At 67.9% G+C, this 87,524-nt stretch carries 81 protein-coding genes and 6 tRNA genes (1 of these 87 cut by a window edge); 42 read left to right on the top strand and 45 right to left on the bottom strand.

The genetic code is table 11. The features are described 5' to 3' along the window. The first annotated feature begins 124 nt into the window (after window positions 1-124). Complete coding sequence (locus tag F0Q34_RS06080; RefSeq protein WP_149811167.1) at window positions 125-538, top strand: DUF2497 domain-containing protein; 414 nt, start codon at window positions 125-127, stop codon at window positions 536-538. A gap of 53 nt (window positions 539-591) precedes the next feature. Next, the gene (locus F0Q34_RS06075) at window positions 592-3,291 is read left to right on the top strand and encodes a valine--tRNA ligase (protein ID WP_149811166.1); all 2,700 of its coding nucleotides are present in this window, start codon (window positions 592-594) and stop codon (window positions 3,289-3,291) included. 39 nt (window positions 3,292-3,330) lie between these two features. On the opposite strand, the gene xth is transcribed toward F0Q34_RS06075, so the two are convergent. Next, window positions 3,331-4,098, bottom strand: coding sequence for an exodeoxyribonuclease III (xth, locus tag F0Q34_RS06070; protein WP_149811165.1), 768 nt, complete (start codon window positions 4,096-4,098; stop codon window positions 3,331-3,333). A gap of 15 nt (window positions 4,099-4,113) precedes the next feature. Then, on the bottom strand, window positions 4,114-4,473 hold the full coding sequence (locus F0Q34_RS06065) for a HesB/IscA family protein (RefSeq protein ID WP_149811164.1): 360 nt from the start codon (window positions 4,471-4,473) through the stop codon (window positions 4,114-4,116). Window positions 4,474-4,572: 99 nt separating this feature from the next. Here F0Q34_RS06065 and F0Q34_RS06060 point away from each other — a divergent pair, with 99 nt between their 5' ends. From F0Q34_RS06060 to F0Q34_RS06000, 13 genes are all read left to right on the top strand, one after another. Then, window positions 4,573-5,724, top strand: a complete 1,152-nt coding sequence (locus F0Q34_RS06060) for a deoxyguanosinetriphosphate triphosphohydrolase (RefSeq protein WP_149811163.1) — start codon at window positions 4,573-4,575, stop codon at window positions 5,722-5,724. A gap of 9 nt (window positions 5,725-5,733) precedes the next feature. Next, window positions 5,734-7,521, top strand: coding sequence for an arginine--tRNA ligase (gene argS / locus F0Q34_RS06055; RefSeq protein ID WP_149811162.1), 1,788 nt, complete (start codon window positions 5,734-5,736; stop codon window positions 7,519-7,521). Further along, the gene (locus F0Q34_RS22485; protein WP_277755254.1) at window positions 7,518-8,336 is read left to right on the top strand and encodes an SPOR domain-containing protein; all 819 of its coding nucleotides are present in this window, start codon (window positions 7,518-7,520) and stop codon (window positions 8,334-8,336) included. Before argS ends, F0Q34_RS22485 begins: the two co-directional genes overlap by 4 nt. Window positions 8,337-8,350: 14 nt before the next feature. Next, the gene (gene nagZ, locus F0Q34_RS06045; RefSeq protein ID WP_149811161.1) at window positions 8,351-9,352 is read left to right on the top strand and encodes a beta-N-acetylhexosaminidase; all 1,002 of its coding nucleotides are present in this window, start codon (window positions 8,351-8,353) and stop codon (window positions 9,350-9,352) included. Continuing rightward, window positions 9,349-10,050 (top strand): site-2 protease family protein, encoded by a 702-nt coding sequence (locus F0Q34_RS06040; RefSeq protein ID WP_149811160.1) that lies wholly within the window; start codon window positions 9,349-9,351, stop codon window positions 10,048-10,050. The genes nagZ and F0Q34_RS06040 overlap by 4 nt, the downstream gene beginning before the upstream one ends. Continuing rightward, window positions 10,050-10,844, top strand: a complete 795-nt coding sequence (locus F0Q34_RS06035; protein WP_149811159.1) for a segregation and condensation protein A — start codon at window positions 10,050-10,052, stop codon at window positions 10,842-10,844. The genes F0Q34_RS06040 and F0Q34_RS06035 overlap by 1 nt, the downstream gene beginning before the upstream one ends. After that, complete coding sequence (gene scpB, locus F0Q34_RS06030; protein WP_149811158.1) at window positions 10,828-11,433, top strand: SMC-Scp complex subunit ScpB; 606 nt, start codon at window positions 10,828-10,830, stop codon at window positions 11,431-11,433. Before F0Q34_RS06035 ends, scpB begins: the two co-directional genes overlap by 17 nt. Window positions 11,434-11,519: 86 nt before the next feature. Beyond that, window positions 11,520-12,107, top strand: a complete 588-nt coding sequence (gene tatB / locus F0Q34_RS22130; RefSeq protein WP_241665332.1) for a Sec-independent protein translocase protein TatB — start codon at window positions 11,520-11,522, stop codon at window positions 12,105-12,107. Window positions 12,108-12,157: 50 nt separating this feature from the next. Beyond that, window positions 12,158-12,910 carry a twin-arginine translocase subunit TatC gene (tatC, locus tag F0Q34_RS06020; RefSeq protein ID WP_149811299.1) on the top strand — a complete coding sequence of 251 codons (753 nt, stop codon included), beginning with the start codon at window positions 12,158-12,160 and terminating at the stop codon, window positions 12,908-12,910. 8 nt (window positions 12,911-12,918) lie between these two features. Next, window positions 12,919-14,187 carry a serine--tRNA ligase gene (serS, locus tag F0Q34_RS06015; RefSeq protein ID WP_149811157.1) on the top strand — a complete coding sequence of 423 codons (1,269 nt, stop codon included), beginning with the start codon at window positions 12,919-12,921 and terminating at the stop codon, window positions 14,185-14,187. A 52-nt stretch (window positions 14,188-14,239) separates the two neighbouring features. Beyond that, window positions 14,240-14,313 (top strand) — tRNA-Pro (locus F0Q34_RS06010). Between the two features lie 52 nt (window positions 14,314-14,365). Next, complete coding sequence (locus F0Q34_RS06005) at window positions 14,366-14,689, top strand: ETC complex I subunit (RefSeq protein ID WP_149811156.1); 324 nt, start codon at window positions 14,366-14,368, stop codon at window positions 14,687-14,689. Window positions 14,690-14,701: 12 nt separating this feature from the next. Beyond that, window positions 14,702-14,778 (top strand) — tRNA-Arg (locus F0Q34_RS06000). Window positions 14,779-14,791: 13 nt separating this feature from the next. Here F0Q34_RS06000 and F0Q34_RS05995 read toward each other — a convergent pair. Together F0Q34_RS05995 and F0Q34_RS05990 are read right to left on the bottom strand one after the other, a co-directional pair. After that, window positions 14,792-15,532 carry an endonuclease/exonuclease/phosphatase family protein gene (locus F0Q34_RS05995; RefSeq protein ID WP_149811155.1) on the bottom strand — a complete coding sequence of 247 codons (741 nt, stop codon included), beginning with the start codon at window positions 15,530-15,532 and terminating at the stop codon, window positions 14,792-14,794. Next, complete coding sequence (locus tag F0Q34_RS05990) at window positions 15,529-17,742, bottom strand: VTT domain-containing protein (protein ID WP_149811154.1); 2,214 nt, start codon at window positions 17,740-17,742, stop codon at window positions 15,529-15,531. The genes F0Q34_RS05995 and F0Q34_RS05990 overlap by 4 nt, the downstream gene beginning before the upstream one ends. 187 nt (window positions 17,743-17,929) lie before the next feature. On the opposite strand from F0Q34_RS05990, the gene trpS reads away from it, so the two are divergent. After that, window positions 17,930-18,931 (top strand): tryptophan--tRNA ligase, encoded by a 1,002-nt coding sequence (trpS, locus tag F0Q34_RS05985; protein ID WP_149811298.1) that lies wholly within the window; start codon window positions 17,930-17,932, stop codon window positions 18,929-18,931. A 3-nt stretch (window positions 18,932-18,934) separates the two neighbouring features. On the opposite strand, the gene F0Q34_RS05980 is transcribed toward trpS, so the two are convergent. Further along, entirely contained in the window at window positions 18,935-20,083 is a 1,149-nt protein-coding gene (locus tag F0Q34_RS05980) for a bifunctional 2-C-methyl-D-erythritol 4-phosphate cytidylyltransferase/2-C-methyl-D-erythritol 2,4-cyclodiphosphate synthase (RefSeq protein WP_149811153.1), read from the bottom strand. A 125-nt stretch (window positions 20,084-20,208) separates the two neighbouring features. On the opposite strand from F0Q34_RS05980, the gene dusB reads away from it, so the two are divergent. The 10 genes from dusB to F0Q34_RS05930 all read left to right on the top strand — a co-directional run bounded on the left by dusB (window position 20,209) and on the right by F0Q34_RS05930 (window position 31,792). Further along, on the top strand, window positions 20,209-21,291 hold the full coding sequence (gene dusB / locus F0Q34_RS05975) for a tRNA dihydrouridine synthase DusB (protein WP_149811152.1): 1,083 nt from the start codon (window positions 20,209-20,211) through the stop codon (window positions 21,289-21,291). Continuing rightward, window positions 21,288-22,430 (top strand): two-component system sensor histidine kinase NtrB, encoded by a 1,143-nt coding sequence (locus F0Q34_RS05970; RefSeq protein ID WP_149811151.1) that lies wholly within the window; start codon window positions 21,288-21,290, stop codon window positions 22,428-22,430. Before dusB ends, F0Q34_RS05970 begins: the two co-directional genes overlap by 4 nt. Next, window positions 22,427-23,869, top strand: a complete 1,443-nt coding sequence (gene ntrC, locus F0Q34_RS05965) for a nitrogen regulation protein NR(I) (protein ID WP_149811150.1) — start codon at window positions 22,427-22,429, stop codon at window positions 23,867-23,869. Before F0Q34_RS05970 ends, ntrC begins: the two co-directional genes overlap by 4 nt. Next, window positions 23,866-26,145: a sensor histidine kinase NtrY-like gene (locus F0Q34_RS05960; protein ID WP_149811149.1), complete on the top strand. Its 2,280-nt coding sequence runs from the start codon at window positions 23,866-23,868 to the stop codon at window positions 26,143-26,145. Before ntrC ends, F0Q34_RS05960 begins: the two co-directional genes overlap by 4 nt. After that, window positions 26,135-27,535, top strand: a complete 1,401-nt coding sequence (ntrX, locus tag F0Q34_RS05955; RefSeq protein ID WP_149811148.1) for a nitrogen assimilation response regulator NtrX — start codon at window positions 26,135-26,137, stop codon at window positions 27,533-27,535. The genes F0Q34_RS05960 and ntrX overlap by 11 nt, the downstream gene beginning before the upstream one ends. A gap of 79 nt (window positions 27,536-27,614) precedes the next feature. Then, window positions 27,615-28,487: a D-amino-acid transaminase gene (locus tag F0Q34_RS05950; RefSeq protein WP_149811147.1), complete on the top strand. Its 873-nt coding sequence runs from the start codon at window positions 27,615-27,617 to the stop codon at window positions 28,485-28,487. Beyond that, window positions 28,484-29,158, top strand: coding sequence for an HAD family hydrolase (locus tag F0Q34_RS05945; RefSeq protein ID WP_149811146.1), 675 nt, complete (start codon window positions 28,484-28,486; stop codon window positions 29,156-29,158). Before F0Q34_RS05950 ends, F0Q34_RS05945 begins: the two co-directional genes overlap by 4 nt. A 119-nt stretch (window positions 29,159-29,277) precedes the next feature. Beyond that, a complete protein-coding gene (gene hfq, locus F0Q34_RS05940) occupies window positions 29,278-29,616 on the top strand; it encodes an RNA chaperone Hfq (protein ID WP_149811145.1) in 339 nt (112 codons plus the stop codon). Window positions 29,617-29,737: 121 nt separating this feature from the next. After that, on the top strand, window positions 29,738-30,952 hold the full coding sequence (gene hflX, locus F0Q34_RS05935) for a GTPase HflX (RefSeq protein ID WP_149811144.1): 1,215 nt from the start codon (window positions 29,738-29,740) through the stop codon (window positions 30,950-30,952). 12 nt (window positions 30,953-30,964) lie between these two features. After that, window positions 30,965-31,792 (top strand): inositol monophosphatase family protein, encoded by an 828-nt coding sequence (locus F0Q34_RS05930; protein ID WP_149811143.1) that lies wholly within the window; start codon window positions 30,965-30,967, stop codon window positions 31,790-31,792. Between the two features lie 3 nt (window positions 31,793-31,795). Here F0Q34_RS05930 and mazG read toward each other — a convergent pair whose 3' ends face one another. From mazG to F0Q34_RS05880, 10 genes are all read right to left on the bottom strand, one after another. After that, window positions 31,796-32,590, bottom strand: coding sequence for a nucleoside triphosphate pyrophosphohydrolase (mazG, locus tag F0Q34_RS05925; protein WP_149811142.1), 795 nt, complete (start codon window positions 32,588-32,590; stop codon window positions 31,796-31,798). Between the two features lie 60 nt (window positions 32,591-32,650). Further along, window positions 32,651-33,439: an MBL fold metallo-hydrolase gene (locus tag F0Q34_RS05920; protein WP_149811297.1), complete on the bottom strand. Its 789-nt coding sequence runs from the start codon at window positions 33,437-33,439 to the stop codon at window positions 32,651-32,653. Between the two features lie 2 nt (window positions 33,440-33,441). Continuing rightward, a complete protein-coding gene (locus F0Q34_RS05915; RefSeq protein WP_149811141.1) occupies window positions 33,442-34,218 on the bottom strand; it encodes a TatD family hydrolase in 777 nt (258 codons plus the stop codon). Beyond that, window positions 34,218-35,756, bottom strand: a complete 1,539-nt coding sequence (gene metG, locus F0Q34_RS05910) for a methionine--tRNA ligase (protein ID WP_149811140.1) — start codon at window positions 35,754-35,756, stop codon at window positions 34,218-34,220. Before metG ends, F0Q34_RS05915 begins: the two co-directional genes overlap by 1 nt. Window positions 35,757-35,767: 11 nt before the next feature. After that, a complete protein-coding gene (locus F0Q34_RS05905) occupies window positions 35,768-36,766 on the bottom strand; it encodes a DNA polymerase III subunit delta' (RefSeq protein ID WP_174241981.1) in 999 nt (332 codons plus the stop codon). Continuing rightward, window positions 36,766-37,395, bottom strand: a complete 630-nt coding sequence (tmk, locus tag F0Q34_RS05900; protein WP_149811138.1) for a dTMP kinase — start codon at window positions 37,393-37,395, stop codon at window positions 36,766-36,768. Before tmk ends, F0Q34_RS05905 begins: the two co-directional genes overlap by 1 nt. Before the next feature lies 1 nt (window position 37,396). After that, window positions 37,397-38,602, bottom strand: a complete 1,206-nt coding sequence (locus F0Q34_RS05895) for a D-alanyl-D-alanine carboxypeptidase family protein (RefSeq protein ID WP_149811137.1) — start codon at window positions 38,600-38,602, stop codon at window positions 37,397-37,399. A gap of 27 nt (window positions 38,603-38,629) precedes the next feature. Then, window positions 38,630-39,448 carry a septal ring lytic transglycosylase RlpA family protein gene (locus F0Q34_RS05890; RefSeq protein ID WP_161600781.1) on the bottom strand — a complete coding sequence of 273 codons (819 nt, stop codon included), beginning with the start codon at window positions 39,446-39,448 and terminating at the stop codon, window positions 38,630-38,632. 80 nt (window positions 39,449-39,528) lie between these two features. Next, a complete protein-coding gene (locus F0Q34_RS05885) occupies window positions 39,529-40,515 on the bottom strand; it encodes a lytic murein transglycosylase (RefSeq protein ID WP_241665330.1) in 987 nt (328 codons plus the stop codon). Between the two features lie 47 nt (window positions 40,516-40,562). Further along, window positions 40,563-41,573 (bottom strand): lipid A deacylase LpxR family protein, encoded by a 1,011-nt coding sequence (locus F0Q34_RS05880; RefSeq protein WP_149811135.1) that lies wholly within the window; start codon window positions 41,571-41,573, stop codon window positions 40,563-40,565. A gap of 88 nt (window positions 41,574-41,661) precedes the next feature. On the opposite strand from F0Q34_RS05880, the gene F0Q34_RS05875 reads away from it, so the two are divergent. After that, window positions 41,662-41,751, top strand: a tRNA-Ser gene (locus tag F0Q34_RS05875). A 36-nt stretch (window positions 41,752-41,787) separates the two neighbouring features. Here F0Q34_RS05875 and F0Q34_RS05870 read toward each other — a convergent pair. Beyond that, entirely contained in the window at window positions 41,788-42,393 is a 606-nt protein-coding gene (locus tag F0Q34_RS05870; protein WP_241665329.1) for a metal-dependent hydrolase, read from the bottom strand. Window positions 42,394-42,564: 171 nt separating this feature from the next. Between F0Q34_RS05870 and F0Q34_RS05865 the strand changes: the two genes are divergently transcribed. Continuing rightward, complete coding sequence (locus F0Q34_RS05865) at window positions 42,565-43,251, top strand: DsbA family oxidoreductase (RefSeq protein ID WP_241665328.1); 687 nt, start codon at window positions 42,565-42,567, stop codon at window positions 43,249-43,251. Window positions 43,252-43,255: 4 nt separating this feature from the next. On the opposite strand, the gene mfd is transcribed toward F0Q34_RS05865, so the two are convergent. Both mfd and F0Q34_RS05855 read right to left on the bottom strand, forming a co-directional pair. Beyond that, the gene (gene mfd / locus F0Q34_RS05860; RefSeq protein ID WP_149811132.1) at window positions 43,256-46,717 is read right to left on the bottom strand and encodes a transcription-repair coupling factor; all 3,462 of its coding nucleotides are present in this window, start codon (window positions 46,715-46,717) and stop codon (window positions 43,256-43,258) included. Beyond that, on the bottom strand, window positions 46,714-47,028 hold the full coding sequence (locus F0Q34_RS05855; protein WP_149811131.1) for a succinate dehydrogenase assembly factor 2: 315 nt from the start codon (window positions 47,026-47,028) through the stop codon (window positions 46,714-46,716). The genes mfd and F0Q34_RS05855 overlap by 4 nt, the downstream gene beginning before the upstream one ends. Before the next feature lie 34 nt (window positions 47,029-47,062). On the opposite strand from F0Q34_RS05855, the gene recG reads away from it, so the two are divergent. Continuing rightward, the gene (gene recG / locus F0Q34_RS05850) at window positions 47,063-49,144 is read left to right on the top strand and encodes an ATP-dependent DNA helicase RecG (RefSeq protein ID WP_149811130.1); all 2,082 of its coding nucleotides are present in this window, start codon (window positions 47,063-47,065) and stop codon (window positions 49,142-49,144) included. Continuing rightward, window positions 49,144-49,629 (top strand): NUDIX hydrolase, encoded by a 486-nt coding sequence (locus F0Q34_RS05845; protein WP_149811129.1) that lies wholly within the window; start codon window positions 49,144-49,146, stop codon window positions 49,627-49,629. Before recG ends, F0Q34_RS05845 begins: the two co-directional genes overlap by 1 nt. Here F0Q34_RS05845 and msrP read toward each other — a convergent pair. The 8 genes from msrP to ssb all read right to left on the bottom strand — a co-directional run bounded on the left by msrP (window position 49,626) and on the right by ssb (window position 58,100). Beyond that, window positions 49,626-50,573, bottom strand: coding sequence for a protein-methionine-sulfoxide reductase catalytic subunit MsrP (gene msrP / locus F0Q34_RS05840; RefSeq protein WP_149811128.1), 948 nt, complete (start codon window positions 50,571-50,573; stop codon window positions 49,626-49,628). The genes F0Q34_RS05845 and msrP overlap by 4 nt on opposite strands. A gap of 63 nt (window positions 50,574-50,636) precedes the next feature. Then, complete coding sequence (locus F0Q34_RS05835; RefSeq protein WP_149811127.1) at window positions 50,637-52,085, bottom strand: glycosyltransferase family 39 protein; 1,449 nt, start codon at window positions 52,083-52,085, stop codon at window positions 50,637-50,639. Then, window positions 52,082-53,170, bottom strand: a complete 1,089-nt coding sequence (locus F0Q34_RS05830) for a glycosyltransferase (protein WP_149811126.1) — start codon at window positions 53,168-53,170, stop codon at window positions 52,082-52,084. Before F0Q34_RS05830 ends, F0Q34_RS05835 begins: the two co-directional genes overlap by 4 nt. 61 nt (window positions 53,171-53,231) lie before the next feature. Continuing rightward, a tRNA-Lys gene (locus F0Q34_RS05825) sits at window positions 53,232-53,304 on the bottom strand. Window positions 53,305-53,390: 86 nt separating this feature from the next. Next, entirely contained in the window at window positions 53,391-53,963 is a 573-nt protein-coding gene (locus F0Q34_RS05820) for a peptidylprolyl isomerase (RefSeq protein WP_162306162.1), read from the bottom strand. Between the two features lie 7 nt (window positions 53,964-53,970). Next, window positions 53,971-54,486: a pantetheine-phosphate adenylyltransferase gene (gene coaD / locus F0Q34_RS05815; protein ID WP_149811125.1), complete on the bottom strand. Its 516-nt coding sequence runs from the start codon at window positions 54,484-54,486 to the stop codon at window positions 53,971-53,973. After that, entirely contained in the window at window positions 54,479-57,259 is a 2,781-nt protein-coding gene (gene gyrA / locus F0Q34_RS05810) for a DNA gyrase subunit A (RefSeq protein ID WP_174241980.1), read from the bottom strand. Before gyrA ends, coaD begins: the two co-directional genes overlap by 8 nt. Window positions 57,260-57,578: 319 nt before the next feature. After that, the gene (gene ssb / locus F0Q34_RS05805; RefSeq protein WP_149811124.1) at window positions 57,579-58,100 is read right to left on the bottom strand and encodes a single-stranded DNA-binding protein; all 522 of its coding nucleotides are present in this window, start codon (window positions 58,098-58,100) and stop codon (window positions 57,579-57,581) included. A 110-nt stretch (window positions 58,101-58,210) separates the two neighbouring features. Between ssb and uvrA the strand changes: the two genes are divergently transcribed. After that, window positions 58,211-61,273 (top strand): excinuclease ABC subunit UvrA, encoded by a 3,063-nt coding sequence (gene uvrA, locus F0Q34_RS05800; RefSeq protein WP_370751005.1) that lies wholly within the window; start codon window positions 58,211-58,213, stop codon window positions 61,271-61,273. A 60-nt stretch (window positions 61,274-61,333) separates the two neighbouring features. Here uvrA and F0Q34_RS05795 read toward each other — a convergent pair whose 3' ends face one another. The 7 genes from F0Q34_RS05795 to F0Q34_RS05765 form a co-directional block, all read right to left on the bottom strand. Beyond that, the gene (locus F0Q34_RS05795; protein WP_149811123.1) at window positions 61,334-62,254 is read right to left on the bottom strand and encodes an energy transducer TonB; all 921 of its coding nucleotides are present in this window, start codon (window positions 62,252-62,254) and stop codon (window positions 61,334-61,336) included. After that, the gene (tolR, locus tag F0Q34_RS05790; RefSeq protein WP_149811122.1) at window positions 62,254-62,703 is read right to left on the bottom strand and encodes a protein TolR; all 450 of its coding nucleotides are present in this window, start codon (window positions 62,701-62,703) and stop codon (window positions 62,254-62,256) included. The genes F0Q34_RS05795 and tolR overlap by 1 nt, the downstream gene beginning before the upstream one ends. Before the next feature lie 6 nt (window positions 62,704-62,709). Next, a complete protein-coding gene (locus tag F0Q34_RS05785) occupies window positions 62,710-63,459 on the bottom strand; it encodes a MotA/TolQ/ExbB proton channel family protein (protein ID WP_149811121.1) in 750 nt (249 codons plus the stop codon). 10 nt (window positions 63,460-63,469) lie between these two features. Next, the gene (locus F0Q34_RS05780) at window positions 63,470-63,907 is read right to left on the bottom strand and encodes a Tat pathway signal protein (RefSeq protein WP_149811120.1); all 438 of its coding nucleotides are present in this window, start codon (window positions 63,905-63,907) and stop codon (window positions 63,470-63,472) included. A gap of 162 nt (window positions 63,908-64,069) precedes the next feature. Next, a tRNA-Thr gene (locus F0Q34_RS05775) sits at window positions 64,070-64,144 on the bottom strand. Between the two features lie 109 nt (window positions 64,145-64,253). Continuing rightward, window positions 64,254-64,496 carry a DUF1150 family protein gene (locus tag F0Q34_RS05770; RefSeq protein WP_149811119.1) on the bottom strand — a complete coding sequence of 81 codons (243 nt, stop codon included), beginning with the start codon at window positions 64,494-64,496 and terminating at the stop codon, window positions 64,254-64,256. Window positions 64,497-64,557: 61 nt separating this feature from the next. Next, window positions 64,558-65,037 carry an Hsp20 family protein gene (locus F0Q34_RS05765; RefSeq protein WP_149811118.1) on the bottom strand — a complete coding sequence of 160 codons (480 nt, stop codon included), beginning with the start codon at window positions 65,035-65,037 and terminating at the stop codon, window positions 64,558-64,560. A 169-nt stretch (window positions 65,038-65,206) separates the two neighbouring features. Here F0Q34_RS05765 and def point away from each other — a divergent pair, with 169 nt between their 5' ends. The 3 genes from def to truA are packed head-to-tail and all read left to right on the top strand — an operon-like array spanning window position 65,207 to window position 67,422. Next, the gene (gene def, locus F0Q34_RS05760; protein WP_149811117.1) at window positions 65,207-65,740 is read left to right on the top strand and encodes a peptide deformylase; all 534 of its coding nucleotides are present in this window, start codon (window positions 65,207-65,209) and stop codon (window positions 65,738-65,740) included. Next, window positions 65,737-66,657 carry a methionyl-tRNA formyltransferase gene (gene fmt / locus F0Q34_RS05755; RefSeq protein WP_149811116.1) on the top strand — a complete coding sequence of 307 codons (921 nt, stop codon included), beginning with the start codon at window positions 65,737-65,739 and terminating at the stop codon, window positions 66,655-66,657. Before def ends, fmt begins: the two co-directional genes overlap by 4 nt. Window positions 66,658-66,660: 3 nt before the next feature. Next, the gene (gene truA / locus F0Q34_RS05750; RefSeq protein ID WP_149811115.1) at window positions 66,661-67,422 is read left to right on the top strand and encodes a tRNA pseudouridine(38-40) synthase TruA; all 762 of its coding nucleotides are present in this window, start codon (window positions 66,661-66,663) and stop codon (window positions 67,420-67,422) included. 22 nt (window positions 67,423-67,444) lie between these two features. On the opposite strand, the gene F0Q34_RS05745 is transcribed toward truA, so the two are convergent. The 5 genes from F0Q34_RS05745 to gatC form a co-directional block, all read right to left on the bottom strand. After that, window positions 67,445-67,537 (bottom strand) — tRNA-Ser (locus F0Q34_RS05745). A gap of 82 nt (window positions 67,538-67,619) precedes the next feature. After that, the gene (locus F0Q34_RS05740) at window positions 67,620-68,249 is read right to left on the bottom strand and encodes a glutathione S-transferase family protein (RefSeq protein WP_149811114.1); all 630 of its coding nucleotides are present in this window, start codon (window positions 68,247-68,249) and stop codon (window positions 67,620-67,622) included. Between the two features lie 59 nt (window positions 68,250-68,308). After that, window positions 68,309-69,760: an Asp-tRNA(Asn)/Glu-tRNA(Gln) amidotransferase subunit GatB gene (gatB, locus tag F0Q34_RS05735; protein ID WP_149811113.1), complete on the bottom strand. Its 1,452-nt coding sequence runs from the start codon at window positions 69,758-69,760 to the stop codon at window positions 68,309-68,311. Further along, window positions 69,757-71,241, bottom strand: a complete 1,485-nt coding sequence (gene gatA / locus F0Q34_RS05730) for an Asp-tRNA(Asn)/Glu-tRNA(Gln) amidotransferase subunit GatA (protein WP_149811112.1) — start codon at window positions 71,239-71,241, stop codon at window positions 69,757-69,759. Before gatA ends, gatB begins: the two co-directional genes overlap by 4 nt. A gap of 5 nt (window positions 71,242-71,246) precedes the next feature. Next, entirely contained in the window at window positions 71,247-71,534 is a 288-nt protein-coding gene (gene gatC, locus F0Q34_RS05725) for an Asp-tRNA(Asn)/Glu-tRNA(Gln) amidotransferase subunit GatC (RefSeq protein WP_149811111.1), read from the bottom strand. A gap of 66 nt (window positions 71,535-71,600) precedes the next feature. Here gatC and ruvX point away from each other — a divergent pair, with 66 nt between their 5' ends. From ruvX to rpmG, 8 genes are all read left to right on the top strand, one after another. After that, window positions 71,601-72,065 carry a Holliday junction resolvase RuvX gene (gene ruvX, locus F0Q34_RS05720; protein ID WP_149811110.1) on the top strand — a complete coding sequence of 155 codons (465 nt, stop codon included), beginning with the start codon at window positions 71,601-71,603 and terminating at the stop codon, window positions 72,063-72,065. A 71-nt stretch (window positions 72,066-72,136) separates the two neighbouring features. Next, complete coding sequence (locus tag F0Q34_RS05715; RefSeq protein ID WP_149811109.1) at window positions 72,137-73,081, top strand: aspartate carbamoyltransferase catalytic subunit; 945 nt, start codon at window positions 72,137-72,139, stop codon at window positions 73,079-73,081. Window positions 73,082-73,110: 29 nt separating this feature from the next. Beyond that, entirely contained in the window at window positions 73,111-74,385 is a 1,275-nt protein-coding gene (locus tag F0Q34_RS05710) for a dihydroorotase (protein ID WP_149811108.1), read from the top strand. Next, a complete protein-coding gene (gene plsY / locus F0Q34_RS05705; protein ID WP_149811107.1) occupies window positions 74,382-74,966 on the top strand; it encodes a glycerol-3-phosphate 1-O-acyltransferase PlsY in 585 nt (194 codons plus the stop codon). Before F0Q34_RS05710 ends, plsY begins: the two co-directional genes overlap by 4 nt. Continuing rightward, complete coding sequence (gene dprA, locus F0Q34_RS05700; protein WP_149811106.1) at window positions 74,963-76,075, top strand: DNA-processing protein DprA; 1,113 nt, start codon at window positions 74,963-74,965, stop codon at window positions 76,073-76,075. Before plsY ends, dprA begins: the two co-directional genes overlap by 4 nt. A gap of 55 nt (window positions 76,076-76,130) precedes the next feature. Next, a complete protein-coding gene (gene topA, locus F0Q34_RS05695) occupies window positions 76,131-78,824 on the top strand; it encodes a type I DNA topoisomerase (RefSeq protein ID WP_149811105.1) in 2,694 nt (897 codons plus the stop codon). Between the two features lie 526 nt (window positions 78,825-79,350). Then, complete coding sequence (locus tag F0Q34_RS05690) at window positions 79,351-80,778, top strand: S41 family peptidase (protein ID WP_161600780.1); 1,428 nt, start codon at window positions 79,351-79,353, stop codon at window positions 80,776-80,778. 131 nt (window positions 80,779-80,909) lie between these two features. After that, window positions 80,910-81,077: a 50S ribosomal protein L33 gene (gene rpmG / locus F0Q34_RS05685; protein WP_007002299.1), complete on the top strand. Its 168-nt coding sequence runs from the start codon at window positions 80,910-80,912 to the stop codon at window positions 81,075-81,077. 90 nt (window positions 81,078-81,167) lie between these two features. Here rpmG and F0Q34_RS05680 read toward each other — a convergent pair whose 3' ends face one another. The 7 genes from F0Q34_RS05680 to yidC form a co-directional block, all read right to left on the bottom strand. Beyond that, the gene (locus F0Q34_RS05680; protein WP_149811103.1) at window positions 81,168-82,550 is read right to left on the bottom strand and encodes a PleD family two-component system response regulator; all 1,383 of its coding nucleotides are present in this window, start codon (window positions 82,548-82,550) and stop codon (window positions 81,168-81,170) included. A gap of 179 nt (window positions 82,551-82,729) precedes the next feature. Beyond that, window positions 82,730-83,257 carry a hypothetical protein gene (locus tag F0Q34_RS05675; RefSeq protein ID WP_149811102.1) on the bottom strand — a complete coding sequence of 176 codons (528 nt, stop codon included), beginning with the start codon at window positions 83,255-83,257 and terminating at the stop codon, window positions 82,730-82,732. Between the two features lie 35 nt (window positions 83,258-83,292). Further along, window positions 83,293-84,432: a succinyl-diaminopimelate desuccinylase gene (gene dapE, locus F0Q34_RS05670; protein WP_149811101.1), complete on the bottom strand. Its 1,140-nt coding sequence runs from the start codon at window positions 84,430-84,432 to the stop codon at window positions 83,293-83,295. Next, window positions 84,429-85,256, bottom strand: coding sequence for a 2,3,4,5-tetrahydropyridine-2,6-dicarboxylate N-succinyltransferase (gene dapD, locus F0Q34_RS05665; RefSeq protein ID WP_149811100.1), 828 nt, complete (start codon window positions 85,254-85,256; stop codon window positions 84,429-84,431). Before dapD ends, dapE begins: the two co-directional genes overlap by 4 nt. A gap of 80 nt (window positions 85,257-85,336) precedes the next feature. Next, window positions 85,337-86,221 carry an acetylglutamate kinase gene (gene argB, locus F0Q34_RS05660; protein ID WP_149811099.1) on the bottom strand — a complete coding sequence of 295 codons (885 nt, stop codon included), beginning with the start codon at window positions 86,219-86,221 and terminating at the stop codon, window positions 85,337-85,339. Window positions 86,222-86,548: 327 nt separating this feature from the next. Further along, window positions 86,549-87,214: a ribosome biogenesis GTP-binding protein YihA/YsxC gene (gene yihA, locus F0Q34_RS05655; protein ID WP_149811098.1), complete on the bottom strand. Its 666-nt coding sequence runs from the start codon at window positions 87,212-87,214 to the stop codon at window positions 86,549-86,551. Beyond that, window positions 87,211-87,524, bottom strand: partial view of a membrane protein insertase YidC gene (gene yidC, locus F0Q34_RS05650; protein WP_149811097.1) — the final stretch only. 1,450 nt of this gene lie beyond the right edge of the window; only the last 314 of its 1,764 coding nucleotides appear in the window; its start codon lies beyond the right edge, outside the window; it ends in the stop codon at window positions 87,211-87,213. The genes yihA and yidC overlap by 4 nt, the downstream gene beginning before the upstream one ends.

The following is an 87,524-nucleotide window of genomic DNA, read 5'->3' as shown; positions in this document are numbered from 1 at the left end:
CCAGTACGACATGGAAGCCTATTACAACGCCGTCCGAAACAAGCTCTTCGGCACCAGCGATATCACGCAAAGAAGGTAGGCCATGGCCGCGAACACGCCACCGGAAGGCCCTAAGGAGCCTTCTATGGACGAGATCCTCGCCTCCATCCGGCAATCCCTGAACGAGGATGAGGAGGTGGGCGACCTACCTCTGGAACTGACGGAATCCATGCTGGTGGAGGAGGCGCCGGGAAGCGAGCCGCCACCGCCGCAACCGGCGGAGGATGCGGAGCCGGCGCAGGGATTGCTCGGGCCCGTTGCGGCGGCGGCCACGGCGGCGGCCTTGGCGCAGCTGGCGCGCACCGTCTCCTCCAACCGGGCCGCGCCGGTTCTGCGGCAATCCGGCCCCAGCATCGAGGACGTGGTGCGGGAGGAATTGCGGCCGCTGCTCCGCGAATGGCTGGACCAGCACCTTCCGGCCCTGGTGAAGACCCTGGTGGAAGCCGAGATCCGCCGGCTGATGGGCCAGTCCGGCCGGGATGGCGGCGCGGCGGGCTGATCCGCGCCAGCTTCCTCTTGACGCGGGGGCGGCACCCGACCAAGCGTGCGCCCATGCTCGACAAGACCCTCTCGCCCGCCTCCTTTGAACAACGCCTCTATGAGGGGTGGGAGGCTTCGGGCGCCTTCAGTGCCGATCCCGCCAGCGGGGCCGCGCCCTTCACCATCATGATCCCGCCGCCCAATGTCACGGGCAGCCTCCATATCGGCCACGCGCTGACCTTCACCATTCAGGACACGCTGATCCGCTGGCGCCGGATGCAGGGGCGGGACGCGCTGTGGCAGCCGGGCACGGACCATGCCGGAATCGCCACCCAGATGGTGGTGGAGCGCCTGCTTGGCAGCCAGGGCGTTAATCGCCGCGACATCGGGCGCGAGAAGTTCCTGGAACATGTTTGGGAATGGAAGGCCCAGTCGGGCGGCAGCATCACCCGCCAGCTGCGCAGCCTCGGCGCCAGCCTGGACTGGCCGCGCGAACGCTTCACCATGGATGCCGGCTTGTCCGATGCGGTGCGGGAGGTGTTCGTCACCCTGCACGAGCAGGGGCTGATCTACCGCGACAAGCGCCTGGTGAACTGGGATTCCAAGTTCCAGACCGCCATCTCCGACCTTGAGGTCGAGAACCGGGAGATGAAGGGTAGCCTGTGGCACCTGCGCTATCCGGTGGAGGGCGAGCCCGGCCGCTTCCTGGTGGTGGCCACGACGCGCCCGGAAACCATGCTGGGCGACACCGCCGTCGCCGTGCATCCGGATGACGAGCGCTTCCGGGACCTGGTCGGAAGGCACGTCATCCTGCCGCTCACCGGCCGTCGCATCCCGGTGGTGGCCGACGAGTATTCCGACCCCGAGAAGGGCTCGGGCGCGGTGAAGATCACCCCGGCGCATGACTTCAACGACTTCGCCGTGGGCAAGCGCCATGGCGTGGCCATGCCCTCCATCCTGGATGCGCAGGGCGCCGTCTGGCTTGAGGAGATCGAGGCCAGCTTGCAGGCCGTGCCGGGCGTCGCCGATCCGGCCTTTGTCCGCTCCCTCGCGGGACAGGACCGCTTCGCCGCCCGCAAGGCCATCGTCGCGGAGCTGGAGCGGCTGGAACTGCTCGAGAAGATCGAGCCGCATAACAACGCCGTGCCGCATGGCGACCGCTCGGGCGTGCCGATCGAGCCGCGCCTGACCATGCAGTGGTATTGCGATGCCGCGACCCTGGCCAAGCCGGCCATCGAGGCCGTGGAAACCGGCCGCACCGAGTTCGTACCGAAGCACTTCGAGAACGTCTTCTTCTCCTGGATGCGCGACATCCAGCCCTGGTGCATCAGCCGCCAGCTCTGGTGGGGCCACCAGATCCCGGCCTGGTACGCGCCGGATGGCAGCGTCTTTGTCGCCCGCACCGAGGAGGAAGCCTATGCCCAGGCGCGCGCCAAGCTGGGCGATGGCGTGACCCTGACGCGCGACGAGGATGTGCTGGACACCTGGTTCAGCTCCGCCCTCTGGCCTTTCAGCACCCTGGGATGGCCGCGGAAGACGCCGGAACTGGAGAAGTATTATCCCGGCGACGTGCTGGTGACGGGCTGGGACATCATCTTCTTCTGGGTCGCCCGGATGATGATGATGGGCCACCACTTCATGGGGGATGCGCCCTTCAAGACCGTCTACATCCATGGCCTCGTCCGCGACGAGAAGGGCCAGAAGATGTCGAAGTCGAAGGGCAACGTCATTGATCCGCTGGAGCTGGTGGACAGCTTCGGCGCCGATGCGCTGCGCTTCACCATCGCCTCCCTCGCCACGCCGGGCCGTGACGTGAAGCTGGGCCGCAAGCGGGTGGAGGATTTCCGCTCCTTCGGCACCAAGCTCTGGAACGCCGCCCGCTTCTGCGAGATGAACGGCATCGCGCCCAATGCCTCCTTCGATCCCTCGAAGGTGCAGACGCCGCTGGCGCGCTGGATCCTGGACGCGGCCAATAGCGCCATCGCTGAGGCGACGGCGGCGCTGGAAGCCTACCGCATGGATGACTATGCGGGCGCCTGCTACCGCTTTGTCTGGAACAGCTTCTGCGACTGGTTCCTGGAATTCGCCAAGCCGGCGCTGAACGGGCCAGACGGCGCGGAGAAGGCGGAGGTGAAGGGAGCCGCGCAGCATGTGCTGGGCACCATCCTGCGCCTGCTGCACCCGGTGATGCCCTATCTCACCGAGGAGTTGTGGGACCGCTTCGGCTATGGCGCCGAGTTCAGCCTGATCCGCGCCGCATGGCCCGAGCCGGTGGCCGTGCCCGGCGCCGAGGAGGCGCGTGCCGAGCTGGACTGGCTGGTCAGCCTGATCTCCACCGTCCGCGGCGTGCGGTCCGAGATGAACGTGCCGCCTTCCGTCACGGTGCCGCTGCTGCTTCAGGGTGCCAGCGCCGGGACCCTGGCGCGCGGCGAGCGCTGGATCGAGGCGATCCGCCGCCTCGGCCGCGCGACCGAGTTCCGCGCCCTGGCGGAGGGCGAGGCGCCGAAGGGTGTGGCGCAGGCCGTGGTTGGCGAGGCGACGGTGCTGCTGCCGCTGGCGGAGGTCATCGACCTTGGCGCCGAACGGGCACGCCTCGCCCGCGAGCAGGACAAGGTGAAGGCCGAGATGGCGAAGATCACCGCCAAGCTGTCGAATGCCGATTTCGTCAGCCGGGCAAAGCCCGAGGTGGTCGAGGAAAACCGGGAGCGGCTGGCCGCCTCGGAAGCGGAACTGGCTCGGCTGCAGGCCGCGCTGGCGCGGATCAGCGATTGAAGGGACGGGGCGCCACGGCGGAAACCCCGCCGCGGCGCCTCAGGCCAGCTCGATCACGAGAGGCGTGTGGTCCGAGGGCTGTTCCTCGGCCCGGGGGCCGATCTCCACCTGGGCGGAGACGAGGCGCTCCGCAAGTTCCGGCGAAAGCAGGGCGTGGTCGATCCGCAGCCCACGATTGGCCTCGAAGGACGGCCCATAATCCCAGTAGGTGTAGATCCGGTTCCCGGGATGCAGGGCACGGACAGCGTCGGTCAAGCCGATATGGCATAGCGCCTGGAAAGCGGCGCGGGTTTTCGGCCGCACCAGGGCATCGGTCGGAGGCAGCGCCCCCGGCGCCAGGTCAAGCGCAGTCGGGCAAACGTTGAAGTCGCCCAGGATGGCCAAGGGCTGGAAGCGGTCCAGCAATCCGGCGGCCCGACGGCGCAGGCGCTCCATCCAGCGCAGCTTGTAGGCATAGCCTTCCGCGCCGCCGGAATTGCCGTTCGGCAGATAGATCCCGGCCAAGTGGGCACCGCCGGCGACCACCTCGATATAGCGCGCATGGTCGTCCGCGGCCTCGCCCTCAAGCGCCTCGCAGACCACCTCGAAGGGAATGCGCGACAGCACGGCCACCCCGTTCCGGCCGCCCGGCTGGCCCACGGCATGCACCTGGTAGCCGAGGTCGCGGAACTCGGCCGTCGGGCATTCCTCCGTCTTGCATTTCAGCTCCTGCAGGAACAGCAGGTCGGGCTGAACCTTTTGCAGGAAGCGGCCGATATGCGGAACGCGCTTCCGCACGGAATTCACGTTGAAGCTGGCGATGCGCACGGGGTTGGTGTCGGATCAGCCGATGGAGAAGGACGCGCCGCAGCCGCAGCCCGACGCCGCCTGCGGATTGCGAACGGTGAAATGCGCACCGATCAGTTCATCGGCCCAGTCCAGCTGCGCGCCCTGCAGCAGGTCCAGGCTGACCGGGTCGATCATCACCCGTGCCTCGCCGGATTGCAGCACAAGGTCGTCCTCCGCCACCGCGTCGTCCAGGTCGAAGGAATACTGGAAGCCGGAGCAGCCGCCGGCCAGCACCGCCAGCCGCAGGCCGGCGGCGGGGCGTCCCGCCCGCTCGGCGATCTCGCGGATCTGGGCGAAGGCGCGGGGCGTGACGCTGAAAGCAGCGGAAGGCGACGAGCCGTCGGGCATGGGCATGAAACTCCTCGAAGGGCGAACATAGGCGCCAGGGAGGCGGTTTCCAACCATGCCGGCGGCGTTGCGGCAGGGCAGGGCGGCTGGTAAGCCGCCGCGACCATGCCCGACCTCGCCCCCTACGCCGTCCGACCGGAAACGTCGCGCGGCCGCCTCCATCCGGAGCCGGCGGGCGGGGCGCGGTCCCCATTCCAGCGGGACCGCGACCGGATCATCCACAGCGCGGCCTTTCGCCGGCTGCAATACAAGACGCAGGTCTTCATCTACCACGAGGGCGACGCGTTCCGCACCCGGCTGACCCACAGCATCGAGGTGGCGCAGATCGCCCGCTCCATCGCCCGGCGGCTGCGGGTGGACGAGGATCTGGCGGAAGCGCTGGCACTCGCGCATGACCTCGGCCATCCACCCTTCGGCCATGCGGGAGAGGATGCGCTGAACGGCGCCATGCGCCCTTATGGCGGCTTCGACCACAATGCCCAGAGCCTGAAGGCGGTGACCACGCTGGAATGGCGCTATGCCGAGTTCGACGGGCTGAACCTGACCTGGGAAACGCTGGAAGGCCTGGCCAAGCACAATGGCCCGCTGCGCCGCCCGCCGCCCTTCACTGCCGAATATGACCGGCTGCATCCGCTGGAGCTGGGCACCCATGCCTCGGTGGAGGCGCAGGTGGCGGCGCTCGCCGACGACATCGCCTACAACAACCACGACCTGGATGACGGGCTGCGCGCCCGCATCTTCACCCTGGACGAGGCCGCCGCCCTGCCGCTGTTCGGCACCGCCCTGGCGGAGGCGCGCGCCGCCTATCCGGCGGCGGCGCCCCCGCGGCTCGCCAGCGAGGCGATCCGCCGCGTCATCAACATGATGGTCGAGGATGTGGTGGCGGAAACGAGCCGGCGCCTGGCTGCCCTTGCGCCGGTGGATGCCGCCGCGGTGCGTGCCGCCGGGCAGCCCATGGTGGTGTTCAGCCCCACCATGCAGGAAGCGAACCAGCAGGTGCGCGAATTCCTGTTCGGCCGCATGTACAGGCACTGGCGAGTGAACCGCACAACCCAGAAATGCCGCCGCGTGGTGCAGGTGCTGTTCAGCCTTCTGCATGGCGGCCCCGACATGCTGCCGCCGGAATGGCGGGAGCGAGCCGGCAATGCCGGCAGTGCCGAATGCGCCGCCGCCGTGTGCGACTACATCGCCGGCATGACCGACCGCTTCGCGCTGGAAGAGCACCGGCGCCTGACCGACCCTCATCTTCCAGGCTGAATGGACCCCATGGAACAGCATCCGGACGCCCCGCAGGATATCTTCGCCGCACTGCGCACCGAGGTCCTGGCCTGCCTGCGACGCATCCTGCCGGATCTGCCCGAGGAGGCCCTGGCACGCGTCACGATGGAGCCGCCGCGCGACCCGTCGCATGGCGACATGTCCACCAACGCGGCCATGGTGGTGGCCAAGCCCGCGCGGCAGCCGCCGGCGAAGATCGCCGCGCAGCTGGCCGAGGCGCTGGCGCAGCTGCCCATGGTGTCCGGGGCGGCCCCAGCCGGCCCTGGCTTCGTGAACCTTCGGCTGGCGGAGGATTACCTCCATGGCCAGGTTCCGCTCATCCTGCGTGTCGGAGAGGCCTATGGCGATGGCCAGGCCGGGAGCGACGTGCCGGTGAACGTGGAATATGTTTCCGCCAATCCGACCGGCCCGATGCATGTCGGCCATTGCCGGGGCGCCGTGGTGGGCGATGCGCTGGCGAATCTGCTGGCCAAGGCGGGCGCGCGCGTCACCAAGGAATACTACATCAACGACGCGGGCGCGCAGGTCCAGGCGCTCGGCTACGCTGCTTACTGGCGCTACCTCCAGGCGATCGGCACGACGCTGACGGAGGAGGAATACTCGGCCTCCATCCCTGGCGGCCTGCAATATCGCGGCGAGTACCTGATCCCCGTGGGAGAGGCGCTCCGTGACCGGCACGGCGAAGCCCTGGCGCCCGGCAAGCTTCCCGCCGATCCCGCCCTCTGGCTGGACACGGTGCGCGAATTTGCCGTGGCGCGGATGATGGAGGCGATCCGCGAGGATCTGGCCGCCCTCGGTGTGGCGCACGATGTCTTTATCAGCGAGGCCGACCTGGTGCGTCGCGGCGTGGCGGACCGCGCCATCGCCGATCTGTCCGCCAAGGGCTTGGTGTATGAGGGCGTGCTGGAGCCGCCCAAGGGCAAGCTGCCCGAGGATTGGGAGCCGCGCCCGCAGACGCTGTTCGCCTCGACCCGCTTCGGCGACGACGTCGATCGCCCACTGCGCAAGAGCGATGGCAGCAACACCTATTTCGCCAACGACATCGGCAACCACGCCGACAAGATCGCCCGTGGCTTCGGTGAGCTGGTGCAGGTCTGGGGCGCCGATCATGGCGGTTATGTTCCACGCATGAAGGCGGCGGTCGCGGCGCTGTCCGGCGAGAAGCGTGTCGGCTTCACGGTTGTTCTGACGCAGATCGTGAAGGTGCTGAAGGGCGGCGAGCCGGTTCGCATGTCCAAGCGCGCCGGCACCTACATCACCCTTCGCGACCTCATCGACGAGGTGGGGCGCGATGCGGTGCGCTTCACCATGCTGACGCGCAAATCTGACGCGCAGATGGATTTCGACCTCGACAAGGTGGTCGAGCAATCGCGCGAGAACCCTGTCTTCTATGTCCAGTACGCCCACGCCCGCTGCCGCTCCGTGCTGCGGCAGGCGGGGGAACCGGCGCAGTCCGATCTCGCCGCCGCGCCGCTTGGCCACCTGAAAGACGAGGCGGAATTGGCGCTGATCCGCCGCCTCAGCCTCTGGCCGCGTGTGGTGGAGGGCGCTGCTGCGGCGCGGGAGCCACACCGGATTGCCTTTTATCTCGGGGACTTGGCCGCCGACTTTCATATTTTGTGGAACCGTGGGCGCGATGATGCGACACTGCGTTTTATCCGGGCCGAGGAGCCGGACGCCACGCGGGCCCGCCTCGCGCTGGTGGCCGCCACGGCCATCGTTATCCGCTCTGGCCTTGCGGTCATGGGTGTCGCGCCGGTTGAGGAGATGAGGTGAGGGAAGCTCAGATCCCGTCTTATCGGGTGAGGGAAACCGCGGAGGATGGCGCGTCCCGCCGCCTTCTGCTGATGGCTGCCGGCGTTGTCGGCACCCTGGCATTGGGTGGTGTGGTCGGCTGGGCGATCACGCACTACACCGACAACACCATTCCGGTGATCCAAGCGGATTCGCGCCCCATCAAGGTGCGGCCGGAAGATCGCGGCGGCCTGCGCGTCGCCAACCAGGACGAAATCATCTTCGAGCGCCGGACGGCCAGCGGCACCTATGAGCCATCCGGCCGGCTGGGCCCGGCGGCTGAGGCGCCGAACCTGGATGCGCTGCGCGCGGCGACCGCTCCCCCCGTGGCGCATACACCGCCGGCCGCCATCGCACAGCCCTCGGTCCCCGCGTTGCCATTGGCGGCCCAGGAAGTCCCGGAGCCGGCCGTGCCCCTCGCATTGGATTCCGCGCGGCAGGCGCCGCCCCCGGCGGCGGCCATCGTGCCGGAGCCCGCCCCTGTGGTGCAGGCCAGGCCGGAGGAAAGCCGTCCGCCGGCACCGGCGCCCCGGCCGCCGGCGGCTACCAGCGGCTCGGTCGTGGTGCAACTGGGCGCGCTGCCCTCCGAAGCCGGCGCCCGCGCCGAATGGGACCGCCTGGGCCGTCGCGTTCCCGAGCTTGGCGGCTTCACGCCGCAGATCATCCGTTTCGATCAGGATGGCAAGCCAACCATGTGGCGCCTGCGCACCGGCGGCTTCCAGAGCCGTCAGGCGGCCGGGGCCTTCTGCGATGCCGTGCGCAGCCGCGGCGGCGCTTGCGCGGTGATCGGCGGTTAAGGCATCCCTTGGTCATGAAAGATCCTCGCGCAGCCATCATCGGGCTGTCGGGCCACAGCCTCACGGCGGAAGAAGCCGCCATGCTGCGGCAATGGCGGCCGCTTGGCGCCATCCTGTTCGCCCGCAACATCCGGGATGCGGAACAGGTCCGGGCCCTGACGGACGCCATCCGGGAGGAATTGGGCGGGGACGCCCCCATTCTCGTGGACCAGGAAGGCGGACGGGTGGCGCGGCTGCGGCCGCCGCACTGGCCGGACTTCCCACCCGCCGCCCGCTTCGAAGGGTTGCCGGAGGAAGCCGCCTCGGCCAATGCCACGCTGCTTGGCCTGGACTGTCTGGCCCTTGGCCTCGACGTGGTGTGCGCTCCCGTGCTGGACCTGCGGCTGCCAGGAGCACATGGCATCATTGGCGACCGCTCCTTCTCGGCGGAACCGGCTGAGGTCGCCCGGCTCGGCGGCGCATGGATTCGCGGGCTGCAACGCGCTGGCACCATTCCGGTGATCAAGCACATCCCCGGCCATGGGCGGGCCTCGGTGGACAGCCATCTGGAACTGCCCCGCGTCACCGCCGGGGCGGCTGCCCTGGCGGACGACATCGCGCCCTTCGCCGCCCTGGCGGCGGACGGCGCATGGGCGATGACCGCCCATATCCTCTACAGCGCCTGGGATGACCAGCGGCCGGCCACGCTTTCGCCCAAGGTGATCCAGAACATCATCCGGGGCGAGATCGGCTTCGATGGTCCCCTGGTTTCCGACGACCTGGCGATGCACGCCTTGAAGGGCGAGCCGGGGGCGCTGGCCGGCGATGCGCTGGCGGCCGGATGCGACGTCGTCCTGCATTGCACAGGCGTGCTGGAGGAAAGCCTCGCGGTGTTGCGCGGCAGCGCCCCGGTGCATGACAAGGCCGCCGAGCGCCTGACGGCATCCCGCAGCCGAAGCCTTCCGGGCCGTGCTGCCAGCCATGACCTTCAGGCCATGGCCAGGCAACGGGATGATGCGTTGCGGAATGTCGCGTGACTGAGTGGCTGCCCGAGCTTCTGGCGGCCATTCTCGCCACGGTTCTGGCCATCACGCTGCACGAGGCGGCGCATGGCTATGCCGCGCTGGCGCTGGGTGACGACACGGCGGAGCGGGCAGGGCGGCTGAGCCTGAACCCCCTGCGCCATGTGGACCGGGTCGGGACGGTGATCGTGCCGGGGCTTCTGGTGCTGTTCCAGCTGCTGACCATTGGCCGGGTGGAGGTGATGTTCGGCTGGGCGAAGCCGGTCCCGGTCGATATCCGCCGTCTGCGCAACCCCCGCTACGGCATGGTGCTGGTGGCGGCTGCGGGGCCGGCCATGAACGTGTTCCTGGCCTGGTGCGCGGCCATGCTGGCGCATCCGCTGGACAGCGTCTCGGCCGGGCTGCCGCCGGCGGCGGTGGAACTCGGCATTCGCTTTATCGTGTTATCTATCCTGGTCAATCTGTTGCTGGGGCTGTTCAACCTATTGCCGATCCCGCCGCTCGACGGTGGCCGCATCCTGGTCGGCCTTCTGCCAATGCGGCCAGCCATGGCCCTGGCCCGGCTGGAGCCGGCGGGCCTGGTGATCGTGCTTCTGCTGTTGTTCGTGTTGCCGCGCCTCGCCCCCTCCCTGGATGTGATGGGGGGGCTGGTTTCGCTGGTTTCCGGTCCCGGCTTCCGGCTGATCCTGCAGCTTTCCGGGCATGTCGTGTGATGGCGGATGGGAAGGCACCGGAAACGCTGCACCTCACCCTGGACGGGTATGAAGGGCCGCTCGATCTGCTGCTGGAACTGGCGCGCGCCCAGAAGGTGGACATTGCGCGCATTTCCATCCTCGATCTGGTGGACCAGTACCTCACGGTCATCGAAGGGGCGCGTCGCATCCGGCTGGAGCTGGCGGCCGACTGGCTGGTGATGGCCGCGTGGCTCGCCTGGCTCAAATCCCGCCTCCTGCTGCCCGAGGACCCACAGCAGGAGGACGATGCCGAGGCTCTGGCGGGCCAACTGGCCGAAAGGTTGGCGGAGCTGGAGCGCATGCGGGAAGCGGCGCGCTGGCTGTCGCGGCGTCCCTTGATGGGGGTGGATGTTCTGGCGCGCGGCGCTCCGGAAAGCTTGCTGAGGGAAGACCGCAGCGGCCTGCTGGCCGACCTTCCGGCGCTGCTCCGCGCCTATGTTGAGGCGCTGCGCCGTTCCGCGGCGAAACGGCCCTACCGGCCGCAGCCGCGCCGCCTTTGGACCGTCCAGGAAGCGCTCGACCGATTGGCGCGGCTGGTGGGCGGCCTCCCGGAATGGGGGGAACTGCGGCGCTTCCTGCCCGACACCCTGACCGATCCGGTGGAGAAGCGGGCCGCGTTGGCGGCCACCCTGATCGCCGGCCTGGAGATGGCCCGGGGCGGAGGCATCGAGCTGCGCCAGGAGGCGGCTTTCGGGCCGATCCTGCTGCGCAGGGCGCCGGCCGCCCCCAACACCATGATCGTTGAGGATCTGCCCGATGCAGCTGCCGCCTGATCCCGCTGCGCCGGCGGCCGGCGCGCCCGATGACGGCGACCGGGCGGGCATCGCGCCGCTTGAGCACGCGCTGCGCCTGGCCGAGGCGCTGGTCTTCGCCTCCGATCGGCCCGTGCCCGCGGAGCGGCTCCAGGCCCTGCTGCCGGAAGGCCTGCGGGCGGATGCGGTGCTGACCTTGCTCGCTTCCCGTTATGCTGGCCGCGGCGTTGAGCTGACCGAGGTGGCCGGAGGCTACGCCTTCCGCACCGCGCTCGATCTGGCGCCGCTGCTGACCAGGGTGGTGGAAACACCCCGGCGCCTGCCGCGCGTCGCCATGGAGGCCTTGGCCATCATTGCCTATCACCAGCCCGTAACCCGCTCCGAGATCGAGGAGATCCGCGGCGCCAGCCTGTCCCAGGCCACCCTTGAGACGCTGCTGGAGCAGGCCCTGATCGCGCCCCGGGGCCGAAAGGAGGTTCCCGGACGCCCGACCCTGTGGGCCACCACGCCGCGCTTCCTGGAGCAATTCGGCCTCCGGGTGCTGTCCGACCTGCCGCGGCGGGAGGAGCTGCTGGCGGGCGACTCGCAGCCGGCGGCGGCACGAGGTTGATTCCGCTTCATCTGCCCCGCCGCTTCGTTTTTCCCGGAAGAAGCGCCTAGATAGGGGGCAGGGTTCATCAGCTGGTGGCGGCCACATTGGCGCTGCCCGCCGTTCCTGCTAACGGAAGCGGCCCCCGCGGGGGAAATGGGAAGCACATGTTTGATCTCGCCTGGTCTGAGTTGGCGCTTATCGCCGTGGTGGCGGTCGTGGTGATCGGACCGAAGGACCTGCCGGATGCCATCCGCAAGATGGCCAAGGGCATCCAGAAGCTGCGGCGCATGGCCGCGGAGTTTCAGACCCACGCCGATGAACTGGTGCGGGAGGCGAAGCTTGAGGATGTCCGGGATCAGATCCGCGACATCCGCAACTTCGACCTCAAGAGCACGATCGAGCGCAATCTCGACTCCGACGGCGAGATCCGCCGCACCTTCAACGACAATCCCCTGCGGGATGACTGGAAGCCTGATGCCGGCAGCGGCACCACGACGCCAGCAGCGCCGCCGGTTTCCGCCTCGGCCGGGTCTGCTCCGTCTGAGTCTGCTCCGGCGGTTGACGCTGCGCCGGCGGCGCCCGCCTTTGTGCCGCCGGACATCGCCGCGGCGGCACCCGGCTCCGCTCCCCATGGCCATCCGCCCGCACCGGCCGAGGCCGCGGCGGCCAAGCCCGCAACCCCGAACGCCTGAGCACCCGATCCGTGGCCCAACCGCAGGAAGACATCATCGACGACAAGCCGATGCCGCTGATCGAGCATCTGCTCGAACTGCGCACAAGGCTGCTCTGGTCCATCGGCGCGTTCATCGTCGCCTTCGGCATCTGCTACTACTTCTCGGCGCAGATCTACGGCTTCCTGGCGCGCCCGCTGGCGGATATCCTGCAGCAGCAGAGCGGCGGCGAGCGGCGGATGATCTTCACCGCGCTCTATGAAGCCTTCTTCACCTACCTGAAGGTGGCCTTCTTCGGCGCGACCTTCCTGAGCTTCCCGATGTGGGCGACGCAGCTCTGGCTGTTCATCGCGCCGGGCCTGTATCGCAGCGAGAAGCGGGCGATCCTGCCCTTCCTGCTGGCCTCGCCGGTGTTGTTCGTCCTGGGTGCCGCGCTGGCCTACTACTTCATCTTCCCGCTGGCCTGGAAATTCTTCATCTCCTTCGAAACGCCGCCCGGCGCGGACGCCCTTCCGGTGCAGCTGGAAGCGAAGGTCAGCGAATATCTCAGCCTGGTCATGCACATGATCCTGGCCTTCGGTGCGGCGTTCCAGCTTCCGGTGGCGCTGACGCTGATGGCCAAGGTCGGCATCGTCACGGTGGACGGGCTGAAGAAAAGCCGCCGCTACGCGATTGTCGGGATGTTCGTGGTGGCGGCCATCGTGACGCCCCCCGACATCATCAGCCAGATCGGCCTCGCTGTGCCGCTGATCGCCCTTTACGAGCTGTCCATCCTTGCCGCCGGGTGGGTCGCCCCCAAGCGGGATGACGATACCGAGAACTGAGCCGCGCCATGCATGATATCCGCACCTTGAGAGCCGATCCGGCTGCCTTTGACGCCGCCTTGGCCCGGCGGGGCCTGCCGCCCATCGCGGAGGCCGTGCTGACGCAGGACGCGGCCCGCAGGGCAGGCCAGACGGCGGCGCAGGAGGCACAATCCCGCCGCAACCAGCTTTCCAAGGAAATCGGCCAGGCCAAGCGCCAGGGCGGCGACACGGCCGCCCTGGAAGCCGAGGCGGTAAGCCTCCGCAATCGCATGGAAGCCCTGGAAGCGGAGGCCAAGGCCGCAGAGCAGGCGCAGACCGCGGTGCTTGAGGCCCTGCCGAACTTGCTCGACGACACTGTGCCCGACGGGGCGGATGAAAGCGCCAATGTGGTGCTGCACCAGGAAGGGCAGCCGGCGGCGTTCGACTTCCCGGCGAAGCAGCATTTCGAGCTGGGCGAAGCCTGGGGATTGATGGACTTCGCCGCCGCCGCGAAGCTGGCCGGCGCCCGCTTCACCGTGCTGCGGGGGCAATTGGCGCGGCTGGAGCGCGCGCTGGGCCAGTACATGCTGTCACTGCATGTGGACGAGCATGGCTACACGGAAAGCTCGGTTCCGCTGCTGGTCAACAGTGCCACCATGTACGGCACCGGCCAGTTGCCGAAATTCGAGGAAGACCTGTTCCGTACCACGGATGGCCGCTGGCTGATCCCGACCGCCGAGGTGCCGCTGACCAATCTGGCGGCCGGCGAGATCCTGCCCGAGGATGCCTTGCCGCTGCGCTATGCCGCATTGTCTCCCTGCTTCCGCTCGGAAGCCGGCAGCGCCGGGCGGGACACGCGGGGCATGCTGCGCCAGCACCAGTTCGCCAAGGTCGAGATGGTGGCCGTCACCACGCCGGAGCAGTCCGAGGCCGAGCATGAGCGGATGACCCGGTGCGCGGAGCGGGTGCTGACGGAACTCGGCCTGACATGGCGGCGCATCGTGCTTTGCGCCGGCGATACTGGCTTCGCCGCTTCCAAGACCTATGATCTGGAAGTGTGGCTGCCGGGGCAGGGCGCCTGGCGGGAGATCTCCTCCTGCTCCAATTGCCGCGATTTCCAGGCCCGCCGCATGGGCGCCCGCTACCGCCCCAAGGAGACCAAGGGCACGGCCTATCTCCACACGCTGAACGGCTCCGGCGTGGCAGTCGGGCGCGCGCTGATCGCGGTGCTGGAGACCCATCAGCAGGCCGATGGCAGCGTCCGGGTGCCCGAGGTGCTGCTGCCCTGGATGGGCGGCGTGACGCAGATCGGATGAAGCGACAAGGGCGGTTGCTTAATGCGGCGTCCGCCCATATTTTCCGGTTCGACGGGGCGTAGCGCAGCCTGGTAGCGCATCTGCTTTGGGAGCAGAGGGCCGGAGGTTCGAATCCTCTCGCCCCGAAACCTGTTTCCGGTGGCCGGGCCACCCAGCATGAGGCCGAGACATCACCACCATGAGCCGTGATCGCGCCATTGCCCGCATTCATTGCCCGCCGCGTTCCGCGATGCAGTCGGGGAAGGCCAAGAGCGGCGGCTGGGTGCTGTCCTTCGCGCCGGCCGAGCCGCGCCGGCTCGACCCGCTGACGGGCTGGACCGGGTCTGGCGACACGCGCTCCCAGCTTCGCCTGAGCTTCTCCACGCGCGAGGCGGCGGAGGCCTATGCCAAGGCCCAGGGCCTCCGCTATGAGGTGGAAGCCGCTCCCGCCCAGCGGGAGATCAAGCCGAAATCCTATGCGGAAAACTTCCGCTATGGCCGTGCCGAGAACTGGACGCACTAGGCAGGCTTTTCCGCGCCCTTAGCTCAACTGGATAGAGCAACCGGCTTCTACCCGGTTGGTTGGGGGTTCGAGTCCCTCAGGGCGCGCCAGATTTCCGCAAGCTCAGGCTTCCTCGGGCACCCTGGCCGGGAAGGCGGCTTGGCCGGCTTTCCCCTCCCGCGCCTGCGGCATGTGCAGCTCGGCGATGACGGGCAGATGGTCCGATGCGGCCTGCGCTGCCGGGTCGCGCCAGTTTCGGCCCAGCAATCCGATGGGCCGGCAAAAAATTTCATCCAGTCGCAGGAGGGGGAAGCGCGCCGGAAAGGTCCGGTGTCCCGTCCGCGCCGGAAGCAGCGGCGACAGGCTGCGCCAAACCGGACCCCGCCAAGTCCAGTCGTTGAAATCCCCCATGACGATGAGCGGTCCGGGCATGTTTCGCACCAGCCGGGCCAGCCTGTTGGCTTGGGCTTGCCGCTCGCGCTGCTTCAGGCCCAGATGGGTCGCGATCACGCTCAGGAAGCCGTAGGGCGTGCGGACGCGGGCGGTGATGGCTGTGCGCGGCTCCCGCCCGTCGACCGACAGGTCATGCAGCTTTTCCTCCTCCATGGGCCAGCGGCTCAGCAGCATGTGGCCATAGGCGCCATCGGAGCTGCGCAGGGTCTCGGCATCGACATTGTGCCCGAAATGGTCCCGCAGCAGCAGAAAGGGCGATTCGCGGGTGCCGCGATTGCGCGCCTCGACCTCCTGCACGGCAAGGATGTCAGGCCGGTGACGGCGGATCAGGCCAAGCACGCGCTGGATGTCGTAGCGCCCGTCAGGCCCGATCGCGGAATGGATGTTCCAGGTCATGGCCCGCAGGATCATGCCGCCTCCTCCTGGCCGGCAGGCATGCCGCTGCGCCGCCTTATCCACGCCACCAGGCTCTGCAGCCCGTAGGACAACGCGCCCCAGGCCACCAGAACCAGGGTGAAGCCCAGAATATCGGACCAGGAGGGATCGGTCATGATCCGCAGCAGCCGATCGCCAAGGGCCGTCATCAGCACCAGCCCCGGCGCCAGCCCAAGTGCCGTGCCGACCATGTAGTCCAGGAGGGGGATGCGAACCGCCCCGGCAACCAGATTGACCACGGTGAAGGGTGCGATGGGCATCAGGCGCACCATCGTCACCGCCATGATGCCGTTGCGGGCGATGCCACGGCTGATCCGGTTGATACGGGGACCGATGATCTTGCGCAGCAGCGCGGGTCCGACCTTGCGGCCGACCAGATAGGTCAGCAGCGCGCTGACCATGGCCCCGACGGCGGCATAGGCCAGCCCAGGCCAGATCCCGAAGGCGGCCGCCGTGGCCACGATCAGCACATTCACCGGGAAGGCGAGGAGGCCCAGCAGCATGAACAGGCCAAGGGCCAGGGCCGGGCCCCAGGCCCCGTTGGCCTGCTGCATGGAGGAACTGAAGGTTTCCGGGTTCAGGAAGCCCGAAAGGGGGGTGTATTGCCAAGCCAGGCCTAGCAGGACGATGGGCAGCGCCACCAGGGCGATGCGGGTCCAGAGTGGCATGCCGTGCGGTGTCCCATCTTCTGAGGTGAAATCAGCCAGCAGCATGGCCGAGCCCAGGGAGCGCGCCGGGTCGGCCACAGCCTCGATCTGCGGAATGGCCTCGCCCTCGGCGAGGTGGCCATCCTGGATCGGCAACAAGCGGCGGCGCCCCCGGTTCAGCTGATCCAGCGCCCTGAACAGGGAGCCATCGCGCGTCGCCGCCGCGACCTGTTCCGGCCTGGCACCTAGGTGCTCGGCCAGGAACCTGTTTCGGACGGCACGGATGGCGGTCCGCGTGGCGTCGTCCTCCGCCTCGATCACCAGGTCGCACTCGCTGTCGGTCCCCATCGAGCGGCGGCAGATGTTCGATGATCCGACCCGCAGCAGTCGGTCATCGACGATCATCACCTTGGCATGGACCATGACGTCCGCCCGGGATTCGGAACGGGCGCCCACGCGGGGGAAAAGAAGGCGGACCTGACTTTCCACACCCTCGGCGCGGATCACCTCCATGAAGCGGATGCGGCCGGCCAGCATGCTGCGATGCTCAAGCCAGGTGTGGTGGGTGCGTGGAGCCAGGATCACCACTTCCAGTTCCGGCCGCTCCTTCAGGCGCTGCGCCAGGCGGTTGGCGAGGCCAAGATGGGTCAGGAACTGGTTCTCGATATAGATGCCGCGCTCGGCGCGATCGATCATGTCCTCGTAGAGGCGCTCGACCTCACGCACTTCTGGCTCCCCGTCGAAGCTTCCCTGGGTGCGCGCGATGCCGATGCGCAGGTTCCGGAAATCGGGGATCAGCCCCTCGGGCCATGGATCGTTGGCCGCTTCCCGTGGCGGCGGCGGAAGGTCCTCGCAGGCGCCACGGCGCCACCGTTCGCGCACCAGATCATCCAGGGCCCGGGCGGCCGGGCCGTCCACCACCATCTGGACATCGTGGAAGGGCGGATAGCTTTCATCCCGCGGATCGACACGGTGCGGGTGCACCGGCCGATGCTCGGGCGTGTCCCAGCGCCGGATGGTCAGGTCGAGACCGCCGGCGAAGGCCAGGACCCCATCGATCACCGCGATCTTCTGATGGTGGGACGCGCCAAAGGAAACCTGGTCATCGAGGCAAAGCTCGATCTGCTCAGGCATGTTCCAGTGCAGCTTCAACGCCGGAAGAAGTTCACGTTCAAGGGCATACAGGACGGAGTAATCCCAAAGCAGCAGCTTGATCCGCAGCTCCGGCTGCCGAGAAACCAGGCTGCACAGGAATGGCCCCAGTTCCCTCGGGAAGCCATCATCGGCCTCCCCGTCAGCGCCGACCAACGGCGTACGACTATCGATGTCCCATCCAACAATAACAATGGATCGCTGCGCTTTCTTCAGTGCCTCTCGAAGGGCACCATAATAGTTGGCGGCATCCACCAGCACGCTGGCGCGATGCGCCTCTTCCAGCCGCCAGACATTGCGGCCGGGGTGCAGGAGAGGCGGCGCTGAGGATATGGCCGCGGCGACGGGCCGCGGGTCCAGGGTCGCTTGGCTGCTGACATTGCCCATCACCCTGCTGCAACGCCGCAAAGCGCGAATGGTGTCAGAAGCGCAACAGCGTGAACCTGTTCGCATGGGACGTGGGCCAAGCCCGCGGCCAGTCAACCAGCCAAAGGCCCGGAAGCGCGCGGGAAACTTGACGTGGCGCTCCCTGCGCGAGATCACGCCTGCCTGCCCAGGCGCGAAAGGTTCGATGATGCAGCGCGTTTTCTCCGGAATTCAGCCTTCCGGTATTCCCACCCTCGGCAACTACCTGGGCGCGATCCGCAACTGGGTGCCGATGATGCGTGACCACGAATGCATCTACAGCGTCGTGGACCTGCATGCGATCACCCAGCCCTTCGATCCGAAGACCCTGGCGCGGCAGACGCGAGAAATGGCGGCGGCGCTGATGGCCTGCGGCGTGACGCCTGACAAATGCGTCCTGTTTGTCCAGAGCCATGTGCATGCCCATGCCCGGCTGGCCTGGATCTTCAACTGCGTGGCCCGGCTTGGCTGGCTCAACCGCATGACCCAGTTCAAGGACAAGGCCGGCAAGGACCGGGAGAATGTCGGCGCTGGTCTTTATGTTTATCCCAACCTGATGGCCGCCGACATCCTGGTCTATCACGCCACCCGGGTTCCGGTGGGGGAGGACCAGAAGCAGCATCTGGAACTGGCCAACGACATCGCGCAGAAATTCAATCACGACTTCGGCGAGGATTTCTTTCCCCCGATCGAGCCCATCATCCAGGGTGTCGCAGCAAGGGTGATGTCACTGCGCGATGGCACCAGGAAGATGTCGAAGTCGGACCCTTCCGACCAGTCGCGCATCAACCTGACTGATGACGCGGACACCATCGCCCTGAAGATCCGCCGGGCCAAGACCGATGCCGAGCCGCTTCCGGCGGAGCTTTCGGCGCTGGAAGGCCGGCCGGAGGCGCGCAACTTGGTGGGCATCCTGGCCGCCATCACCGGCGAGGAGCCGCAGCAGGTGCTGCGGGCCCATGAAGGGCAGGGCTTCGGCACCTTCAAGGGCGTGTTGACGGAGGCGCTGGTGGCGCATCTCAGCCCCATCCAGGGGGAGATGCAGCGGCTGCTGAACGATCCGGCCGCGGTGGACGCGGCCCTCCGGCAGGGCGCCGACAAGGCCGCCGCCATCGCCGAGCCGATCGTGGCGCGCGCGGAGGAACTGGTGGGCTTCCTGCCGCGCCGCTGACGTTCAGCCGGGGAGCAACAGCGTCGCCGCCGCCTGGGCGGCGATGCCTTCGCCACGGCCGGTGAAGCCCAGCCGTTCCGTGGTGGTTGCCTTCACCGAAACCCGGCCGATGTCGATGCCCAGCAGCTCGGCCAGGCGCTGGCGCATGCCATCCGCATGCGGTGCGATCTTCGGGCGCTCGCAGATCAGGGTCACATCCACATGGGTCAGGATGCCGCCCCGCGCCGCCACCCGTCCGACGGCGTGGCGCAGGAAGGCGGTGCTGTCCGCATCCTTCCAGCGCTCCTCGCTGGGGGGGAAATGCCGGCCGATATCCCCTTCCGCCAGGGCACCATAGATGGCGTCGCACAGCGCATGCAGGCCAACATCCGCATCGGAATGGCCATCCAGCCCCAGCGGGTGCGGGATGGTGACGCCGCAAAGGATCAGGGGACGACCCTCGACCAGCCGATGAACGTCGAAGCCCGTGCCCATGGCGGGCATCAGGCGGGGCAGCAGGGTGGCCTCGGCGCGGGCCAGGTCCTCGGGATAGGTCACTTTCAGGTTGTTCTCCGATCCGGCCACCAAGGCGACCGGCAAGTTGGCGGCTTCCAGCAGGGCGGCATCATCCGTGGCTTCATCGCGCGCCGCGCGATGGGCGTCCAGCAGCACCGCGAAGCGGAAGGCCTGGGGTGTCTGCGCGCGGAACAATCCTTCGCGCGGATGCGTCCCCAGGACCCGTCCATCCCTGGCCAGCTTCAGCGTATCGCTGACCGGTTGGGCCGGAATGGCGCCGGGGGCGGCCTCGAGGGCCTGCAGCAGCGCTTGCACCGTCCCCGCCGGCACGCAGGGCCGCGCGGCATCGTGCACCAGCACCACATCCGGCGCCTCGTCCGCCAGGGCTTCGAGGCCGGCCCGCACGCTTTGCTGGCGCGTGGCGCCGCCCATGACGGGCGTGAGCACAGGCAGTCCCTGAAGCGCCGCGGCAACCGCCTCCGCCTCGGACGGGGAAGCGACGACGGGCAGCAGGGCCTCGACCTTTCCGTCGCGGAGCAGGGCTTCCGCGGCATGGCGCAGTACCGCGCGGCCGAGAAGCGGCAGGAATTGTTTGGGGCGACCGGCGCCAAAGCGGGTGCCCTGGCCGGCCGCCATGAGAAGAGCAATGACACGCATGGCGAGGCAGGCTAGCGCCCCGGGCAGCCTTAGCCCAGGGACGCTCCCGCGAGGTCTGGGCCAGCACCGAAAAATTCGGTTGCACATGGACGCAAGGGGGGCGCTGCGGCTAACTTGCCCAAATCATGAGCATCCTTCCGAACCGTCCGACGGCATCCGAGCCGCGCCTGCGACCGATCATGGTCGGGCCGATCCGGATTGAGGCGCCGGTGATCCTGGCCCCCATGTCGGGCGTGACGGATCTGCCCTTCCGGCGCATCTGCCGCGAGTTGCAGGCACCCATGGTGGTGAGCGAGATGATCGCCAGCCAGGCCATGGTCCGGGAGAACCGGCAAACTTTGAAGATGGCCGAGGTCGATGGCTTCGGCGGCCCGGCCAGCGTGCAGCTGGCGGGCTGCGATCCGGCGGTGATGGCCGAGGCGGCGCGCCTGGCCGTGGACCATGGTGCCGCCATCGTGGACATCAATTTCGGCTGCCCCGTGAAGAAGGTGGCGGTTGGGCAGCAGGCCGGCAGCGCCCTGATGCGGGACGAGATCGGTGCCGCCCGCATCCTGGAGGCGGTGGTCAAGGCCGTGGATGTCCCGGTGACCCTGAAGATGCGGATGGGCTGGGACCACAACAGCCTCAACGCCCCCCGGCTGGCGCAGATCGCGGAATCCTCCGGCATCCGGATGGTGACGGTGCATGGCCGCACGCGGCAGATGTTCTACACCGGCACCGCCGACTGGGCCTTCATCGCGAAGGTGAAGCAGGCGGTCGGCATCCCTGTGATCGCCAATGGCGACATCCTGACGCCGGAGCATGCCGCGGAGGCCTTGCGGCAATCCGGGGCCGACGGCGTGATGATCGGACGCGGCTGCTATGGCCGCCCCTGGCTGCTGGCGCGCACGGCCGCCTATCTGACTGGCCAGGAGGATCTGCCCGAACCCGAGCTGGCAACCCAGTACGATATCCTGCTGCGCCATTACCACGCCATGCTGGAGCACCACGGCACCAATCCCGGCATCCGCCTGGCGCGCAAGCATCTTGCTTGGTATTCCAGAGGCTTGCCGGGCTCAGCGGAGTTCAGGGTTCAAATCAACCGCGCGGACACGGTGCCGGCGGTCGAGGCCTTGCTGGAAGGGTTCTACCGTCCCCTCATCGAGAATGGTGTGGAGGCCGTCCGGGACGCATTCCGCGAAGTTGAATCGGCTTCGCTGGCGGCATGAACGCTCCCGCTCTGGGCCGGCGCGTGGGAGCGGGCGACAGCTCCTTCGTGCCTGATGCCGTTGCGCTTCTTTCGGCGCTGCCGGTTCCGGTGGTGGTGCTGGATCTGGAGAACCGCTTTCGTTTCGCCAATTCCGCGGCCGAGCAGTTCTTCCAGCTTTCGGCCAGCTCCCTTTCGCAGATCGGCCTTGATGAACTCATTCCGTCCGATAGCCGGTTGTTTTCCCTCGTCAGCCAGGTTCGCGGCCAGGATGCTCCGGTGTCCGACCATAACATGACGCTGGAAAGCCCGCGGCTGCACCGGAGCGGCGTCGCGGCGCATGGCGCGCCCTTTCCCGAATTGCCGGGTGCCGTTGTGCTCAGCCTTCAGGACGGAAGCAAGGCGCAAAGCCTTGAGCGGCAACTGGATTTCCGCGGCGCGGCCCGCGGAGCCTCGGCCATGGCGGCGATGCTGGCCCATGAGGTGAAGAATCCGCTTTCGGGCATCCGGGGCGCCGCGCAGTTGCTGGAGCAATCCGCCAACGAGGCCGACCGCGAGCTCTGCGTCCTGATCCAGGATGAAGCGGATCGCATCCGTTCCCTGGTGGAGCGCATGGAGATGTTCTCGGAACAGCCGGTGGAGCGGACATCGGTCAACATCCACGAGGTGCTGGACCATGTTCGCCGCATCGCGATGCGTGGCTTCGCCAGCGGCCTGCGTGTTGTCCAGGATTATGATCCGTCGCTGCCGCCAGTGTTCGGCAACCGGGATTTCCTGATCCAGATCCTGCTGAATTTGGTGAAGAACGCAGCGGAAGCCGTTGATCCACAAAATGGTGAGATCCATCTTTCCACGGCCTATCACCATGGAGTCAGGATCGCCGTTCCCGGCTCGCCGGAACGCGTTCACCTGCCGCTCCGTGTCAGCGTCCGCGACAACGGGCCCGGCATTCCCGAGGAGGTCGAGGCAACGATCTGGGAGCCTTTCATCAGCACCAAGAGGGGCGGGCAGGGCCTTGGCCTTGCCCTGGTGGCCAAGCTGGTGGCCGATATGGGTGCCCTGATCGAATGTGACAGCCGCCCCGGCCGCACCGTGTTCCGCCTTTCCCTGCCAATGATCCCGGCCGGCTCCATGCCGACGCTCAAGACCCGAGACGAATGAACGAATCCCGCACCATTCTTGTGGCCGATGACGACCGTGCCATCCGAACCGTTCTGTCGCAGGCCCTGGCGCGGGCCGGCTACACGGTGCGTGCCACTTCCTCCGCCTCGACCTTGTGGCGCTGGGTGGAGGAAGGGACCGGTGATCTGGTGATCACCGATGTGGTGATGCCCGACGAGAACGGCCTGGACCTGGTGCCGCGGATCAAGCGCATCCGGCCCGATCTGCGCGTGATCGTCATGTCGGCGCAATCGACCTTCGTGACGGCCGTGAAGGCAGCCCAGCGCGGCGCCTTCGAATACCTGCCGAAGCCGTTCGATCTCAAGGAGCTGCTGGCTGTTGTTGCGCGCGCCCTGTCAGCGCCGGCCAGCCCGGTTGCGCAGGAGGGCGGAGAGGCGGAGGGAGAGCGCCTGCCCCTGATCGGGCGGTCTCCGGCCATGCAGGAAATCTACCGGACCGTGGCGCGCCTCACGACCACCGACCTGACGGTGATGATCACCGGCGAAAGCGGCACCGGAAAGGAACTGGTGTCCCGCGCCCTGCATGATTACGGCCGCCGCCGCTCCGGGCCCTTTGTCGCCATCAACATGGCGGCCATCCCGCGTGAGTTGATCGAAAGCGAATTGTTCGGCCATGAACGGGGCGCCTTCACTGGCGCCCTGGCGCGCGGCGTCGGCCGCTTCGAGCAGGCGGCCGGTGGCACGCTGTTCCTGGACGAGATCGGCGACATGCCGCCGGAGGCCCAGACCCGCCTGCTGCGCGTGCTGCAGGAAGGCGAGTTCACCACCGTCGGCGGGCGCAATCCGATCAAGGCCAATGTCCGCATCATCGCGGCGACGCATCGCGATCTGCGGCAGGCGATCCGGCAGGGGCTGTTCCGCGAGGATCTGTTTTATCGCCTGAACGTCGTTCCCATCCGCCTGCCGCCCTTGCGCGAAAGGGCGGAGGACATTCCCCTCCTGGCGCGGCACTTCCTGGACCGCGCCAGGGCCTCGGGGCTGCCGGCCAAGCAGCTCGACCAGAGTGCCATGGACCGGCTGCGGCAGCATTCCTGGCCGGGCAATGCGCGCGAACTGGAGAACCTCATGCGGCGCCTGGCCGCGCTATATCCACAGGAGGTGATCGGCGGCGATTCCGTTCATGCCGAGCTGGCGGAGGCCGAGCCATTGGCAGATCCGGAAACCCGCACATCTGAAACGCTGGAACAGGCCGTGGAGCGACACCTGACCACCTTCGTGGCCGCGCAGAAGGACGGCCTTCCCGTCCGCGACTTGTATGAGCGGGTGTTGTCCGAGGTGGAGCGCCCGCTGCTGCGGCTGGCATTGGCGGCCACCCGCGGCAACCAGATCAAGGCGGCCGCCATGCTCGGCCTGAACCGGAACACGCTGCGCAAGAAGATCCGTGAACTGGATCTTCCCGTGGTGCGCGGGTTGTCGTGAGCCGAGCGCCGCGCCTGGCGACAGGTCGCCTGCCTTCCGGCCGGCGCATCCTTGACCTCCTGCTGGGCCGCGGCGTCACCCTGGCGCTGGCCGTGGGCGCGCTGCTGCTCGGCCTCGGCACCTTCACGCTGCTGTCCGGCGGCAGCCCGTTCGGCCCCACCCGGCCTGGGCAGGTCGTGGCGATGGTGCTGATCAACGCCCTGTTCCTGCTGCTGCTTCTGGTTTCCCTGATTGCCCGTCTGGTGCGTGTCTGGGCCGAGCGGCGCAGCGGCTCAGCCGGGTCGCGGCTCCATGTGCGGCTGGTGATGCTGTTCAGCGTCGTCGCGGTGGTGCCCGCGCTGCTGGTGGCGGTGTTCGCCGCCGTGTTCTTCAACCTCGGCATCCAGGCCTGGTTCAGCGACCGCGTGCGCAGCACGCTGGAAGCCAGCCTGGTCGCCTCGCGCGCCTATCTGGACGAACACCGCAACACCATCCGGGCCGACGCGCTGGCCATGGCGGCCGACCTGAACCGCGCCGGGCGGCTGCTGGACACCAACCAGTATGGCTTCGCGCAGATCCTGGCCACGCATACGGCCCTGCGGGGGCTGACCGAATCCGTGGTGTTCGAGCCGACCCTACACCGCGTCATATCCCATGCCGGGCTGACCACCAGCGCCGTGCTGGACCCGCTTCCCGCCTGGGCCATGGAACTGGCGAGAAGCGGCGAGGTGGCTGTGCTGCCAGGCGAGTCCGAGGAGGGCAGGGTGCGTGCCCTGGTTGAGCTCGATATCGGTCAGGGATTGATGCTGCTGATCGGCCGTCCGGTTGATCCAGGCGTTATCGAGCACATGCAACGGACGGAACGCGCCTTCCGGCAATACGACCAGCTCGATCGCAACCGTTCAGGCCTGCAGATCACCTTTGCCATGATCTTCGCCATCGCCGCCCTGCTGGTACTGATGGCGGCGGTGCTGGTGGGGCTGGTCATGGCCAACCAGATCGCCAGGCCGCTGGCCCGCCTCATCGTGGCGGCGGACCGGGTGCGCGGCGGTGACCTCACGGTGCGCGTGGCCGAGGGCGAGCCGAATGACGAGGTCGGCACCCTGTCCCGCGCCTTCAACCGAATGACCAACCAGCTGGCGGCGCAGCGCAGCGAGTTGATGGAAGCCTATCGCCAGATCGATGAGCGCCGGCGCTTCACCGAAACGGTGCTGTCCGGCGTGTCGGCCGGCGTGATCGGGCTGGATGCGGAAGGCCACATCAACCTGCCGAACCGCTCGGCCAGCGAATTGCTGGGCCTGGATCTTGAGGCCGAACTGGGCCGGAAGCTTTCGGAGGTTGTTCCGGAGTTTTCCGAGGCGCTCGGCCAGGCCAGGGCCGCGCCGGACCGGCTGCGCACCGCGGAGATCCGCATCGGCCCCGCTTCCGCCCGCCGCACATTGCTGGCCCAGATCGGCGCCGAGATGCAGGGCGGTCAGGTCACGGGCTATGTCGTGACCTTCGACGACATCACGGAATTGCTGTCGGCCCAGCGCAAGGCTGCCTGGGCCGACGTGGCCCGCCGCATCGCGCATGAGATCAAGAACCCGCTGACACCCATCCAACTATCGGCCGAGCGGCTCAAGCGGCGCTACCTGAAGGAGATCCAGTCCGATCCAGATACCTTCCGGGCCTGCACGGACACCATTGTGCGGCAGGTGGAAGACATCGGGCGCATGGTCGATGAATTCTCGGCCTTCGCCCGCATGCCGCAGCCGGTGATCCGGCCAGAGCCCATCGGCCAGCTCGCCCGGGAAGCCTTGATCCTGCAACAGCATGCCCATCCCGATATTGTTTATGAGACCCGCATCCCCGCCGACTGCCCGCGCATAGCCTGTGATCGCCGCCTGATCGGGCAGGCCTTGACCAATCTGCTGACCAACGCCGCCGATGCGGTTGCCATGCGCCGCCAGGCGGAGCCGGAGGGCGGCGCCGGGCGTATCATCCTGGCGGTGGAACTGCTGGACGACAGCGTGGTCCTGGCGGTGGAGGATGACGGCATCGGCCTCCCCGGAGGGGAGGAGCGGGAGCGGCTGACGGAGCCATATGTGACCCATAAGCCGAAAGGAACCGGCCTTGGTCTTGCCATTGTTAAGAAGATCATGGAGGACCATGGCGGAAAGCTGGTGCTGACCGAGCGGCAGACGCCGGAGGGAACTGTTCTGCCCGGCACACGCGCCACATTGATCCTGCTCCGCCGCCCGGTGGAAGCTGAAGCCACGGAACAAGCTACGGAGATGCAGCGTCATGGCGCATGAGATCCTGATCGTCGATGACGAGCCGGACATCCGTGCGCTGATCGAAGGCATCCTGTCCGATGAAGGCTATGAAACCCGGGTTGCGCAGAATTCGGATACCGCCCTCGCGGCCTTCCGCGCCCGCCGCCCAAGCCTGGTGATCCTTGACATCTGGCTGCAGAATTCGCGGCTGGACGGCCTCGGCATCCTGGAAGCCATGCATCGTGAGGAACCCCAGGTTCCCGTGGTGATGATCTCCGGCCATGGCACCATCGAGACCGCCGTGCAGGCCATCCAGCAGGGCGCCTACGACTTCATCGAGAAGCCCTTCAAGTCGGACCGCCTGCTGCTGATCGCGGAGCGGGCCCTGGAAGCCGCGCGGCTGAAGCGCGAGAACAGCGAGCTGAAGCTGCGGGCCGGTGCCGAAACGGAGCTGATCGGCCATTCCTCGCAGATCAGCCAGTTGCGCTCGGCCATCGAGCGCGTGGCGCCGACCGGAAGCCGTGTGCTGATTTCCGGCCCCGCGGGCGTCGGCAAGGAGGTGGCGGCTCGGATGATCCATGCGCGGTCCCGGCGCAGCCACGAGCCCTTCGTGGCGCTGAACTGCGCCACCCTGAATCCGGCTCGCTTCGAGGAGGAGCTTTTCGGCGTCGAGTCCAGTTCGGACCCCCAGGCGCCGCCCCGCCGGGCGGGTGTGCTGGAGCGCGCGCATGGCGGCACCCTTTTGCTGGACGAGGTGGCGGACATGCCGCTCGAAACCCAGGGCAAGATCGTCCGTGCATTGCAGGAACAGGGCTTCGAGCGGGTGGGTGGCGCCACGCGGGTGAAGGTGGATGTTCGCGTCATCGCCACCACGAATCGCGACCTTTCGGCCGAGATCGCCGCCGGACGGTTCCGCGAGGACCTGTATTACCGTCTCGCCGTGGTCCCGCTGAGGGTGCCGCCGCTGCGCGAGCGGCGGGAGGACGTGCCGGTGCTGGCGCGGTATTTCATGGCCCGTTCCGCGGGCACGTCGGGCGTGCCGGCGCGCGAATTGTCCGAGGACGTGCTGGCGGCCATGCAGGCCTATGACTGGCCGGGCAATGTCCGCCAGCTCCGCAACCTCGTGGACTGGCTGCTGATCATGGCGCCCGGCGGCCCGGGGGAGCCGATCCGGCCGGAGATGCTGCCGCCGGAAGTCGGCTCCGCCGCGCCGGCCGCGCTGAAGCTTGACCGTTCCTCGGAGATCATGACCCTGCCGCTGCGCGAGGCGCGTGAACTGTTCGAGCGGCAATACCTGGAAGCGCAGCTTCTGCGGTTCGGCGGCAACATCAGCCGCACCGCCAATTTCGTCGGCATGGAGCGCAGCGCCCTGCACCGGAAGCTGAAATTCCTCGGCGTGCAGGCTGAGGACCGGGCATCCCTGGCCTGATCCCGGCGCGGCATTGCCGGGGCGGAGCTTTGGCGCCAAGGTCACGCCTTCTTCCACTCGCCGCAAAAGAGATCAGGGCATGTCCCGCATCGCCTATGTGAATGGCCGTTACCTGCCGCAGCGCGAGGCCAGCGTGAACATCGAGGATCGCGGCTACCAGTTCGGGGATGGCATCTACGAGGTCGTCCACCTCTACAAGGGGCGCTTCATCGATGAGAAGCGCCATCTGGACCGGCTGGAGCGTTCGCTGGGCGAGATCCGGCTGCCCATGCCCATGAGCCGCGAGGCGCTGCTGCATGTGCTGCATGAGGTGGCGCGGCGCAATCGCGTCACCGAAGGCCTTCTCTACATGCAGGTCACGCGCGGCGTCGCGCGGCGCGACCATGCCTTTCCGCAGATGCCCGTGCCGCCAGCCTTTGTGGTCACGGTGAAGCGTATCAAGCCTTATCCCAGCAGTATCGAGACCTGGGGCGGCGACGCGGTCACCCTGCCGGACCTCCGTTGGGCGCGGCGGGACATCAAGACCACCAACCTCCTGCCGAACGTGCTGGCCCGCCAGGCGGCCCGCGAAAAGGGCGCCATCGAGGCGATCCTGTTCGACGAGGCCACCGGCTTGGTGACCGAGGGCGCCGCCACCAGCTTCTGGATCGTGGACGAGGCTGGCGCTCTCCGTACCCGGAACCTGTCGCAGGACATCCTGCCGGGCTGCACGCGCGACGCGCTGATGGCGGAACTGCGCGAGGCTGGCCTCGCCTTCGCGGAAACGCCCTTCAGCCTGGACGATCTGTCCCGCGCGCGGGAAGCGTTCCTGACCTCCGCCACCTCTTTCGTGAAGCCCATCCTGCGGATCGATGGAACACCGCTGGGCGATGGCCGCCCCGGGCCGGTGACCCGCCAGCTCTTTGACATCTTCGCCCGCCATGTGAAGGGCGCCACGGCGAACGCCGCATGAGGCCGACGCCGCTCAACCCTCCCGCCGCCATCCTGTGGGACTGGGACAACACGCTGGTGGATGCCTGGAAGGGGGTCCAGGCCGGCATGAACGCGGCCCTGCGCGCCTTCGACCTGCCGGAATGGTCTGTCGAGGAAGTGCGGGCCCGCGCAAGGCTTTCGCTGCGCGACGCTTTCCCCGCCATCTTCGGTTCCGAATGGGAACGGGCCAAGGATCTCTTCTATGCCGAGGTCCGTGCCCGCCATCTGGAAACGCTGACGCCGCTGCCCGGAACGATCGAGGCCCTCGACGCGGCGGCCGCCTGGAGCCTCGGTCTCGTTTCCAACAAGCAGGGGCCGATCCTGCGGGCCGAGGCCGAGCATCTCGGCTGGACAGGCCGCTTCACGGCCATCATCGGGGCGGGTGACGCCGAAGCCGACAAGCCATCCGCCGCGCCCGTGCTGCTGGCGCTGCGGCGCATGGGCGTGCGGCCTGGGCCGGATGTCTGGTTTGTCGGCGATACAGGGGTGGATCTTCAGGCGGCGCGCGCCGCGGGCTGCCGTGCGGTCCTTCTGGGTGACGCGGCGCATGATGGCGGCGTTGCATCACTGGCGCCGGATGTGGCCTTCGCGGATGGTCATGAATTGGCAAACTGCCTGCGCGGACTTGCCAAGACACCCCTGCATGCATGATCTTGCGGCCGAACCGGTGGGCATCCCCGCCCACCGGGGCGTAGCCATGTGACCTGCCCGGCGTTGTCCCGTAACGGGAGGATCGCACCGGTTCGCCAAGAAAAAGAAGGACCGAGCCTATGGCCGCCGAGAAGTCCCAGAATGTTCAGGACGTGTTCCTGAACCATGTCCGCAAGAGCAAGACGCCGGTTACCATCTTCCTGGTCAATGGCGTGAAGTTGCAGGGCATCATCACCTGGTTCGACAATTTTTCCGTTCTTCTCCGCCGCGACGGGCATACGCAGCTGGTCTATAAGCATGCAATCAGCACGGTGATGCCGGGCGCGCCCATCATGCTGTTCGACGCTGCGGCGGCCGGGCAGGGGGCAGCACCGCCGGCGGGCGCCACCGTGTCGGTGACGCGTGAGGGAACGATGACATTGCAACGCGAGGCCAATCCTGTCGGCACCTCCGACTAATTCCGGCGCGGCGACCCACGGCAAGCCACAGCTTGCCGCGGTTCTGCTGCCCCATGAACGCCTCCTTCGTGCCGGCGCGGCCGGCGAAGGGGTGCTTTCCTTTTCCGATGGGCGGGCCGCCATGCGCGCCGCCGATGCCCGCTTGGCGGAAGCGGTCGGCCTGGCCGCTTCCATCGGCCTGACCATTGTTCACAGCGCGGTTCTTCCGCTTCGCGCCCGGCGGCCGGCGACGTTGCTGGGCGAGGGCCAGGTCGAGATGGCGGCTGACGCCATCGAGGAGCACGGCATCGGTGTCGTGGTAGTCGATGCCGCCCTTTCACCGGTGCAACAGCGCAACCTGGAACGCGCCTGGAACTGCAAGGTCATCGACCGGACAGGCCTGATCCTGGAGATCTTCGGCGAGCGGGCCCGCACGCGCGAGGGCGCGCTGCAGGTGGAACTCGCGCATCTCGACTATCAGCGCACCCGGCTGGTGCGCTCCTGGACACACCTTGAGCGCCAGCGCGGCGGCTTCGGCTTCCTGGGTGGACCTGGCGAAAGCCAGATCGAGATCGACCGACGGCTGATCGGCGAGCGCATCGTGAAGCTGAAGCGCGAGCTTGAGCAGGTCCGCCGGACCCGCGGCCTGCATCGCTCCGCGCGTTCCAAGGTCCCATTCCCGATGGTTGCGCTGGTCGGCTATACCAACGCCGGCAAATCCACGCTGTTCAATGCCCTGACCGGCGCCGGCGTTTATGCGCAGGACCAGCTTTTCGCGACGCTGGACCCGACCATGCGGGCGATTCGCCTGCCCAGTGGCCGCACGGTCATCCTGTCGGATACGGTGGGCTTCATCAGCGACCTGCCCACCCAGCTGATCGAGGCGTTCCGCGCCACTCTGGAGGAGGTGGCGGCAGCGGACATCATCCTGCATGTGCGCGATGTCGCGCACCCGGATACTGGAGCGCAGCGGAGCGACGTGATCTCGGTGCTGAACGAGATGACAACGGGGCCGGACCCGGCGCTGGATGAGAACTGGCAAAGGCGCACCATCGAGGTTCTCAACAAGGCGGACCTGCTGGGCGGTGCCGCCTCGGTCGCCGGCACTGATGACGCCTTTTCCATCGCCGTCTCGGCCCTGACGGGTGAGGGGCTGGACCCTCTGCGGGCCGCGCTGGATGCGCGGCTGGCCGCGGGGATGGAAACCGTGGAATACGCCCTGGCGGTGGAGGATGGCGCCCGCATGGCGTGGCTTTACCAGCATGGCGAGGTCCTGAGCCGGGAGGATACCGATGCCGGCATCCTGCTGACGGTGCGCCTGGCGCCGGCCGACCGCGCCCGCTTCGAACAAAGCTGAAAGGCCGCTATCTTGCGCTTCAATCATCAGGCGGCCTCCGACATCGCCGCCATGCTGCGGGATGTCGCCGCCGCCGAGATCAAGCCGCGCTTCCGGCGCCTGGCCGCCGGCGCCATTCGCATCAAGAGCAGCGCCACCGACCTTGTTACCGATGCCGATGAGGCGGCGGAACATCGGATCGCGGCCGAGTTGCGGCGCCGCTTCCCCAACGCCGCGGTCATTGGTGAGGAAGCCTGCGCGGCCGACCCGGCGCTACTGTCCGGCTGGACCAGGGCGGAGCTTGCGTTCGTCGTGGACCCCGTCGATGGCACCGCCAATTTTGCTGCGGGGGTGCCGCTGTTCGGCTGCATGGTGGCGGCCATCTGGAAGGGCGAGGTCGTGGCGTCCTGGATCCACGACCCGATGGGCGACGACACCGCCATCGCCCTGCGTGGCGAAGGCGCCTGGATCGAGGCGCCGGATGGTCACCGCGCCGCGCTGCGGGTGGCGCCGCCTGTGCCGCTGGAACAGATGATCGCCGGCATCAGCTGGACCTATATGCGGGAACCTGTGCGCTCACGCCTGACGGGGCGGATGGCCCAGCTGGCCGGAGGGGTCCATTTCCGCTGCGCGGCGCATGAATATCGCCTTGTCGCCTCCGGTGGCGCCCATGCCGTCGCGTATCACCGGCTGATGCCGTGGGACCATCTTCCGGGCTGGCTGCTGCACCGGGAAGCCGGCGGCTACAGCGCGTGCTTCGATGGCAGCGACTATCGGCCGGAACACACGGATGGCGGCCTTCTGGCGGCGCCGGACCGGCAGAGCTGGCAGATGCTGCATGCGGCGCTGCTGGCCGATTGAGCATCAGGCGCCGCGTTCGGCCTCCTTCACGCGGCGCCAGTAATCTTCCATTCCGTCCAGCTCATGGTCGGCCAGGGTCTTGCCCTCGGCCGCCGCCAGGGCCTCCATGGCCTTGAAGCGGCGTTCGAACTTGGCATTGGCATGCCGGAGGCTGGCCTCGGCGTCGATCTCAAGCTTGCGCGCGAGGTTGGCCAGAACAAAGAACATGTCGCCCAGTTCGTCGGCCAGCCTTTCCCGATGCCTGGTGGCCAATTCGGCCCGCAACTCCGCCGTTTCCTCGGCCAGCTTCGCCAGGATGGCGTCGGCATCGGGCCAGTCGAAGCCGACCCGGGCGGCACGCCGCGTAAGCTTCACGGCACGGACCAGGGCAGGGAGGTTGCGGGGAAGCCCGGCCAGGGTGCCAATTTCCTGTCGGGCGGAACGCTCGGCTTCCTTTTGACGCTCCCAGGCCTCGTTCTGTTCCGCCGTGTCGCGGCTCGCGGCCTCGCCAAACACATGGGGATGCCGCCGGATCATCTTCTGGCTGATGGAGCGTGCCACGGCCGCGAAGTCGAAGGCGCCTTGTTCCTCCGCCATCCGGGCATGGAACACCACCTGGAGCAGAAGATCCCCAAGCTCATCCTGCAGGCCGGGCAGGTCGTGGCGCTCGATCGCATCCGCCACCTCAAAGGCTTCCTCGATGGTGTAGGGAGCGATGGAGGCGAAATCCTGCTCGCGGTCCCAGGGGCAGCCATCGGGAGCGCGGAGCCTCGCCATGATGGAAAGCAGATCGCGCAGGGCGGCGGTGGCATCATCCATGACAAGAAGGCTCCGGCGGACAGGTGGATCTGAATGCCGCATAAGGAATATTATGTAAAATCAGTGCGTAGTGAACGCCATGCCGTCATAGGCGGCCTCGACACCCGCAGGCAGATGCGCTTGCAACCAGGCCCAGTCCATGTCGTGCCCCATATGGGTCAGGATCGTGCGGCGTGGCCGCAGCCGCTCCACCCATTGCAACACCTGATCCACATGGGCATGCACCGAATGCGGGTGGCGCTGGAAGCAACCGACGATCCAGGTGTCCAGATCCCGCAGGCTGGCCAGGCTGGCTTCCGGCATGGCCACCACATCCGTGGAATAGGCAAAGCTGCCGATCCGTAGGCCCAGCGTTTCCATGACCTTGTGGTCCTGGCGGAACAACAGGGTCTGGTGGCCAGCCAGATTTACCTGCTCCCCCGGCGCCACGGTGATCGGCGTCAGCGCGGGGCGAAAGAACACGGGCGGCGTCGGCGGCCGGAAGATGTAGTCGAAGCGCATCTGCAACGCGGCCATGGTTTCCGCCGTCGCATAAACCGGAATGGCGGCGCCAACGGCCCGATTCAGCGGCCGGATCTCGTCCAGGCCCATGATGTGATCCGCATGGCCATGAGTGATCAGCAAGGCATCGATCCGGCCGATCTGGTTGGCCAGCAGCTGCGCCCGCAGGTCCGGCCCTGCATCCACCAGCAAACGCCGCCCCTCGTCATCCTCGATCAGGATCGAGGATCGCATGCGGCGGTTCCGTGGCTCCCGCGGGTCGCACTGTCCCCATTCCCCGGCGCCGTCCGGGCCACCCAGCATCGGAACGCCGGCCGAGCCCCCACAGCCGAGGATGGTCACCTTCAGCATTACGGCCGGGCAGCCCGGGGAAACAGGCGGCGGAAATTGGCGGTGGTCAGCTTCGCCATGGTGTCCGGTGCCATGTCATGCAGTTCCGCCAGAACCCGGGCCGTGTGCGGCACGTAGGATGGCTCGTTCCGCTTGCCGCGGAAAGGCACGGGCGCCAGGTAAGGCGCATCCGTTTCCACCAGCAGGCGGTCCACCGGCGCAGCGCGGGCGATCTCGCGAAGCTCCCCGGATTTCGGGAATGTTACGATTCCGGAAAAGGACAGGTAGCCGCCCAGATCGACGGCCATTTCCGCGAGCTTCGGACCCGAGCTGAAGCAATGCAGCAGGAACGGAAAGGCCCCGGCCGCATGTTCTTCCCGGAGCATGGTGGCGATGTCGTCATCGGCATCCCGCGCATGGATCACGAGCGGGAGTCCGGTTTGCCGCGCGGCGTGGATATGCCGCCGGAAGCCGTCCCGCTGCACCTCATGCGGCGCCTTGTCATAGAAGTAATCGAGGCCGCTCTCGCCGATGCCGATGATCCTGGGATGATCGGCCGCCTGGACGATCTCCTCCACGCTTGGCAACGGCCCCTCGCCCACATTCTGCGGATGCACCCCCACCGTGCCCCAGACGGACGGGAAGCGGTCCGCCAGCGCCTTCACGGCCGCGGCCTGGGACATGCGGACGCCGATGGTCACCATCTCGGCGACACCGGCCTGATGGGCCCGCTCCAGGATGGTTTCGATCTCCGCCTCGGTGAAGTAGTCGAGATGGCAGTGACTATCGACCAGCATCAGGCGGGTTCGTCCTGGATCTTCTGGAACAAGGGGCTTGGCGGCGGCAGCGCCAGCCCGTCCGGAAGCGCGGTGGACAGGGCCGCGAGGCTCCTGGCTTCCTCCGGCACCCCAAGCTGATCGAGCATCCGGCGCATCGTGTCCGGCATGAAGGGCTGCAGCACCGTGGCCAGCGTGCGCAGGGCGGTGTGCAGATGGCGCAACACGGTTGCCATGCGGGGCAGATCAGTCTTGCGCAAGGCCCAGGGCTTCTGCGCGTCGATCCAGGAATTGCCGAGGCGCGACAGCGTCCAGATCCGCTCCAGCGCCTCGTGGAAGGCCTGGCGGCTGAGCGCCTCCTCCACCTGTTCCGGCAGGGCGGCGGCGAGATCCAGGATGGCTTGGTCGCTGACATCCAGTGGACCGGCCGCCGGCAGCCGTCCCTCGCAATTCTTCTGGATCAGCGTCAGCGTCCGCTGCGCCAGATTGCCGAGGTCATTGGCCAGGTCGCTGTTCAGGCGCCCCATCAGCGCCCGCCGGCTGAAATCGCCGTCATTGCCGAAGGGAACCTCCCGCAGCAGGAAGAAGCGGACCGGGTCCAGGCCGAACTCATCCACCAGCGCCAGGGGATCGATGACGTTGCCGAGGGATTTGGAGATCTTCTGGCCTTCATTGGTCCACCAGCCATGGGCGAAGACCCGCCTTGGCGTCGGCAGTCCGGCCGCCATCAGGAAAGCCGGCCAGTAGATGGCATGGAAGCGCAGGATGTCCTTGCCGACAAAATGCACATCGGCCGGCCAGAACTTCCACAAGGGCGCGGCTTCATCGGGATAGCCGAGCGCGGTGATGTAGTTGGTCAGCGCATCGAGCCACACATACATCACATGGCTCTCATCGCCCGGCACCTTCACGCCCCAGGTGAAGGAGGTGCGGGAGATGGACAAGTCGGTGAGGCCGGATTTGACGAAGCTGATCACCTCGTTCCGGCGTGTCGCCGGCGCGATGAAGTCTGGATTGGCCTCGTAGAAATCCAGCAGCTTCTGCTGCCAGCCGGACAGGCGGAAGAAGTAGGAAGGCTCCCTCACCCACTCCACCGGAGCCCCGGTCGGCGCGAATTTCCGGCCGTCCTTCTCGGTGATCTCGTCCGGCCCGTAGAAGGCTTCGTCGCGCACGGCATACCAGCCTTCGTAATGGCCGAGATAGATCTCGCCCTTTTCCTTCAGCCGGAGCCACAGCGCGGCGCAGGCGGCCTTGTGGCGTTCCTCCGTGGTACGGATGAAGGCATCGTTGGAGAAGTTCATGCGGAGCGCGAGGTCGCGGAAAGCCTGGCTCACCTGATCCGTGAAGGCCTGCGGCTCCATGCCGCGCGTCTCGGCGGCCTTCTCCACCTTCTGGCCGTGCTCGTCCGTGCCGGTCAGGAAGAACACCTCGTCGCCGGCAAGGCGGCGCCAGCGCGCCAGCACATCGGTCGCCAGGGAGGTGTAGGCATGCCCGATATGCGGCTTGTCGTTCACGTAATAGATCGGCGTGGTCAGGTAGGTGCGCCGCTCGGTGTTCATGCTCTTGGTCCTCAACGTGAGGCCAGCTGCGAAAGGCCGCTCAGGACCGCCTGCTTGCGGTCGAGGTTCAGGGCTTCGGTTTCGATGGCCAGATGCCCCAGGGTGTCCCACAGGGTGGCCCACTCGGCAAGCGGGCGGGCGGACAGGAAGGAAGGTGCCGGGATGCCCCGCGCCGCCTGCCGGATCGCGGTGCCCAGCCGGTCGCGCAGCAATTCCACAAAGGTCACGAAGGCAGTGCCGTCCCGCTTGGCAGCCAGGGCGTCGGCCAGCTGGTGCAGCCGCCGCGGATCGGGCCGCGGAAGCTCGGCGAGGAAACCTTGCACCTGCTCATGCAGCGCCAGGCCATCGCCTTCCGCGAGGCGCAGCAGGCGGCCCGGTGCCCCGGCGGAGATTTCCGTCAGCACCGCGCGCTGCTGTGCCGACAGATCGGGAAGCCATTCCTCCGCGAGGCCGAGCATCTCGGCTTCCGCCAGGGGGAAAAGGTCGATCCGCCGGCACCGGCTGCGGATGGTCGGCAGCAGCCGGTCAGGGGCGGATGTGGTCAGCAGCAAAAGGGCGCGGGCCGGCGGCTCCTCCAGCGTCTTCAGCAGCGCATTCTGCGCCTCGGCGTTCATCGCCTCCGCCTGCTCCACCACGACGATGCGCCAGCCCCCCTCGGCCGCGGTCAGGCCCAGGAAGCGGGGCACCTGCCGCACCTCGTCCACGCGGATCATCAGCTTGACGCCGCTGCCCGAGGTTGGCGCCAGGCCTTTCAGATCGGCATGCGTGCCGGCGGCAACGCGGCGGAACACGGTGTTGTCCTGCGCCAATGCCAGGGGCTCAGCCGCCTCCGGCCGTCCCGCCAGGAGCCAGCGGGCGAAGCGATAGGCCAGCGTTGCCTTGCCAACGCCCAGGGGACCAGTGAACAGCCAGGCATGGTGAAGACGCCCGTCCCCGGCCGTGGCGGCCAGCATCCTCGCCGCCGCCTCATGGCCGAACAACAGCGGGTTGCCGGGAGGCTCGGGGGGCATCACGGCGGTGCGCCCAGAGTTCGGCGAAGCGCCAGCAGGGCGTCGCTCAGGATGTCCTGTTCGGCCCGGGCCGCATCCAGCACCACGCAGCGCCCCGGCTCCCGCCGCGCGATCTCCAGGAAGGCATCTCGGACCCTCCGATGAAAGGTGCCGTCGAGTTGCTCGAAACGATCCGGGCCGCTGCGCCGCATGGCGCGCGCCATGCCAAGCCCAGGGTCCACATCAAGGATCAGCGTCGCATCCGGCGCGATCCCCGGCAGGGACAGGTCGCGCAGGGCGCGCCATATCCCCTGGTCCAGGCCCCGCCCCGCGCATTGATAGGCCAGGGTTGAATCGAAGAACCGGTCGCAGATCACCCAGGCCCCGGCCTCCAGGGCCGGATGGATGGTCTTGATCCAGTGCTCCCGCCGGGACGCGAACATCAGCATGGCTTCCGCCACCGGGTCCCAGTCGAGGCCCGGCGTCAGCAACAGGGCCCGCAACGCCTCGGCCCCGGGCGCGCCGCCTGGCTCCCGCGTCCGCAGCACGGCATGCCCATGGCCGGCGAGATGCCGCGCCAGGCCCCGGGCCAGCGTTGTCTTGCCCGCCCCCTCGCCGCCTTCCAGGGTGATGAAACAGCCGCGCGTCACTTCAGCCCGAGACCATGCGGCTGATCACGGCGGGGATGCGCTGCACCAGGCCCAGGCGGGGCACATCGGCGCCCGCGTAGAGCGGCAGGGTCATGGGAGGCACGCCGTCACCTGAGACTTCCAGTTGTCCAAGCTCCTGGCCCTTGGCCACCGGCGCCGGAACCGGCGCGTTGTAGCGCAGCTTCACCGCCAGGTTGCGCCGCCATTGCCGCGGCAGGGTCAGCACCAGATCCCGGCCGCCAACCAGCGGCACGGCGGCCTGTTCGCCCAGATAAACCGGTGCCGCCTCGATCGTGTCGGCCGTGCGGAACAGGGTGACGTTCTCGAACTCGCGGAAGCCCCATTCCAGCAGCCGCTCGGATTCCTCGCCGCGCGCGCGCATGGAGTTGAGGCCGTTCACCACCAGGATCAGGCGACGGCCGCCACGCTCGGCCGTGCCGGTCAGGCCATAGCCGGCATCCTCGGTATGGCCGGTCTTCAGGCCATCCGCGCCGGCAACGCGGCCCAGCAGCGGATTGCGGTTCTCCTGGGTGATGCCATGCCAGGTGAAGGAACGCTGGTTGTAGATTTTGTAGTATTGCGGGAAGTCGGCGATGATCCGCTGCGCCAGCGTGGCGAGGTCACGGCACGTCATCCGGTGCTCCGGATCGGGCCAGCCAGTCGCATTCCGGAAGGTGCTGCCCTTCAGGCCAAGGCGCGCGCCATACTCGTTCAGCAGCTCGGCGAATTGACGCTCGCTGCCGCTGATGCCTTCCGCCAGCACCACGCAGGCGTCGTTCCCCGACTGCACGATGACGCCATGCGCCAGGTTCTCGACGCTGATGCTGCTGCCCAGCTCGACAAACATCTTGGAGCCGCCCATGCGCCAGGCTGTCTCGCTGACCGGCAGTTCCTGGTCCAGCCGAAGCCGCCCCTGCTTCAGCATGTCGAACACGACATACATCGTCATCAGCTTCGACATGGAGGAAGGCGGCATGCGTTCGTCCGCGTTCTTCTCCAGCAGCACGGCGCCGGTTTCGGCATCGATCAGGAAAGCCTGCCGCGCCTGGGTGTCCACCGGCCCAAGAGGGGTCGTCGCCGGCGTCGTGGGCGGCGCGGCGGGGGCGGCGCGCTGGGCCGGCCGCCGCTGGGCCAGGGCCGGGCCGGCAAGCATCCCCCCGGCCAGCATCCAGGCGGCGCCACAAAGGAGTTCACGGCGGAGCGGCATCGCTGATGTCTCCATGGTCCGGCGCTTCTAGTCGATGACGATACGGGCATCGGATACGCCCGATCTCAGTACCGCCTCAAGAGCGGAATCAGCTTGCGGCGCGGAGGCGAACGGCCCGAGCCGGACCCGGTGCTCCGCGCGCCGCCCCTGCCCCAGCGTCTCGACACGGCCGCCGATCCGCGCGGCCTGACGCTGGGCATCCGCCCTGTTGTTGAAGCTGCTGGCCTGGATCATCAGGCGGCCCGGCCGCGCGGCGACGCGCCAGGGCTGCTCCGGCAGCGAGATGTCGGCACTTCCCGAAGCCGTGGGCAGATCCGCCACCGCCCGCGAAGGGCGTGCATCGTGGTTCAAGGCAACCACGCGGGTGCCCGGCAGGTCCGGCAGCCGCTCGGCGTTCAATGCTTCCCGGGGTGCGGCATCGATCTTCAGGGCACGTGTCTCAACTGCCGGCAGCGCGCCGGCGAGCGCCCGCGATGGCCCGGATTCCACGGCAATGGCGATCTGCGTGCCGCCGGATGGCGGAATCTGCAGCAACTCGCCCGCGCGGCGGGAGAGTTCCAGGAGCCGCCCGGGTTGCGAGGGGCCGCGATCATTGACGCGCACCAGCAGTTCCAGCCCGTTTTCCAGATTGGTCACCCGCACGATGGACGGCAGTTGCAGGGTGCGGTGGGCGGCCGAGATGCGCGCGGGGTCATGGATCTCCCCGTTGAGGGTGCGCCGCCCTGCCCTCCGGTCCAGCGCCACCGCGGCGAGGCCGGAATCGCGCAGCGCGAAATCCTCCCTGGGGTAGGACCACTGGCTGCCCATCTGATAGGGTTCGCCGACGATATAGCGCGCCTCGGGCATGGATGGCGAAGGCGAAGGTCCGCAGCCCCAGGCCAGCATGCAGCCGCCCCAGGCGGCGGCATGCCGGCGCCATCCCCGCATCATGCCAGCTGGTCGGAAAGCAGCCCGATCACCAGGGCGTAATAGTCGGACGGGTTGTAGCGCCGGATCACGTTGAAGTTCTGGTACACCATGAAGGCCTGCCCGGAAGGGCCGCCGGGCAGCAGGATGGAGGCCTCCATGTCGAAAACCTGCAACTCGCTGCCATCGGCGGCGCGTACGCCCTGGCGCAGCCATTCGCGAAGCGGGCGCCGCGTGCTGCGGCCAGCCAGGCCAGGGTCGAAGCCGGAAGGCAGAAGCACCTCCCTGCCCCAGCGTTCATCCTCGCGCCAGCCGCTGCGGCTCAGATAATTGGCGATGGAAGCCAGGGAGTCAGCGCGGCTGCCCCAGATGTCGCGATGCCCGTCGCCGTCGAAATCCACGGCGAGCCGCTCGAAGCTGGTGGGCATGAACTGGGGATTGCCCATGGCGCCGGCATAGCTGCCACGCATGCGGTCGGGGGTAACGTCGCGGGCTTCCAGGATGCGCAGCGCGGCCAGCAATTCCTTGCGGAAGAACTCACTGCGCCGGCCATCCCAGGCCAGCGTCGCCAAGGCCTCGATGACGTTGAAATTGCCGGTGAAGCCGCCGTAATTGGTTTCCAGGCCCCAGATCGCCATGATGATGCGCGGGGAAACCTGGAAGCGCTGCCAGATCGCGTCGAGCAGCATCTGGTTTTCGGTGAAGAGCTGACGCCCCCGCTCGATGCGCTGGGTCGAAAGCCTACCGTCCCGGTATTGCGCCCAGGTCAGGGTGAATTCCGGCTGCCTGCGATCCAGTTCCAGCACCTTGTTGTTGGGCTGGATGATGGAAAAGGCCTGCCGCAGGGTGCTGTCCGACACGCCGCCACGGCGGGCCTCCGCCGCCACGCCTTCCAGGAAGGCACTGAAGCTTGTGGAGGCGGCGCTGGCGCTGCCACCGGCCAGAAGGGGCAGAGCGGCGAATCGCAGGAGGTTACGGCGATGAAGCATGGCCGCAGTGGTTGCCATGACCGCCACCCCTCCCGCAACAGGCATCCGTGGTTCCTTTTCAACTCCTAGAAGCGAAAGGACACGCTCAGCGAGCCGAAGCTCTGGGTGCCGGCCTGGCCGTAGAACTCCTCGCTGCGCCAGACCTGGGTATAGGACAGCCGGACACCCCGCCACAGCACGGCAACCCCTGCCTGCAGGTCTCCGACCAGGATGCGCTTGTCCACGCTGCGGCTTTCGCGCCAGGTATTGCCATCGAGGAAGATGTCCCGGGCGATCGCGCGCCCATCCACCCCCGCGAAGACATACCAGCCGAAATCCTGTCGCGGCTGGATCCAGGTCGACCCGGCCAGGGCGGGGCGGATGCGCGGCGGGCCGTAATCCGCGTCCAGGCCCTGGCCGAAGCGCGCCAGGGCGCCAATCCCGCCATAGGTCTGCACGTTGCCCAGGCTGACCGATGCGGCGGGAATGACCTCCGTCTCGATGCCCGAAACGGTGCCCAACGGGACGCGCCACTTCTTTTCGTACAAGGCCGTGAACGCCGGCTCATCCTTGAGCTGCGACTTCCAGCCATTGGTTTGGTCGATGTTGATGATGTCGTGGTAATTGTTCTGCACGAACTCGCCCAGTGCGGAGGGGCCCACCACGCCGGCCTGCAGCTCGAACAGGTTGGAGGTGCGCTCCGACGTCCGGGTCAGCGACAATGCACCGTAAAGATAACCGGCATAGGGCCGGTCCCGCGGGTCGGGCCAGATCGTTTCGGTATCCTGCGGCGTGTAGATGCTTTGGCCGAGAGCCCAGCCCCAGCGTAGGGTACCCGGGCCCATCAGCCAGTCCAGGCGCTGGTTGAGCCAGTCCAACGGGCCCGGGAGATCCGCCGACGGAGAACGGTAGGCGAATTGAAACCCGCTCGTGTAGTACCGATCGCTGCCGCCGAACATGTCGTTCTCAAGCGAGAAGGCAAAGGTCCCGTTCAGGTCTGGGGGTGGTTCCATGTCGGTCGTGCCCTGGGCCAGAGCCGGCTGGATCAGCAGCATGCCGGCCATCAGGGTGGCAGGAAGAAACAAGCAGGCGCGCATCAGTCTTTCCTTTTCGCGGCGGGGACGCTAACGCCGCAAGTGATGATCGTGTCCGACGTGATGGCCATGGATCGAGGACACTTCCGCGGGATGGGTGGCCGAGTGGTTTAAGGCAGCGGTCTTGAAAACCGCCGTAGGGGTAACTCTACCGTGGGTTCGAATCCCACCCCATCCGCCAGCAAAAATCCATTGCTGGCGGATGGCCCACAACCCATCAGCGTGCTTGCGCCAACTGCCACCACTGGTCGAGCGACGTCTTTCCCCCAAGCAGCGCACGCAGCGCGGGGAGCATCGTGCCGTCATCGCAGAGACGGAGCCATTCCACCCCTGCGAGATGATAGCCCCCGCACCATTGCAGGCCTGCCGGCGCGGAGCCCCAGGCCGCGGAAAGCGCCACCGCCACAACCAGGGGCTCGAAAGGCGATCCCGTGCGGCAGAGCGGAAAGGCGAAGCTGCGCCTGAGCGGCCAAGCTAGCCGCAGGCCTCCCGGCGTCAGCAGATCCGCGATGAGATGCGAAAGATAGCCCACGACCAGGGGTGCGGCGAACCCGAAGGGCACATCCTGCCATAGCAGGAGGGCAATGCAGCCCGCCACCGCCACAAGCGAATGCGTGATGCCACGATGGCCGAGAAACATCGCCAGGATGGTTGAAAGCGGGCGAAGGCGGCGGCCGACCCAGGATTTCGGGTGGTCGATATCGGGCAGCAAGGCACCCAGGACCGACAGGCCCAGCAAGGCGGGATCCAGCGCCGGCAGGTCAAGCCTGGGACCGGCCACGAACCAGGCGGCAGCGCCCAACGCAATGTGCGACCCCGCCATCATATGGTCTTGACTGGCCTTTCAAACAGGAAGCTGAACCTAGGATTCAGAAGCTCTCCCTACAAGATTGATTCTGAACTTTTCATTGAGGAAGGCCATGGTCGGGAGGCCGGAGTCCATCCTCCCCATGCCGGGGATGCGATCCGGTGCATCTGCGCTTATGATGGCGGGGTGAACCTGCTTTCCCCTTCCGGCCATCAACTCGAAATCGAGGTGGTCTTCGACCTGGTATGTCCCTGGTGCTTCCTGGGCACCCGCCGGCTGCGCCGGGCCCTCGATGCGCGGGGGGACATCCTGGCGCAGATCCGCTGGCGGCCCTTCCTGCTCAATCCCGACCTGGGAATGGGAGGAGCCGCGCGGCAGGACTACATGGCCCGGAAGTTCGGCGGCGAGGAACGCGCCCGGCGTCTTCATGCGACCATGGCGGATCTTGGCCGCGCGGAAGGGATCGAATTCCACTTCGAGCGGATCCGCCGCGTGCCATCCTCGATCGATGGGCACCGCCTTGTCCGTTTCGCGGAACAGCACGGGCTCGCAGAGCTCATGGTTGACGCGTTGTTCACCGCGCATTTCTGCGAAGGCGCCGATATCGGGCATTCTGGGACGCTAGCCTCCATCGCTGCCCAGCAGGGCCTGGACTACCGCGCCGCCCAGCGCTTCCTGGCCAGCGGGCTGGAAACGGACGCGATCCATGCGGAAAACCTGCGGGCTCACCGTTTGGGCATTAATGGCGTGCCATGCTTCGTGGTGAATGGGCGCCAGGGGGTCAGCGCCGGCCATGCCATCGCCGGAGCGCAGGAGCCCGAGGTGCTGGAGCGGTTGATGGACGTCGCCATCGCCGAAGCCGGCGAGTTCTGACGCCTCAGGCCGCCTTGGCCTGACGCGAGAGCTTGGCCAGCGCCGCCAACATATCCTTGGCCGCCCGCACCCGGGTCGGCAGATCCATCTCCCGCACCATGGCGAGCTTGTGGTCCGGCCGCAGCTTCACCACGCCCTTCTGTGCCGCGACCCAGCCCACCAACCCGGCCGGATTGGCGAAGTGGTTGCCACGGAAGCTGGCGACGATCCCCTTTGGTCCCGCATCCAGCTTCTCCACCCCCGACTGGCGGCAGAAATGCTTGATGGAGACCACCTGAAGCAGGTTCTCGACCTCGGGCGGGAGCGGGCCGAAGCGGTCGCTCAGTTCGGCGGCCATGGCATCGACCTCCTGGTCGCCGGCCAGGGCGCCGATGCGGCGGTACAATCCCAGGCGCACCGGCAGGTCGGCGACATAGCTTTCCGGGATCAGCACCGGCAAGCCCAGATTGATCTGCGGCGTCCAGTCCCGATCCGCCGCCTCCCCCTCGCGGCCCTGCCCCGCCTTGATGTCCGCCACCGCGTCTTCCAGCATCTGCTGGTAGAGTTCGATGCCGACCTCACGGATATGGCCTGACTGCTCGTCGCCCAGCAGGTTGCCGGCGCCACGGATATCGAGGTCATGGCTTGCCAGGGTGAAGCCGGCGCCGAGGTTGTCGAGCGTCTGCATCACCGCCAGCCGCTTTTCCGCCGCGGCCGAGAGGCGCTGAGAGGCCGGCCAGCTCAGATAGGCATAGCCGCGCAGCTTGCCGCGCCCCACCCGGCCACGCAGCTGGTAAAGCTGCGCCAGGCCGAACATGTCCGCCCGGTAGATGACCAGCGTGTTCACCGCCGGCATGTCCAGGCCGCTTTCGACGATGTTGGTGGCGAGGAGGATGTCGTACTTGCCATCCCCGAACTCGGTCATCACCCGCTCCAGCTCGCCGGGTGTCAGGCGGCCATGCGCCTGCACGGTGCGCGCCTCGGGCACGATTTCCGCCAGCCGGGCCGCCATCTTCGGAAGATCCTCCAGCCGCGGCACCACGCAGAAGATCTGGCCGCCCCGGAAGCGCTCGCGCTGGATCGCCTCCCGGATCACCACGGCATCGAAGGGCATGATGAAGGTGCGGACCGCCAGCCGGTCCACCGGCGGCGTTGCGATGACGCTCATCTCCCGCACTCCCGTCAGCGCCAGCTGCAGCGTGCGCGGGATCGGTGTGGCCGTCAGCGTCAGCACATGCACATCGGCCTTGAGCGACTTCAGCCGCTCCTTGTGGGCCACGCCGAAATGCTGCTCCTCATCGACGATGACCAGGCCGAGATCCGCGAACTCGATGCCCTTGGCCAACAGGGCGTGGGTGCCGACCACGATGTTGATCGAGCCATCGGCGAGCCCGGCCTTCACCTGCGCCGCCTCCTTCGCCGTCACCATGCGGGAGAGCTGGGCCACCTTGATCGGCAGCCCCTCGAAGCGCGCGGTGAAGGTGCGGAAATGCTGGCGGGACAGCAAGGTGGTGGGCACCACCACCGCCACCTGCACACCGGTCATCGCCACCACGAAGGCGGCGCGCAGGGCGATCTCGGTCTTGCCGAAGCCGACATCGCCGCAGATCAGCCGGTCCATCGGCCGACCGGAGGCGAGATCCTCCAGCACATCGGCGATCGCGCGCTGCTGGTCATCCGTCTCGGCGAAGGGGAAGCGGGCGCAGAACTCGTCCCACGCGCCTTCCGGCGGGATGGCGGAGGGCGCATCCTTGACCCGGCGCTCCGCCGCGATGCGGATCAGCCGCTCCGCCATGTCGGCGATGCGCTGCTTGGCCTTGGCCTTCCTGTTCTGCCAGGAGGTGCCGCCGAGCTTGTCGAGCGTCGCCCCGGCCGTCTCGCTGCCGAAGCGGGACAGCAGCTCGATGTTCTCCACCGGCAGGAACAGCTTGTCGCCGCCATCATAGACCAGGCGCAGGCAGTCATGCGGCGCGCCGGAAACCTCGATGGTGGCGAGGCCGTCATAACGGCCGATGCCGTGATCCTGGTGCACCACGAGGTCGCCTTCCGCGATCTCCGTGGCGTCGGCGATGAACTGGTCCGCGCGCTTGCGGCGGCGCGGCGGGCGGGCGATGCGCTCACCCAGCAGGTCCTGCTCACCGGTGACGGCGATCCCCGCCTGCCGCGCGGCGCCGGGCGGGGCGGTGAAGCCGCGCTCCACCCCGAAGGTGACCAGCGCGATGACGCCTTCCGGCAGGCGGTTGGCCGCACGCCAGTCATCCGCCACCTGCGCGGTGATGCCGTTCTCGCGCAGCAGGTTGCCAAGCCGCTCGCGCGAGCCTTTGGTCCAGGCCGCAAGTATGGGCTTCAATCCGAGCCGGGACTGGCTTTGCGCCTGTTCCTTGAAGGCCGCGAAAACATTGTGCCCGGCGGCGCGCGCTTCCGAGTAAAGCCGCCCCGGACGCCCCCCGGCGTCCAGCCCCTCGGCTCCATCGACCTGGGGAAACGGGCTGAACCGCAGCAATGGCCCGCCCGACAGCATGCCGTCCCAGTCGCGCCGCGTCAGGTAAAGCCGGGCGGGCGGCACGGGGCGGTAGGGCACCTCCCCCTCGCGTGTCGGGTTGCGACGCGCCTGGTAATGGTCCTCGATCATCTCCAGCCGCGCTTCCAGCGCGTCTTCGGCCTGATGGTCGAGGCTGACGGAAGCGCCCGGCAGGTAATCGAGCAGCGTTGCCATGCTGTCATGGAACAGCGCCGCGTAATGCTCCATCCCTGGATGGCGGCGGCCGGCGGAAACCGAGACGTAAAGCGGGTCGTCGCCCGCGGCGGGGCCGAACAGCTCCCGGTAGCCGGTGCGGAAGCGGGCGATCGATTCCTGATCCAGGAAGACCTCACCCACCGGGCGCAGCCACAGCTCCTTGAGTTGCGCGCCGCTGCGCTGCGTTTCCGTGGAGAAGCTGCGGAGGCTCTCGATCTCGTCGCCGAACAGGTCGATCCGCACGGGCTCGGGCTGCCCGGCCGGGTACAGGTCGATGATGCCGCCGCGCACCGCGTATTCCCCGGGTTCCATCACCGTGGCCACCCGGCCATAGCCGCTGGCCTCCAGAAAGGCCGACAACTTCTCCGGCGCGACGCGGCCGCCACGCCGCAGGTGCAGCGTCGCGCCTTCGAAAACCGCTTGCGGGGGGACGCGCTGCACCAGCGCGTTGACCGTGGTCAGCACGATGCAGCGTCGCGCCCCGGCTTCCCCCAGCCGCGCCAGCGTCGCCATGCGCTCGGCCACAAGTTCGGCATGCGGCGAGATCCGGTCATAGGGCAGCACGTCCCAGGCGGGGAAGCGCAGCACCTCGACATCCGGGGCGAAGAAGGACAACCCGTCCTGCATCCGTGCGACGCGGGCGTCATCCCGGCAGACATGCAGCACGAAGCCTTCCGCCTCGGCCCGGCGGCGGGCCAGCAGGAGGGCGTCGAAACCTTCCGGCGCGCCGAAGACGGTCAGGGCCGTCATGCGCGGCGCACGCTCTCCGGCACGCCCGCCCCCAGGGCGGAGCAGGCCTCGGCCATGCGGGCCAGCATCGGCGTCATCGCCTCCGGCGGGATCGGTCTGCGGCCGGACAGCCATTCCGCCAGATCCACATCCAGGTGCTCCAGCACCGCTTCAAGCTCATCCAGCTCGGCCTCGGTGAAGGCGGCGATGTTTCGCGCCACGAAGCCACCGATCATCAGGTCGGCTTCCTTTGTGCCGCGATGCGTCGCGCGGAACAGCAAGCGCCGGCGGCGTGGGGAAAGGTCAGGGCAGGTGTGATCGGTCTGGGACATGTCGGCGCCTCTCAAGGCTGGCATATAGAGGCGGATGGGAATCATGTCAGCCCGAGGAACGATCGCCGGAAGCCATATGGCGCTTCTGGCTCCGCTGGACAGCCTGCCACTGGGCGAGGACAAGGCCGCGCGCGTGCTGCGGGCGATTGATGGCGACCGCGTCATAGACCTGCTGTTCCATTTGCCGGAACGCTACCAGGATCGCCGCTTGGCCGATCTGCGGGATGGCGAGGTTGCCACACGTCCCGTCCGCGTTCGCCACATCGCCGCGCCGCGCACGCCACAGCAGCCCTGGGTGGTATGCTGCGAGGATCCTTCCGGCCCGATCGACCTGATCTATTTCGGGCGGCGGTCCTGGCTCGGCGCCTGGCTGTCCAGGACCTTTCCCGAAGGCGCCGACCGCCGCGTGTCCGGGCGGGTGAAGCGGTTCCGCGACCGCTGGCAGATGGACGCCCCGGATTTCGTGGAGCCGCCGGACATCATCCCGGAGATCCAGCCGGTCTGGGGCCTCGCCAAGGGCGTCGGGCAGCGCGACATCGCCCGGGCCATGGCCGAGGCCCTGAAGCTGCTGCCGGACCAGCCGGAATGGCATGACCCGACCCTGCTGTCGCGGCGCCGCTGGCCTGGCTTCGTGGCCGCCCTTCGGATGTTGCAGGACCCCGCAACCATTCCCGACGAGGCGCCGCGGGACCGCCTGGCCTATGACGAGTTGCTGGCGGGCCAGCTGGCCGTCGGTCTGGTGCGGCGCACGGTGTTGCAGCGCCCGGGACGCGCGCTTTCCGGCGATGGCGGCCTGCGCCGCGCCGCGCTTGCCGCCTTCGGCCACCCGCCGACCGCGGCCCAGGAGCAGGTGCTGCGCGAGATCGATGCGGACCTGGCCGCCCCGCGCCGCATGCTGCGCCTGTTGCAGGGCGATGTCGGGGCCGGCAAGACACTGGTGGCGATCCTCGCCATGCTGCGGGCGGTGGAAAGCGGTACCCAGGCCGCCCTGATGGCGCCCACGGAACTGCTGGCGCGGCAACATCTCAGAACTTTGCAGAAGCTGGCCGGGGCGGCGGGCGTCGAATGCGTGCTGCTGGCCGGATCGGTGAAGGGCAAGGAGCGGCGCCGGGTGCTGGCCGGGCTGGCTGATGGCAGCATCCCGATGGTGGTCGGAACCCATGCGCTGATCGAGGACGGCGTGGCGTTCCGCGACCTGGGGCTTGTTGTGGTGGACGAACAGCACCGCTTCGGCGTCGCGCAGCGGCTGGCCCTGACGGAAAAGGGCCTGACCGACGTGCTGGTGATGACCGCGACGCCGATCCCCCGCACGCTGCTGCTGACGCAATGGGGCGACATGGCGGTCAGCCGCCTGGAAGGGCGCCCGGCCGGCCGGCAGCCCATCGTCACCCGCATCGTCAGCCGGGAACGCCGGGACGAGCTGGTGGCCCGCCTGCGCGCCGCCTTCACCAGGGGGCATCGTGCCTATTGGGTTGTTCGGGCGGTGGAGGAAGGCGAGAAGCACGACAACGTCGCCGCCGAAACCACCTTCGCCGAGCTTTCAGCGATCTTCGGTCCCCTGGTCCGGTTGGCCCATGGGGCGCAGAAGCTGGAGGTGCGCGAAGCTGCGTTGCAGGATTTCGCCGCCGGCCGGGCACAGCTCCTGGTCGCCACCACCGTGGTCGAGGTCGGCGTGGATGTGCCGGAGGCCACCATCATGATCATCGAGCAGGCCGAGCGCTTCGGCCTCGCCGCCCTGCACCAGTTGCGCGGCCGGGTCGGCCGGGGGAGCGCGCAATCCTTCTGCCTGCTGCTCCCGTCGGGGGAGCTGAACGAAGCGGAACAGCGCCGCCTGGCGGTGCTGCGCGACACGGAGGATGGGTTCATCATCGCGGATGCCGACCTCGATCACCGGGGCGGAGGCGATGCCCTTGGTGTCCGGCAGGCAGGCCGCATCGGCCGGCGCCTGGCCGACCCTGCGCGCCATGGCGGGCTGATCCGCATGGCGCATCAGGATGCGTCACTTCTGCTGGAGCGTGACCCGGAGCTTTCCGCCACGCCGCGCGGTCGGGCCGCGCGCGGCCTTCTGGCGCTGTTCAGCCACGACCTCAGCCTCGCTCCGCTGGCGGCCGGCTGATGACCGGCCTTCCCCCCGCCCCGCCGCCTTCGCGCGAATATCCCGACCGCCCCTGGGTCGGCATCGGCGTCATCGTCTTCCGCGGGGAGGAGGTGCTGCTGGTCCGGCGGGCGCGGCCACCTCGCCAGGGTGAATGGTCGATTCCCGGAGGCGCGCAGCATCTCGGCGAAACGGTGGAGGAAGCCGCCCGCCGTGAATTGCTGGAGGAAACCGGGGTGGCGGCCGGCCCGTTGCACATCGCCCTGGCCGTCGATGCCATCAACCATGATGAGGAAGGCCGGCCGCGCTTCCACTACACCATCATCGACTTCGCGGCCCGGTGGCTGGCGGGAACGCCACAGGCCGGAGATGACGCCAGCGAAGCCGCCTGGTTCACGCGGAAGCAGCTCAGCTCGCTCGGGCTGCGGGCCGAGGTCCTGCGCGCCATCGCCGAGGGGCGGAGGCGCCTCGATGCCGAGGAACCTCCGTTCCGGAACCCGGCCTAGAGGAACAGCGGCTCCTTCTCCAGGCCGGCATAGAGCGGCGCCACGAACTCGCCATAGCCGTTGAAGATCTGGGTGGGAACGCGCTCCCGGCTGCCCAGCAGGCGCTCAGTCTCCTGGCTCCAGCGCGGATGCGGCACGGCCGGGTTCACATTCGCCCAGAAGCCGTATTCGGTGGGCTGCAGCTTTTCCCAGAAGCTCACCGGTCTGGTGTCGGTGAAGTGGATCCGCGTGATGGCCTTGCCGCTCTTGAAGCCGTATTTCCACGGGAACAGCACGCGGATCGGGCCGCCATTCTGCGCCGGCACCGGCTTGCCATAAAGACCGACCGCCATGAAGCACAGCTCGTTCATCGCTTCGGCCAGGGTGCAGCCTTCCTGGTAGGGCCAGGGGTACCAGCTTTGCCGCAGCCCCGGCATGCGTGCCCGGTCCTGGACGGTCTCAAACATCACGTAGCGCGCCGCCGAGGTGGGGGCGGCCATCTTCACCAGCTCGGCCATCGGGAAGCCGGTCCAGGGCACGATCATGGACCAGGCTTCGACGCAGCGATGCCGCAGAACCCTTTCCTCCAGCGAAACCCGCTTCAGCAGGTCACTGAGGTCGATCTCCTGCGGCTTGTCCACCAGCCCGTCCAGCTTCAGGGTCCAGGGCGATTGGGGCAGCTTCTGCGCCGCCGCGGCCACGGATTTGCTGGAACCGAACTCGTAATAGTTGTTGTAGCTCGTTGCGTCCTTTTCCGGCGTAAGGTCCCGCCCGGCCCGGAAGCGCTCGCTGCGCGGTGCGTTCATCGCCGGCATGGCCGACTGCGCACCGGCCAGGCGCGGCAGCGACATGGCTGCCCCCGCCACGCCAGCCAGACGCATCAACGAACGGCGCTGCAGAACCATGGATTCCGGCGTTGCCGCCGTTTCAGGAAGCTCCCAGCCGCGACGAATCCGAATGAGCATGACGCGCTCTCCCACCTGTTTTCCGCATGTAGGACGGCGTATCGGAGCTAAAAGAGGACAGCCTCAGCGGCGCTGGGGCAACAGGACGCGAGTCAGGCCGTCATCGGAAAGGCTGACGTCGTAAAGGCGATAGCGTTCCGCCTCGATCCCCTTGCGCTGGCGGGCGACCTCGCCACCTGGCGCTGCCTCCGGCCAGAGCGGGGCCGCCTCGCCCCGCCGGGTACTGCGCACCAGAAGACCCTGGCCGTCCAGCGGAGGCTCCGGCAGGTCGAACAGGTCCCAGCGATCTCCCAACGCGATGACAGGCGTGCCACGAGGCAGATGCAGGGCCAGCTCGCTGGCGAGGCCATATTCCTCCGCGGCCACGAAGCTGGCGTTCCGGCTGCGGCGGATCTGCTCGATCTCGGCTGCGAAGTCATGCCATCCGCCGAGCCGCGCCAGGGTAGGATCGCTGCGGCGGGGCAGAGGCAGGGGCGAGAATATGCCCTGCACCAACACCACAAGCGTCAGCCCGAGGCCCAGTACCACCCCCCATTTCCGCCAGCCCTGCCAGCGCGGCCCAAGGTAGCCGGCCGCGGCAAGGCAGGCGGAGGGATACAGAATGGCGGGCCAGTTGCCCTGGACGCGGCTGCCGGTCGCCTGCCACAGAAAGATCAGGGCCGGAGGAAGCGTGACCAGGGCCAGCAAGGTGGCAACTGCATCGCGCCGACCGGCCCGGCGGCAAGCCACGACGATGCCGGCGACGCAAAGCACGAAGATGATGGGGGTGGCGAGGCCCAGCTGCCCACCCACCAGCTCACCGAGATAGCGCAGCGATGAAGCCGTGCCGACATTGCCGGCCCTGCCGCCCTGCTTGGCGAGGCTGATCCAATCATGCTCGGCATTCCAGACAAGCACCGGCGAAAACACCAGCAGCGCGAGCAGCCCGCCCATCCAGAGCCGCCAGTCCCGGAACCAGTGACGCGCGCCCGGCTCGATCACCAGCCACAGAACAACGGCGAAGCCCAGGAACACGGCGGTGTATTTGGACAACAGGGCGCAGCCCGCCAGCACGCCGAAGGCCAGCCACCACCATCCATCCTGCCGAAGGTGAACCTGCACCCAGGCCCAGAGTGCGGCGCACCAGAACACCAGCAATGGTGTGTCCGGCGTCATCAGGACCGAGCCCGCGCTGAACAGTAAGGTTCCGTTCAACAGGGCCGCCGCCCAGTATCCGGCGCCGGAACCTGGAAACAGCCCGTTCCCTGTTCGCGCGATGAGGATCGACGCCAGGGCGACCCCGATGGGTCCCAATAGCCGCAGGCCGAATGCGGTGTCCCCACCCAAGGCCGAGCCGGCGGCCGTCCACAGGGCCACCATGGGAGGATGGTCGTAATAGCTGAGCGCCAGGGCACGGCCCCAGACCCAGTAATACGCCTCATCCGGCGCGGGAGGCAGAAGCAGCGCCGCGAGGAGGCGCAGTGCCGTGAGCAGCCCGAGTGCGATCAGCCACGGGCGCGGGGACAGGCTCATCGCGCCCGCCAGACCAGCGTCGCGGACACGGCGTAATTCCACACCAGCGTGATCAGGGCCCCGGCCGCGCCGGCCAGGCCCCAGTTCAGGTGATCATCATGCAGCAGCAATCCGGCGACGCCGACATTGGCCGCCACCCCGATGCCGCACACGACGTAGAAGATCAGCAGGCCCCGCCACAATGCCCGGCCCTTGAGCCTCACATCGCTGTAGGTCAGCCGGTTGTTCAACCAGAAATTGGCGGTCATGGCGGCAAAGCTGGCCACCCACTGCGCCGTGGCGAAATCCAGCTGGTGGATGGCCAGGGTCAGCACCAGCAGATGCACCAGAAGCCCGAAGCCGCCGACGGCCGCGAAGGACAGGAAGCGCATCGGCAACACGCCGCCGGACACCTTGTCGAGCAGCAGGGTCAGGAACTCGATCAGGACAATGGTGTCGAGCTTCGATTCCCCCGCCTCGCGCGGCCGGAAGACATAGGGGAGTTCCTTCACCTTCAGGGTCTGCGGGCTGGTGAGCAGGAGGTCCAGCAGGATTTTGAAGCCACGGCCGGTCAGCTGCGGCGCCAGCTGGTCCACCGTTTCCCGGCGCAGCATGAAGAAGCCGCTCATCGGGTCGGCCACCGGAACGGGAAGAACAAGCCGGGCGAGGCCTGTGCCGCCGTCACTGATCATCTGCCGCAGGCGGGAAAAGCCCTTGCTGGCTTCCCCTCCGCTGATGTGCCGGCTGCCGATCACCACATCGGCTTCATCCGCCTCCAGCGTCCGGAGCATGGCCGGCAGAAGGCGCTCATCATGCTGCAGGTCGCCATCGATCACCGCCACGTAACGGGCGGACGAGGCCAGCATGCCTTCCACGCAGGCCGAGGAAAGGCCTTTCCGGCCAACGCGACGGATGCAGCGGATGCGGGCATCCTCGGCGGCGAACTGCTTGGCCACCGCCGCCGTTCCGTCGGGGCTGTCGTCATCGACAAATAGAACTTCCCAGTCGAGCCCTTCCAGCACCGTGCGCAGCCGCGACACCATGGCGGGGACATTGGCGGCTTCATTGTAGCAGGGGACCACGACGGTCAGAATCGGCGGCGACATTGTCGCCGTGCTTAGCGCCCCTGGGCGGGCTGTGCCAGGGCGACGCGGCATAAGGGCGGCATGTGCCCGCAGGGACTCGAACCCTGGACCCCAAGATTAAAAGTCTCGTGCTCTACCAACTGAGCTACGGGCACATAAGCGAGGGCCGGAGCGGGCAAAGCCGATCCGGCCCCCTTCTGTCAAGGGAGGGTGCTGTTTCCCGCACCTTCCGGCAGCAGCCTCAGGCCGCGTCGGCGGCCAGCTGGGCCTTCAGCAGGCGGTCCGGCTCCCGCACCATGCCGCTCTGGCCGGCGCCGCGCTTGATCTTGTCCACGAACTCCATGCCCGAGGTCACCTGGCCCCAGATGGTGTACTGGCCATCGAGGCTGGAAGCCGGCGCGAACATGATGAAGAACTGGCTGTTCGCGCTGTTGGGCGCCGCCGTCCGGGCCATGCCGCAGACGCCGCGCAGGAAGCGCGCCTTGGCCGGCGGGCTGAACTCGGCGGGCAGGTCCGGCATCTGGCTGCCGCCCGTTCCGGTCCCTGTCGGGTCGCCGCCCTGGGCCATGAAGCCCTCGATCACGCGATGGAACGGCGTGCCGTCATAGAAGCCCTGGCGAACCAGCGCCTTGATCCGCTCAACATGCTGGGGCGCGAGGTCCGGCCGCAGCTTGATCACGACGCGGCCATCCTTCAGGTCGAAGAACAGGGTGTTCTCGCGATCGTCCTGGGCGGCGGCGTCGTTGGTGGTGGCTTCGCTCATCATGATCCCCGTGGCGGCAATGGTGCTGGCAAGCAAAGTGCGTCGGTGCATGCCGTGGTTACTCCCTTGGATCCGCAGGGCGGAGCTGCGCGAGCGTCCGCTCCAGCGTCATCCGCGGCACGAAGGAGGAAATGTCCCCCCCGAGCCGCGCGATTTCCTTCACTAAACGCGAAGCGATGAATTGGTTCCCTTCGCTGGCCATCAGATACAACTCCTCGATTCCTGGATCGAGGCGCCGGTTCATGCCCGCCATCTGGAACTCGTAATCGAAATCCGTACCGCTGCGCAGGCCCCGGATGATGCATTGGGCGCCGACATCGCGGGCCAGGCTCACCAGCAGGCCATCGAACGGCACCACCTCGATGGTGCAGCCGCTGCCCGAGGCAACGGCCGCCGCTTCGGCGCGGACCAGTTCCACCCGCTCATCCAGCGCAAAGAGAGGCCCCTTCCCACCGCTGCGGGCGACGCCGATCACCAGGCGATCCAGCAGTCGGGCGGCACGGCCGATGATGTCCAGATGGCCATTGGTGACCGGATCGAAGGTGCCGGGATAAACGCCGGCGCGCTCAGGCATCCGGAGCATCCTCGATGGCCACCTCGGCATCCGTGCCCTGCTCCTCCACGACGGTGAAGCAGGAGGTCACCCGTTCGCCATCATCGAGCCGGAGCAGCATGACGCCCATGGCCTGCCGCCCGGTGACCCGCACCTGATCCACGGGAACCCGGATCAGCCTGCCACTGTCGGTCACCAGCATCACGTCATCACCGCCGCGCACGGGGAAGGTGGCGACCACCTCGCGGCCGGTGCGGCTTGTCAGGTTGATGTTGGTGATCCCCTGCCCGCCGCGCCCGGTGACGCGGTACTCATAGGCGGAGGAGCGCTTGCCGAAGCCGCCATCCGTGACGGTCAGCAGGATGTCCTCCAGCTCCTCCAGTTCGGCGAACCGCTCCGACGACAGCGCGATATCGCTATGGGCAGCCTCGTCGCTTTCCTCGGCCAGCGCGGCTTCCGACTCGGCTGCGGCTTCGGCGGCCTCGTCCACGCTGCGGCGGCGCTGCGCGGCCTGCTTGAGATAAGCCGCGCGCTCCTCGACGCTGGCCTCGGCATGACGCAGGACGGACAGCGCGATCACGCTGTCGCCCTTGCCCAGCCGGATGCCACGGACGCCGGTGGAGTCGCGGCCCGCGAAAACCCTCAGGGTGTCCACATCGGCGACAAAGCGGATGGCACGGCCGGCGCGTGTCGCCAGCAGCACATTGTCCCCTTCGCGGCATGTGGAGACGCCGATCAGGCTGTCGCCCTCATCGAGCTTCATGGCGATCAGGCCGGAAGATCGGACATTCTTGAAGTCGGACAGGCGATTGCGGCGCACATTGCCCTCCGCCGTGGCGAAGACCAGGTGCAGGTTCTCCCAAAGGGTCTCGTCCTGCGGCAACGGCAGCACGGCGGTGACCGATTCATTCTCCTGCAACTGCAGCAATTGCCGCAGGGAGCGCCCGCGCGCCGTCGGACCGGCTTCCGGCAGCTTCCAGACCTTCTCGCGGAAAGCGATGCCGCGGCTGGTGAAGAACAGCACCCATTGATGGGTGTGCGCGTTGAAGGACCGGATGACCACGTCATCCTGCCGCATCGACGCGCTGCTGCGGCCGCGGCCGCCCCGGTTCTGCGCCCGGAAGGTTTCCAGCGGCGTGCGCTTGACGTAGCCGTCCCGCGTCAGCGTCACCACCATCAGGCCGGGCTCGACCAGGCTTTCATCGTCCTGGTCGGCGATGCCATCGACGATCTCGGACAGGCGCGGGGAAGCGATCTGGGCGCGCACGGCGCGCAATTCGTCGCTCATCAGCTCCATGCGGCGCGGGCGGGACGACAGGATCTCCAGCAATTCACGGATCCGCCCGGACACCTCATCCAGCTCGGCGTTGATCTTCTCGCGCTCCAGGCCGGTCAGGCGCTGCAGGCGCAGCTCCAGGATGCCGCGGGCCTGTGCCTCGGTCAGCTTCACCGTATTGTCGACGATGACGTTGCCGGCATCATCGACCAGCGCCAGCAGCGGCCCCACATCGGCCACCGGCCAGTCCCGCGCCATCAGCGCCGTGCGCGCCGTCGCCGCATCGGGGCTCACGCGGATCAGCCGGATGACCTCGTCGATATTGGCCACCGCGATGGCCAGGCCAACCAGGAGGTGCCCACGGTCGCGCGCCTTGCTCAGGCGATGGCGCGAACGGCGGAGGATCACCTCCTCGCGGAAGTCGATGAAGGCGCGCAGCGCCTGCCGCAGGCCCATCTGCTGCGGCCGCCCCTCATGCAGGGCGAGGAAGTTGACCGCGAAGGATGTCTGGAGGTTGGTGTAGCGGTAGAGGTGGTTCAGCACCACTTCCGGCGTGGCGTCCTTCTTCAGCTCTACGACGATGCGCAGGCCGGAGCGGTCGCTTTCGTCGCGCAGGTCGCTGACGCCCTCGAGCTGCTTGGTGCGCACAAGGTCGGCGATCCGCTCGATCAGGACGGATTTGTTGACCTGATAAGGGATCTCCGAGATGGCGATGGCGCTGCGGCCGCCGCGCATTTCCTCGATCTCGGCCCGGGCGCGCAGAACGACGCTGCCGCGCCCGGTCTCAAATGCGGAGCGGATGCCGGCACGGCCCAGGATCAGCGCCCCGGTCGGGAAGTCCGGTCCCGGGATGATCTGCATCAGATCTTCCAGCGAGGTATCGGGCTCCGCGATCAGCTTCAGCGTGGCGTCGATCACCTCGCCCGGATTGTGCGTCGGGATGTTGGTCGCCATGCCGACGGCGATGCCATTCGCACCATTCACCAGCAGGTTGGGGAATGCGGCGGGCAGAACCTTGGGCTCATGCGCGCTTTCGTCGTAGTTCGGGCTGAAATCGACAGTGTCCTCGTCGATGCCTTCCAGCAGCGCCGTGGCGGATTTCGCGAGGCGCGCCTCGGTGTAGCGCATGGCCGCCGGCGGATCGCCGTCCATAGAGCCGAAATTGCCCTGACCATCGATCAGCGGCACGCGCAGCGAAAAGGTCTGCGCCATGCGCACCATGGCATCATAGATCGCGCTGTCGCCATGCGGGTGGTATTTACCCATCACGTCGCCGACGACACGGGCCGACTTCTTGTAGGGCTTGTCCGCCGTGAAGCCGTTCTCCTGCATGGAGAACAGGATGCGGCGGTGCACCGGCTTCAGGCCATCCCGCACGTCCGGCAAGGCGCGCGAAACAATGACGCTCATCGCATAATCGAGGTAGGAGCGGCGCATCTCCTCCTCGAGCGCGATCGGCAGCGTTCCCTCAGGCGGAATATGGCCGGACGGCCCGGTGCCGTTATCGCTCTCGCTCACGCGGTCTTCCCATGCAGCAGAATAGCGGGCAGCCGCCAGGCTCGCCCGGAGCCCGGCGGAGGGGCGCGGCCGGCGCCCCCTGCCCTGTTGATTTCCCAGTCCTTATACCGCGTTCGGCGCCCGGCGCCAAACGGGACCGGGGTGCGGCAAGCGCTGGCAAGAAGCCGTTGAGGACCGATCCGGCGAGGCCGGGCGCCAGGGCCTCCAACCGGATGATCCGCCCGGACGGGCCCGTCAGCGGAGGAAGGGCGCACCGGGTGGACGGCGCCGGAAGCCCTGGTCAAGCACAGTTCCCAGGCCGGACCCGCATACCCCCCGTTCAGAACGGGATGTCGTCGTCGAGGTCGCTGCCGCCGCCCTTGGGCGCATCCCAGCCGCCCCGCTGCGGCCGCGCCGCGCCGCCACGGTCGCCATAGCCCCCGCCCTGCCGGGCTCCGCCGCTGCCCGAACGCTCCCCGGCCTCGAAGCCGCCGCCACCGCCGGCCTCACCGCCGCGACCGTCGAGAAGGGTCAGTTCGCCGCCGAAATTGCGGATCACCACTTCGGTGGAATAGCGATCCTGGCCGGACTGGTCCTGCCACTTGCGGGTTTCCAGCTTGCCTTCGATGTAGACCTTGCTGCCCTTGCGGAGATACTTCTCCGCGATTTCGCCCACGCGCTCGTTGAAGATGGCAACCGAATGCCATTCAGTGCGCTCCTGGCGGTTGCCTTCACGGTCCTTGTAGGAATCCGTGGTGGCGAGGCGCAGATTCACCACGCGTCCGCCATTCTGGAAGTTGCGAACCTCGGGGTCCCGCCCCAGATTTCCGATCAGAATGACTTTGTTGACACTGCCGGCCATGCCGCCCGGTTCCTCATCCGCTGCCGTTCAGCCGCGCCAGCCATGCCCGGCGGCGAGCCTGGGCAGGAGATGGGGCGGCATGGCAAATTTTCAAATCTGCGCGCGCCCTGATGGGCACTCCACAACAAACTAGCCACCCGCCCGCCTTCCCACCAGTCCCCCCCTGCCGCGGCCAGGCTTCGTCGCCTTATCGGCTCTTCCCCTGCCTGGCGGATGCTGGCATGAGGAGGAGCCCAGAACACAAGGCGAACGCAGGGCCGCAGGAGCTCCCTTTGAACAAGCTGTCCAAGCAGAACCTCCCCGCCGCCGCAGGCCAGAACGACCTGATCCGCATCCGTGGCGCCCGCCAGCACAACCTCAAGAATGTCGATATCGACATCCCCAAGCATGCGCTCACGGTGATCACGGGCCTTTCGGGTTCGGGCAAGTCGTCCCTCGCCTTCGATACCATCTATGCCGAGGGCCAGCGCCGCTACGTGGAAAGCCTGTCGGCTTATGCGCGGCAGTTCCTGGAGCTGCAACAGAAGCCGGATGTGGACAGCATCGAGGGGCTGTCGCCCGCCATCTCGATCGAGCAGAAGACCACCAGCCACAATCCCCGCTCCACCGTGGGCACCGTCACGGAAATCCACGATTACATGCGCCTGCTGTGGGCCCGGGCCGGCGTGCCCTATTCCCCCGCGACAGGGCTGCCGATCGAAGCGCAGACCGTGAGCCAGATGGTGGACCGCGTGCTCGCCATGCCGGAGGGCACGCGGCTTCTGCTGCTGGCCCCGGTGGTGCGCGGCAAGAAGGGCGAGTTCCGCAAGGAACTGGCCGAATACCAGCGCCGCGGCTTCGAGCGCGTGAAGATCAATGGCGAGCTGATGCGGATCGAGGAGGCCCCCGCCCTCGACAAGCGCCGCAAGCACGACATCGAGGTGGTGGTGGACCGCGTTGTGGTCGGCAATGAGGGGCTGGCCCAGCGCCTGGCGGATTCATTCGAGACCGCCCTCGGCCTGGCCGATGGCGTCGCCTATGCCGAGAACGCCGACAGTGCCGAGCGCACCGTCTTCAGCAGCCGCTATGCCTGCCCGGTTTCCGGCTTCACGCTGGAGGAGGTCGAACCGCGGCTGTTCTCCTTCAACTCTCCCCAGGGCGCCTGCCCCGCCTGCGACGGGCTGGGAACCGAAAGCTTCTTCGACCCCGCCCTGGTGGTGCCGGATGAAGAGCGCAGTCTTTCGGACGGCGCCATCGCCGCCTGGTCCGGCAACAGCGCCCCTTATTACGACCAGACGCTGGAGAGCCTGGCCAAGCACTTCAAGGTCAAGACCAGCACCCCGTGGAGCGATCTGCCCACCGCCTTCCGGGATGCGGTGCTGAATGGCACGGGTTCGGAGGTGGTGGCGCTGCGCTACAAGGACGGGCTGCGCGCCTATGAGGTGAAGAAGCCCTTCGAGGGCGTGCTGCCGAACCTGGCCCGGCGCCTGCGCGAAACCGACAATCCCTGGGTGCGGGAGGATCTCGCCCGCTATCAGGCCGATCGCCCCTGCCATGCCTGCTGCGGCGCCCGCCTGAAGCCGGAAGCGTTGTCGGTGAAGATCGCTGGACGGCATATCGCCGAAACCAGCGAGCTGTCGATCCGCAACGCCTTGCCCTGGTTCGAGGGGGTCGAGGCCACGCTGACGCCTCAGCGGGCCGAGATCGCCCGCCGCATTCTCAAGGAAATCGTCGAGCGGCTGCGCTTCCTGCTGGATGTGGGGCTCGACTACCTGTCGCTGTCCCGTTCCTCCGCCACGTTGTCGGGCGGAGAGAGCCAGCGCATCCGGCTGGCCTCGCAGATCGGCTCAGGTCTGACCGGGGTGCTGTATGTGCTGGATGAGCCCTCCATCGGCCTGCACCAGCGCGACAATGAGCGGCTGCTGACCACGCTGCGGCGGCTGCGCGACCTCGGCAACACCGTCCTGGTGGTGGAGCATGACGAGGACGCGATCCGCACGGCGGACCACCTGATCGACATCGGCCCCGCCGCCGGCGCCGGCGGCGGCCGCGTCATCGCCCAGGGCACGCCGGAGGAAGTGGCGCGCCATCCGGACAGCGTGACGGGGGCGTATCTGTCGGGCCGGCGCAGCATTCCCGTGCCTTCCAAGCGCCGCCCCGCCGATCCTGATCGAACGCTGCGGGTCGTGGGCGCGCGGGGCAACAATCTGCGCGATGTTTCGGCCGACATACCGCTCGGCACCTTCACCTGCGTCACGGGCGTATCGGGCGGCGGCAAGAGCACCTTCACGGTGGAAACCCTGTACAAGGCCACCGCCCGCCGCCTGATGGGCGCCGGCACCGTGCCGGCACCGCATGACCGGATCGAGGGGCTGGAGCATCTCGACAAGATCATCGACATCGACCAGTCGCCGATCGGCCGCACGCCGCGCTCCAACCCTGCCACCTATACCGGGCTGTTCGCGCCGATCCGCGACTGGTTCGCGGAGCTGCCGGACAGCCGCTCGCGCGGCTACAAGCCGGGGCGCTTCTCCTTCAACGTCAAGGGCGGGCGCTGCGAGGCCTGCCAGGGCGATGGCGTGCTGAAGATCGAGATGCACTTCCTGCCCGATGTCTACGTCACTTGCGACACCTGCAAGGGCAAGCGCTACAACCGCGAAACGCTGGAGGTGCGGTTCCGCGGCAAGTCCATCGCCGACGTGCTGGAAATGACGGTGGACGAGGCGGTGGAGTTCTTTTCCGCCGTGCCGGCCATCCGGGAGAAGCTGCGGGTGCTGAAGGAAGTGGGCCTCGGCTACATCCATCTCGGGCAGCAGGCCACCACCCTGTCGGGCGGCGAGGCGCAGCGCATCAAGCTGTCCAAGGAACTGTCCCGCCGTGCCACCGGCCGCACGCTCTACATCCTCGACGAGCCGACCACCGGCTTGCATTTCGAGGATGTGCGCAAGCTGCTGGAGGTGCTCCACCAACTCGTGGACCAGGGCAACACCGTTGTGGTGATCGAGCACAATCTGGAGGTGATCAAGACCGCCGACTGGATCCTGGATCTTGGTCCGGAAGGCGGCGATGGCGGCGGCCAGATCGTGGCCGAGGGAACGCCGGAGCAAGTCGCCGCCGTGGCGGCCAGCCACACGGGTCGCTTCCTGGCGCCACTGTTGCCGGCCAAGCCGGCGGCCCGCCGCAAACGCGCCTGATGCGGCACGAAGCGGCGGCGCCGGGATATCCTGACGCCGCCGCATCCATCCTGAGGCATTTCAGCGCAAGCTGAAGTTGACGGGCACCGCCAGTTCCACCGTGCTGCCAGGCAGATCGTCAGGCGGGGGCGGCAGCGGGGATGCGCGCTCGATCATCTCGCCAACGGCTCGGTCTAGCTCCGCATGGCCGGTGCTGCGCACGACCTGCCAGCTCAGCACACGGCCACCGCGGTCCAGGTGGAAGTTCAGAACCGCCGTGCCTTCCTGCCGCCGGATCCGGGCCGAATTGGGATAACGCTTGGCGCGGGCCAGAGCCGCATTGAGGCGGCTGATGTAGCTCGCCGGCGGCGCCGCCATGCGGCCGGGCGGCGCCGGGGCAGCGGCGGCCGATGGCGCGGAAGGCGCGGGAGCAGGGGCGGCATCCGCCCGCCGCGGGGCGTCGGATGAAGGGGAAGGACGGGCGACCGGGCGCGGCGGCGCGGGCCTGGGCGGCGGCGGCGCGGCCTGCACGGGTGGCGGAGGCGCGGCCGGCGGCGGCGGCGGAAGCTCCGCTTCCAGGATGGGGGCGGTTTCGGGTTCGGCCGCCGGCACGGGTTCGGGTGGAATGGGGGTCGGCTCGGGCGGGGCCTCCGCCATGATGGCCTCGGGCGGCGCCACTTGCGTCATGTCCGGCGGCGGAACCGTCTCCAGCGGCGGCGGCTGTGCCTCCACGCGCTCGGCCGGCACCGGCTCCGCCGTGACGGGCTCCGCCGCCACCGGCTCGGCGGCTTCCACCAGTTCGCTGGGGTCCGACACGTCGTTGGTGGGCGCCGCCGGAAGCGCCGCGACTTCCAACGGGATGATCACGGGCGGGGGCGGCGGATGTGAAGGCAGGCCGAACACCAGGAAAGCGGCCGCCCCGCCATGCAGCAACACGGAAGCGCCCCAGCCGATGGAGCGGAAACGCGGCATCCCTGGCGCGGTGACGCTGTATCCGCTCATCAGCGCGCCTGCACGGCCGGACCGGGCTCGGCCTCCGCGATCAGGGAAACGCGGCTGATGCCGGCCTGGGTCACCAGGCCCATCACCTTCAGAACTTCGCCATAGGGAGCCGAACGGTCGCCGCGGACATAAACCGGCGCATCCGGGTCTTCCTCATGAAGGCTGCGCAGCCGGCTGGTGAGCTCCGTGCGGGCGATCTCATCCTGGCGAAGAAAGACCCGGCCATCCGCCGCCACCGTCAGAACCGTGGGCGGGCGCTGCGCGGCAGCCCGGGGCGCGGCGGTCTTGGGCAGTTCCACCGGAACGCCAACCACCATCATCGGGGCCGCGACCATGAAGATGATCAGCAGCACCAGCATGACGTCGACCAGGGGCGTGACGTTCATGTCAGCCATTGGCAGCAGGCCATCGTCATCGCCCCCGCCCCCGCCCATACCGGAGAATGCCATGGCTGATTACTCGGCTGCGGCGCTGGCGCGGTGATGGCCCAGCTGCGGCGGCCGGCGGGACAGGTTGGAGGCCAGGTCGCCCAGCGCCGCCTGCCCTTCCTGCCGCAGGCGGTTCAGGCGAACCAGCAGGCGGTTATAGGCCATCACGGCCGGGATCGCCGCAACCAGGCCGATGGCCGTGGCGAACAGCGCCTCCGCGATGCCGGGCGCCACCACGGCCAGGGAGGTATCATTGCTCTGCGCGATGCCAGCGAAGCTGTTCATGATGCCCCAGACGGTGCCGAACAGGCCGATGAAGGGTGCCACGGCGCCGGTGGTGGCCAGGAAAGGCAACCCCGGTTCAGCCCGGCGCAGCGAGGCGGCAAGGGCATGGCGCATGGCATGCTCCATCCGGTGCCGGTACTCGAAGCGGCTTTCGCCCGCCTCGCGCCCGTCGCGCCATTCCCGGGTGCCGGCACGCAGAACCTGGGAAGCCAGTTCCTCCCCCTGCGGCTGCTGCGGAGCGGCCGCGCCCGGGACAGACGCGGCGGCCAGGACCCGGATCTCCCGCGCCAGGCGCGTGAGCAGCATCGACTTCTCGACAATGATGGCCCAGCAGATCACCGACGCCAAAGCCAGGGCGATCATCACACCCTTGACCACCCAGTCCGCCTGGAGAAACAGGCCCAGCATCGACAGATCGGGATGCGCCGGAAGGATCACGTCATTCACGGGAGGCATCGCGGCGGTGCCTGGGATGGCGTCGGTCGGGTTCATCGCGATGTTCTCACTTCTCGAAAGGTACGCCGCTGACGCGGGAGGCGAGGTTGAGGCGCGGCAGGCAAGCGGCCCGCCCTTCCGCCTCCGGCCCGCAGGCCAGCAGGTCGTTCAGCAGGATGGAGCCGATGCCGTCGCAATTCTGGCCGCTCAGGTCGAAGATGCGTGCCATCGTCTTTTCCCCAGGCAGGGGTCCGACATCCAGCGCCAGGCGACGTGCCACCACCCCGTCCTTGCCGAAGACCAGGAGGTCCAGGCGGAGCGGATCGACCGCCTCGGCCGCCGGGTTGCGCAACACCAGCCATACGCGGCAGCCTTCCTGCCGCGCTTCCAGGCGGTTCAGCTCAAGCCCGATCGGTGACCTGGCTGGCTGAGCCATCGGCGATTGCGGCAGCAGCATCGAGGCTGCGGCGATTCCGAGAGCAACAAGCGTCCGGCGAACCAGCATGACGGCATCCTTCGCAGATGCGGGCGCTTATGCCGTCATTGCGACGCGCTTGCAATGCGAATGACTCGCAATCATGAGCCATCAGGGATGCAGCACGGTCAAATCGACGCGTGATGGCGCCCTGCCTTCAGGAAGCATGCACCAGATTGTGTGGGGAAAGGCTGGTGCCGACGCCCGGGATTGAACCGGGGACCTACTGATTACGAATCAGTTGCTCTACCGCTGAGCTACGTCGGCGCCTGCGCCGCGCTATCTAACGGCCCCGCGCGGCCAGGGCAACGGCTGCGAAGGCCGGAGATGCAAGAAAACGCCCGGAATCCGCCTGGCCATCCTGGCAGAGTGCTTGTCAGTGGACGAGCACCGGCACCATTTCGTGCTGCAGGATCGCAGCCGTCGCCAGGCCGGTATCGGGCGCGGCGCCAATCTGCGTGCCGTCGGCGGCATGAATGGCCACAACGGCCTGCCCATCGACGATGATGGGCCGGATATAGGCGATCTGGTCTGCCCCGAAGCGGGCCCAATCCGCAGCGGTCAACTGGCGCAGCGCGTCAGAAGCAGCGAATGGGCGGGTAGCATTCTCCTTGATCATGAACTGATCTCCTTTTTGTCCCCGTTACGGCGGACGAAACCCGGATCGACCCGGGTGATCATCAGGATTGACGCTCGGGCTCAGAATGGGACCCAAGCAAGCCACTGCCCATCAACGACCGACCAGGCTGGCTGCCGCGCGTGCCGATCTGGATGGCCTTGACCCGGACCTCGGGCTGCGGGCGCTTCAGGTCGATATGCAGCAGGCCGTTGTCGAGCCATGCCCCCTCCACCTCGATACCTTCCGCCAGGACGAAGGCGCGCTGAAACTGCCTGGCGGCAATACCTCTGTGAAGGAATATACGCCCTTCGGCCTCCTCGCGTTGCTTCCCCCGGACAACAAGCTGATTGTCTTCCTGCGTGATCTGCAGGTCGTCCATGCTGAAGCCGGCAACCGCCAGGGTGATCCGTAGCCGGTTATCGCCAGTTTGTTCGATGTTGTAGGGGGGATAGCCGTCCGAGTTCTTGGCCACCCGGTCGAGCATCTGCTCAAGGTGGTCGAAGCCAAGAAACAGCGGCGAGCCGAAAAGCGAGCGGGACATCGGTCTGGCAAACTCCTCAGGGGTGAGCGAGTCATGCCGGAGGCCCGTGGCACCTCCGGCCACACCAGATGTGTCATTTTTGCCAGGCAATGCAAGGGGCGACACCAACAAGCCACGCCTCCGTATCCCGGTTGAAGCCGGCCCTGCCGGGCGGTAGAGCAACCTTCCCATGCCCGATCCCGACCTCCTGCCGATCCTTTTCGTTCCCGCCCCCCAGCTGCGCGCCAAGGCGCGGGCGGTGACCCCCGATGACATGGACACCGTGCGCGCCCTCGCCCCGCGAATGCTGGCCACCATGTATAAGGCGCCCGGCATCGGCCTGGCCGCGCCGCAGATCGGCTCCCTGCTGCGCCTGGTGGTGATCGACCTGCAGCCCGACGACAAGCCCGAGCCGCTGGTCATGGTGAACCCTGAGATCGTCGCGGCCAGCGCCGAAACGGCGCTGCGGGAGGAAGGCTGCCTTTCCCTTCCGAACCAGTATGCCGAGGTCGAGCGTCCGGCCGAGGTCAAGGTGCGTTGGCTGGACCTGGAAGGCCGCCGGCAGGAAATGGAGGCGGACGGCCTGCTGGCCACCTGCATCCAGCACGAGATCGACCATCTGAATGGCGTCCTGTTCGTGGATTACCTTTCGGCGCTGAAGCGCAACATGCTCCTTCGCAAGCTCGCCAAGGAACTGAAGCTGCAGGAGCGGGACAAGGCATGAGCCCCCTCCGGCTCGCCTTCATGGGGAGCCCCGACTTCGCCGTGCCCGCGCTGGAAGCGCTGCATCAGGCGGGCCACGACATCGCCGTGGTTTATACGCAGCCGCCACGCCCCGCGGGCCGGGGTCAGCGCGAGACCCCCTGCCCGGTTCATCGCAAGGCCCTCGAACTCGGCCTGCCGACCCGCCATCCCGTTCGCCTGCGGCGGGACGAGGCCGAACACCGGGCCTTCGCCGACCTTGGCCTGGATGCGGCCGTGGTTGCCGCCTATGGGCTGATCCTGCCCTCCGCCATGCTGTCGGCGCCCCGGCGCGGCTGTCTGAACATCCATGCCTCGCTGCTGCCGCGCTGGCGGGGCGCCGCCCCCATCCAGGCCGCGATCCTGGCGGGAGACACGGAAACGGGCATCACCATCATGCAGATGGATGAAGGGCTGGACACCGGCCCGATGCTGCTTTCAGGGCGGGTTCCCATCCGGGAAACGGATGGAGTGCAGGTTGTCCATGACGCTCTCGCCGGGCTTGGGTGCGAGCTGATCCTGCGGGCGCTGGAAGAAGATCCGCCGCCGGTTCCGCAGCCGGAGGATGGCGCCACCTACGCGCCGAAGCTCAGTAAGGCCGATGGGCAGATGCCCTGGTCCGAGGACGCCACAGCCCTTGCCCGCCGTGTCCGCGCGCTGAACCCGTGGCCGGGCACCTTCTTCCTGCATCAGGGGCAGCCGGTTCGCGTGACCGAAGCCGTGGCGGATGACGCCGCCGGCGACGTCCCGCCAGGGACGGTGCTGGATGGCCTTCCGCGCATCGCCTGCGGCAGGGGCGCCCTCCGGCTTCTCCAACTCCAGCGGCCAGGCCGGGCCAGCCAGCCGGCGGATGCCTTTCTGCGCGGCTATGCGCTGCCGCCTGGAACGATTCTGGGCTGAACCATGCCCCGCTATGCCCTTCTCGTCGAATATGACGGCACCCCTTTCGTGGGCTGGCAACGCCAATCCAGCGGCCTTTCGGTGCAGCAGGTGCTGGAGGAGGCGGCCGCCTCCCTGAATGGTGGCGTGCCGGCGCCCACCATGGCCTCCGGCCGCACCGATGCCGGGGTGCATGCCGCCGGGCAGGTGGTGCAGATCAGCATCACACTGGACCTGGCGCCGGAACGGCTGCGTGAGGCCTTGAACTTCCACAGCCGGCCGCATCCCGTCAGCATCCTCCGGGCCGCCCGCGCCCCTGATGGCTGGTCAGCCCGCTTTTCCTGCGTGGGACGGGGCTATCGCTATCGCATCCTCAACCGGCGCGCGCGCCCTGCCCTGGATGCCGGCCGCGTCTGGCATGTCCAGGCTGCGCTGGATGCCGAGGCCATGCATCGCGCGGCCCAGGCACTGCTCGGCAGGCATGACTTCTCGGCTTTCCGGGCCGCCGCCTGCCAGGCCAAGGACGCCCTTCGCACCCTCGACAGGCTGGATGTCACGCGGCAGGGCGACGAGGTGGTGGTGCAGACCGAAGCCCGCTCCTTTCTGCACCATCAGGTCCGCAACATGGTGGGAACCCTTGCGCAGGTCGGCCTTGGCCGCCGCCCCGTGGAATGGCCGCAGCAATTGCTGGAAGGGCGCGACCGCACATTGGCCGGACAGAATGCGCCGGCCGAGGGGCTGACATTCCTGTTTGCCCGCTACCGGGAGCCATTGGATTGGCGGTGAAGCAGGATTGATGTTGGGAAGATGGCGGAGGGGATGGGATTCGAACCCACGAAACGGGTTATCCCCGTTTAACGGTTTAGCAAACCGCCGCCTTCGGCCACTCGGCCACCCCTCCGCAGGGTTTTGAAGTTACACGGCGTATGCAGGCGTGCTTCTAGCGGCGGCCGAAGGCTTCGTCAAATGGCAAAGGGCCGTGCTTAAGCCAGCGCAACCTCGAAACCACGCGCCACCGCCGGCCGCGCCATCATCCGCTCATACCAGGCACGCACATTGGGATAATCCGCGAGATCCACCTGGTGCCGCTCATGCCGCCAGGCCCAGCCGATCACGGCATAATCGGCGATGCTCGGCTCTCCTTCGGTGGCCAGGAAGGTCCGGCCCGCCAGATGCTTGTCCATGACCCCGTAGAGCCGGCGCGTTTCCTTGCCGTAGCGCTCCAGGCCGAAGTCGCGGGCCGGGCCTTCCGGCTGGCCGAGGAAGAAATGCACCTGCCCTGGCATGGGGCCGAAGCCGCCCATCTGCCACATAAGCCATTCATGAACGGCGGTGCGGCTGCGCGCATCGGCAGGCATGCCCTTGCCGGTCTTCTCGGCCAGATAAAGCAGGATGGCGCCGGATTCGAAGACGCTGATCGGCTTCCCGCCCGGCCCCTCCGAATCGACAATGGCCGGGATCTTGTTGTTGGGTGCGATCTTCAGGAACTCAGGGTCGAATTGCTCGCCCTTGGTGATGTTGATGACCTTCACCTCGTAAGGCAGGCCCATCTCCTCCAGCGCCACGCTGATCTTGCGGCCGTTGGGGGTGTTGTAGGTGTAGAGGGTGATCATGCCGTGGCGCTTCCATTCCTGCGGTTCCCAGGAACGGAAGCGTGGCACGGCATGGCCGGTCAGGCCAGCTTGCGCTTGAGGATCTCGTTCACCAGCGCCGGGTTGCCCTTGCCCTGCATGGCCTTCATGGTCTGGCCGACAAAGAAGCCGAAAAGCTTGTCCTTGCCGCTGCGGTATTCGGCCACCTTGTCGGCGTTCTTGGCCATGACCTCGTCGATCATCGCCTCGATGGCGCCGGTATCGGTCACCTGCTTCAGCCCGCGCTCCTCGACAATGGCGGCGGGCGGCTTGCCCGTCTCGAACATCGCTTCCAGAACTTCCTTGGCCAGCTTGCCGGACAGCGTGCCGTCCTTGATCAGGTCCAGCAGCCCGCCAAGGTTCTCGGCGGAAACCGGCGAATCGCCGATGCTGTGGCCGGTGCGGTTCAGGCCCGCGAAGAAATCGCCGGTGACCCAGTTGGCCGCCATCTTCGGGTCGCGGCCAGCGGCCACGGTTTCGTAGAAAGCCGCCGTTTCCTTTTCCAGCGTCAGCACATGGGCATCGTAGGGCGTCAGGCCGTATTCGCCGACATAGCGGGCACGCCGCTCATCCGGCAGTTCCGGCAGGCCGGCCTTGACCTGGTCCACCCAATCCTGCTGCAGCACCAGCGGCGGCAGGTCGGGGTCGGGGAAGTAGCGGTAGTCATGCGCGTCCTCCTTGGAGCGCATGGAGCGCGTTTCGCCGCGGGTGGTGTCGAACAGGCGGGTTTCCTGCACCACCTCCTCGCCCGCTTCCCACACCTCGATCTGGCGCCGCGCCTCGGCCTCCACCGCCTGCATGACGAAGCGGATGGAGTTGACGTTCTTCACCTCGCAGCGCGTGCGGAACCCCTCGCCCGGCTTGCGGACGGAGACGTTCACGTCCGCGCGCAGCGAGCCCTGCTCCATGTTGCCGTCGCAGGTGCCGAGATAGCGCAGGATCTGGCGCAGCTTGGTCAGGTAGGCGCCGGCCTCCTCCGGGGAGCGCATGTCAGGCTCGGAGACGATCTCCATCAGCGCGACGCCGGACCGGTTCAGGTCGATATACGACTTGTTCGGGTGCTGGTCGTGCAGCGACTTGCCGGCATCCTGCTCCAGGTGCAGGCGGGTGATGCCGATCATCTTGGTGCTGCCATCCGGCAGCTCGATCTGGATCTCGCCCTGGCCGATCACCGGGAACTGGTACTGGCTGATCTGGTAGCCCTGCGGCAGGTCGGCATAGAAGTAGTTCTTGCGGTCGAAGCGCGACCACAGATTGACCTGGGCCTTCAGCCCCAGCCCGGTCCGCACCGCCTGGGCCACGCATTCGCGGTTGATCACCGGCAGCATGCCGGGGAAGCCCGCATCGATGAACGACACCTGCGTGTTCGGCTCGGCGCCGAACTCCGTCGCGGCGCCGCTGAACAGCTTGGCCTCGGAGGTGACCTGGGCATGCACTTCCAGCCCGATCACCACTTCCCAGGCGCCGGTCGCGCCCTCGATCGTGTAGCTCATGCCGCGGCCCTCAGCGCCGGAAGGGCGGAAAAGCCGGCATTGCGCTCGATGGCACGGCCGACAGCGAACACCGTTTCCTCGTCGAAGCGGCGGCCGAGGATCTGCAAGCCCAGCGGCAGGCCCTTGGCATCCTGGCCGGCCGGCACGGATAGGCCAGGGATGCCGGCCAGGTTGGCCGTCACGGTGAAGACGTCATTCAGGTACATGGCCACAGGATCATCCTGCTTCTCGTCACGTCCGAAGGCTGCGGAAGGCGTGGTGGGGGCGAGGATGGCGTCCACCTGTTCCCAGGCATGGTCGAAATCCTGGCGGATCAGCGCCCGCACCTGCTGCGCCTTGACGTAATAGGCGTCGTAATAGCCGGCGCTCAGCACATAGGTGCCGATCAGGATGCGGCGCTTCACTTCCTCGCCGAAGCCGGCGGCGCGGGTGCGCTCATACAGGTCCTTCAGATCCTCGCCATTCTCGCGCAGGCCGAAGCGCACGCCGTCATAGCGCGCGAGGTTGGAGGAAGCCTCGGCCGGCGCCACGATGTAGTAGGTCGGCAGGGCGTATTTCGTGTGCGGCAGGCTGATCTCCACCAGCGTGGCGCCCTCGGCCTTCAGCCAGGCCATACCCTGCTCCCACAGCGCGGCGATCTCGGCCGGCAGGCCGTCCAGGCGGTATTCGCGCGGGATGCCGATGCGCAGGCCCTTCACGCCCCGCTCGCAGGCGGCGGCGAAATCGGGCACCGGCAGGTCGGCGCTGGTGGAATCCCGCGGGTCGAAGCCCGCCATGGAGTTCAGCAGGATGGCGCAATCCTCGACCGTGCGCGCCACCGGCCCCGCCTGGTCGAGCGAGGAGGCATAGGCGATGATGCCGAAGCGCGAGCAGCGGCCATAGGTCGGCTTGATGCCGGCGACGCCGCAGAAGGCGGCCGGTTGGCGGATCGAGCCGCCCGTGTCGGTCGCCGTGGCGCCAAGCGCCAGCCGTGCCGCCACCGCCGCGGCCGAGCCGCCGGAGGAGCCGCCGGGCACCAGCACCGTGCCTTCCTCGCCCTGGCGCTTCCACGGGTTCTCCACCGCGCCGAAGGCGGAGGAGGTGTTGGATGAGCCCATGGCGAATTCGTCGAGATTCGCCTTGCCGAGGAACACCGCGCCGTCGCGCAGAAGCTGGGACGTCACCGTGCTTTCATAGGGCGGCACGAAATCGCCCAGGATCCTGCTGGCCGCCGTGGTGCGCGTGCCGGCGGTGCAGAACAGGTCCTTGATGGCCAGCGGCAGGCCGGTCAGCGGCTTGGCCTCACCACGGGCCAGCGCCGCGTCGGCGGCCTCGGCCTGGGCCAGCGCCTGCTCCGGCGTCACGGTGATGAAGGCGTTGAGGCGCGGGTTCAGGGCCTCGATCGCCTCCAGATGGGCGCGCGTCAGCTCCACGGCGCTGATCTCGCGCCGCGCCAGGGCGGCGCGGGCGCCGGCCAGGGTCAGGTCGGTGGCTGCGGTCATGCCGGTCACTCCACCACCTTGGGCACGGCGAAGAAGGCGCCGGCGCGGTCCGGCGCGTTGGCCAGCACCTCCTCCTGGACGCCGCCATCGGTGACGCGGTCCTCCCGCATGCGAAGGGCCTCGGCGCCGCCGCCGGCCACGGGCTCGACGCCGGTCGTGTCCACGGCCTGCAACTGCTCGATCCAGCCCAGGATTCCGTTCAGTTCGGCTTCAAGGCGCGGCAGGTCATCCTCCTCGACCCTGAGGCGGGCGAGCGAGGCGACGCGCCGGACTGTGGCGGTGTCGAGCGACATTCTTTTTCTTCCGGAAGTGATCAGGTCGGGTTTGCGCGCAAACGGGACCGGACCATAAACACCGCCATGCCCCTCATCAACCTGACCGAGCTTCGCGCCGCCCTGCCCCCAGGTCAAAGGCTGATCGGGCTCGACCCCGGCAAGAAGACCATCGGCATCGCCCTGACGGACGTGATGCTGATGCTGGCCAGCCCATATCAGGGCCTTCCGCGCGGAAAGCTGACCGCGAATGCCGCCGCCATCGCCGCGATCGCCCGCAAGGAAGGCGCCGGGGGGCTGGTGGTGGGCCTTCCGCTCGGGCTCGACGGCTCCTTCGGCCCGGCCGCGCAGGCGGCGAAGGACTGGGCCATCGCCGTCTCGGAGGCGGTGAACCTGCCGGCGGCGCTGTGGGACGAGCGGCTGTCCTCCTCCGCCGTGAACCGCATGCTGGTGGAGGAAGCCGACATGACCCGCGCCCGGCGCGCCAAGGTCGTGGACGCGGCGGCGGCCGCGTACATGCTCCAGGCCGCCCTGGATGCCACCGGCCGTTGAGGGGACACCCCTCTTCCGGCACCGGGCATGCGCCGTTATGGTCGCCCACCTCCTAGCCGGACTGGTATTCGATGCTGCCCTTCCCTCACCGGCACCTCCTCGCCCTGCAGGGTCTGGAGCCGCCCTACATCGCCGACCTCCTGGACCTCGCCGAGTCCTATGCGCTGCTCAACCGCAGCGGCAAGACGCAGCGCGATCTCCTCAAGGGGCGGACGCTGATCAACCTGTTCTTCGAGGACAGCACCCGCACCCGCACCTCCTTTGAACTGGCCGGCAAGCGGCTGGGGGCGGACGTGATCAACATGTCCGTCTCCACCAGCAGCGTGAACAAGGGGGAAACGCTGCTCGACACCGCCTCCACCCTGAACGCGATGCATTGCGACCTGCTGGTGGTGCGGCACGCGCAGTCCGGCGCGCCGGCCCTGCTCAGCCAGAAGGTCGATGCCGCGGTGATCAATGCCGGCGACGGCACGCATGAGCATCCCACCCAGGCCCTGCTGGACGCCCTGACCATCCGCCGCCGCAAGGGCCGGCTGGAGAACCTGACGGTCGCCATCTGCGGCGACGTGCTGCACAGCCGGGTCGCGCGCTCCAACATCCACCTGCTCTCGGCCATGAATTGCCGCGTCCGGGTGGTGGGCCCGCCCACCCTGATCCCGGCCGAGGCCGCCCGTCTCGGCGTCGAGGTGTTCCACGACATGAAGGCCGGGCTGCGCGACGCCGATGTGGTGATGATGCTGCGCCTGCAGAAGGAGCGCATGGCCGGCGGCCTGGTGCCGTCCGCGCGGGAGTTCTTCCGCTTCTACGGCCTGGATGCCGCCAAGCTCGCGGTGGCCCGGCCTGATGCCATCATCATGCATCCGGGCCCTATGAACCGCGGCGTGGAGATCGACAGCGCGGTCGCCGATGATCCCGAGCGCAGCGTGATCGGGGAGCAGGTGGAGATGGGCGTGGCCGTGCGGATGGCCGTGCTCGACATTCTCGCCCGTAACCTTCGCCGGGGTGCCCGGCTGTGACCGCCCCCGCGACCTTTCCGATGAACCCGATGACCGACACCATCTTCGTCAATGCGCGGCTGATCGATCCTGCCGCTGGCCTTGACGCCCCAGGCAGCCTGCTGGTGAGCCGCGGCGTCATCGCGGATCATGGCGGCGCCCTGGCCATCCCGGAGGGGGCGGAGGTCGTGGATTGCGGCGGCGCCGTGCTGGCCCCCGGCCTGGTGGACCTCCGGGCCGCCCTTGGCGAACCGGGGGCCGAGTATCGGGAAACCATCGACAGCGCCGCCCAGGCCGCGGCGGCGGGCGGCATCACCACGCTTTGCGCCCTGCCCGACACCCAGCCAGCCCTCGACGACGCGGCCCTGGTACAGTTCGTCGTCCGCCGCGGCGAGGCGACCGGAAGCCTGTCCATCCTGCCCTATGGCGCCGCCACCAAGGGGTGCCAGGGCAAGGAAATCGCGGAATACGGGTTGCTGCGGGAAGCCGGCGCGGTGGCCTTCACCGACGGCACGCGCGCCATCGCCAACGCCCGGACCATGCGCTTGGCGCTTTCCTATGCCCGCGCCTTCGGCAGCTTCGTGGTGCAGCATCCGGAGGAGCCGGCCCTGGCCGCCGGCGGTGCCGCGACCGAAGGCGAGCTGGCGACACGGCTGGGGCTTCCCGGCATCACGCCCGCCGCCGAATCGATCATGGTGGCGCGTGACATCGCCCTGGCCCGGATCACCGGCGGCCATGTTCACTTCGCGCATGTCTCGACGGCGGATGCGTTGAGCCTGATCCGGAAGGCCAAGCAGGAAGGCATCCGCGTCACCTGCGACACGGCGCCCCCTTATTTCGACCTGAACGAGACGGCCATCGGCGATTTCCGCACCTATGCCAAGCTGTCGCCCCCGCTGCGGCGGGAGGAAGACCGGCTCGCCGTGGTGGCGGCGCTGGCCGACGGCACCATCGACGCCGTTGCTTCCGACCACCAGCCGGCCGATCCGGACGACAAGCGCCTGCCCTTCGCCCAGGCCTCGGCCGGCGGTGTGGGGCTGGCGACCCTGTTCGGGATCACGCTGGCCCGGGTTCATGCCGGCGACCTCGCCCTGCCGCAGGCCCTGGAGCTTCTCACCGTGAAGCCGGCCAGGTTGCTCGGGCTGGAGGCCGGGACGCTCGGTCATGGCAGGCCCGCCGACCTGGTGCTGTTCCATCCGGAGCGTGCCTGGAAGGTTGAAGCCGGCAAGCTGCCCGGAAAGGCGCAGAATTCGCCATTCGACGGCCGCGCCCTGGAAGGACGGGTGATCGGCACCTGGAAAGCCGGGCGGCGCGTTTACGGATGAGCGCTCTGCTCGCCGCCTTGATCGGCTACCTGTCCGGCTCCGTTCCTTATGGGCTGTTGTTGAGCCGGATGGCTGGCCTCGGCGACATACGCAAAATCGGCAGCGGCAATATCGGCGCCACCAACGTGCTGCGCACCGGCAACAAGAAGGTCGCGGCCGCGACGCTGTTGCTGGATGCCCTGAAGGGCGTGGTCCCGGTCCTGGCCTTTGGCGCGTTGCTGGGCCGGGAGGCGGGGCTTGTCGCCGGCATCGCGGCCCTGATCGGGCATGTGTTTCCTGTCTGGCTCGGCTTCCGTGGCGGCAAGGGCGTGGCTACCGGCGCTGGCGTGCTGCTGGCCGCGGCCTGGTGGCTGGGGCTGGCCTGCGCCCTCATCTGGCTGGTCATGGCCAAGGTGACCCGCATTTCCTCCGCTTCGGCGCTGACCGCCTGCTTCGCGGCACCACTCATCGCCTGGCTGGCCGGGGACAGCCAGCTCGCCATCTTCGCCCTGGCTTTGGCGCTGCTGATCGCCTGGCGCCACCAGGCCAATATTCGCCGTCTCCTCGCCGGAACCGAGCCGCGGATCGGCCAGAAATCATGACGCCGCGGGAGGTGCTGGCCCGGCTGCGCCTCATCCGCACGGATGGCGTCGGGCCCGTGACCCTCCGGCGCCTGCTGGAGCGCTACGGCAGTTCCGAGGCGGCACTGGACGCGCTCCCCGCATTGTCCGCCCGGCGCGCTGTGCCATTCGCGCCGCCCCCGCTGTCCGTGATCCGGCGAGAGGTGGACGAGGTGGCGGAAATGGGCGGCCGCTTCCTGTTCTGGGGCGAGGATGACTACCCGCCCCTGCTGGCGCTGCTGGAGGATCCGCCCTCGGCCGTCGCCGTGATCGGCGATGCCACCCTGCTGCATCGCCGCCAGGTGGCCGTGGTGGGCGCCCGCAACGCGTCCGGCCTAGGGCGGCGCCTGGCTGGCGAACTGGCCGCGGGGCTGGCCGGACGCGAGGTGGTGGTCACTTCCGGCCTGGCGCGCGGCATCGACGCCGCCGCCCATCTAGGGGCATTGCGCGCCGGCCGGACCATCGCCGTAATCCCGGGCGGGCTGGACCGCGCCTATCCGCCTGAGCATGCGGAACTGCAATCCGCCATTGCCGAGGGCGGAGCGGTCGTGGCGGAGGCACCGCTCGGCACCGCGCCGATCGCGCGGCACTTCCCGCGCCGCAACCGCATCATCGCCGGGCTGTCGCTCGGCGTCGTGGTTGTGGAGGCAGCGCTGCAATCCGGCACATTGATGACGGCCCGGCTGGCGCTGGAAGCCGGGCGGGAAGTCTTCGCGGTGCCCGGAAGCCCGCTGGACCCCCGCTGCGCCGGCTCCAACGACCTGATCCGCCAGGGCGCCCATCTGACGGAACGGGTGGAGGATGTACTGGACCACCTTCCCGCCGCCCCCGGCGAATTCAAGCCCTTCGCCCGCTTCGCCGCGGCGGTTCCGGCGGCCTCGCCGATGGCCTCGCAGGCCGCCGAAGTGCTGCCGGACGGGGCCGCCCGCGTCCTCGATCTGATCGGGGCGTCGCCCGTCACGGTTGACGAGGTGATGCGACACTGCCACCTCTCTGCCGCTGCGGTGCAGGTTATTCTACTGGACCTGGAACTCGACGGGCGGATAGAGACGCTGCCCGGCAACCGCGTGATCCGCAGCGGCTTGCGATAGTTCCCGCCCAGCGCCCCTGCTGCCGGCGGCCAGGAGAGAGCGCTCGATACCCGCCATGACCGACGTCGTCGTCGTCGAATCGCCGGCCAAGGCGAAGACCATCAACAAGTATCTGGGCCAGGACTTCACCGTTCTCGCCAGCTTCGGCCATGTCCGCGACCTGCCCGCCAAGGATGGCAGCGTCCGACCGGACGAGGATTTCGCCATGGACTGGTCCTCTGAGGACCGTGGCGAGAAGCAGGTGGCCGCCATCGCCAAGGCGGTGAAGGGCGCGCGCAACCTTTACCTCGCCACCGACCCGGACCGGGAGGGCGAGGCGATCTCCTGGCACGTCCAGGAGATGCTGCGGCAGAAGGGCGCGCTGAAGGGCGTGCAGGTCCACCGCATCACCTTCAACGAGATCACCAAGCGCGCGGTGCAGCATGCGCTGGCTCATCCCCGGGATCTCGACACCCCGCTGATCGAGGCCTATCTGGCCCGCCGCGCGCTGGACTACCTGGTGGGCTTCACCCTGTCCCCCGTGCTGTGGCGCAAGCTGCCGGGCAGCCGCTCCGCCGGGCGGGTGCAGTCGGTGGCCCTGCGGCTGATCTGCGAGCGCGAAGCCGAGATCGAGGCCTTCAAGGCCCGGGAATACTGGACGGTCGAGGGACGCTTCCTGACCCTGGACCAGGCGCCCTTCACGGCCCGCCTGACCTATCTCGACGGCAGGAAGCTGGAGCAGTTCGACCTGCCGGACGCAGCCAGTGCCCAGCACGCCAAGGCGGCGGTCGAGGCCGGCCAGTTCAGCATCGCGTCGATCGAGCGGAAGCGCGTCCGCCGCAATCCGCCGCCGCCCTTCACCACCTCCACCCTGCAGCAGGAAAGCTCCCGCAAGCTGGGCTTCGGCGCGCAGCAGACCATGCGCCTGGCGCAGCAGCTCTACGAAGGCGTGGACATCCGGGGCGAGACGGTCGGCCTGATCACCTATATGCGGACGGATGGCGTCCAGATGGCGCGCGAGGCCATCGGCGCCATCCGTGACCATGTGAAAGGTGCCTTCGGCGCCAACTACCTGCCGGCCGCGCCGCGCGAATACGCCTCCAAGGCCAAGAACGCCCAGGAAGCCCACGAGGCGGTCCGGCCCACCGATGTCAGCCGGACGCCGGAGGAAGTCGCCCGCTACCTCTCGCCCGAGCAGCGGCGGCTCTATGAGCTGGTCTGGAAGCGCGCCGTGGCCAGCCAGATGCAATCGGCCGAACTGGACCAGACGGCGGTGGACCTGGCTGATGCCTCCGGCCAGACCCGCCTGCGGGCCACCGGCAGCGTCATCGCCTTTGATGGCTTCCTGAAGCTCTACCGCGAGGATGTGGATGACGCGGCGGGCGCCGAGGACGAGGATTCCCGCACCCTTCCCCCGATGCGGGAAAAGGACCCCGCGAGGCTGACCGCCGCCCAGGCCGACCAGCACTTCACCCAGCCGCCGCCGCGTTACTCGGAGGCGTCGCTGGTCAAGAAGATGGAGGAGCTGGGCATCGGTCGCCCTTCCACCTACGCTTCCATCCTGCAAACCCTGCAGGACCGTGACTATGTGAAGCTGGAGAAGCGCCGCTTCATGCCGGAGGATCGTGGCCGCCTGGTCACCGCCTTCCTGGTCAATTTCTTCGAGCGCTACGTCGATACCGGCTTCACCGCCTCCCTGGAGGAGCAGCTGGACGACATCTCCGGCGGCCGCGCGGAATGGCGCGACGTGATGCGGGCCTTCTGGGACGATTTCAACGCCGCCGTCGCCGCGACGAAGGACCTCACCATCAGCGCCGTCATCGACGCGCTGGACGAGGAGCTGGGCCCGCACTTCTTCCCGCAGCCGGCCGATGGAGGCGATCCGCGCGCCTGCCCGGCCTGCGGCAATGGAAGGCTGGGCCTTCGCCTGGGGCGGAACGGCGCCTTCATCGGCTGTTCCAACTATCCTGAATGCCGCCATACCCGACCCTTGTCCGTCGCCGGCGAAGGAGAGGGCGAGGCAGCCCTCGCGGGCGGCATCAAGGAACTGGGCCAGGACCCCGTGACAGGCGCGCCCATCACCCTGCGGCGCGGCCCCTATGGCCTTTATGTGCAGCTGGGCGATGGCGACACGGATGCGAAGGGGAAGGCCATCAAGCCCAAGCGGGCCAGCCTCGCCCGTGGCATGGACCCTGAAACCCTGACGCTGGAGCGGGCCCTCGCCTTGCTGGCCTTGCCAAGGGTTGTGGGGCTGCATCCGGAAACGGGCGACGAGATCACGGCGGCCATCGGGCGCTTCGGCCCCTATGTGAAGATGGGCAGCATCTACAAATCGCTGGATCGCGATGACGATGTGCTGTCGGTCGGCATCAACCGCGCCGTGGCGCTGCTGGCCGACGCCAAGGCCAAGGTGCGCAGTCTCGGCCCGCATCCCAAGGATGGCGAGCCCGTCGAAGTCAAGCGTGGGCGTTTCGGGCCTTATGCGCAGCATGCCGGCATGGTCGCCAACCTGCCCCGTGGCACCCAGATGGAGGATGTCACTCTGGAGCAGGCGGTGATCCTCCTCGCCGAGAAGGGCAAGAAGCTGGCGCCGGCGGGTGCCAGGAAGGGCGCCAAGAAGGCCCCGGCGCCTAGAAAGACAAAGGCAGAGGCAGGCGCCCCGGCGGCGGCTGCCACGGCGAAGGCCGCCAAGCCCGCCCCGCGCAAGGCGCCCGCCAAGAAGGCCGGCACGACCGCGGCCAGCCGCTCCAGGACCAAGGCCAAGGCCTGAGCAATGTGTCGCGGGGCAGTGTCCACTGCCCCGCGACGCAACCTGTTGCGCGGATTGCACCGGTGCGGTCCGGATAACCATCTTTCCAGGGAATGCGGCAATTCCCGCGTGACAGCCAAGCCCCCCTCCGTCACCCTGATCGATGTGGCGAATAGCCGGACCTGCTTCTCTACCGTTTCGGATGTTCCATGGCGGCTCACGGAAGACACGCGGCGACCTGGTGGATCTTCTGACCCGCTTTCCGCCACCCCGAATATGCTGCGCCAATTTGCTTGACGGTCACCCCGCTCAGGCCGGCAACATGACCTTTCTGTTTCGTGTTCAGCGGCATGGTCACCGTTGCTTTCGGCTGGGCAGGCCAATGTCGGCATTCCCCCTGTTGAGATGGCTGCTCAAGGTGGCCATCATCGCCGGATTCAGCTTCGGGGCGGTTGCGCCCCTGAATGAGGGCCGGGCGCAGGAAAGCCGTGCCTCAGCGCGGCAGGATCGCAGCCTTTCCGATTCGTCTACCCGCGCGGTCCTGAGGGTGGCGTTTGCCAACATCCTTGAGCGCCAGATCGAGCCCGCCAGCCCCGCCGATCTAGCGCTCTGGTCCCTGCGCGGCCTTGCTGCGCTCGACACCGCTTTTGCCATCCAGGCGGTGAATGGCAGGCTGCATCTCAGCCATCGCGATGAGCTTCTGGCAGCCAGGCCCCTGGCGGAACTGACGCAAGCCTCGCTTCTTCAGCGGGGAAGCGGCGCGGCGGCCGACCTCGTCGCCGCCATCGTGACCGAATATTACGGCGCGGCCTGGGCCGCCTCGGCGGCGGTCCGGTCGGCGGGAAGCGAGCGCCTGCTCCAGGCCGGCTTCGACGAGGTCTTCAACCATCTCGACCCCTACAGCCGGTATGTCACGGCGACGGAGGCGCAGCAGTTGCGACAGCGCCGCATCGGGCAGTCGGCGCTGGGCTTCCGCATTGCCACCGGCTCCCGCAATGCAGTTCTGGTGGTGGCCGTGTCGCCTGAAGGGCCGGCCCAGCGGGCCGGCATGCGGGAAGGCGACATCGTGCTCGCCATCAATGGCCAGGCCGTGGCCGCCACCCGGATCGCCGAGGCCGCGGAACTGCTTGAAGGCCCTCCCGGCACAACGCTGCAACTGACGCTCAGGCGCGGTGGGCGGCGCATTTTGCTGACATTGGTCCGCGACGGCAGGTCCGGCTCCGCGCTTCAGGCGGAGCTGCGCGACGGGTTGCTGTGGCTGCGGCTCGGAATGTTCTCGTCCCACACGGCAACGGAGGTGGCGGAGGCGCTGGATGAGGCGTTAACCGCGTCGCCGCGGCTCGCGGGCGTCATCCTCGATCTCCGGGGCAACCGTGGCGGGTTGTTGCAGCAGGCCATGAGCGTGGCCGATGCCTTCCTGTCCGGCGGAACCATTGCCCAAAGCCAGGGGCGCCACCCCGCGGCCCAGCGGATCTGGCAGGCCGTAGGCGGCGACCTGGCCCAGGGCCGGCCTGTGGTCGCCCTGGTGGACGGCCGCACGGCCTCGGCGGCCGAAATCGTCGCGGCGGCGCTTTCGGATCGCGGACGGGCCGTGGTTGTCGGCAGTTCCACCCTGGGCAAAGGGTTGATCCAGGTGGTGGTGCCACTGCCAAACGATGCGGAGATCCTGATTTCCTGGGCGCGCCTCCTGGCGCCCCATGGCTGGCCTGTGCAGGGCTTGGGCGTGCTGCCCGCGCTTTGCACCAGCCTCGGCCAGGAGGCGATGCAACGTGATCTTCAATCGATCACCCAGGGAGTGTTCCCCAGGGGGCCGCTGCTGGGGCGGATGCGGAGCCTGCGTGCCCCGGTGCCGGCCAGCGAGGTTTCCGCCCTGCGCGGCACATGTCCGCCTGCCGAGGGACGGACTCTCGATCAAGTGGCGGCGCGCTTCATCCTGGAGCACCCCGCCGCCTACCAGAATATGCTGGCCCGCTGAACCACCAGGGGCAGGTTTGCCTTGACTGAACAGGCCATTGCATTAGGTTGCGGCATCTCGCGTCGCACCCAGGTGCGCGGCTCAGGGCCGCCTTGCTTGTGGTGCCAGACAGGCGCCCACGGAAGAACATCATGGCCAAGTCGAACACCATTCTGATCAAGCTCGTTAGCACAGCTGACACCGGCTACTTCTATGTGACCAAGAAGAACACGCGGAACACCACCGGCAAGCTGGAGATGCGGAAATACGATCCCGTCGCCCGGAAGCATGTCGCGTTCCGCGAATCGAAGATCAAGTAAGCCGCATCAGCGCTGCTTGCGTCGGAACGCCGCATCCCCCGGGATGCGGCGTTTCCATTTCCGGGTGCTGATACCCCGCGGCGCTGCCTGTCAGGCGACGCCCATGCTGCGGGGCTTCCAATCCCGGTCATCCGCCATTTCGACCCTGTTGCGGCCCCCGGCCTTGGCCCGGTAGAGCGCCCCATCAGCCGCGCGCATCAGGGTCGGCAGCGTCTCGTTAGGCTGGGCCATCGCCACCCCGATGCTGACGCTGATCCGCAACAGGTCCCCGGACCCGGTAGGAATGGCCTGGCGGACCACCATCTGCCTCAGCCGTTCGGCGGCCTGCAACGCTTCTTCCTGCGTCACATCCGCCATGGCGACCACGAATTCCTCGCCGCCGAACCGCGCCACCACGTCCACGGCGCGCATCTCCTGCCTGATGCGGTTGGCGACCTCCTTCAGCACCAGGTCGCCGACAGCATGGCCATAGGTGTCGTTGACGGCCTTGAACCGGTCCACATCCATCAGCAGCAAGGCCGGCCGGCCGGCCCGCAGCAGGCCTTCCAGATGCCGCGTGACGTACCGTCGGTTGCGCAGCCCCGTCAGGCTGTCGGTGACGGCCAGTTCGAGGGAACGGTCCAGCTCCATGCGGAGGTGGTCCTGATACCGCTTCCGCCGCACCTGGTTGAGCAGGCGCGCCCGCAACTCGTTGGGGTCCACGGGCCGCAGAACATGGTCATTGGCGCCCAGGTCGAAGCCCCGCAAAACCAGGGAACGCTGGTCAAGATCCGCGATCAGCAGCACGGGGATCTCGCGCGTCGCATCATGGGCCCGCAGGCGGGACGCCAGGCGCAAGCCCTCCCCCCCATCGAGCGACAAACTCAGCAGGGCCACGTCGTGCTGGCCGAGGGACAGAAAATGCCACGCCTCGGCCGCCGTTTTCGCCAGATGAAGCTCGACCTTCTCCTCATGCATCAGGGCGGTGATCAGCTCCGCCTCGTTGACGTCCTCGGTCGCCAGCAGAACGGACGCGCTGGCCAGATCCTCGGCGGGCGCCGGATGCGGCTCGAAGCCGAGATCCGCGACGGTTGCCGTTCGCAGCCTGAAGGCATCCATGACCTGCTTGGTCCGCAGCAGGGCACGAAGCCGGGCAAACAGGGTCGGGTGATCGACGGGCTTGGACAGGAAGTCGTCGGCACCCGCTTCCAGCCCGCGCACTCGTTCCACCGGGTCCACCAGGGCCGTTATCATCACCACCGGGATATGCGCCGTGACCGGATTGGCCTTCAGGCGCCGGCTGACCTCATACCCGTCCATTCCGGGCATCATCACGTCCAGCAGGATGACATCCGGCAACCATTCCTCGGCGCGGCACAGCGCCTCCTGCCCCGAGGCGGCCAGGGCGACATCGTAGTATTCGGCGTTCAGCCTCGCCTCCAGCAGGCGGAGATTCGCCGCAATGTCGTCGACCACCAGAATACGCGCACTCATGCCATTTAGGTCTTTCGCCACCAGCAATGGGATCGGGGCTACGTCACAACCCAGGATAGTCCCAGATCGGGGTTTCTACGAAGATCAAATCGTGCTCAGGCGGGGCATCGCGTCGAAGCTGGATTGCTCCGCCCATCGGCGGAAGGCGACGTTCCATCCGGAACGATCGCGGCGCTCCTTCAACCCCTGGAAAGGTCCGCCACCACCCCGGACAGCAGCAGGCTGACCATCAGGTCGAGCATTACGAAGGCCGCTGCCTGGAACCCGGTCACCTCCAGCGCCGCGCGCGCCGAAAACCACTGGAGCCACAGCACGTAGCCGATGACCATCAGGCTTCCCGCTTCCAGGACCCATCCTTCCGGCACCAGCAGGCCAAAGGCCAGCAAGGTGACCATCAGGATGTACTGGGCCAGGTTGGTCCAGTTCCAGACAGCGATCCAACGCGGCCAGAGCGCCTCCCTGCCCATAAAGCGGCACAGGACAAGGGCAGCCAGGGCGTAGGCCGGCCAGGACGCGACGAAGCCCGTGATCTCGGCGGTCAGGAAGCGGGCGGAGGCCTCCTCCGGCCGCGCGATCAGGCGCGCAACCAGAAACATCGGCGCGCACAGGATCGCGACCCGGAAGGAGCGCAAGGCGGCCTCACGGGTCGGCGCGAAGCAGGCCGCGCCGGCCGCGTTGCCCCGCAGCAGCATGAGCAGCCCCACCATGCCACCGATCCAGTCCCGCGGCTTGTTGTGCTCGGTCAGGAAACGGATTCCATGTGCTGCAGTGAATGGATCACCCGGGCATACAGGTCTCGCAGCCGGTGCAGTTCCTCGACAGGTGTCGCCTCGTTGACCTTGTGCATCGTGGTGCCGACGGCACCCAGTTCGGCCACGGGGCAGAAATGCGTGATGAAGCGGGCGTCGGAGGTGCCGCCGCCAGTGTCCAGCGTCGGCTCGACGCCGGTCGCTTCCCGTGTGGCCCTGGCCAGGACCTCCACGAAGCTTCCCGGCTGCGTCAGAAAGGACTCACCGGAACAGTTGACCTCCAGCTCGTGGCGGGCGCCTTCCTGCTCCAGCGCGTCCCGTATCCTCGCGGCAAGGGAAGCGGAGGAATGCAGGTCGTTGAAGCGGATGTTCAGCCGCGCCATTGCCGAGGCCGGGATCACATTGGTCGCGGCATTGCCCACATCGATGCTGGTCACCTGCAGGGTGGATGGCTCGAACCATTGGCTGCCAGCATCGAGCGGAGCGGCGGTCAGCCGCCCCAGGACCCTGATCAGCCGATGCACCGGGTTGTCGGCCCGCTGCGGATAGGCGCTGTGGCCCTGCACCCCATGCACGACGATCATGGCGTTCAGGCTGCCGCGCCGCCCGATCTTGATGGTGTCGCCAAGCACTGCCTTGCCGGTCGGCTCGCCCACCACGCACATGTCTGGGGTATGGCCATGCGCCGCCATCCAGTCGAGCACCTTCACCGTGCCGTCCAGCGCCGGGCCTTCCTCGTCACCGGTGATCAGCAGGGACAAGGTGCCGGGCAGGTCCGGCGGCAGGCTGGCGATGGCGGCGATCCAGGCGGCAATGCCACCCTTCATGTCCGTTGCCCCGCGCCCCATCACCAGGCCGTCCCGGATCTCGCCCGAGAACGGGTCTGCCAGCCATTGCGCCGCGTCGCCGGCCGGCACGACATCCGTGTGGCCGGCGAAGCACAGATGGGGCGACCCGGTGCCGCGCCGCGCGAACAGGTTTTCGACCTCGCCGAAGCGGAGCCTCGCGCAGGTGAAGCCCAGCGCGGCGAGGGCCGTTTCCAGCACTGCCATGGCCCCGTCATCCGCAGGCGTGACGCTGCGGCAGCGGATCAGGGCCTGAAGCAGCGGAACCGGATCGCGCACCGCCCTCAGTCCCGCAGCAGCTCGTTGATCGAGGTCTTCTCGCGCGTCCGGGCATCCACCCGCTTCACGATCACGGCGCAGTACAGGCTGGGGCCCGGCGAGCCGTCCAGCAGCGGCTTGCCCGGCAGGCTGCCCGGAACCACCACCGAGTAGGGCGGCACATGGCCCATGAAGACCTCGCCCGTGGCGCGATCGACGATCTTGGTGGAGGCGCCCAGGAACACGCCCATGGAAAGGACGCTGCCTTCCCCGACGATGACGCCTTCCGCCACTTCGGACCGGGCGCCGATGAAGCAGTTGTCGCCGATCACCACCGGATTGGCCTGCAGCGGCTCCAGCACGCCGCCGATGCCGGCGCCGCCGGAGATATGGCAGTTCTTGCCGATCTGCGCGCAGGACCCGATGGTGGCCCAGGTGTCCACCATGGTGTTGGCGTCCACATAGGCGCCAAGATTGACGAAGGAGGGCATCAGCACCACGCCCGGGGCGATATAGGCGGAGCGCCGCACCACCGCGCCCGGCACCGCGCGGAAGCCCGCCTCCTTGAAGCGGTTCTCGCCCCAGTCGGCGAACTTCAGCGGCACCTTGTCATAGGCGCCGAAGCCGGTCGGGATGATTGCTGAATCTTCCAGGCGGAAGGACAGCAGCACCGCCTGCTTCAGCCATTGGTTGACCTTCCAACCGCCCTGCCCGTCCGGCTCCGCCACACGGGCCTTGCCGCTGTCGAGAAGCTCCAGCGCGCTTTCGATGGCCTCCCGTTCAGCTCCACGGGTGGAGGACGAGATCTCCGTGCGGCGGGCCCAAAGCCCCTCGATGGTGGCGGCAAGATCCATGGCGGCAGCTCCGGCAAAAGGCGAACATCGCTGCCTGCGGTATCCGAGGCACGGCCGAGCCTGTCAACGCCTGCCGCCGCTTAGGGGCGGATCAGCGTTCCCGCCCCGCCATTGGTGAACAGCTCGATCAACACGGCATGCGGTACGCGGCCATCCACGATGACGGCACCCTTCACGCCCTGCTCAATGGCGTAGATGCAGGTTTCGACCTTGGGGATCATGCCGCCGGAGATCCAGCCTGCCTCGATCCCCGCCTTTGCCTCGGCCACGGTCATCTCCGGGATCAGGGTCTTGGCGGGATCCAGAACACCCGGCACATCGGTCAGCATCAGCAGGCGGGACGCGCTCAGCGCGCCGGCGATGGCGCCCGCGGCGGTGTCCGCGTTGATGTTGTAGGTCTGGCCGTCAGCGGATGCCCCCACCGGGGCGATCACCGGAACGATATCAGCCGCGATCAGCAATTCCAGGACCTGCGGATCCACATATTCCGGCTCGCCCACGAAGCCGAGATCCAGGATCCTCTCGATGTTGCTGTCCGGGTCGCGATAGGTGCGTTCAAGCTTGCGGGCACGGATCAGGCCGCCATCCTTGCCGGAGATGCCGACCGCGATGGCGCCGGCGCGGGTGATGCACCCGGCCACCTGCTTGTTGACCGTGCCGGACAGCACCATCTCGACAACGTCGACCATCTGCGCATCGGTGACGCGCAGCCCGTTGACGAAGGTGGATTGGACGTTCAGGCGCTTCAGCATGGCGTTGATCTGCGGACCGCCGCCATGCACCACAACGGGGTTGACGCCCATCTGCTCCAGCAGGGCGATGTCGCGGCCGAAGCGAAGGGCGGTTTCCTCCTCCCCCATGGCGTGGCCGCCATACTTCACCACCACGACCTGGTCGTCATATCGCTTCAGGAACGGAAGCGCGGCCGCAAGGATTTCCATCTGGTTGCGCGCGCTCTCGGTCATCCCCGCCCCTTTTCCGCGATAAAAGCAAGTCCGGCGCGTCTACGGGCGACATTCCCGGGGGTCAAGAGACGGCGAGGGCCTTCGGGCAGAGCTTTCCAATGATGCCGACCGGAAGCCGATGCTGGGCAAGTCGTCCGACATGCCCCGGACCCTGGCGCTGCCGGAGGTTCCGAGGCAGTCGGCCATGCAGCCATATCGGCATCGAAGGTGCCGGCCCACCTTCCAACGCCGAACATCATTCCCGACCGTGAACTGCACCGCTTGCGTGAACGGTCCCTGGCTTTCCGCCGGGCAAAATGCGGGATGGGAAGCCCCGGCCCGGCCTTCTCAGGCCGGTTCGGCCAGGGCCGTCAACTCGGCCCGGAGATCCGGAAGGCCAATTCCCTGCTCGCTGCTGGTGGTGATCACCAGTGGATGGGCGGGGGTATGCGCCTTCACCAATGCCGCGGCTTCTTCCTGGCGCTGGCGCAGCCAATAGGGCTTCGGGCTATCGGCCTTGGTCAGCACGATCTGGAACGTCACCGCGGCCTCGGTCAGCAGCTTCATCGCCGCCCGGTCGCTTTCCTTGGTTTCGATCCGCGCATCCAGCAGCAGGATCACCCGCCGCAAGGTGGGGCGGCCGCGCAGGAAGTTGAACATCAGCCCCTGCCAGTCTTCCTTCACACTCTTGGAAGCCTGGGCGTAGCCATAGCCTGGCATATCCACCAGGGTGAGCCTGTTGCCGAGGTTGAAGAAGTTCAACTGCCTAGTACGGCCTGGCGTGTTGGAAACACGCGCCAGGCCATGATGCCCCGTCAGCGCATTGATCAGCGACGACTTGCCAACATTGGAGCGGCCGCAGAAAGCAACCTCCGGGCGCTCCGCGGGGGGAAGCTGGTCCAGGCGCTGCGCGGCGAAGAAGAACTCGCAGGGCTGGCAGAATAACAGGCGGCCCTGTTCAACCAGGGCCTCCCGCTCTGCCTCGTCGCGCGCCTCCAGAAGGCCGCCCTTCACCCTTTTGCCTTTGCGGCAGCTTTGCCGACCATCTTCTCCTGCCGCCGCGCAGCGCGCTCATGCCGCATGATGTACCACTGCTGGATGATCGAGAGCAGGTTGTTCCAGGACCAGTAGATCACCAGGCCGGCCGGGAAGCTGGCCAGCATGAAGGTGAAGATCACCGGCATCCAGGTGAAGATCTTGGCCTGGATCGGGTCCGGCGGGGCCGGGTTCAGCTTCTGCTGCACGAACATCGTGACGCCCATGATGATCGCCCAGATCGGCATGTGCAGCATCTGCGGCGGATCCCAGGGGATCAGCCCGAACA

Source organism: Teichococcus oryzae (genome assembly GCF_008386565.1).
Lineage (GTDB): Bacteria > Pseudomonadota > Alphaproteobacteria > Acetobacterales > Acetobacteraceae > Pseudoroseomonas > Pseudoroseomonas oryzae.
Note: the sequence above shows the minus strand (reverse complement) of the source record. Positions and strands in the feature narration are given on the sequence as shown.

Excerpts from the sequence above, each read along its gene's own strand:
- F0Q34_RS06080 (WP_149811167.1), top strand. The coding sequence starts at position 125 with ATGGACGAGATCCTCGCCTCCATCCGGCAATCCCTGAACGAGGATGAG.
- F0Q34_RS06075 (WP_149811166.1), top strand. The coding sequence starts at position 592 with ATGCTCGACAAGACCCTCTCGCCCGCCTCCTTTGAACAACGCCTCTAT.
- F0Q34_RS06065 (WP_149811164.1), bottom strand. The coding sequence starts at position 4,473 with ATGCCCATGCCCGACGGCTCGTCGCCTTCCGCTGCTTTCAGCGTCACG.
- F0Q34_RS06060 (WP_149811163.1), top strand. The coding sequence starts at position 4,573 with ATGCCCGACCTCGCCCCCTACGCCGTCCGACCGGAAACGTCGCGCGGC.
- argS (WP_149811162.1), top strand. The coding sequence starts at position 5,734 with ATGGAACAGCATCCGGACGCCCCGCAGGATATCTTCGCCGCACTGCGC.
- nagZ (WP_149811161.1), top strand. The coding sequence starts at position 8,351 with ATGAAAGATCCTCGCGCAGCCATCATCGGGCTGTCGGGCCACAGCCTC.
- F0Q34_RS06035 (WP_149811159.1), top strand. The coding sequence starts at position 10,050 with ATGGCGGATGGGAAGGCACCGGAAACGCTGCACCTCACCCTGGACGGG.
- scpB (WP_149811158.1), top strand. The coding sequence starts at position 10,828 with ATGCAGCTGCCGCCTGATCCCGCTGCGCCGGCGGCCGGCGCGCCCGAT.
- tatC (WP_149811299.1), top strand. The coding sequence starts at position 12,158 with ATGCCGCTGATCGAGCATCTGCTCGAACTGCGCACAAGGCTGCTCTGG.
- serS (WP_149811157.1), top strand. The coding sequence starts at position 12,919 with ATGCATGATATCCGCACCTTGAGAGCCGATCCGGCTGCCTTTGACGCC.
- F0Q34_RS06005 (WP_149811156.1), top strand. The coding sequence starts at position 14,366 with ATGAGCCGTGATCGCGCCATTGCCCGCATTCATTGCCCGCCGCGTTCC.
- F0Q34_RS05995 (WP_149811155.1), bottom strand. The coding sequence starts at position 15,532 with ATGATCCTGCGGGCCATGACCTGGAACATCCATTCCGCGATCGGGCCT.
- F0Q34_RS05990 (WP_149811154.1), bottom strand. The coding sequence starts at position 17,742 with ATGGGCAATGTCAGCAGCCAAGCGACCCTGGACCCGCGGCCCGTCGCC.
- trpS (WP_149811298.1), top strand. The coding sequence starts at position 17,930 with ATGCAGCGCGTTTTCTCCGGAATTCAGCCTTCCGGTATTCCCACCCTC.
- F0Q34_RS05980 (WP_149811153.1), bottom strand. The coding sequence starts at position 20,083 with ATGCGTGTCATTGCTCTTCTCATGGCGGCCGGCCAGGGCACCCGCTTT.
- dusB (WP_149811152.1), top strand. The coding sequence starts at position 20,209 with ATGAGCATCCTTCCGAACCGTCCGACGGCATCCGAGCCGCGCCTGCGA.
- F0Q34_RS05970 (WP_149811151.1), top strand. The coding sequence starts at position 21,288 with ATGAACGCTCCCGCTCTGGGCCGGCGCGTGGGAGCGGGCGACAGCTCC.
- ntrC (WP_149811150.1), top strand. The coding sequence starts at position 22,427 with ATGAACGAATCCCGCACCATTCTTGTGGCCGATGACGACCGTGCCATC.
- ntrX (WP_149811148.1), top strand. The coding sequence starts at position 26,135 with ATGGCGCATGAGATCCTGATCGTCGATGACGAGCCGGACATCCGTGCG.
- F0Q34_RS05950 (WP_149811147.1), top strand. The coding sequence starts at position 27,615 with ATGTCCCGCATCGCCTATGTGAATGGCCGTTACCTGCCGCAGCGCGAG.
- F0Q34_RS05945 (WP_149811146.1), top strand. The coding sequence starts at position 28,484 with ATGAGGCCGACGCCGCTCAACCCTCCCGCCGCCATCCTGTGGGACTGG.
- hfq (WP_149811145.1), top strand. The coding sequence starts at position 29,278 with ATGGCCGCCGAGAAGTCCCAGAATGTTCAGGACGTGTTCCTGAACCAT.
- hflX (WP_149811144.1), top strand. The coding sequence starts at position 29,738 with ATGCGCGCCGCCGATGCCCGCTTGGCGGAAGCGGTCGGCCTGGCCGCT.
- mazG (WP_149811142.1), bottom strand. The coding sequence starts at position 32,590 with ATGGATGATGCCACCGCCGCCCTGCGCGATCTGCTTTCCATCATGGCG.
- F0Q34_RS05915 (WP_149811141.1), bottom strand. The coding sequence starts at position 34,218 with ATGCTGGTCGATAGTCACTGCCATCTCGACTACTTCACCGAGGCGGAG.
- metG (WP_149811140.1), bottom strand. The coding sequence starts at position 35,756 with ATGAACACCGAGCGGCGCACCTACCTGACCACGCCGATCTATTACGTG.
- F0Q34_RS05905 (WP_174241981.1), bottom strand. The coding sequence starts at position 36,766 with ATGCCCCCCGAGCCTCCCGGCAACCCGCTGTTGTTCGGCCATGAGGCG.
- F0Q34_RS05895 (WP_149811137.1), bottom strand. The coding sequence starts at position 38,602 with ATGCCGCTCCGCCGTGAACTCCTTTGTGGCGCCGCCTGGATGCTGGCC.
- F0Q34_RS05890 (WP_161600781.1), bottom strand. The coding sequence starts at position 39,448 with ATGCCCGAGGCGCGCTATATCGTCGGCGAACCCTATCAGATGGGCAGC.
- F0Q34_RS05885 (WP_241665330.1), bottom strand. The coding sequence starts at position 40,515 with ATGGCAACCACTGCGGCCATGCTTCATCGCCGTAACCTCCTGCGATTC.
- F0Q34_RS05880 (WP_149811135.1), bottom strand. The coding sequence starts at position 41,573 with ATGCGCGCCTGCTTGTTTCTTCCTGCCACCCTGATGGCCGGCATGCTG.
- F0Q34_RS05870 (WP_241665329.1), bottom strand. The coding sequence starts at position 42,393 with ATGGCGGGGTCGCACATTGCGTTGGGCGCTGCCGCCTGGTTCGTGGCC.
- mfd (WP_149811132.1), bottom strand. The coding sequence starts at position 46,717 with ATGACGGCCCTGACCGTCTTCGGCGCGCCGGAAGGTTTCGACGCCCTC.
- F0Q34_RS05855 (WP_149811131.1), bottom strand. The coding sequence starts at position 47,028 with ATGTCCCAGACCGATCACACCTGCCCTGACCTTTCCCCACGCCGCCGG.
- recG (WP_149811130.1), top strand. The coding sequence starts at position 47,063 with ATGGGAATCATGTCAGCCCGAGGAACGATCGCCGGAAGCCATATGGCG.
- F0Q34_RS05845 (WP_149811129.1), top strand. The coding sequence starts at position 49,144 with ATGACCGGCCTTCCCCCCGCCCCGCCGCCTTCGCGCGAATATCCCGAC.
- msrP (WP_149811128.1), bottom strand. The coding sequence starts at position 50,573 with ATGCTCATTCGGATTCGTCGCGGCTGGGAGCTTCCTGAAACGGCGGCA.
- F0Q34_RS05835 (WP_149811127.1), bottom strand. The coding sequence starts at position 52,085 with ATGAGCCTGTCCCCGCGCCCGTGGCTGATCGCACTCGGGCTGCTCACG.
- F0Q34_RS05830 (WP_149811126.1), bottom strand. The coding sequence starts at position 53,170 with ATGTCGCCGCCGATTCTGACCGTCGTGGTCCCCTGCTACAATGAAGCC.
- F0Q34_RS05820 (WP_162306162.1), bottom strand. The coding sequence starts at position 53,963 with ATGCACCGACGCACTTTGCTTGCCAGCACCATTGCCGCCACGGGGATC.
- coaD (WP_149811125.1), bottom strand. The coding sequence starts at position 54,486 with ATGCCTGAGCGCGCCGGCGTTTATCCCGGCACCTTCGATCCGGTCACC.
- ssb (WP_149811124.1), bottom strand. The coding sequence starts at position 58,100 with ATGGCCGGCAGTGTCAACAAAGTCATTCTGATCGGAAATCTGGGGCGG.
- uvrA (WP_370751005.1), top strand. The coding sequence starts at position 58,211 with ATGGGCACTCCACAACAAACTAGCCACCCGCCCGCCTTCCCACCAGTC.
- F0Q34_RS05795 (WP_149811123.1), bottom strand. The coding sequence starts at position 62,254 with ATGAGCGGATACAGCGTCACCGCGCCAGGGATGCCGCGTTTCCGCTCC.
- tolR (WP_149811122.1), bottom strand. The coding sequence starts at position 62,703 with ATGGCATTCTCCGGTATGGGCGGGGGCGGGGGCGATGACGATGGCCTG.
- F0Q34_RS05785 (WP_149811121.1), bottom strand. The coding sequence starts at position 63,459 with ATGAACCCGACCGACGCCATCCCAGGCACCGCCGCGATGCCTCCCGTG.
- F0Q34_RS05780 (WP_149811120.1), bottom strand. The coding sequence starts at position 63,907 with ATGCTGGTTCGCCGGACGCTTGTTGCTCTCGGAATCGCCGCAGCCTCG.
- F0Q34_RS05770 (WP_149811119.1), bottom strand. The coding sequence starts at position 64,496 with ATGATCAAGGAGAATGCTACCCGCCCATTCGCTGCTTCTGACGCGCTG.
- F0Q34_RS05765 (WP_149811118.1), bottom strand. The coding sequence starts at position 65,037 with ATGTCCCGCTCGCTTTTCGGCTCGCCGCTGTTTCTTGGCTTCGACCAC.
- def (WP_149811117.1), top strand. The coding sequence starts at position 65,207 with ATGCCCGATCCCGACCTCCTGCCGATCCTTTTCGTTCCCGCCCCCCAG.
- fmt (WP_149811116.1), top strand. The coding sequence starts at position 65,737 with ATGAGCCCCCTCCGGCTCGCCTTCATGGGGAGCCCCGACTTCGCCGTG.
- truA (WP_149811115.1), top strand. The coding sequence starts at position 66,661 with ATGCCCCGCTATGCCCTTCTCGTCGAATATGACGGCACCCCTTTCGTG.
- F0Q34_RS05740 (WP_149811114.1), bottom strand. The coding sequence starts at position 68,249 with ATGATCACCCTCTACACCTACAACACCCCCAACGGCCGCAAGATCAGC.
- gatB (WP_149811113.1), bottom strand. The coding sequence starts at position 69,760 with ATGAGCTACACGATCGAGGGCGCGACCGGCGCCTGGGAAGTGGTGATC.
- gatA (WP_149811112.1), bottom strand. The coding sequence starts at position 71,241 with ATGACCGCAGCCACCGACCTGACCCTGGCCGGCGCCCGCGCCGCCCTG.
- gatC (WP_149811111.1), bottom strand. The coding sequence starts at position 71,534 with ATGTCGCTCGACACCGCCACAGTCCGGCGCGTCGCCTCGCTCGCCCGC.
- ruvX (WP_149811110.1), top strand. The coding sequence starts at position 71,601 with ATGCCCCTCATCAACCTGACCGAGCTTCGCGCCGCCCTGCCCCCAGGT.
- F0Q34_RS05715 (WP_149811109.1), top strand. The coding sequence starts at position 72,137 with ATGCTGCCCTTCCCTCACCGGCACCTCCTCGCCCTGCAGGGTCTGGAG.
- F0Q34_RS05710 (WP_149811108.1), top strand. The coding sequence starts at position 73,111 with ATGACCGACACCATCTTCGTCAATGCGCGGCTGATCGATCCTGCCGCT.
- plsY (WP_149811107.1), top strand. The coding sequence starts at position 74,382 with ATGAGCGCTCTGCTCGCCGCCTTGATCGGCTACCTGTCCGGCTCCGTT.
- dprA (WP_149811106.1), top strand. The coding sequence starts at position 74,963 with ATGACGCCGCGGGAGGTGCTGGCCCGGCTGCGCCTCATCCGCACGGAT.
- topA (WP_149811105.1), top strand. The coding sequence starts at position 76,131 with ATGACCGACGTCGTCGTCGTCGAATCGCCGGCCAAGGCGAAGACCATC.
- rpmG (WP_007002299.1), top strand. The coding sequence starts at position 80,910 with ATGGCCAAGTCGAACACCATTCTGATCAAGCTCGTTAGCACAGCTGAC.
- F0Q34_RS05680 (WP_149811103.1), bottom strand. The coding sequence starts at position 82,550 with ATGAGTGCGCGTATTCTGGTGGTCGACGACATTGCGGCGAATCTCCGC.
- F0Q34_RS05675 (WP_149811102.1), bottom strand. The coding sequence starts at position 83,257 with ATGGTGGGGCTGCTCATGCTGCTGCGGGGCAACGCGGCCGGCGCGGCC.
- dapD (WP_149811100.1), bottom strand. The coding sequence starts at position 85,256 with ATGGATCTTGCCGCCACCATCGAGGGGCTTTGGGCCCGCCGCACGGAG.
- argB (WP_149811099.1), bottom strand. The coding sequence starts at position 86,221 with ATGACCGAGAGCGCGCGCAACCAGATGGAAATCCTTGCGGCCGCGCTT.